Origin of the sequence: Plantibacter sp. 2H11-2 (assembly GCF_050031945.1) — a bacterium.
In the GTDB taxonomy this organism is placed as follows: Bacteria; Actinomycetota; Actinomycetes; order Actinomycetales; family Microbacteriaceae; genus Plantibacter; species Plantibacter auratus.
The window spans coordinates 55362-169052 of the sequence record NZ_JBNBBL010000003.1; the positions used below are offsets into that span (position 1 = coordinate 55362).

At 69.0% G+C, this 113691-nt stretch carries 108 protein-coding genes (2 of these 108 running past the window's edge); 71 read left to right on the top strand and 37 right to left on the bottom strand.

The window, feature by feature from the left end:
- The 3 genes in view from ACQG07_RS08015 to ACQG07_RS08025 are tightly spaced (at most 57 nt apart) and all read left to right on the top strand, a layout consistent with a single transcriptional unit that may run on beyond the window.
- On the top strand, nt 1-232 hold the 3' portion of the coding sequence (locus ACQG07_RS08015) for a response regulator transcription factor (protein WP_079706060.1). Its footprint begins 446 nt before the window's first position; 232 of the gene's 678 nt are visible here — the last part of the coding sequence; its start codon lies off the left edge, out of view; its stop codon occupies nt 230-232.
- On the top strand, nt 195-1583 hold the full coding sequence (locus ACQG07_RS08020) for a sensor histidine kinase (RefSeq protein ID WP_426737991.1): 1389 nt from the start codon (nt 195-197) through the stop codon (nt 1581-1583). Before ACQG07_RS08015 ends, ACQG07_RS08020 begins: the two co-directional genes overlap by 38 nt.
- A gap of 57 nt (nt 1584-1640) precedes the next feature.
- On the top strand, nt 1641-2204 hold the full coding sequence (locus tag ACQG07_RS08025; RefSeq protein ID WP_426737992.1) for a hypothetical protein: 564 nt from the start codon (nt 1641-1643) through the stop codon (nt 2202-2204).
- Between the two features lie 83 nt (nt 2205-2287).
- On the opposite strand, the gene ACQG07_RS08030 is transcribed toward ACQG07_RS08025, so the two are convergent.
- Nucleotides 2288-4117: a DEAD/DEAH box helicase gene (locus ACQG07_RS08030; RefSeq protein ID WP_426737993.1), complete on the bottom strand. Its 1830-nt coding sequence runs from the start codon at nt 4115-4117 to the stop codon at nt 2288-2290.
- A 92-nt stretch (nt 4118-4209) separates the two neighbouring features.
- Nucleotides 4210-5046, bottom strand: a complete 837-nt coding sequence (locus ACQG07_RS08035; RefSeq protein WP_411558433.1) for a DUF1206 domain-containing protein — start codon at nt 5044-5046, stop codon at nt 4210-4212.
- 116 nt (nt 5047-5162) lie between these two features.
- Here ACQG07_RS08035 and ACQG07_RS08040 point away from each other — a divergent pair, with 116 nt between their 5' ends.
- Nucleotides 5163-6095: an alpha/beta fold hydrolase gene (locus tag ACQG07_RS08040; protein WP_426737994.1), complete on the top strand. Its 933-nt coding sequence runs from the start codon at nt 5163-5165 to the stop codon at nt 6093-6095.
- A 173-nt stretch (nt 6096-6268) separates the two neighbouring features.
- Nucleotides 6269-7750 carry an MFS transporter gene (locus ACQG07_RS08045; protein WP_249404730.1) on the top strand — a complete coding sequence of 494 codons (1482 nt, stop codon included), beginning with the start codon at nt 6269-6271 and terminating at the stop codon, nt 7748-7750.
- Nucleotides 7751-7771: 21 nt separating this feature from the next.
- Here the strand turns inward: ACQG07_RS08045 and ACQG07_RS08050 are convergent, their stop codons facing one another.
- A complete protein-coding gene (locus ACQG07_RS08050) occupies nt 7772-8320 on the bottom strand; it encodes a dihydrofolate reductase family protein (protein WP_426737995.1) in 549 nt (182 codons plus the stop codon).
- Between the two features lie 118 nt (nt 8321-8438).
- Here ACQG07_RS08050 and ligD point away from each other — a divergent pair, with 118 nt between their 5' ends.
- Nucleotides 8439-9464 (top strand): non-homologous end-joining DNA ligase, encoded by a 1026-nt coding sequence (gene ligD / locus ACQG07_RS08055; protein WP_192005418.1) that lies wholly within the window; start codon nt 8439-8441, stop codon nt 9462-9464.
- Nucleotides 9465-9528: 64 nt separating this feature from the next.
- Here the strand turns inward: ligD and ACQG07_RS08060 are convergent, their stop codons facing one another.
- The gene (locus ACQG07_RS08060; RefSeq protein WP_064295440.1) at nt 9529-9849 is read right to left on the bottom strand and encodes a hypothetical protein; all 321 of its coding nucleotides are present in this window, start codon (nt 9847-9849) and stop codon (nt 9529-9531) included.
- Between the two features lie 261 nt (nt 9850-10110).
- Between ACQG07_RS08060 and ACQG07_RS08065 the strand changes: the two genes are divergently transcribed.
- Both ACQG07_RS08065 and ACQG07_RS08070 read left to right on the top strand, forming a co-directional pair.
- On the top strand, nt 10111-11154 hold the full coding sequence (locus ACQG07_RS08065) for an NAD(P)-dependent alcohol dehydrogenase (protein ID WP_064296121.1): 1044 nt from the start codon (nt 10111-10113) through the stop codon (nt 11152-11154).
- Nucleotides 11155-11175: 21 nt separating this feature from the next.
- Nucleotides 11176-12399: an MFS transporter gene (locus ACQG07_RS08070; RefSeq protein ID WP_079706054.1), complete on the top strand. Its 1224-nt coding sequence runs from the start codon at nt 11176-11178 to the stop codon at nt 12397-12399.
- On the opposite strand, the gene ACQG07_RS08075 is transcribed toward ACQG07_RS08070, so the two are convergent.
- Both ACQG07_RS08075 and ACQG07_RS08080 read right to left on the bottom strand, forming a co-directional pair.
- Entirely contained in the window at nt 12396-13163 is a 768-nt protein-coding gene (locus tag ACQG07_RS08075) for a PIG-L family deacetylase (protein WP_274500010.1), read from the bottom strand. The genes ACQG07_RS08070 and ACQG07_RS08075 overlap by 4 nt on opposite strands.
- On the bottom strand, nt 13160-14392 hold the full coding sequence (locus ACQG07_RS08080; RefSeq protein WP_274500009.1) for a glycosyltransferase: 1233 nt from the start codon (nt 14390-14392) through the stop codon (nt 13160-13162). Before ACQG07_RS08080 ends, ACQG07_RS08075 begins: the two co-directional genes overlap by 4 nt.
- Nucleotides 14393-14531: 139 nt before the next feature.
- On the opposite strand from ACQG07_RS08080, the gene ACQG07_RS08085 reads away from it, so the two are divergent.
- From ACQG07_RS08085 to ACQG07_RS08100, 4 genes are all read left to right on the top strand, one after another.
- Entirely contained in the window at nt 14532-14954 is a 423-nt protein-coding gene (locus ACQG07_RS08085) for a VOC family protein (RefSeq protein WP_426737996.1), read from the top strand.
- Between the two features lie 155 nt (nt 14955-15109).
- Nucleotides 15110-16384 (top strand): DUF222 domain-containing protein, encoded by a 1275-nt coding sequence (locus tag ACQG07_RS08090; protein WP_426737997.1) that lies wholly within the window; start codon nt 15110-15112, stop codon nt 16382-16384.
- Nucleotides 16385-16613: 229 nt separating this feature from the next.
- The gene (locus ACQG07_RS08095; RefSeq protein WP_426737998.1) at nt 16614-17339 is read left to right on the top strand and encodes a TetR/AcrR family transcriptional regulator; all 726 of its coding nucleotides are present in this window, start codon (nt 16614-16616) and stop codon (nt 17337-17339) included.
- 65 nt (nt 17340-17404) lie between these two features.
- On the top strand, nt 17405-17920 hold the full coding sequence (locus ACQG07_RS08100) for a CarD family transcriptional regulator (protein WP_064296128.1): 516 nt from the start codon (nt 17405-17407) through the stop codon (nt 17918-17920).
- Between the two features lie 67 nt (nt 17921-17987).
- Here the strand turns inward: ACQG07_RS08100 and ACQG07_RS08105 are convergent, their stop codons facing one another.
- Nucleotides 17988-18386, bottom strand: a complete 399-nt coding sequence (locus tag ACQG07_RS08105; protein WP_274500006.1) for a hypothetical protein — start codon at nt 18384-18386, stop codon at nt 17988-17990.
- A 67-nt stretch (nt 18387-18453) separates the two neighbouring features.
- Here ACQG07_RS08105 and ACQG07_RS08110 point away from each other — a divergent pair, with 67 nt between their 5' ends.
- Nucleotides 18454-19293 carry a siderophore-interacting protein gene (locus tag ACQG07_RS08110; RefSeq protein ID WP_124769423.1) on the top strand — a complete coding sequence of 280 codons (840 nt, stop codon included), beginning with the start codon at nt 18454-18456 and terminating at the stop codon, nt 19291-19293.
- A 49-nt stretch (nt 19294-19342) separates the two neighbouring features.
- Here the strand turns inward: ACQG07_RS08110 and ACQG07_RS08115 are convergent, their stop codons facing one another.
- Nucleotides 19343-20341, bottom strand: a complete 999-nt coding sequence (locus tag ACQG07_RS08115; protein WP_236555474.1) for an NAD(+)/NADH kinase — start codon at nt 20339-20341, stop codon at nt 19343-19345.
- Between the two features lie 160 nt (nt 20342-20501).
- Between ACQG07_RS08115 and ACQG07_RS08120 the strand changes: the two genes are divergently transcribed.
- Nucleotides 20502-21275 (top strand): alpha/beta hydrolase, encoded by a 774-nt coding sequence (locus ACQG07_RS08120; protein WP_274500004.1) that lies wholly within the window; start codon nt 20502-20504, stop codon nt 21273-21275.
- A gap of 41 nt (nt 21276-21316) precedes the next feature.
- On the opposite strand, the gene ACQG07_RS08125 is transcribed toward ACQG07_RS08120, so the two are convergent.
- Complete coding sequence (locus ACQG07_RS08125) at nt 21317-21778, bottom strand: DUF3817 domain-containing protein (protein ID WP_274500003.1); 462 nt, start codon at nt 21776-21778, stop codon at nt 21317-21319.
- 197 nt (nt 21779-21975) lie between these two features.
- Between ACQG07_RS08125 and ACQG07_RS08130 the strand changes: the two genes are divergently transcribed.
- Nucleotides 21976-23025, top strand: coding sequence for an LLM class flavin-dependent oxidoreductase (locus ACQG07_RS08130; protein ID WP_194600463.1), 1050 nt, complete (start codon nt 21976-21978; stop codon nt 23023-23025).
- Nucleotides 23026-23031: 6 nt separating this feature from the next.
- On the opposite strand, the gene ACQG07_RS08135 is transcribed toward ACQG07_RS08130, so the two are convergent.
- Nucleotides 23032-24246, bottom strand: a complete 1215-nt coding sequence (locus tag ACQG07_RS08135; protein ID WP_426737999.1) for a sensor histidine kinase — start codon at nt 24244-24246, stop codon at nt 23032-23034.
- Between the two features lie 104 nt (nt 24247-24350).
- Here ACQG07_RS08135 and ACQG07_RS08140 point away from each other — a divergent pair, with 104 nt between their 5' ends.
- Complete coding sequence (locus ACQG07_RS08140) at nt 24351-25085, top strand: response regulator transcription factor (RefSeq protein ID WP_426738000.1); 735 nt, start codon at nt 24351-24353, stop codon at nt 25083-25085.
- Between the two features lie 27 nt (nt 25086-25112).
- Here the strand turns inward: ACQG07_RS08140 and ACQG07_RS08145 are convergent, their stop codons facing one another.
- Complete coding sequence (locus ACQG07_RS08145; RefSeq protein ID WP_426738001.1) at nt 25113-27557, bottom strand: ATP-dependent DNA ligase; 2445 nt, start codon at nt 27555-27557, stop codon at nt 25113-25115.
- A 111-nt stretch (nt 27558-27668) separates the two neighbouring features.
- Here ACQG07_RS08145 and ACQG07_RS08150 point away from each other — a divergent pair, with 111 nt between their 5' ends.
- The 3 genes from ACQG07_RS08150 (at nt 27669) to ACQG07_RS08160 (ending at nt 31409) form a co-directional block, all read left to right on the top strand.
- Complete coding sequence (locus ACQG07_RS08150; RefSeq protein WP_426738002.1) at nt 27669-28619, top strand: Ku protein; 951 nt, start codon at nt 27669-27671, stop codon at nt 28617-28619.
- Between the two features lie 32 nt (nt 28620-28651).
- On the top strand, nt 28652-29134 hold the full coding sequence (locus tag ACQG07_RS08155; protein ID WP_426738003.1) for a VOC family protein: 483 nt from the start codon (nt 28652-28654) through the stop codon (nt 29132-29134).
- Between the two features lie 91 nt (nt 29135-29225).
- Nucleotides 29226-31409 carry a RecQ family ATP-dependent DNA helicase gene (locus ACQG07_RS08160; protein WP_191941145.1) on the top strand — a complete coding sequence of 728 codons (2184 nt, stop codon included), beginning with the start codon at nt 29226-29228 and terminating at the stop codon, nt 31407-31409.
- A gap of 7 nt (nt 31410-31416) precedes the next feature.
- On the opposite strand, the gene ACQG07_RS08165 is transcribed toward ACQG07_RS08160, so the two are convergent.
- The 7 genes from ACQG07_RS08165 to ACQG07_RS08195 form a co-directional block, all read right to left on the bottom strand.
- Nucleotides 31417-32919: an MFS transporter gene (locus tag ACQG07_RS08165; protein WP_079706036.1), complete on the bottom strand. Its 1503-nt coding sequence runs from the start codon at nt 32917-32919 to the stop codon at nt 31417-31419.
- A 114-nt stretch (nt 32920-33033) separates the two neighbouring features.
- Complete coding sequence (locus ACQG07_RS08170) at nt 33034-33816, bottom strand: ABC transporter ATP-binding protein (protein WP_079706035.1); 783 nt, start codon at nt 33814-33816, stop codon at nt 33034-33036.
- Entirely contained in the window at nt 33813-34634 is an 822-nt protein-coding gene (locus ACQG07_RS08175) for an ATP-binding cassette domain-containing protein (RefSeq protein ID WP_079706034.1), read from the bottom strand. The genes ACQG07_RS08170 and ACQG07_RS08175 overlap by 4 nt, the downstream gene beginning before the upstream one ends.
- A complete protein-coding gene (locus ACQG07_RS08180; protein ID WP_079706033.1) occupies nt 34631-35497 on the bottom strand; it encodes an ABC transporter permease in 867 nt (288 codons plus the stop codon). Before ACQG07_RS08180 ends, ACQG07_RS08175 begins: the two co-directional genes overlap by 4 nt.
- Nucleotides 35494-36462 (bottom strand): ABC transporter permease, encoded by a 969-nt coding sequence (locus tag ACQG07_RS08185; RefSeq protein ID WP_079706032.1) that lies wholly within the window; start codon nt 36460-36462, stop codon nt 35494-35496. Before ACQG07_RS08185 ends, ACQG07_RS08180 begins: the two co-directional genes overlap by 4 nt.
- A 62-nt stretch (nt 36463-36524) precedes the next feature.
- Nucleotides 36525-38018, bottom strand: a complete 1494-nt coding sequence (locus ACQG07_RS08190; protein ID WP_191941141.1) for an ABC transporter substrate-binding protein — start codon at nt 38016-38018, stop codon at nt 36525-36527.
- Between the two features lie 57 nt (nt 38019-38075).
- Nucleotides 38076-38840: a DUF1684 domain-containing protein gene (locus ACQG07_RS08195; RefSeq protein ID WP_079706031.1), complete on the bottom strand. Its 765-nt coding sequence runs from the start codon at nt 38838-38840 to the stop codon at nt 38076-38078.
- A 150-nt stretch (nt 38841-38990) separates the two neighbouring features.
- Between ACQG07_RS08195 and ACQG07_RS08200 the strand changes: the two genes are divergently transcribed.
- Nucleotides 38991-39455, top strand: a complete 465-nt coding sequence (locus ACQG07_RS08200; protein WP_086473201.1) for a GNAT family N-acetyltransferase — start codon at nt 38991-38993, stop codon at nt 39453-39455.
- On the opposite strand, the gene ACQG07_RS08205 is transcribed toward ACQG07_RS08200, so the two are convergent.
- The 3 genes from ACQG07_RS08205 to ACQG07_RS08215 form a co-directional block, all read right to left on the bottom strand.
- Nucleotides 39452-40198, bottom strand: a complete 747-nt coding sequence (locus ACQG07_RS08205) for a GTP pyrophosphokinase (protein ID WP_082916274.1) — start codon at nt 40196-40198, stop codon at nt 39452-39454. The genes ACQG07_RS08200 and ACQG07_RS08205 overlap by 4 nt on opposite strands.
- 111 nt (nt 40199-40309) lie before the next feature.
- The gene (locus tag ACQG07_RS08210) at nt 40310-40765 is read right to left on the bottom strand and encodes a VanZ family protein (RefSeq protein ID WP_159878882.1); all 456 of its coding nucleotides are present in this window, start codon (nt 40763-40765) and stop codon (nt 40310-40312) included.
- Between the two features lie 97 nt (nt 40766-40862).
- Nucleotides 40863-41234 carry an RNA-binding S4 domain-containing protein gene (locus ACQG07_RS08215; RefSeq protein WP_426738004.1) on the bottom strand — a complete coding sequence of 124 codons (372 nt, stop codon included), beginning with the start codon at nt 41232-41234 and terminating at the stop codon, nt 40863-40865.
- 38 nt (nt 41235-41272) lie between these two features.
- On the opposite strand from ACQG07_RS08215, the gene ACQG07_RS08220 reads away from it, so the two are divergent.
- The 4 genes from ACQG07_RS08220 to ACQG07_RS08235 all read left to right on the top strand — a co-directional run bounded on the left by ACQG07_RS08220 (nt 41273) and on the right by ACQG07_RS08235 (nt 43940).
- Entirely contained in the window at nt 41273-41971 is a 699-nt protein-coding gene (locus tag ACQG07_RS08220; RefSeq protein WP_426738005.1) for a CDP-alcohol phosphatidyltransferase family protein, read from the top strand.
- Nucleotides 41964-42485, top strand: a complete 522-nt coding sequence (locus ACQG07_RS08225; protein ID WP_086473205.1) for an FHA domain-containing protein — start codon at nt 41964-41966, stop codon at nt 42483-42485. Before ACQG07_RS08220 ends, ACQG07_RS08225 begins: the two co-directional genes overlap by 8 nt.
- A complete protein-coding gene (locus ACQG07_RS08230) occupies nt 42485-43189 on the top strand; it encodes a MerR family transcriptional regulator (RefSeq protein WP_079706024.1) in 705 nt (234 codons plus the stop codon). Before ACQG07_RS08225 ends, ACQG07_RS08230 begins: the two co-directional genes overlap by 1 nt.
- Before the next feature lie 202 nt (nt 43190-43391).
- Nucleotides 43392-43940, top strand: coding sequence for a MerR family transcriptional regulator (locus ACQG07_RS08235; protein ID WP_064297014.1), 549 nt, complete (start codon nt 43392-43394; stop codon nt 43938-43940).
- 213 nt (nt 43941-44153) lie between these two features.
- Here ACQG07_RS08235 and ACQG07_RS08240 read toward each other — a convergent pair whose 3' ends face one another.
- Nucleotides 44154-45020 carry a ParA family protein gene (locus tag ACQG07_RS08240; RefSeq protein WP_079002579.1) on the bottom strand — a complete coding sequence of 289 codons (867 nt, stop codon included), beginning with the start codon at nt 45018-45020 and terminating at the stop codon, nt 44154-44156.
- A 73-nt stretch (nt 45021-45093) separates the two neighbouring features.
- Here ACQG07_RS08240 and ACQG07_RS08245 point away from each other — a divergent pair, with 73 nt between their 5' ends.
- Both ACQG07_RS08245 and ACQG07_RS08250 read left to right on the top strand, forming a co-directional pair.
- Nucleotides 45094-48501, top strand: a complete 3408-nt coding sequence (locus ACQG07_RS08245; RefSeq protein ID WP_192004854.1) for a pyruvate carboxylase — start codon at nt 45094-45096, stop codon at nt 48499-48501.
- Between the two features lie 89 nt (nt 48502-48590).
- Entirely contained in the window at nt 48591-49082 is a 492-nt protein-coding gene (locus ACQG07_RS08250) for a peptide deformylase (protein WP_426738006.1), read from the top strand.
- Between the two features lie 54 nt (nt 49083-49136).
- On the opposite strand, the gene ACQG07_RS08255 is transcribed toward ACQG07_RS08250, so the two are convergent.
- The gene (locus tag ACQG07_RS08255; protein WP_071260288.1) at nt 49137-50966 is read right to left on the bottom strand and encodes an AMP-dependent synthetase/ligase; all 1830 of its coding nucleotides are present in this window, start codon (nt 50964-50966) and stop codon (nt 49137-49139) included.
- Nucleotides 50967-51153: 187 nt separating this feature from the next.
- Here ACQG07_RS08255 and ACQG07_RS08260 point away from each other — a divergent pair, with 187 nt between their 5' ends.
- The 3 genes from ACQG07_RS08260 (at nt 51154) to ACQG07_RS08270 (ending at nt 54283) form a co-directional block, all read left to right on the top strand.
- The gene (locus ACQG07_RS08260; protein ID WP_079706022.1) at nt 51154-52107 is read left to right on the top strand and encodes an ROK family glucokinase; all 954 of its coding nucleotides are present in this window, start codon (nt 51154-51156) and stop codon (nt 52105-52107) included.
- 26 nt (nt 52108-52133) lie between these two features.
- Entirely contained in the window at nt 52134-52817 is a 684-nt protein-coding gene (locus ACQG07_RS08265) for a lysophospholipid acyltransferase family protein (RefSeq protein WP_064297009.1), read from the top strand.
- Nucleotides 52818-52936: 119 nt separating this feature from the next.
- Nucleotides 52937-54283, top strand: a complete 1347-nt coding sequence (locus ACQG07_RS08270; protein ID WP_056005400.1) for a class II 3-deoxy-7-phosphoheptulonate synthase — start codon at nt 52937-52939, stop codon at nt 54281-54283.
- 60 nt (nt 54284-54343) lie between these two features.
- Here ACQG07_RS08270 and ACQG07_RS08275 read toward each other — a convergent pair whose 3' ends face one another.
- From ACQG07_RS08275 to pknB, 3 genes are all read right to left on the bottom strand, one after another.
- Nucleotides 54344-54745 carry a VOC family protein gene (locus tag ACQG07_RS08275; protein WP_137241612.1) on the bottom strand — a complete coding sequence of 134 codons (402 nt, stop codon included), beginning with the start codon at nt 54743-54745 and terminating at the stop codon, nt 54344-54346.
- Nucleotides 54746-54755: 10 nt separating this feature from the next.
- Entirely contained in the window at nt 54756-55214 is a 459-nt protein-coding gene (locus tag ACQG07_RS08280) for a helix-turn-helix transcriptional regulator (RefSeq protein WP_192004856.1), read from the bottom strand.
- Between the two features lie 64 nt (nt 55215-55278).
- Entirely contained in the window at nt 55279-57225 is a 1947-nt protein-coding gene (gene pknB / locus ACQG07_RS08285) for a Stk1 family PASTA domain-containing Ser/Thr kinase (protein ID WP_342450823.1), read from the bottom strand.
- A 130-nt stretch (nt 57226-57355) separates the two neighbouring features.
- Here pknB and ACQG07_RS08290 point away from each other — a divergent pair, with 130 nt between their 5' ends.
- Nucleotides 57356-57697: an Rv2175c family DNA-binding protein gene (locus tag ACQG07_RS08290; RefSeq protein ID WP_086473210.1), complete on the top strand. Its 342-nt coding sequence runs from the start codon at nt 57356-57358 to the stop codon at nt 57695-57697.
- Between the two features lie 25 nt (nt 57698-57722).
- Here ACQG07_RS08290 and ACQG07_RS08295 read toward each other — a convergent pair whose 3' ends face one another.
- Nucleotides 57723-58823: a polyprenyl synthetase family protein gene (locus ACQG07_RS08295; protein WP_426738007.1), complete on the bottom strand. Its 1101-nt coding sequence runs from the start codon at nt 58821-58823 to the stop codon at nt 57723-57725.
- Between the two features lie 75 nt (nt 58824-58898).
- Between ACQG07_RS08295 and ACQG07_RS08300 the strand changes: the two genes are divergently transcribed.
- The 24 genes from ACQG07_RS08300 (at nt 58899) to ACQG07_RS08415 (ending at nt 86031) form a co-directional block, all read left to right on the top strand.
- The gene (locus ACQG07_RS08300; RefSeq protein WP_064297004.1) at nt 58899-59273 is read left to right on the top strand and encodes a DUF3040 domain-containing protein; all 375 of its coding nucleotides are present in this window, start codon (nt 58899-58901) and stop codon (nt 59271-59273) included.
- 314 nt (nt 59274-59587) lie between these two features.
- Nucleotides 59588-60019, top strand: a complete 432-nt coding sequence (gene mraZ, locus ACQG07_RS08305; RefSeq protein ID WP_064297003.1) for a division/cell wall cluster transcriptional repressor MraZ — start codon at nt 59588-59590, stop codon at nt 60017-60019.
- Nucleotides 60020-60158: 139 nt separating this feature from the next.
- Nucleotides 60159-61112 (top strand): 16S rRNA (cytosine(1402)-N(4))-methyltransferase RsmH, encoded by a 954-nt coding sequence (gene rsmH, locus ACQG07_RS08310; protein WP_274499990.1) that lies wholly within the window; start codon nt 60159-60161, stop codon nt 61110-61112.
- Complete coding sequence (locus tag ACQG07_RS08315) at nt 61109-61702, top strand: hypothetical protein (protein WP_192004858.1); 594 nt, start codon at nt 61109-61111, stop codon at nt 61700-61702. Before rsmH ends, ACQG07_RS08315 begins: the two co-directional genes overlap by 4 nt.
- A 73-nt stretch (nt 61703-61775) precedes the next feature.
- Nucleotides 61776-63548: a peptidoglycan D,D-transpeptidase FtsI family protein gene (locus ACQG07_RS08320; RefSeq protein ID WP_192004859.1), complete on the top strand. Its 1773-nt coding sequence runs from the start codon at nt 61776-61778 to the stop codon at nt 63546-63548.
- A gap of 26 nt (nt 63549-63574) precedes the next feature.
- A complete protein-coding gene (locus ACQG07_RS08325; protein WP_274499988.1) occupies nt 63575-65119 on the top strand; it encodes a Mur ligase family protein in 1545 nt (514 codons plus the stop codon).
- Nucleotides 65119-66525, top strand: coding sequence for a UDP-N-acetylmuramoyl-tripeptide--D-alanyl-D-alanine ligase (locus ACQG07_RS08330; protein ID WP_426738008.1), 1407 nt, complete (start codon nt 65119-65121; stop codon nt 66523-66525). The genes ACQG07_RS08325 and ACQG07_RS08330 overlap by 1 nt, the downstream gene beginning before the upstream one ends.
- The gene (gene mraY / locus ACQG07_RS08335; RefSeq protein ID WP_138947134.1) at nt 66522-67619 is read left to right on the top strand and encodes a phospho-N-acetylmuramoyl-pentapeptide-transferase; all 1098 of its coding nucleotides are present in this window, start codon (nt 66522-66524) and stop codon (nt 67617-67619) included. Before ACQG07_RS08330 ends, mraY begins: the two co-directional genes overlap by 4 nt.
- The gene (murD, locus tag ACQG07_RS08340) at nt 67616-69127 is read left to right on the top strand and encodes a UDP-N-acetylmuramoyl-L-alanine--D-glutamate ligase (RefSeq protein ID WP_426738009.1); all 1512 of its coding nucleotides are present in this window, start codon (nt 67616-67618) and stop codon (nt 69125-69127) included. Before mraY ends, murD begins: the two co-directional genes overlap by 4 nt.
- Nucleotides 69105-70409 carry a putative lipid II flippase FtsW gene (gene ftsW / locus ACQG07_RS08345; protein WP_274499985.1) on the top strand — a complete coding sequence of 435 codons (1305 nt, stop codon included), beginning with the start codon at nt 69105-69107 and terminating at the stop codon, nt 70407-70409. Before murD ends, ftsW begins: the two co-directional genes overlap by 23 nt.
- Nucleotides 70406-71503 (top strand): UDP-N-acetylglucosamine--N-acetylmuramyl-(pentapeptide) pyrophosphoryl-undecaprenol N-acetylglucosamine transferase, encoded by a 1098-nt coding sequence (locus ACQG07_RS08350; RefSeq protein WP_426738010.1) that lies wholly within the window; start codon nt 70406-70408, stop codon nt 71501-71503. Before ftsW ends, ACQG07_RS08350 begins: the two co-directional genes overlap by 4 nt.
- Before the next feature lie 27 nt (nt 71504-71530).
- Nucleotides 71531-72943 (top strand): UDP-N-acetylmuramate--L-alanine ligase, encoded by a 1413-nt coding sequence (gene murC / locus ACQG07_RS08355; RefSeq protein WP_426738011.1) that lies wholly within the window; start codon nt 71531-71533, stop codon nt 72941-72943.
- Nucleotides 72944-72953: 10 nt separating this feature from the next.
- Nucleotides 72954-74054, top strand: coding sequence for an FtsQ-type POTRA domain-containing protein (locus tag ACQG07_RS08360; RefSeq protein ID WP_426738012.1), 1101 nt, complete (start codon nt 72954-72956; stop codon nt 74052-74054).
- 159 nt (nt 74055-74213) lie between these two features.
- Complete coding sequence (ftsZ, locus tag ACQG07_RS08365; RefSeq protein ID WP_426738013.1) at nt 74214-75470, top strand: cell division protein FtsZ; 1257 nt, start codon at nt 74214-74216, stop codon at nt 75468-75470.
- Nucleotides 75470-76180, top strand: a complete 711-nt coding sequence (locus ACQG07_RS08370; protein WP_426738014.1) for a YggS family pyridoxal phosphate-dependent enzyme — start codon at nt 75470-75472, stop codon at nt 76178-76180. Before ftsZ ends, ACQG07_RS08370 begins: the two co-directional genes overlap by 1 nt.
- A gap of 44 nt (nt 76181-76224) precedes the next feature.
- Entirely contained in the window at nt 76225-76740 is a 516-nt protein-coding gene (locus ACQG07_RS08375; RefSeq protein WP_064296992.1) for a cell division protein SepF, read from the top strand.
- A 7-nt stretch (nt 76741-76747) separates the two neighbouring features.
- Nucleotides 76748-77044 carry a YggT family protein gene (locus tag ACQG07_RS08380; protein ID WP_064296991.1) on the top strand — a complete coding sequence of 99 codons (297 nt, stop codon included), beginning with the start codon at nt 76748-76750 and terminating at the stop codon, nt 77042-77044.
- Between the two features lie 174 nt (nt 77045-77218).
- Nucleotides 77219-77860, top strand: a complete 642-nt coding sequence (locus tag ACQG07_RS08385) for a DivIVA domain-containing protein (RefSeq protein ID WP_079706011.1) — start codon at nt 77219-77221, stop codon at nt 77858-77860.
- Nucleotides 77820-78500 carry a signal peptidase II gene (gene lspA / locus ACQG07_RS08390; RefSeq protein ID WP_079706010.1) on the top strand — a complete coding sequence of 227 codons (681 nt, stop codon included), beginning with the start codon at nt 77820-77822 and terminating at the stop codon, nt 78498-78500. Before ACQG07_RS08385 ends, lspA begins: the two co-directional genes overlap by 41 nt.
- The gene (locus tag ACQG07_RS08395) at nt 78497-79420 is read left to right on the top strand and encodes an RluA family pseudouridine synthase (protein ID WP_079706009.1); all 924 of its coding nucleotides are present in this window, start codon (nt 78497-78499) and stop codon (nt 79418-79420) included. The genes lspA and ACQG07_RS08395 overlap by 4 nt, the downstream gene beginning before the upstream one ends.
- A gap of 191 nt (nt 79421-79611) precedes the next feature.
- Entirely contained in the window at nt 79612-83076 is a 3465-nt protein-coding gene (dnaE, locus tag ACQG07_RS08400; RefSeq protein WP_426738101.1) for a DNA polymerase III subunit alpha, read from the top strand.
- A gap of 61 nt (nt 83077-83137) precedes the next feature.
- Entirely contained in the window at nt 83138-84508 is a 1371-nt protein-coding gene (gene hisD / locus ACQG07_RS08405) for a histidinol dehydrogenase (protein WP_274499978.1), read from the top strand.
- On the top strand, nt 84508-84990 hold the full coding sequence (gene nrdR, locus ACQG07_RS08410; RefSeq protein ID WP_064296987.1) for a transcriptional regulator NrdR: 483 nt from the start codon (nt 84508-84510) through the stop codon (nt 84988-84990). The genes hisD and nrdR overlap by 1 nt, the downstream gene beginning before the upstream one ends.
- Nucleotides 84991-84993: 3 nt before the next feature.
- Nucleotides 84994-86031, top strand: coding sequence for a quinone-dependent dihydroorotate dehydrogenase (locus ACQG07_RS08415; protein ID WP_426738015.1), 1038 nt, complete (start codon nt 84994-84996; stop codon nt 86029-86031).
- Nucleotides 86032-86100: 69 nt separating this feature from the next.
- Here the strand turns inward: ACQG07_RS08415 and ACQG07_RS08420 are convergent, their stop codons facing one another.
- Nucleotides 86101-86700 carry a DUF3043 domain-containing protein gene (locus ACQG07_RS08420; RefSeq protein ID WP_064296985.1) on the bottom strand — a complete coding sequence of 200 codons (600 nt, stop codon included), beginning with the start codon at nt 86698-86700 and terminating at the stop codon, nt 86101-86103.
- Nucleotides 86701-86743: 43 nt separating this feature from the next.
- On the opposite strand from ACQG07_RS08420, the gene ACQG07_RS08425 reads away from it, so the two are divergent.
- The 6 genes from ACQG07_RS08425 (at nt 86744) to ACQG07_RS08450 (ending at nt 92330) form a co-directional block, all read left to right on the top strand.
- The gene (locus ACQG07_RS08425; protein WP_426738017.1) at nt 86744-88189 is read left to right on the top strand and encodes a dipeptidase; all 1446 of its coding nucleotides are present in this window, start codon (nt 86744-86746) and stop codon (nt 88187-88189) included.
- 106 nt (nt 88190-88295) lie between these two features.
- Nucleotides 88296-88661, top strand: coding sequence for an iron-sulfur cluster insertion protein ErpA (gene erpA, locus ACQG07_RS08430; protein ID WP_064296983.1), 366 nt, complete (start codon nt 88296-88298; stop codon nt 88659-88661).
- Nucleotides 88662-88823: 162 nt separating this feature from the next.
- Nucleotides 88824-89726: an aa3-type cytochrome oxidase subunit II gene (gene coxB, locus ACQG07_RS08435; RefSeq protein WP_079706003.1), complete on the top strand. Its 903-nt coding sequence runs from the start codon at nt 88824-88826 to the stop codon at nt 89724-89726.
- A complete protein-coding gene (gene ctaD / locus ACQG07_RS08440) occupies nt 89723-91450 on the top strand; it encodes an aa3-type cytochrome oxidase subunit I (protein ID WP_064296981.1) in 1728 nt (575 codons plus the stop codon). Before coxB ends, ctaD begins: the two co-directional genes overlap by 4 nt.
- Before the next feature lie 5 nt (nt 91451-91455).
- Nucleotides 91456-91878, top strand: a complete 423-nt coding sequence (locus ACQG07_RS08445) for a cytochrome c oxidase subunit 4 (protein WP_064296980.1) — start codon at nt 91456-91458, stop codon at nt 91876-91878.
- Nucleotides 91878-92330, top strand: a complete 453-nt coding sequence (locus ACQG07_RS08450) for a GNAT family N-acetyltransferase (protein WP_085510951.1) — start codon at nt 91878-91880, stop codon at nt 92328-92330. The genes ACQG07_RS08445 and ACQG07_RS08450 overlap by 1 nt, the downstream gene beginning before the upstream one ends.
- A 723-nt stretch (nt 92331-93053) precedes the next feature.
- On the opposite strand, the gene ACQG07_RS08455 is transcribed toward ACQG07_RS08450, so the two are convergent.
- From ACQG07_RS08455 to ACQG07_RS08470, 4 genes are read right to left on the bottom strand one after another with little or no spacing between them, the layout of a single operon-like run.
- Entirely contained in the window at nt 93054-94688 is a 1635-nt protein-coding gene (locus tag ACQG07_RS08455) for a cytochrome bc1 complex cytochrome b subunit (protein WP_064296978.1), read from the bottom strand.
- Nucleotides 94685-95770, bottom strand: coding sequence for a cytochrome bc1 complex Rieske iron-sulfur subunit (locus tag ACQG07_RS08460; RefSeq protein ID WP_085510950.1), 1086 nt, complete (start codon nt 95768-95770; stop codon nt 94685-94687). Before ACQG07_RS08460 ends, ACQG07_RS08455 begins: the two co-directional genes overlap by 4 nt.
- Nucleotides 95771-95805: 35 nt before the next feature.
- Nucleotides 95806-96651 carry a cytochrome bc1 complex diheme cytochrome c subunit gene (locus tag ACQG07_RS08465; protein ID WP_064296976.1) on the bottom strand — a complete coding sequence of 282 codons (846 nt, stop codon included), beginning with the start codon at nt 96649-96651 and terminating at the stop codon, nt 95806-95808.
- Between the two features lie 18 nt (nt 96652-96669).
- Nucleotides 96670-97338, bottom strand: coding sequence for an aa3-type cytochrome oxidase subunit III (locus ACQG07_RS08470; RefSeq protein WP_085510949.1), 669 nt, complete (start codon nt 97336-97338; stop codon nt 96670-96672).
- Nucleotides 97339-97482: 144 nt separating this feature from the next.
- Between ACQG07_RS08470 and trpD the strand changes: the two genes are divergently transcribed.
- From trpD to ACQG07_RS08495, 5 genes are all read left to right on the top strand, one after another.
- Nucleotides 97483-98544, top strand: coding sequence for an anthranilate phosphoribosyltransferase (gene trpD, locus ACQG07_RS08475; RefSeq protein ID WP_426738018.1), 1062 nt, complete (start codon nt 97483-97485; stop codon nt 98542-98544).
- Nucleotides 98545-98660: 116 nt separating this feature from the next.
- On the top strand, nt 98661-99662 hold the full coding sequence (gene dhaK, locus ACQG07_RS08480) for a dihydroxyacetone kinase subunit DhaK (protein WP_274499975.1): 1002 nt from the start codon (nt 98661-98663) through the stop codon (nt 99660-99662).
- 4 nt (nt 99663-99666) lie between these two features.
- A complete protein-coding gene (dhaL, locus tag ACQG07_RS08485) occupies nt 99667-100311 on the top strand; it encodes a dihydroxyacetone kinase subunit DhaL (RefSeq protein ID WP_274499974.1) in 645 nt (214 codons plus the stop codon).
- Nucleotides 100308-101018, top strand: a complete 711-nt coding sequence (gene dhaM, locus ACQG07_RS08490) for a dihydroxyacetone kinase phosphoryl donor subunit DhaM (RefSeq protein ID WP_274499973.1) — start codon at nt 100308-100310, stop codon at nt 101016-101018. The genes dhaL and dhaM overlap by 4 nt, the downstream gene beginning before the upstream one ends.
- A gap of 84 nt (nt 101019-101102) precedes the next feature.
- A complete protein-coding gene (locus ACQG07_RS08495; protein ID WP_133059937.1) occupies nt 101103-101327 on the top strand; it encodes a hypothetical protein in 225 nt (74 codons plus the stop codon).
- A gap of 21 nt (nt 101328-101348) precedes the next feature.
- Here ACQG07_RS08495 and ACQG07_RS08500 read toward each other — a convergent pair whose 3' ends face one another.
- Nucleotides 101349-101927: a TetR/AcrR family transcriptional regulator gene (locus ACQG07_RS08500; protein WP_426738019.1), complete on the bottom strand. Its 579-nt coding sequence runs from the start codon at nt 101925-101927 to the stop codon at nt 101349-101351.
- 190 nt (nt 101928-102117) lie between these two features.
- Here ACQG07_RS08500 and ACQG07_RS08505 point away from each other — a divergent pair, with 190 nt between their 5' ends.
- Nucleotides 102118-102822: a response regulator transcription factor gene (locus ACQG07_RS08505; protein ID WP_426738020.1), complete on the top strand. Its 705-nt coding sequence runs from the start codon at nt 102118-102120 to the stop codon at nt 102820-102822.
- Nucleotides 102823-102933: 111 nt separating this feature from the next.
- Here the strand turns inward: ACQG07_RS08505 and ACQG07_RS08510 are convergent, their stop codons facing one another.
- Nucleotides 102934-105306 (bottom strand): ATP-binding cassette domain-containing protein, encoded by a 2373-nt coding sequence (locus ACQG07_RS08510; RefSeq protein WP_426738021.1) that lies wholly within the window; start codon nt 105304-105306, stop codon nt 102934-102936.
- Nucleotides 105307-105472: 166 nt separating this feature from the next.
- On the opposite strand from ACQG07_RS08510, the gene ACQG07_RS08515 reads away from it, so the two are divergent.
- A complete protein-coding gene (locus ACQG07_RS08515; protein WP_164486949.1) occupies nt 105473-106066 on the top strand; it encodes an HdeD family acid-resistance protein in 594 nt (197 codons plus the stop codon).
- 73 nt (nt 106067-106139) lie between these two features.
- On the opposite strand, the gene ACQG07_RS08520 is transcribed toward ACQG07_RS08515, so the two are convergent.
- Complete coding sequence (locus ACQG07_RS08520; RefSeq protein WP_079705991.1) at nt 106140-106904, bottom strand: SDR family oxidoreductase; 765 nt, start codon at nt 106902-106904, stop codon at nt 106140-106142.
- A 194-nt stretch (nt 106905-107098) separates the two neighbouring features.
- Between ACQG07_RS08520 and ACQG07_RS08525 the strand changes: the two genes are divergently transcribed.
- The 4 genes from ACQG07_RS08525 (at nt 107099) to ACQG07_RS08540 (ending at nt 109889) form a co-directional block, all read left to right on the top strand.
- Nucleotides 107099-107590: an NfeD family protein gene (locus ACQG07_RS08525; RefSeq protein WP_064296968.1), complete on the top strand. Its 492-nt coding sequence runs from the start codon at nt 107099-107101 to the stop codon at nt 107588-107590.
- Between the two features lie 2 nt (nt 107591-107592).
- Nucleotides 107593-108612 carry an SPFH domain-containing protein gene (locus ACQG07_RS08530; protein ID WP_274499968.1) on the top strand — a complete coding sequence of 340 codons (1020 nt, stop codon included), beginning with the start codon at nt 107593-107595 and terminating at the stop codon, nt 108610-108612.
- Between the two features lie 7 nt (nt 108613-108619).
- Complete coding sequence (locus ACQG07_RS08535; RefSeq protein WP_426738022.1) at nt 108620-109399, top strand: glycerophosphodiester phosphodiesterase family protein; 780 nt, start codon at nt 108620-108622, stop codon at nt 109397-109399.
- A 127-nt stretch (nt 109400-109526) separates the two neighbouring features.
- Nucleotides 109527-109889, top strand: coding sequence for an RNA polymerase-binding protein RbpA (locus ACQG07_RS08540; protein ID WP_064296965.1), 363 nt, complete (start codon nt 109527-109529; stop codon nt 109887-109889).
- Between the two features lie 60 nt (nt 109890-109949).
- On the opposite strand, the gene lnt is transcribed toward ACQG07_RS08540, so the two are convergent.
- Nucleotides 109950-111533 (bottom strand): apolipoprotein N-acyltransferase, encoded by a 1584-nt coding sequence (lnt, locus tag ACQG07_RS08545; RefSeq protein WP_426738023.1) that lies wholly within the window; start codon nt 111531-111533, stop codon nt 109950-109952.
- Nucleotides 111530-113691 carry the 3' portion of a DEAD/DEAH box helicase gene (locus ACQG07_RS08550; RefSeq protein WP_194600556.1) on the bottom strand. The gene runs 259 nt beyond the window's last position, so 2162 of the gene's 2421 nt are visible here — the last part of the coding sequence; the start codon falls outside the window, past its right edge — the gene reads right to left on this strand; the stop codon is at nt 111530-111532. The genes lnt and ACQG07_RS08550 overlap by 4 nt, the downstream gene beginning before the upstream one ends.

A 113691-nucleotide genomic window follows, 5' to 3' on the forward strand; every position in this document is an offset into this window, starting at 1 on the left:
CCTGACCTCGCGCGAGTTCGCGGTCCTCGAGTTCCTCATGCGACGCGGCGGCGAGGTGGTGTCGAAGCGCGAGGTCCTGCAGAACGTCTGGGACGACGACTTCGAGGGCGATCCCAACATCGTCGAGGTCTACGTCGGGCATCTCCGCAACAAGGTGGACCGCCCCTTCGAGCGGGCTTCGATCGAGACGGTGCGTGGGTTCGGATACCGGTTGGCGGGCGGGCGTGGCTGACGGCGGGCCGCACGGAACGGTCGCGCCCCGACAGCGGCTGTGGCGTTCGGTCCGAGCCCGCGCGGCACTGGGATCGGTGCTCGCGGTCGGACTGTTCCTCGGGGTCGGCTCCGTGGCGTTCGTCGGCCTCTTCTCAGCAGCGCTCCGTTCCGGCGTCGAACAGAGCGCATCGGCCGAGGCGGAGAGCGCCTCGGCGCAGCTGGTCGCGGCGGACGCGACGACGCTGCCCGAGGACGACGGTCGGCTCCTGGTCCTGGTCGAGGACGGCCGTGTCGTGGACCGGACGGACGACGAGATCGAGCTCCCGACGCCGATCCCGGACGGTGACGTGTTCGTCTCGGTCGTCGACGACGAGCCGGTGGTGTTCGCCAGCGAGGACGTCGACGTCGACGGCCGTGACCTCGTCGTCTTCGCGGGCCGCTCTCTCGAGGAGACCGACGACGCCGTCGGACTCGTGTCGATGCTCCTCCTCATCGCGGTGCCCGTGCTCGTCGCCCTCGTCGGCGGACTGACCTGGCTGCTCGTCGGGCGTGCGCTTGCGCCGGTGGAGCGGATCCGGCGCGAGGTCTCTGAGCTGGGGGCGGGCGAGCTGCACCGACGGATCGAGGTCCCCGGTACCGGCGACGAGATCGGTCGCCTCGCCGGGACGATGAACGGCATGCTCGAGCGGCTCGAGGACGCCCAGACGGCGCAGCGGCGGTTCGTGTCGGACGCCTCGCACGAGCTCCGCTCACCGCTCGCGGTGATCAGGCAGTACGCCGAGGTGGCGGCGCTCCACCCGGACCGGGTCGATCCGGCCGAGCTGTCCTCGACGGTCCTCGAGGAGGGCGCCAGGATGCAGGGGCTCGTCGAGTCGCTCCTGCTGCTCGCGAAGCTCGACGAAGGGGCGACGGGCACCGCGCGGCGCACGGTCGACGTCGACGACCTCCTGTTGACGGAGGCTGCACGTCTCCGATCCGCCGGTGGACTGCGCGTCGAGTCCGCGGCCGTCGCGGCGGCGAGGGTCGACGGCGACGAGGTGCTCCTCGCCCGCGTGGCGCGGAACCTCGTCGACAACGCCGTCCGGCACGCACGATCCGTGGTCCGACTGGGATCCGCCACCGACGGTCGGATCGTCAGGATGTCCGTGGAGGACGACGGCCCCGGTGTGCCGGTCGAGTCCCGCGCACACGTGTTCGAACGGTTCGTCCGCCTCGACGAGAGTCGTTCGCGCGACGCCGGCGGTTCGGGCCTCGGCCTGGCGATCGTGGCCGACGTCGTGCGGCTGCATGGTGGGTCGATCGAACTCGTCGACAGCGCGCTCGGCGGGGCGGCGTTCATCGTCACGCTCCCGGCGTCGTCCGCTTCCTGAACGCGGCTTCAGCTCGCTTCAGGTCGGCTTCAGCGCTCCTCGGACAGTCTGGGGCACATGAACGAGAACACCGCCTCCCAGCCCACCGATCCCACACAGCCCACCGCAGCCACCGAGCGCATCGAACCCGTCGAGCGCTTCGAGGCGACCGACCACACCGCCATCCCCGCGACCCCGGCGACCACCGGCAAGCCGGCCTTCTGGCGCCGGAAGCCCGTGTGGATCACCGCGATCGTCGTCGGGGCCCTCGCCCTCGGCGGAGCCGGCGCCGCCTACGCGGTGGACGAGTTCGGAGACACCGACGACGACCGCGTCACGGCGGCGTCGAACACCGACCGCGACGGCGGCACCGCCATCGACGACGGTGACACCACGGCTGCCACCGATGACCGTGACGCCCGTGACGCCGACGACGTGCCGCTGACCGACACCGAGTTCGACGCGGCCTCGAAGGCAGCGCTCGCCGAGGCGAAGGGCGGCACCGTGACCGATGTGGACCGCAGCGACGACCCGGGCGAGGCGTTCGAGGTCGACGTCCTCCTCGAGAACGGCGACGAGCTCGAGGTCGCACTCGACGCGGACTACGCCGTGGTCACGAGCGTGCTCGACCCGCGCGACTGACGGACCCACCCCGCCGGGTGCGGAACGACGAGGGCCGGACGGAATCCTGGGATTCCGTCCGGCCCTCGTCGTGTGCGTGCGAGCTAGGAACGCGGCTTGCGGTCGTACGAGCCGCCGCTCGTGCCACCCTCGTCGTCGCGTCGGCGGGCGGGGCCGCCACGGTCGGGACGGAGCTCGATGAGCTTGCCGCTGATGCGGGTGTTCTCGAGACGGTCGAAGACGTCGTTGCCGAGGCTCGCGGGGAGTTCGACGATCGAGAAGTCCGGCTTGATCTGGATCGCGCCGAAGTCCTCGCGTTTCAGACCGCCCTCGTTCGCGAGCGCGCCCACGATCTGACGCGGGTCGACCTTCTGGCGACGACCCACCGCGATGCGGTACGGGGCCATCGGTCCGCTGAACGGACGGCTGCGACGCTCGGGACGGTCGCCCTGATCGCCGCGGTCGCCGCGGTCGAAGCGTGAGCCGCGGTCGCTGGAGTCACGACGGTCGCGACCGGCGCGGTCGTTGCCACGGTTGGTGTTGTCGAACTCCTCGCGGCGGCGGCGCTCGTCCTCGGCCGAGAGGAGCAGCGGCGTCTCGCCCTGGGAGACGACGGCCAGGGCCGCGGCGACGTCGGCCTCCGGGACGTCGTGGTGGGAGACGTAGTGGCCGATGATCTCGCGGAAGCGCTCGATGCGGTCGGTCTGGCCGAGTGCCTCGGTGATCGCGTCGTCGAAGCGGGTGAGGCGCGTGGCGTTGACGTCGTCGACGCTCGGCAGCTGCATCTGCGTGAGCGGCTGGCGGGTGGCCCGCTCGATGGCCTTCAGGAGGTGGCGCTCGCGCGGCGTGACGAAGCTGATCGCGTCACCAGTGCGTCCGGCGCGGCCCGTGCGGCCGATGCGGTGCACGTAGGACTCGGTGTCGACGGGGATGTCGTAGTTGACGACGTGGCTGATGCGCTCGACGTCGAGACCGCGCGCGGCGACATCGGTCGCGACGAGGATGTCGAGCTTGCCGGCCTTCAGCTGGTTGACGGTCCGCTCGCGCTGCACCTGGGCGACGTCGCCGTTGATGGCGGCCGCCGAGTAGCCGCGCGCCCGGAGCTTCTCCGCGAGCGTCTCGGTCTCGTTCTTCGTGCGCGTGAAGATGATCATCGCGCTGAAGTTCTCGGTCTCGAGGATGCGGGTCAGGGCGTCGACCTTCTGCGGGTACGAGACCGTCAGGTAGCGCTGCGTGATGCTGGCCGAGGTCGTGGTCTTCGTCTTGACCGTGATCTCTTCCGGGTTGTTCAGGTACTTCGCGGAGATGCGACGGATGGACGACGGCATCGTCGCGGAGAACAGCGCGACCTGCTTGTCCTTCGGGGTGTCGGCCAGGATCGTCTCGACATCCTCGGCGAAGCCCATCTTCAGCATCTCGTCGGCCTCGTCGAGCACGAGGTACTTGAGCTCCGTGAGGTCGAGGGTGCCCTTCTCCAAGTGGTCCATGATGCGACCCGGCGTGCCGACGACGATGTGGACACCGCGACGGAGGGCCGACAGCTGGACGCCGTACCCCTGACCGCCGTAGACGGGCAGCACGTGGACGCCGCGCAGGTGGGTGGCGTACTTCTCGAACGCCTCGCAGACCTGGAGGGCGAGCTCACGGGTCGGTGCGAGGACGAGCGCCTGCGGCGTCTTCTGCGTGATGTCGAGGCGGGACAGGATCGGCAGGGCGAACGCCGCGGTCTTGCCGGTACCCGTCTGTGCGAGGCCGACGACGTCGCGTCCCTCGAGCAGCAGCGGGATGGTGGCCGCCTGGATGGCGGACGGGGTCTCGTAGCCGACGTCCTTGAGTACCTTGAGCACCGCGTCGTCGAGGCCGAGGTCGGAGAAGGTCTGCGTAGCGCCGGCGGGTTCCGCCTCGGGCTGCGTCGTGGAATCAGAAGACGTCATACTCCTAACGGTAGTCGCAACGCAAGCGTTTGCAGGACATGGTCTGGAGCCGACCCCTCCGCGTCGCCGCCAGAGACGCCCGCCTCACCGTCCTACAGGCTGCCCCAGCGCGCCCGGGCACCGCAGAAGAGTCCGTAGGCGATGAGCCCGACGCCGACCACGAGCAGGATGACGACGCCGAACGGGAGCGCGGCCAACGCCGAGATGGCGCCGTCCATGCCGGAGGCCTTCTCGGGGTCCTGGGTCGCAGCGGCGACGATGAAGAGGATCCCGACCGTGACGAGCGCGACGCCCTTCGCGACCCATCCGACGACCCCGAGGACGACGACGGCACGCTTCGTCGTGCCGGTGGGCGGGTGCACATCCTCGAGGAACTTCCGCGTGACGCCCTTGAAGACGAAGAAGCCGCCGATGCCGATGACCACGAGGCCGACGACGATGACGACGAACACCCCACCGGGGGAGGACAGGAGGGTCGCCGTGAGGCCCTGGCTGGACTGCGAGGAGTCCTGGCTGCCGCCGAGGGCGAAGGTCAGCGCGGTCGATCCGACGGCGAGGTAGGCGATCGCGCGTCCGGCGGTCGAGATCCGCTTGCTCCACCGCTTGCGGGTGTCGGATTCGCGCACGAGGAAGGCGGAGATCGCCGTCCAGAGACCGAGGGCGAACAGTCCGACGGCGACGACCCAGATGATCACGATCCCGCCGGGCGTGCCTGCAAGCGTCTTGAGCGCACCCGATTGGTCCGCGTCACCGCCGCCGCCGGATCCACCGCCCGCGCCGGACAGGGCGATGGAGATCGCGATCCCGCCGATGAGGACGTGGAGCAATCCGTTGACGGCGTGGCCGGTGCGGGCGAGGGTGCGGAGGGTCGTGCTGTTCTGTGCGGTTCCAGCGGCTTGGTCTGCGGCGGCGCGTGCGTTCTCAGGCATCAGACCACGGTAGCGGCCGGGTTCCCGACCGGAAGGGGGGTTGCGCGCCGCACCGGGGGACCGGCGTCGTCGATCGAGCACCGATCCGAGCGGTACCTCGTTTCCGAATGACACGCATGCCCGTGAACTCCTCGCGTCCTGCCCCGCCGGACGACCCCTCCGTGATCACCGCCGACGCGACCGCGCTCGGCCTGCGACGCGTCACGGTGGACACCGACATCGGACCGGTCACCGTCCGGGCGGGTCGCGAAGCGGGCGGACCGGCCATCATCCTGCTGCACGGCGCCGCCGGCTCCTGGACCACGTGGTCACCCCTCCTCCGTGCCGACGACGAGAGGGGCGCGGTCGTCGACGACGTCATCGCCGTGGACCTCCCGGGGTGGGGCGAGTCGGCTCTACCCACCGCCGACCCGGTGACGGTCGGAGACCTCTCCGCAGCCGTCGCGACCGTCGCTCGCTCGCTCGGCTACCGGTCCTGGCGCGTCGTCGGGCACTCGCTCGGCGGGTTCGTCGCGCTCGACCTCGCCGTCCGCGAGCCCGAGGCGACGATCCGGGTCGACCTCGTCTCGCCGACGGGGATCGGAGTCGTCGAGGCGATCCGCCAGCCGGTCGGTGGCGGCGCCCGGCTCCCGTGGTTCGCGGGCATGCTCCTCGGCATGCGCGTGCTGCAGGCGCTCGGCGAACGCGGGCCGGGACTCGTCCGCGCGCTGAACCGGATCGGCCTGCTCGCACCGCTCATGTCGCCGCTGTTCGGACGACGCCGGGACCTCGACCGGTCGGTCGTCGACGCGCTCACAGCCGACGTCCGGCCGGCGTCGTTCCTCCTGGCTGCCCGCGCGGCCGCCGCCTACGACCTGCACGTCTGGCGCGGCGTGCGGTGTCCCGTCCGCGGCATGATGGGCGACCGTGACGTCTTCATCGGGCCCGACGACACAGCCGTCCTCACCGCCCTCGTCCCGGACCTCCGACTGCGCACACTGCCGGCGACCGGGCACTTCGCGGCGGTGGAACACCCGGAGGCCGTCCTGGAGCTCGTCACCTCCGAGTGATCCGCGTGGCCTCACGGGTGCAGCGACGTCGGCATCCGCTATCCTGGTCCTCTGCCCGACTTCGTGGTTGGGGTGGTTGATCGTCCGCACCGTGCTGCACTCGCGCCGTGTGCCGAGCATCGATCTGGGGCTGGAAACCCCCAGCACCCCCACCCCTCGCACGGAGGTCCTCCTTGTCTGCATCCGCAGCCACCGCATCGCATCCCACCAAAGCACCGTCCGGTTCCCCGGCCCGCCGCTGGTGGGTCCTCGTCGTCCTCGCGATGACGCAGCTCATCGTCGTCCTCGACGGCACGATCGTGAACATCGCCCTTCCGGCAGCCCAGCAGGAGCTCGAGCTGTCCGACACGCAGCGTCAGTGGGTCGTCACGGCCTACGCCCTCGCGTTCGGCGCCCTGCTGCTGCTCGGTGGCCGCATCGCCGACTACTGGGGCCGGAAGCGCACCTACCTGGTCGGCATGGTCGGCTTCGGCGCCGCATCGGCCTTCGGTGGGTTCGCCCAGAGCGGGACCGAGCTCATCGTCGCTCGCGGTCTGCAGGGCGTGTTCGCAGCGCTCATGGCACCTGCCGCACTCGCGCTCCTCACCGTCACCTTCTCCCACGGACGCGACCGCAACACGGCCTTCGCCGTCTTCGGCACCGTCGCCGGTGCGGGAGCGGCCGTCGGCCTGATCCTCGGCGGCGTGCTCACCGAGTTCGTCGACTGGCGCTGGTGCCTCCTCGTCAACGTGCCGTTCGTGATCGTCGGACTCATCGCCGGCCTCATCCTCGTGACCGAGAGCAAGGCCGAGGGCGACAACCGCTACGACTGGCTCGGCGCGATCACGGTCATCCTGGGCCTCGGTTCCCTCGTCTACGGCTTCACGCTCGCCGAGGGCGGCTGGGGGAGCGCCGACACCATCGGCTTCCTCGCGCTCGGTGCGGGACTGCTCTCCCTCTTCGTCTTCATCGAGATGCGCGTCGCGCAGCCCCTGCTCCCGCTGCGCATCGTGGCGGACCGGGTCCGCGGCGGTGCCTTCCTCATGCAGATGATCGTCGGCAGCGTCATGATCGGTGCCCTGCTCTACCTGACGTTCCACCTGCAGATCGTGCTCGGCTTCCCGCCGCTCGAGGCCGGCATCGCGACCCTCCCGATGACCGTCGCGATCATGATCGTCGCCCCGATCGCCACGAAGCTCCTGCCGGCCATCGGCCCGCGCCCGCTGCTCATCATCGGTCCGCTCATCGCGGCGGCCGCCCTCGTGTATCTCAGCCGCATCACGGCCGACGGCGACTACTTCGTCCAGGTGCTGCCGGCGCTCCTCGTGCTCGGGATCGGCATGGCGATGATCTTCGTCCCGATGCAGAACCTCGCGCTGACGGGTGTCGCCCCGCACGACGCCGGTGCGGCCTCCGCGACGGCGAACGCCTCCATGCAGATCGGTGGGTCGATCGGCCTGTCGGTCTTCACCACGGTCTATGCGAGTGTCACCGACCAGGCGACGGTCACCGATCAGGCGTCGCAGCTCGTGGCGTTCACCCAGGGCTACTCGGCGGCGTTCATCGCGGCTGCGGTCGGCCTCGTGATCGCGAGCGTCATCGCCATCGTCTGCATCCGCGGTCGCAAGGAGGACCTCCTGCCCTCGGGCGACCAGCAGGCCGTCCACCTGGGCTGAGTCGGCCGTGCGGCGACCCGCCTAGGCGCGGGGAGCGTACGTCGAGAGCACGTTGCCGGAGCTCGTCCGCACCGAGTGGACGAGCTCCAGGCGTGTCACCGGGTCGCTCGGTTCGAACAGATGACGCCCGGCACCGGCGACGACGGGGTGGATCATGAGGGTGAGCCGGTCGAGCAGACCGGCGAAGAGGAGCTGCCGCACGACGGAGATGCTCGCCTGCACCGCGATGCGCCCGCCGTCCTGCCGCTTCAGCTCCTCGACGAAGGACTCGAGCGTGCCGGGGATGAGCGTCGCGTTCTTCCAGGACAACGGGCCCGCCAGGGTGCGTGATGCGACGTGCTTCCGCACGGGGTTGATGAAGGAGCCGAACGGGTCGTCTTCGCCGACCGTCGGCCAGAACCCGCTCCACTGCTCGTAGCTCACGCGTCCGAGCAGGACGTCGTCGATCGGCGCGATCGCCTCGGTCATCATGGCGCCCATGTCGGCGTCGAAGTGGTCGAACTGCCACTGATCGGGCGACTCGACGACGCCGTCGACGGATTGGAAGAGGGAGGCGTGGACCTCGCGCATGGTGGCTCCTCGGCAGGGTGGTGACGGCGGGTTCGATGGACAGCTCCCGTTCTACTCCGCTGCGGCGACGAGCACCACCCTCGTGACCACGCCGGGCGGGGCGCGTACGGTGTCCGACATGGCCAGCACCGCGATCGTCCTCACCGTCCCCGGACCGCACGGCGACCGCGAGGTGCGTCTCTCCAGTCCCGACCGCGTGCTCTGGGAGGAGTCCGGTGTCACGAAGCGGGAGCTCGCGGAATACCTCATCGAGGTCGCGCCGGCCTTCCTCGCCGCCAACGGCGACCGCCCGGTGTCCCTCCAGCGGTTCCCGGGCGGTGTGGACGGTGAATGGTTCTTCTCGAAGAACCCGCCGAAAGGAGCACCCGAGTACGTCCGGGCGGTCGACGTCGTGTATCCGAGTGGCCGGCGGCATCCGCAACTCGTCCTCGACGAGGCCGCTGCGGTCGTCTGGGCCGCGCAGATGAACACGGTCGTGTTCCATCCGTGGCCGTCACGGGCATCGGACACCGACCATCCCGACGAACTGCGGATCGACCTCGACCCGCAGCCGGGGACCGACTTCGCCGACGCCGTGCGCGTTGCGGGCTCGCTGCGGGAGCTGCTGACGGAGGTCGGACTGACCGGGTTCGTGAAGACCTCCGGCAACCGAGGTGTCCACGTGTTCGCGCCCATCGTGCCGGAGCACGAGTTCCTCGACGTCAGGCACGCCGTGATCGCGGCGGCTCGGGAACTGGAGCGACGGGATCCCGACCGCGTCACGACCTCGTGGTGGAAGGAGGAGCGCGGTGAACGCATCTTCGTCGACTACAACCAGGCGAACCGCGACCGGACGATGGCCGGCGCCTACAGCCCCCGTGCGCTGGCCTCGGCGACCGTCTCATGTCCGGTGACCTGGGACGAACTCCCCGAGATCGACCCGGGCGCCTTCACCGTGCGGACCGTCCCGGAGCGACTCCGGACCACCGGAGACCCGTGGGCCGGCATGCACGACACCGCCGGGCGCATCGACGTCCTCCTGCAGTGGTGGGAGCGGGACCTCGAGCAAGGACTGGGGGAGCTCCCGTTCCCTCCCGACTTCCCGAAGATGCCGGGCGAGCCGCCGCGGGTGCAGCCGAGTCGCGCCAGACACACCGAGGACTGAGCCCACCCGGACACACGAACGCCCGGTGATCGTGGATCACCGGGCGTTCTGCTGAATCAGGGCGCTATTCGGCCTTGCCGAGGGCGAAGCGGACGCCGCCCTGCTCGTCGATCTGCGCGTCGAGGACCGCGTCGCTCAGGGCGACGGCTGCGGACTCCTCGAGGAAGACGGTCGCTCCGGCGCTCTCGATGACCTGGTCGGCCTCGTGCGGTGTCGCCGTCATGGTGACTTCGAAGTTGTTGTCGTCGGAGCTGCTGCTGATGCGCAGTCCGGCGCCGTGCGTGAGCGACGACGCGTCGTCCGGGACGACCAGTCCCGGGGTGAGTGGTGCGTTCTCGGCGAGGGTCTTGACGACTCGGCCGGCGTTCTCGGTCAGGGTGAGCATGTGTGTTCTCCGTTCCGTTCGCGAATACGAGTTCCCCACCTTGCTCGGGTTCGCGGCAGGATGCCACCCTGAGGCCGATCCTCTGCGGGAACTGCCAAGCAACTCTGCAGGGATTCACACCTCCGCGCCGCTCGTAGCACAGCTCGGGTGATCGTCCCTTGGGGGTTCGTCCGGTGGAGTGGGCTGCTAGCGTCGAACGTGCTGTCCGGCGCGTGCATCCCGCCCCACGGCACCCCCAACACCCCCAGCCCGAGGAGTCCTATGACCACCGTCGCCGCCATCATCAAGCCCACCGCCGACGCGCCTTTCGAGGTCGGCACCATCGAGCGCCGTGCGCCGCGCGCCAACGACGTCGTCATCGACGTCCACTACGCCGGCATCTGCCACAGCGACATCCACCAGGCCCGCGAGGAATGGGGCAAGGCCATCTTCCCGATGGTCCCCGGCCATGAGATCGCCGGCATCGTCACCGAGGTCGGCGACGCGGTCACCAAGCACCAGGTCGGCGACCGCGTCGGCATCGGCTGCTTCGTCGACTCCTGCCGCGAGTGCGAGAACTGCCTCGCCGGCGAGGAGCAGTTCTGCCTGAAGGGCAACGTCGCCACCTACAACGGCCGTGAGTACGACGGCGAGCCCACCTACGGCGGCTACAGCAAGCAGATCGTCGCCGACGAGAACTATGTGCTGAGCATCCCCGAGGGCATCGAGCTCGACGTCGCGGCACCCCTGCTGTGCGCCGGCATCACCACCTACTCGCCGTTGAAGCACTGGGGCGCCGGTCCCGGCAAGCAGGTCGCCATCGTCGGGATGGGTGGCCTCGGTCACATGGGCGTCAAGATCGCCCACGCCCTCGGCGCAGAGGTGACCGTGCTCAGCCAGACGACCTCGAAGGAGGAGGACGGCAAGCGCTTCGGGGCCGACCACTACTACGCGACCGGTGAAGAGGGCACCCTGAAGTCGCTCCGCGGACGCTTCGACCTCATCATCAATACGGTCTCCGCCGACCTCGACATCGACGCCTACCTGTCGACGCTCAAGCTCAACGGCTCGATGGTCTTCGTCGGACTGCCCGAGAACACGCAGCAGTTCCGGGTGTTCTCGCTCGTCGGTGGCCGCCGCTCGCTCGCCGGCTCGAACATCGGCGGCATCCGCGAGACGCAGGAGATGCTCGACTTCTGCGCCGAGCACGGCATCGGCTCGCAGATCGAGCTCATCGGCGCCGACGAGGTCGAGGGCGCCTACGACCGCGTGGTCCGCAGCGACGTCCGCTACCGCTTCGTCATCGACACGGCGACGATCGGCTGATCGCACCGATACCCTGAGAGCATGATCCGGCTCCCGTTCCGTCGTCCAGGCGGAGCGGGAGCCGTTCCTCGTGAGCCCCTCGGCCGCGAGGTCCTCGTCCTCGGCGGTGTCGCGTTCTTCGTGATGCTCGGGTTCGGTGTCGTGATCCCGGTCCTGCCCGTGTACGTGCGGAGTTTCGGCGTCGGCTACCTCGAGGTCGGGGCGGTCGTTTCGGTCTTCGCGCTCATGCGGCTCATCGCGAACCCGTTCGTGGGTGCGCTCGTCGATCGGATCGGCGAGCGGGTGGTGCTGGCCACCGGCATCGGGATCGTCGCGGTGTCGAGCGCGCTCGTCGGGCTCGCGGCGGACTATCCGCAGCTACTCCTGCTCCGCGGGGTCGGAGGGATCGGGTCGGCGATGTTCTCCGTCGCCGCGATGACACTGCTGCTGCGCACCACCCCACCGCACCGTCGTGGACGGGCGGTCGGGTTCTACCAGGGCGGGTTCCTCGTCGGCGGCATGGCCGGACCGGCCGTCGGTGGCCTGCTCGCGACCATCTCGCTCACGGCACCCTTCTTCTTCTACGCCGGGACCCTCGCGGTCGCCGGCGTCCTCGGACTCGTGATGCTGCGCGGCAGTCGGATCGCCGCGCCGGTCGAGACCGCCACGCAGGCCGAGCCGTTCCGCACCGTCCTCGCCGATCGCCGGTACCAGGCGGCGCTCCTCGCGAACTTCGCGAACGGGTGGGCGTCGATGGGCGTCCGGGGCGCACTCGTGCCGGTCCTCGTCGTGGAGGCGCTCCACGAGGAAGCCGCCTGGACCGGGATCGCGTTCGCGATCGCCGCTGTCGCCCAGACGCTCGCGCTCGGTCCCGCCGGCCGCTTCGTCGACACCGTCGGACGGCGACCCGCGATGCTCGTCGCGTTCCCGGTCGCGGCAGGGGCGCTGCTCGCCATGCCGTTCGTCGGCGAGCTCTGGCTGCTTGTCGTCGCCCTGTGCGTCTACGGCGTCGCGGCGGCCTTCCTCGGGACCGCTCCGGCGGCTGCCGTCGGAGACGCCGCGGGTGGTCGGGGAGGCCGGGCCGTCGCGGTCTTCCAGGCGACGTCCGATCTCGGCGCCATCGTCGGCCCGCTGGTCGCCGGCGCACTGCTCGACGCCTTCTCGTTCCCCGCGGCCTTCGGTTCCGCGGTCGTGCTCATGCTGCTCGTCCCCGTGCTCGCGGCCCGCATGCCGCGGGAGCACCGGAACCAGCCGGCGACCACCTAGCGGGACCGGAGTCGCAGGCCCACCGAGGTGGTGATGTCCTCGCGCTGACCGCCGGAGTGCACGAGCTGCTCGCCGTCGACCGTCAGCTGGCTGGCGTGTTCCGCGAGCGCCGCGGCGACGATCGGGAGGCGGTGCTCGAGCGGGAACCACACGGCGTCGTCGCCCAACGGTTCCAGGTCGGTGCGGTGGTGCACGAGTTCCGCGAACGGCACCCCGCTCCTCCGCGCCGCGACGATCGCGGCCTCGTGCATGCGGAGGTGGTCCGGGTGCCCGTACCCGCCACCGTGGTCGTAGCTGATGACCAGGTCCGGCGAGACGTGTCCGATGAGCGCGACGAGGTCGTCGGCGACGAAGTCGAGCGGAGCGAGTGAGAACGCGCCGGGGGAGACGTCGTCAGCGGGGCCGGCGAGTCCCTCGCGCACCCACCGCATGCCAGAGTCCACGTACCGCGTCGACGTCCCCGGCCGGGCCGCCGGACCCGTCCCCAACCAGAACTGCTCGGCCACGCCGAGCGTCCGGCAGGCGGCGGCGAGCTCCGACTCGCGGTGGGACGCGAGTGCAGCGGAGCCGGCGAGGGACCGGAGCGGGCCGTCGACGACCTCGCCGCGCTCGCCTCGCGTGGCCGTCACGAGGAGGACGCGAGCCCCCTTGTCGACGAGCTCGGCGATGAGCGCACCCGAGGCGAGCGTCTCGTCGTCGGGGTGCGCGTGGGCGAACAGGACGGTGCGCCCGCTGTCGACGAGCGGGAGGAGTCCGCGGTTCACGAGACGGAGGTCGCCGGAGCGGTGGCGGCGGCCGGAGTGGTGTCGAGCAGGGTCCGGTAGACGTCGACGAGGGCGTCTCCCGAGCGCTGCCAGTCGAACCGCTCTGCCCGACGTCGCGCTGCCGAACCGAGTTGCGCGAGCCGCTCCGGGTCGCCGAGGATGGACGAGACCGCGGCGCCCCAGACCTGCGGGTCGCGGGAGTCGATGACGATGCCCGTCTCGCCGTCGACGACGGCCTCCCGCAAGCCGCCCGAGGCCGCCACGACGGTGGGCACGCCGCTCGCCGCGGCTTCCAGTGCGACGAGACCGTACGTCTCCGAATGGGAGGGGACGAGCACGAGCGTGCTCTCGCGGAATAGCGTGGCGAGCCCGACGCGCGACTGCGGCCCGACGAATCGGACGTCGTCGGCGACGCCGAGGTCGCGGGCGAGGGCGGCGAGTTCCTCAGCGTAGCGGTCGTAGTCGACCGAGACGTCCCCGGCGATGACGAGTTCGGGGCGGAGCTCGGGCGCGACCGCGGAGATGGTCTCGATGGCGAGGTCGAAGCCCTTCAGCGGGTGCAGGCGACCGGCGACCACCGCGGTCGGGCGACCTGCACGAGGACCGTCGAGCGGGTGGAACAGCGTCCCGTCGACACCGGGTGGCACGATCGACACCCGATCGGGGCGGGCTCCGAGCCGGGTGATCGCGGTGTCGGCCTCGGCCGCGCTGATCGCGACGACTGCGTCCGACTCCGCGGCGAGCCGTGCCTCGCCGGCCAGGCGCCCGGGGGACTCGGCGCGCTCGCCGTGCGAGAGCGGCGTGGTGGACTCGGCGGCGATGCTGTGGAAGCTCTGCACGTGCGGGATCCCCAGCTCCCGCGCGAGGGGAAGTGCGGCCATGCCGGAGAACCAGTGGTGGGCGTGTAGGACGTCGTATCGCGGCAGTCGGGCGAGTTCCGAGCGGAAGTCCTCGACGAATTCCTCATGCCGACCCTTCGCGACCGGCTCGACGGGACCGGCGTCGAGGAAGCGCAGGGTCACGCCGGGGGCGAGGGAGGCGGCGGACGGCTGGTCGGCCGAAGACCGCCGGGTGATGACGTCGACCTCGTGGCCCGCTGCGCCCATCGCGACGGCCTGATGACGGACCACGACGTTCATCCCGCCAGCATCACCGGAACCCGGCTCGTCACCGGGACTGGTGTGGAGCGAGATCATCGCGATGCGGAGGGGCTGGGGTTGCGAGGGCACCAGACGAGCCTAGTAGCCGTGGGCGTCCCGGCCCCTCGTGACGGAGACACCGGAACGTGCTCGCGCATCCGACGCCGGAGCGTGAGAATGATCGCGAGACGAGCGCGACGATGCGCCCGCCCAGGCGAAAGGGACGATCATGACGACGCTCAACCCGTACCTCGGCTTCCGCGGGACAGCCCGCGAGGCGATGGAGTTCTATCAGGGGGTCTTCGGCGGCGAGCTGCTGCTCTCGACCTTCCGTGACTTCGGTGCCGAGGTCGAACCGGACGAGCTGGATCTGGTCATGCACGCCCAGCTCACGGGTGATGCTGGTGTGGTCTTCATGGCGTCGGACATCCCGAAGCACATGGACTATCGCGAGGGCAGCAACTTCTCGATGTCGCTGAGCGGGCCGGACACCGACGAGGCCCGACTCCGCGAGTACTTCCAGCGGCTCTCGGATGGCGGCACCGTCCAGCAGCCGCTGAGCGTGGCCCCCTGGGGCGACTCCTTCGGCATGGTGCAGGACCGCTTCGGGGTCGCTTGGATGGTGAACATCGCCGCGCCGGCAGCCGCGTAGCCGGGGAACACTTCCACCTGGACAAGCCCGGCGAGGGGGAGCGGTCTGCCCGAAAGGCGCTCGGTCCCTGAGCCTGTCGAAGGGCACACGAGGGACTTCCACAACCGGAACCACTTACCATCTGGAATGTCAGTGGTCCATGGTGGACTGGTTCCATGACCGAGATCACCCCCGCCGCCGCGATCCGCGCTGGCGACGAGTACGCCGCGCAGCTGGCTGAATTCTCGGACGAGTGGGCGGAGCTCCACCGGCAGCAGGCCGTCCTGGACGCGCGGAAGGCGCGCCTCCTGGCCCGTTCCGCCGCCTACGCCGACGCGTTCGCGGACGCCACGGTCCCGGCGATCTTCCCGCCGGCTGAACGTCAGGCGCTCTCACGCCGGTCAACGTGTGCGGCCCTCGCGATGGCGACCCGGATGCCGGAGCGGACGGTCCAGCTTGCGACGAACGACGCCGAACGTCTGGTGAATGACGCACCGGCTGTGCTGGCGTCCCTGGAGGCCGGCCGGATCTCGGCGCGGCATGCGCAGGTGATCACCGACCAGCTCTGCGACGTCCCGACCGCGGGACGGGCAGCGTTTCTCGACCAGGTCCTGCCAGAGGCGGAGCGCATGACCGCCGCAGGCCTCAAGAACCGAGCCCGCGTCCTGCGGGAGTGTCTCCACCCGGAATCCATCACCGCCCGCGCCGTCCGCTCCGAGGCTGACCGCCGGGCCGAGTTCGAACCCGCAGTCGACGGCATGGCATGGGTGCACCTCTTCACCACCGCACCCATCGCGCAAGGCATCATCGAGCGGATCGAGGCGGCTGCCGCGGAATCGCGCAAGGCCGGTGACACCCGCACGTGCGCTCAGCTGCAGGCCGATGCCCTCGCGGCGCTCGCGCTCACCGGAGTGACCCCGGACGACGTCATGTCGAGCCCAGTGCTCCCGCACCCGATCGAAGTGCAGGAGCACATCAAGCCCACCGTGCAGATCACGGTGCCGGCACTCAGCATGGCCGGCGTCAGCGATGCCCCGGCGACCCTCGACGGCTACGGCCCGATCGACCCGGAGACCGCAGCACGTATCGCGGTGAACGCGCCCAGCTTCACCCGGATCCTCGTCCAACCCGAAACCGGCGCGATCCTCTCCGTCAGCCGCAACCAGTACCGGGTTCCGGCCGATCTGCAACGGGCGGTCCGCCTCCGAGACGGCACCTGTCGCGCACCCGGCTGCGGCAGGCGAGCCAGGGCCTGCGACCTCGATCATTCGGTCGCCTGGGAGGACGGCGGAACGACAGATGTCGGGAATCTCGCCTGCCTGTGTCGACATCACCATCGCATGAAGCATCTCCCCGGATGGGACCTCGAGCATCGGCCGGGCGGGGTCCTCGACTGGACGACACCCGACGGGAAGCAGTATCGGACCGAACCGGATCCCGCACCGTTCTGACCGTTTCCGGCCCCTGAGCCTGTCGAAGGGTTCCTCGTGGGCACTTCGACAAGCTCAGTGACCGGAAGAAGTTCACCGTGAACGTTTCGGTCCCTGAGCCTGTCGAAGGGTTCTTCGTGGGCACTTCGACAAGCTCAGTGACCGGGAAACGTCTGTCCGCACCGCTTCGGTCCCCGAGCCGACACCTGTCTCGGACAGCTGTCCGAGAAGTCGTGGTACACTGGTGGGAATGCCTCGCACATCAGGAGTTCCCGCCCTCGGTGTCGAGCAGTCCACCACTGAACGTCCCGCTCCGCCGTCGCGTGTCGAGCGCTTCGCTCCCGTCCTCCGAGTGACGGGCGACCCACGTGCCGAGCGCACCAGGCAGACGATCTTCGACGCCGTCGCCACCATCCTCGCCGGTCGGCCGGAACGCGTGTCCGTCGGCGACATCGTCCGGGTCGCCGGCATTAGCCGCAGCTCGTTCTACGCCCACTTCTCCAGCCTCGACGACCTCACCGCGGCCTACCTGCGGGTGCAGTTCGCCGGCCTTGCCGCGTCCGGTGTCTCGGTGCGTCCCGCGGGCGAGTCGCTGGGCAGCGCCGAGCGCGCCCGCGAAGCCTACCGACGCCTCGTCGCCCAGCTCCTCGAAGACGCACCGCTCTACTCGAGCGTGCTCGAGCTCCCCGTCGCCCGCAGCGCGTTCGACGGCCTCGTCGGCGAGCACGCCGACCACCTCATCGGCTCGCTGCTCGAGCGCACCGAGGTCCCGGTCGGCATCCCGGCGGGCCTGGTCTCAGCCTATGTCGCCGGTGGCACGCTCTCCCTCGTCGACGGCTGGCGCCGCGGACGCATCGACGTCTCGGACGACGAACTGGTCGAAGCCCTGGTCGCCCTGCTGCCCGCCTGGCTGCTCGACGAACGACCCGTCGGCGCGTCACCGCCACCACAGACCCCCGAACCATCCGGCCGCTGAACCGCCGGAGCACGACGACGCCGGTGCGCGAGTACCGGTGACGACCTGAGAAGAGAAGAGGAACCATGCAGTTCATCGTTGGAGAGACCCTGGTCTACCCGCACCACGGAGCGGTCACCATCACCGAGTTGTCGAAGGTGACGATCAAGGGTGTCGAGCAGGACGTCATGACGCTTCGCGTGCACACGTCCGAGCTCACCATCAAGCTGCCGATCGCGAACGCCGACCTCGTCGGTGTGCGCGACGTCATCGACCACGACGGCGTCCAGGCCGTCTACGGCGTGCTCCGCGAGCCGTTCGTCGAGGAGCCCGGCAACTGGTCGCGTCGGTACAAGGCCAACCAGGAGAAGATGGCCAGTGGCAACGTCCACCGCGTCGGCGAGGTCGTCCGCGACCTGTGGCGTCGCGACCAGGACAGCGGCGTGTCGGCCGGCGAGAAGCGCATGCTCCAGAAGGCGCGCCAGGTGCTCGTCTCCGAACTCGCGCTCGCGCAGTCGATGACCGACGAAGAGGCGTCCGCGGGCCTCGACGAGGTGCTCGCCTCGTCGATCGCGACCCCCGAGGCCGTCGCAGCCAAGTAGGACCCGTGAATACGAAGAGCGCCCCGCCGGTTCGGCGGGGCGCTCTTCGTCGTTGTGGAGGGTGCCTTCAGCCCCCGGTGTTGCCGCTCACGATCGCCAGCACGCCGACGACCGCGATGGCGACGATGGGCCCGAACGACAGGGCGGCCTTGGTGATCGTCCAGGCGCGGCTCTCGCGTTCCGGTGCCGGCAGTTCGGCGGGCGACACGTAGACCGGCGCCTGCCCACCGTCACCGGAAGCGCCGCCGCTGAGCTGCAACACCCGAGTGTCCGTCCACGCTCGTCCGTCGAAGTGGACCTGGCGTTCCTCGTCGGTCGGGTGCGGGTACCAGCCCGCGGCTTCGGCCTGCGAGGGCTTGTCCCGCTGGAACCGCAGCACCCTCGAGTCGCCCCAGGTCTCGCCGTCGAAGTGGAGTTCCTTCGTCGGATCGTCGGGGTGCGGGTACCAGCCTGCGGTCGTAGCCATCCCTCAAGTATGACAGCGGGATCGGGGATGCCGAGACCGTCCGATGGGCGGCAGAATGGAGACAATCATGACGACGACACCGCGACCTCGAGCCCCACGTCCACAGATCATCCTCGAGGTGGTCCGCAGTTCCTGGGTCACACCGCACCTCGTGCGCCTCACCCTCGGCGGTCCCGGCTTCGCCGACTTCCAGCCCAAGGACGCCACCGACAGCTACGTGAAGATCTCCTTCGCCAAGCCCGAACTCGGCCTCGAGCCGCCGTACGACCTCGCGGCGCTCCGCGAGACGCTGGCACCCGCCGACCTCCCGGTCACCCGCACCTACACCGTGCGACGCGTGGACCAGGCGGCGGGCACCATGGACATCGACTTCGTGGTGCACGGCGATGAGGGGATCGCCGGCCCATGGGCCGCTGCCGCGCAGCCGGGAGACCGCGTCGTGCTCGCCGGACCCGGCGGTGCCTACCGACCCGACCCCACCGCCGACTGGCACCTCTTCGCGGGCGACGAGTCGGCGATCCCCGCGATCGCCGCCGCCCTCGAGGCGCTCCCGGCGGACGCGAAAGGGCTCGCGTTCCTCGAGATCGGTGGCCGGGACGACCTCGTCGACCTCGACCACCCGGCCGGGGTGCAGCTGATCTGGGTCGGCCGTGCGGCCCGCGATGAATCGACGGCCGCGCTCCTCGCGACCGCCATCAGCGGACACCCGTGGCCCGACGGACGCGTGCAGGTCTTCGCCCATGGCGAGCGGGAGTCGATGAAGGCGTTGCGCGAGGTGTTCCTCACTCAACGAGGGCTCGACCGCTCCCAGCTCTCTCTGTCCGGGTACTGGGCCTACGGACGCACGGAGGACCGCTTCCAGGCGGAGAAGCGCGAACCGATCGGGGTCGTCCTGCCGACGTCGTGACGCTCCGCCCCGCCCCGCCCCGGCGCCGCGCTGCGGGCGGGCGCGGGACTCAGTGCGAGGGGTCGGCCGGCTTGCTCCGCGTCCGGCGGACCCGCGACGGACGCTCGACGCGCGCGCGGATGTCCGGTGGAACGAGGTCGAGCAGCTGATCGCGCCGCAACGGGAGGTCGAGCAGGCTGAGTTTCATCCGGCCCTTGCGCGAGTGCCGGCTCGGGTCGAGACGGACGACGTTGGCTGCGTCGCGCACGAGCCGGACGGTCACGACCGCGCCACTTGCAACATCGGCGAGGACCTGGCCGTCGATCTCGACGGCGGCCTGCTTGGTCGCCGTCCCGATCGAGAACTGCAGGCGCTCCGCCGGCCCGAGGATGAAGGAGCGGTCGATGCCCGACATCGGGGCGACCGGCGTCACGACGGTGGCGGCGACGGCGGGGGACAGCACCGGTCCGCCGGCCGCGTAGTTGTAGGCGGTCGATCCGGTCGGGGTGGCGATCACGATCGCATCGGCTTTGAAGTACCCGTAGGCGGTGCCGTCCACGGCGAGGTCGGCCATGACCACGCCGGTTCCCGGGCGCCGGGCGATGGAGACGTCGTTGAAGGCGAGGAGATGGGCGACCTGCTCGCCGGTGGTGATCGTCACCTCGAGGCCGTGGTGCGGTTCGAGGGAGAACTCGTTGTCGCTGACCCGTTGGAGCGCCTCCGCGAGTGCGGCCGGTTCGACCTCCACGAGGAAGCCGACGTTGCCGTAGTTGACGCCGAGCACCGGTGCGGATCGGCCGGCGAGCAGCCGCATCGCCCCGAGCATCGTGCCGTCGCCGCCCATCGCCACGGCGACGTCGACCGACGACGCGAAGGCGTCCTCGTCGAGCAGTTCGACGTCGTCGCCGAGCCGGTTGGCCTCGGCGCGGAGTCCGACGAGGCGCGCGCCGTGTTCGAGCTGCCATGAGCGGAGGATGCGGACGGAGTCGTCGATGTTCTTCGTCGGGTGCGTGATGAGGCCGATCGTCATCGACGGCCCGGTGGGGTGCTTCGTGCGAGTGGTGGTCACCCGTCGAGCATAGGCCGATCGCCTGACAGCGCGACCGGGACCCGAGCGCCCAGCGGGCAGCAGCGTGCCTTGCGACCGACGCGCGCCGGGCCGGGTTTGGGATACTGGAGGGAGCCGGTCCGCCGTGATCCTCGCGGGGCGCCGAGCGTGGAGGAACGACATGAGCGATGTGACCGAGCACCCTGGCCGACCACGGCGGGCGGGGCGGTTGAAGTCGATCCTCATCGGAATCCTCTGCGCGGTGCTCGTCGTCGTCCTCGGGTTGGTCGTCTGGACCCAGATCGTCATGCAGGGCACCCGTCCCGCCGCACTCGCGGTGTGGGAGGACCCCGCGGTCTCCGTCACCGACGTCGGCGACGCCGTGGTCCTCGCCCCGACCGCGGACGCCGAGCGTCCTGCCTCCGGTACCGGTCTCGTCTTCATCCCCGGGGCGAAGGTCGACCCGTACGCCTACCTGTACAAGCTGTCCGGCGTCGTGGAGGAGGCCGGCGTGACCGTGGTCATCACGAAGCCGACGCTCAACCTGGCGTTCTTCGACCAACGGCCGCTGGAGACGTTCACCGCCGCCGCCCCGGACGTCGACACCTGGTTCGTCGGCGGCCACTCACTCGGTGGGGTGCGCGCCTGCCAGCTCGCGGAGGATCCCGCGGTGACGGGTCTCGTCCTGTTCGGGAGTTACTGCGCGAACGACCTCTCCGGCTCCTCCCTCGAGGTGCTGAGCCTCGCGGGGAGCGACGACGGACTGAGTACCCCGGAGAAGGTCGCCGACGCGCGCGTCCGGTTGCCCGCTGACGCGACGATGATCGAGATCGAGGGGGCGAACCACGCGAGCTTCGGTGACTACGGGGTGCAGCCCGGCGACGGTACGGCGACGATCTCCACCGATGAGGCCCGCTCCGAGATCACGCGGGATCTGGTCGAGCTGCTCGGCTGAGGGTAGGCGTGGGCTTCAGCGGTCCGCAGGGACCCTGACGATCAGCCCTTCGGGACCGGCGGCCCGACGACGAGCAGGGCCGTGAAGACGGCGACGACCACGAGGCCGCCGACGACCACGAGCAGGATCGGGTGTCGGACGAGCCAGCGCGTCAGGCGGTCGAGCATGCGCTGGTCGCGCGGGTCGGCGCCCGCCTCGCGGCGCCACGCCCCGTCGAGTCGGCCGGTGCGGTCCGCCCAGAGGTCGAAGGGGATGGTCGCGTACGGGACGACGGCGCTCACGAGGCCCACGAGGATCGTGCCGATGGGCCAGCGCTGGTTGATCCCGATGAGCAGGACCGTCGCGCCGTACACGAGGAACACGAAGCCGTGCAGCGCGCCACCGATGCTCACGCCGAGGTCGGTCGTCTTCGTGACGTACTTGAGGATCATCCCGATGATGAGCAGGGTCCAGGTGATCGCCTCGGCGATCGCGATCAGGCGGAAGAGGCGGCGCGGCGACACAGGGGCTCCAAGGCTCGGGGTGCAGGTCTTCCAGCTTGCCAGGGACGGCTGAGAAGGCGCTCCCAGCCGGCGTCCGGTTCTGCCACCCTGGGTGGGTCGGGAATACCCGTCGGAGTGACGGGGTTCACCGATATGTATGCAAACACATACAATCGCCGTGACAGCTCGCGGCGAGCCACACGACGTTGGAGAACCTCATGACCACACCCCTCGAGTTCGGCATCGACACCTTCGGTGACGTCACGGTCGACGCCGACGGCGCGCCACTGTCCCAGGCGCAGGTCCTGCGCAACGTCGTGGAGCAGGGCGTCCACGCCGAGGCGGTCGGCCTCGACTTCATCGGCGTGGGGGAGCACCACCGTGAGGACTTCGCGGTCTCGTCACCCGAGGTCGTCCTGGCGGCGATCGCGGCCCGCACCGAGCGCATCCATCTCGGATCCGCGGTCACGGTGCTGAGCTCCGACGACCCAGTGCGGGTCTACCAGCGGTTCGCGACGCTCGACGGCATCTCCGGAGGGCGGGCCGAGGCCATCCTGGGCCGCGGATCCTTCACCGAGTCGTTCCCGCTCTTCGGGTACGAGCTGTCACAGTACGAGGAGCTCTTCGAGGAGAAGCTCGAGCTGTTCGTCGCCCTCCTCGAGCAGGAACCGGTCACCTGGTCGGGCAAGACGCGCGCGCCGCTCCGGGAGCAGTCGGTCTACCCCCGGGTGGAGCACGGGAAGCTGAAGACGTGGGTCGGTGTCGGCGGAAGCCCCGAGTCGGTGGTGCGGACCGCTCGATACGGCCTGCCGATGATGCTGGCCGTGATCGGCGGTGGGCCGCTGCGGTTCGCCCCTTTCGTCGACCTCTACCACCGCGCACTCGCGCAGTTCCAGCTGCCGACCCAGCCCGTCGGCATGCACTCGCCTGCCCACATCGCCGAGACCGATGAGCTCGCGCAGGAGCAGCTCTGGCCGCACTACCGGGCGATGATGGACCGGATCGGCCGCGAGCGGGGCTGGAGCCCGATGACGCGCGGGCACTTCGAGCAGGAGGCCGGCCCGGAGGGTGCGCTGTTCGTCGGTTCGCCCGAGACGGTCGCACGGAAGGTTGCGACCGCGGTCGACGGCTTGGGGCTGTCCCGCGTGGATCTGAAGATCAGCAACGGTTCGCTGTCGCACGAGCACCTCATGGACAGCATCGGTCTGTACGGCTCCGCGGTCGTCCCGCGCGTCCGCGAACTGCTGACCGAGACCTCGACCGCCTGATCCGGTTCAGCGGATCACCGGCGAGCGGTAGGGCATCGTCAGCGTCAGGACGGTGCCGCCGGTCTCGTCGTCGGGTGCCGGGCCGACCCTGAGGGACCCGCCGAACGCGCCGGCCCGTCGATCCAGCTGCAGCAGGCCGCCGGACGGTTCGGCGTCCTCGCGGAGACCGGAGCCGTTGTCGACGACGCGCAGCTCGACGGCGCCCGCCATCCTCCCTCGCCGCTCGGTGGCGGGTGACGAGACCCGGAGGTCCACGACGAGTCGGTCGGCTGCCCCGTGGGTCAGCGCGTTCGTCACGCCTTCCTCGAGCGTGCGGACGACGACCGCGCGCTCCGCGGTCGTGAAGACGTTGTCGATCGGGTCGTCGAGGAGCCGGAAGTCCGGCGAGACGTCGAGACTGGTGGTGATCGACGGGGGGAGCCGTTGCAGGATCGCGCGGATGCTCGGTGCGATCCCGACCTCGAGTAGCGGCGGTGACAGGAGCCGGCTGAGTTCCCGCACGTCGCGCTCGCGCACGGTGCGGAGTTCCTCGCCGAGCGACCGCAGGGTCCTGGCCGCCTCCGACGCGACGTCCGGGCCGCCCTGCTCGAGTGCCGTGGTGACGGATGCGAGCTGGGCGCTGATGAGGACGAGGTGCTGCTGCAGGGTGCCGTGCAGGCCTTCCGCGACCTCCCGCTTCACCCGCAGCTCCTCACCCTGCAGGGACTGGAGGGCGAGGTCGGCCCGGTGTCGCTGATCGGCGTGCGCGCGCTCCTCCTCGCGGGCGCGTCGCCGGGCGGCACTGAGGCTGAACCCGAACGTCGCGCAGACCGCCAGGGCGAGCGTCGTCGTTCCGGCTTCGACGAGGACCGTCTGCAGGCTCGGGTCGCGGTACACGCCCAGCAGGAGCTGGAGTCCGCTTCGCAGCAGCCCCGTCAGCATCGCCACGAGGAGGACACCCGCGAGCACCTTGGGGCGCCACCATTCGTGGAGCGACGGCCCCCACCTCGACCACAGCAGGAGTGCGAGCACGAGGATCGCCGCGCTCAACGAGACGAGGTTCGCGGTGACCCGTTCGGCGAGCATGCCACGCGTCCCGCCCGGGGCGACCCAGGTGTAGATGTAGACGCTCTGGAAGGACACCGCGAGTCCGAAGACCGCGGCCATGGCGCCGCTGGCCGTGATGAACGCCCGGCTGTCGCTCCAGCGCTCAGCGCGAGGGGTCCGGGCCTCCTGGGTCATGGCTCCATTCTGACCTGCCGTGCGCGCCACCGCCGACATCGACGTGCGGCCGGTCGGGAGCTTCCCCCTCGGTCGTTCCCCGGTCGATCCGGGATACTCGGAACATGCACCACCAGTCGCACTCCGACCCCTCGCCCGCCGCGCTGTCCACGGTCGGTGACGCGACGACGGACGCCGCGACCACCAGGCCGCTGCGTGTCGGGGTGATCGAGGATCAGCCGCTGCTCGGCGGCATGCTCGCCGAGCTGCTCGACGGGGCGCCAGGCGTGGAGTTCGTCGGGCGTGCCGGTACGGTCGCTGATGCCCGCAGGCTGTTCCTCCCGGGAACGGTGGACGTGCTGACCATGGACATCGAGCTGCCCGACGGCAACGGGGTGAGCCTCGGCGTCTCCCTCCGCCGGGCGCAACCCGGCCTCGGTGTCGTCCTGCTCTCCGCCTACGACCTCATGGACATGCTGCTCGAGATGCCGGCGGACGTCCGCGACGGCTGGAGCTACCTGTCGAAGACCTCGTCGCTCACGCGCGAGATCCTGCTCGAGGCCATCCGGGTCTCCGCTCGTGGCGAGACGATGCTCGATCCCGAACTCATCGACCGGACCCGGCCCAGAGCGGGGTCGAGTCTCGAGTCGCTCACCGATCGGCAGTACGCCGTGCTGCAGCTGCTCGCGACCGGTCGCTCGAACACGGGGATCGCGACCAGGCTCGGGATCGCGGAGAAGTCCGTCCAGAACCACCTCACGGCGATCTACGCCGCACTCGGGATCGAGCACGACACCTCGAGCAACCCTCGGGTCTCGGCCGTCCTCGCCCTCCTCGCCGAATCCGGCCGCTTGTCCTGACGGGACGTCCGCGGTCGATGCGCGGGTTCAGCGTCCGCGGTCCGGTGCTTCGAGGTCGTCCACCGTCCGATCGGGGCGCCACCCACGCCAGACCGGATGCCTGAACCGTCCGTCCGGTGTCCACTCGCTGAAGCGGACCTCCCCGATGAGGACGGGTTCCACCCAGTTGGCGTCGGCCGCATCGGCCGGCGGGACACCCACGAGGGCCGTCGATGCCCGGCCCAGCCGTTCGAAGCGGAGCGCGGTCGCCGCCAACTCCCGATCGCTGAAGCCGCTTCCGACCCGTCCCGCGTAGTGCAGCAACCCGTCCGAGCCCGGCACCCCGAGTAGGAGCGACCCGATCCCACCCGAGCGCCCGCCCCGACCGGGACGCCAGCCGGCCACGACGACCTCCTCCATGCGTTCGTGCTTGAACTTGACCCAGGTGCTGCTGCGCCGACCCGGGCGGTAGCGTCCGTCGAGCTCCTTCGCCATCACCCCCTCCAAACGCAACCCCCGACTCACCTCGAGCGCATCGTCGAGCGAGCCGTCGATCGTCGGTGGCACCTGGACGACGGTCCCGGATCCGATCGTCCGCTCGAGCAGTTCGCGACGCTCCCGGTAGGGCAGCTCCGTCCGATCCGTGTCGTCCAGCTCGAGCAGGTCGAACAGCAGCAGCCGGACCGGCGTCCGACGGCGCTCCCGTTCGACGTCCCGCTCCGCGGTGAGCTGCATCCGACGCTGCAGCAGCGAGAAGTCGGGACGGCCGTCAGGACCCGACGCCACGATCTCGCCGTCGAGGACGACCGCACGGCCGCCGAGCGACGCCGCGAGTTCCTCGACCACCTCCGGGTACGCCGTCGTGAGGTCCTTACCGTTCCGGCTCGACAACCGCACCCGCCCCGTCGAGCCGTCGACGCTCGCGATCGCACGGATGCCGTCCCACTTCATCTCGAACGCCCAGGATCCGTCGTCGACCAGCTCGCCGGGTGCCGCGACACTCGCGAGCATGGGGGTGGGGATCCCTCGAGGCCGTGCGACCGGGGGAGCCGGCGGGTCGCCCGGGGCGCGCATCCGGTGGATGAGCCACGACGGCGCCTCCCGACCCGTCCCGCCCGCGGTCCGGATGAGCGCGAACCGCATCGGCCCGCCGAGCGCACCTCCCGCCCGGCCGTGCAGGGTCCCGATGACCTCGTCGTCGCGCCACTTCTCCAGCTCGTAGGTGCCCGCGTCCCAGATGGTCACCTCACCGGCCCCGTACTCACCAGCGGGGATCGTGCCCTCGAAACTGCCGTACTCGATGGGGTGGTCCTCCGTGCGCACCGCCAGATGGTTGCTGCTCGGATCCGTCGGCACCCCCTTCGGCAGGGCCCAGGACACCAGCACGCCGTCGTGCTCGAGTCGGAAGTCATGGTGGAGTTTCCTGGCCTCGTGCCGCTGGATCACGAACGAGGGCGGCGTCCCGGCAGCGGGAGGCGCCGGCGGTCCGTCCGGGACGGGCTCGGGCGTCCGCTCCGCGTCCCGCTTCCGCCGGTACTCCACGAGCCGGTCCTCGTGTTCCGACGGGCGGATCGTGATCGACGGACGCGGGTCGCCGAGCACCCGCAACGGGTCCTCACCGTCCGCCAGCCGCTCGAGCACCGCAGGGAACTCCAGCTGCGCCAGCCCAGGATCGTCGAGCTCCTCCCACCGGCGGGGAGCCGCCACCGTCGGCCGAGACCGACCCCGCAACGAGAACGGCGCGATCGTCGTCTTCGACCCGTTGTTCTGACTCCAGTCGACGAAGACCCTCCCCGTGCGTCGCTGTTTCGACATCTCGCTCACCACGAGGCCCGGCTCGTCCGCGGCCAGCGCCCGCGCGAGCTCATGCGCCACGAGCGACACCTCCGCGGAACTCTGCCGACCGTCCAACGCCGCGTACAGGTGGATCCCCTTGCTCCCACTCGTGAGCGGAACCGGATCCAACCCCATGTCCACCAACACCGCCCGCGCCAGGCCCGCGACCCCCGCGCACTCGGCGAGGGACACCCCCTCACCCGGATCGAGGTCGAGGACGAGACGGTCGGGCGGTCGGCGCTCGCCGGATCGGTCGAACCGCCACTGCGGCACGTGCAGCTCGAGCGCACCCAGCTGCGCCAGCCACGTGAGTGTCGCGAGATCGTCGACGATCGGGTACTCGTTCGTGTGATCGCTGTGCTCGATGGGGAGCCGTTGGACCCAGTCGGGAGCCGAGGCGCCCAGGTCCTTCTGGAAGAACCCCGACTCCGGCGACGCAGCCGTGCCGACGCCGTGCACCCAGCGTTTCCTGGTCACCGGCCGATCGGCGAGGTGCGGGAGCAGGTGTTCGGCGACCGCGGCGTAGTAGGCGAGGACCTCGGCCTTCGTCGTGCCGGTCTCGGGGTACAGCACCTTGTCGAGATGGGTGAGCTGGATCCGGCGTCCGTCGACGTCGACCCACTGCGTCTGCCCGCCGCCACCGCTCGTCCTCGCCATGGCGATCAGCCTGCCGCCCACGGGCGTCAAGGGCTAGCCCTTGACGATGTTCCGGGTGTCTACTGGTCACCACGACAGCGCGGGCGGATCCGCCCGCGGACGGGAGCGGTCATGCGCGCGATCTGGAAGGGTGCGGTCACCTTCGGCCTGGTGAACGTCCCGGTGAAGGTGTACAGCGCCACGGAGGACCACGACCTCTCGTTGCACCAGGTCCACGACGCCGACGGCGGACGCATCCGGTACCAGCGCAAGTGCGAGGTCTGCGGGAAGGTCGTCAGCTACGACCACATCGACAAGGCCTACCAGGACGGCGAGCAGACGGTGGTCCTCACCGCCGACGACCTGGCATCACTCCCCGAGGAACGCAGCCGCGAGATCGAGGTCGTCGAGTTCGTGCCGAGCGACGACCTCGACCCGATCATGTTCGACCGCAGCTACTTCCTCGAACCGGACTCCTCCTCGTCGAAGGCCTACGTCCTCCTCCGGCGGACGCTCGAGGAGACCGACCGCACGGCCATCGTGCGGTTCGCCCTCCGCCAGAAGACGCGTCTCGGTGCCCTCCGGGTGCGCGAGGACGTCATCCTCCTGCAGACACTGCTCTGGGAGGACGAGGTCCGGGAGGTGCGGTTCCCGGCCCTCGAGGAACGCGTCCGCATCTCCGCCAAGGAACTCGAGATGTCGGAGGCGCTCGTCGAGTCCTTCTCGTCCCGCTTCCGCCCGGACGCGTTCGTCGACGAATACCAGGCACAGCTCCGGAAGCTCATCGACGCGAAACTCGAGCAGGGCGACGCACTCGACACCGCCGCCACCTTCGGCGAGCAGCCCGAACCCGACGACGACACGGGCGCCGAGCCGATCGACCTCATGGAGGTGCTGAAACGCAGCATCGAACGGCAACGTGGCACGACCGGCGCGAAGACGGCGAGTACAGCGAAGCGATCCGGCGCCGCCAAGCCCGCCGCGACGAGCAGCTCGGCGAAGACCGGTACCGCGAAGACGGGTACCGCCAAGACCGCGGCGTCGAAACCGTCGACCGCGACGAAACGCAAGAAGAGCGCCTGAGCGACGACGCCCGGGCTGAGAGGGAGCACGACATGATGGAGCACCGCGTCACCCCGTTCCTCTGGTACGACTCGCAAGCCGAGGAGGCGGCGACCTTCTACGTGTCACTGTTCCCCGACTCCCGGATCACCTCGGTGAGCCGCTACCCGGAGGGCGGACCCATGCCGGCCGGCCAGGCGATGGTCGTCGAGTTCGAGCTCGAGGGACTCCCCGTCAGCGCGATGAACGCCGGGCCCATCTTCTCGTTCACCGAGGCGTTCTCCTTCTCCGTCAGAGCCGACACCCAGGACGAGATCGACCGGCTCTGGGACGCCCTCATCGCCGACGGCGGCGCCCCGAGCCAATGCGGCTGGCTCAAGGACCGCTGGGGACTGTCCTGGCAGATCGTGCCAGGCATCCTCGCCGAACTGCAGAACGACCCCGACCGGGAACGCGCGGCACGGGCCATGCAATGCATGATGGGGCAGACCAAGTTCGACATCGCCGAACTCGTCGCCGCAGCGGACGGTCGATAGCGGCTCCTCCACAACCGACCAACCGACGGGACACCGCCCCTCCGAGACGCCGACGCAGTCCACCGTCAGCAGCTCCTGACAGACTTGCCGCATGTCCCACCCCAGCGCGCCCACCCCCGCCCACCCCGAACCGACCCCCACCGGATCGGTCGCCGAGGCGACGGCGGCGCTCGCCGCACTCACGGGCGTTCCGGGGGCCACGTTCCACGACGGTCAACTCGAAGCGATCCTCGCGCTCGTCGACGAACATCGTCGTGCGCTCGTCGTCCAGCGCACCGGTTGGGGCAAGTCCGCCGTCTACTTCATCGCGACCGCACTCCTGCGCCGACGGGGCGCCGGGCCGACGCTGCTGGTCTCGCCGTTGCTCGCGCTCATGCGCGACCAGGTGGCGGCCGCCGAGCGCGCCGGCGTGCGCGCGGTGGCGATCAACTCGGCGAACGCACACGAATGGGACGACGTCCGGGCGCGCCTGGAGGCCGACGAGGTCGACGTCCTGCTCGTGTCACCCGAGCGGCTCAACAATCCACGCTTCCGCGATGAACAGCTCCCGACTCTCGTGGCCCGCACGGGCATGCTGGTGGTGGACGAGGCGCACTGCATCTCCGACTGGGGACACGACTTCCGACCCGATTACCGGCGGCTCGCCGAACTGATCGGACGCCTCCCGGCCGAGGTCCCGGTCCTGGCGACCACCGCGACGGCCAACGCACGCGTCGTCCGCGACATCGCCGAGCAGCTCACCGCACCCGGCGCCGCAGGCTCCCACGGAGCCGAGGTGCTCACCATCCGCGGCTCGCTCGCGAGGGCGTCCCTCCGGCTCGGCGTGCTCCGGCTGCCGGAGTCCCGGGACCGCCTCACCTGGCTGCTCAGCCACCTCGGCGGGCTCACCGGGTCCGGCATCATCTACACGCTCACGGTGTCCGCCGCGGAGGACACCGCGCGGCTGCTGCGCGAGGCCGGTCACGAGGTCCGGGCCTACACGGGCCGGACCGATCCCGATGAACGCGAGGAGTCGGAGCGGCTCCTCAAGGAGAACCGCTTGAAGGCGCTGGTCGCGACGAGCGCGCTCGGCATGGGGTTCGATAAACCGGACCTCGGGTTCGTCGTGCATCTCGGCGCTCCGTCCTCGCCGGTCGCGTACTACCAGCAGGTCGGTCGCGCCGGCCGCGCCACCGAGCATGCCGACGTCCTGCTCCTGCCCGGGGCGGAGGACGAGGAGATCTGGCAGTACTTCGCGACCGCGTCGATGCCGGACGAAGCGCGGGCCACCGCGGTGCTCGACGCACTCGACAGTCAGCCGCGGTCCACGCCCGCGCTCGAGGCGCTCGTCAACCTGCGTCGCACACCCCTCGAACTCCTTCTCAAGGTGCTCGACGTCGACGGCGCGGTGCAGCGGGTGGCCGGGGGATGGGTGTCGACCGGGCAGCCGTGGGTCTACGACCGGGAGCGGTACCGGCGGATCGCCGAGGCCAGGGTGGCGGAGCAACAGGCGATGCTGGCTTACGAGCGGGGCGACGAGTGCAGGATGCTCGTGCTGCAACGCGAGCTCGACGACGCGAGCGCGGTGCCCTGTGGCCGGTGCGACCGCTGCGCCGGGCCGTGGTTCCCCACCGAACTCGACAGTGCGGCGGCCGCCTCCGCGTCGGAAGCGCTCGGTCGGGTCGGCGTGGAGCTCGAACCGCGGGCGCAGTGGCCCACGGGAGCCGACCGCCTCGGCGTCACCGCCGACGGCGCAGCGGTGAAGGGACGCATTGCGCTCGACGACCGCCTCGAGGCCGGGCGCGCGCTCGCTCGGCTCACCGACCTCGGCTGGGGTGGTGTGCTGCGTGAGCTCTTCGCCGCGGGTGCACCCGACGCTCCCGCCTCGCGCGCGGTCATCGACGCGAGTGTCCGCGTCCTGGCGGATTGGCCGTGGACGCAACGGCCGGCCGCCGTGGTCAGTGTGCCGTCACGGTCGCGTCCGCAGCTCGTCGACTCGGTGGCGAGGGGCATCGCGTCGCTCGGGCGACTGCCGTACCTCGGGGAGCTCGACCTCGTCGGCGACGGCCCGCGCGGTGGTCCCGGCGGCAACAGCGCCTACCGTCTGGCGGGCGTCTGGGACGCCTTCACCGTCGGATCCGAACTCCGGGCGCAGCTCGCAGCGCTCGAGGGCGCGCCGGTCCTGCTCGTCGACGACCGGGCCGACAGTCGGTGGACGCTCACCGTCGCCGGTCGCGCGCTCCGCCGCGCCGGATCCGGCCCGGTCCTCCCGTTCGCGCTCGGGATCGTGGGCTGATCGCCCATCAGCCCTCGTGGAGGCTGGAGCGGGTGTCCTTGGCCAGGTGCCGCGGCAGCAGGATCGTGCAGACGAGTCCGACGACGGCTGCTGCAGCGCAGATCGCGAAGCTCAGACGGAATGCGTCCGCACTGGGTGTCGTGACAGCTCCGTCGGTGACGACCTGGGAGGCCAGGATGGCGCCGATTACCGCACTCGCGATCGTGGAACCGAGCGTCCGCATCACGGAGTTGAGTCCGTTGGACGCCGCCGTCTCGCTGGGCGGGACGGCACCCATGATGAGCGTCGGCATGGCGGCGTAGGCGAACCCCACCCCGAAGCCGACCGCGGTGGCTGTGAGCACGGTGTGCCAGACCTCGGTCATGAGTCCGATCGCGATCGCGTAGCCGACCGCGATGATCGTGATGCCGATCAGCAGGCTCAACCGGGCGCCCTTGGCCGCGGTCAGTCGAGCGGCGACCGGCGACATCGCCCACATGATGAGACCGCTGGGCATGAGGCAGAGGCTCGCGATGAGCATGTTCTGCCCGAGACCGACCCCGGTGCCGACCGGCGCCTCGAGGATGCCCGGGAGGACGACCGTGCTGCCGAAGAAGGCGAAGCCGACCGTGATGGATGCGAGGTTCGTGAAGAGCACCGTCCGCCTGGCGGCGATGCGCAGGTCGACGAGCGGGCTGGAGGACCGTACCTCGAACCACCCCCAGAGCAGGAGCACGACGACGCCGCCGATCAAGCAGCTGAGGGTCCCGACGCTCGTCCAACCCCACTCGTTGCCTTTCGAGACGGCGAGGAGGATCGGGACGAGGCCGGCGGCGAGACCGATCGCGCCGATCCAGTCGAAACCGCCTTCGCTCCGGAGGGTGCTCACCGGGACGAAGCGCGCGACGAGGACGAAGCCGATGAGCCCGAGTGCACCCGCGACCCAGAACAGCACATGCCAGTCCAGGTACTGCGAGATCACGGCGGAGATCGGGAGACCGACGGCACCACCGATGCCGAGGGTGGCACTCACGAGCGCGACCGCGGGGCCGAGCCGCTTCGCGTGGAGCACGTCGCGCAGGATGCTGATGCCGAGCGGGATCACGCCCATCGCCATCCCCTGGAGGGCACGGGCGACGATGAGCGGGACGATCGTGGACGAGAAGGCGGCGAGCACCGATCCGGCCATCATGATCCCGAGCAGGATGAGCACCATCCGTCGTTTGCCGTAGAGGTCGCCGAGCCGACCGGCGATCGGGGTCGCGACCGCGGCCGACAGGAGCGTGGCCGTCACGACCCACATGCTGTCGGAGGCGTGCACGCCGAGGATCGTGGGAAGCGTCGGCACGAGTGGGGTGACGAGCGTCATCATGAACGCCGCGACGAGACCGGTGAACGCGAGGCTCGTGACGACCGCCCGCTCCGGAAGTGGTTTGCGGAGTGCCGCCCGCTCCTCGTCGCTGAGCCAGGGGCGCTCGGCCCCAGGCTGGTCCTCGTCGTGGTCGTCGGGCTGCGCTGAATCCTGCGTCACGGGTCCTGTTCCTGTGGAGAGTCGATGCGGCCGAGGCCACTCGGAGTCGAACACCGTCCGCCGGCGCCGTATTCCCGGCTCGGCCGGGCCGATGGCGTCGGCCTCGTCGTCGACTCAGCGCGGGAGGCGGGGGATCGCCGCGATGAGCTGCTTCGTGTAGGCCTCGGCGGGATCGTGGAGGACCTGCGCGGTGGCGCCGGCCTCGACGACCTGCCCGTGTCGGAGGACCATCGTGCGTTCACACAGCGCGGCCACCGTGCCGAGGTCGTGCGAGACCATCACGAGCGCCAGACCGTTCGAGGCCCGCAGCTCGGCGAGGAGCTCGATGATCTGGATCCGGGTGCTCATGTCGAGGGCACTGACGGGCTCGTCGGCGAGGAGGAGCCGGGGGTTCGGGACGATCGCGCGGGCGATGGCGATCCGCTGCCGCTGGCCGCCCGAGAACTCGTGCGGGAACCGCGACGCCGCGTCGGCGGGCAGTCCCACCGCCTCGAGTGCCTCGGTCGCGCGGACGGTCGCCTGCTCGGTGGTCGCCAGACGGAGGGATCGCAGCGGTTCGGCAACGATGCGCCCGATGCGCTGCCGAGGATCGAGCGAGGAGTACGGATCCTGGAAGACGGCCTGCACCGATGCGCGGAACCGACGGACCCGTGTCCGATCGCGGGGGTCCAGTGCGCCACCGTCGAACCGGACCGAGCCCGTGGTCGGCCGGTCGAGGCCGAGCAGCAGCCGGAGGAGGGTGCTCTTACCGGCGCCGGACTGACCGACGATCCCGACGGCCTCTCCTGCGCCGACGGCCAGCGACACGTCGGCCAGGGCCTCCTGACCGCCGCGGTACCGGAAACCGACCGCATCCAGCTCGAGGATCGGCGTCGTCGTGATCGGTGCATCGGTCATCGTGGGTCCTCCAGCGCGTCGTCGAGCGCGCGTGCGCTGGTGACCAGACGACGGGTGTCCTCGTGCTGCGGTGCCGTCAGCACCTGCGCCACCGCGCCGCGTTCCACGGCCCGACCCTCGCTCAGCACGACGACCTCGTCGACCATGGTCGACACGACGGCGAGGTCGTGACTGATGAACAGGAGCGCCATGCCGCGTTCCCGGACGAGCCGGTCGATGAGCGCGAGCACCTCCGCCTGGACGGTCACGTCGAGCGCCGTCGTCGGCTCGTCCGCGATGAGGAGCTGCGGGCGACCGGCGAGCGCGATGGCGATCGCGATGCGCTGCCGCTGCCCGCCGGACAGCTCGTGGGGGTAGGAGGCGGCGATGCGCGCAGTGTCGGTGAGGGATACCTCGACGAGGGCTGCTTCGACGGCCTCCTTGAGCCGTTCGCCCCGGAGTCCCAGATGGCGACGCAGGGGCTCGGCGAGCTGGGCGCCGACCCGCATGAGCGGGTCGAGTGCGGTCAGCGGCTCCTGGAAGACGAGTCCGGCAACCCGACCGCGGAGTGGCCGCAGCGCGCGGTCCGGGGCACCGATCACCTGGGTGCCGGCCAGTTCGACGCTGCCGCTCGCGCTCAGCTGTTCGCCGAGCAGCCCGATCACCGCGAGGGAGGTCAAGGACTTCCCGGACCCGGAACCGCCGATGAGTCCGAGGCGACCCCCGGCGGCGATGGTCAGGTCCAGCCCGTCGAGGAGCGGCTGGTCAGCGCCGTCGGGAGCACCGCGCCGGACGCCTCGGGTGATGGTCAGTCCGGAGATGTCGAGGAGATCGCTCATGCGCCGCGCCTCCTCGTCGGATCGCCGAGGTCCCGCAGGCCGTCCGCGATGAAGTTCACGCCCACCACGAGCATCACCACGGCGACACCCGGAGCGATCGCGCCGACCGGTGCCGTCGTGACGGTGGCCTGGGCCTCCTGCAGCAGGCGTCCCCAGGAGGCGTTCGGCGGTGGCGCGCCGAGGCCGAGGTACGACAGGCTCGCTTCGGCGAGGACGGCGATGCCGAACTGCAGCGCGAGGTTGACGCTCAGGGTGGGCCAGATGTTCGGGAGCACATGCTGGCCGATGACACCGGCCCAGCTCGTCCCGGCAGTCCTGGCCGCGACCACGTACTGCTCGCTGAGGACCCGCTTCGTGAGGATCCGGGTCAGGCGGGCCACGATGGCCGACATGGCGAGTCCGATCGCGATGATGGCGGTGCCGAGTGACGCGCCCTGGGCTGCCACGATGAGCATGGCGAGCAGGAGCACCGGGAAGGCGATCACGACGTCGAGCGCGGCGGAGATCGTGTCGTCCAGCCAGGCCGACGCGAAGGCCGCAGCGAGTCCCACGGCGATACCGATGACCGCGCCGACCGCGACGGCCCCCGCCCCGGTCGCGAGCGCGATGCGCGCACCGATCATGAGCTGGGTCATCAAATCGCGACCGAGCTTGTCCGTACCGAGCCAGTGGGTGCCGGTCGGGCCTTCGAGACGACCGCCGGATGTGTCCGTGGGGGCGAAGGGCAACCACACGAGCGAGACGGCCGCCAGGACGGCGATGACGCCGACGAGGACGAGTCCGACGGTCAGCGTCGCGGACCGGGCGCGGCGCCGCACCGGGCGTCGGTCGGCGAGCGCGGTCCGGGCGTCGACGGCGCTCATCGGAGCCCGTTCCCCGAGATCGAAGTGCGCAGACGCGGATCGATGAGCCGCTGCGCGATGTCGGCGACGAAACCCGTCAGGAGGACGACGAGGGTCGAGACGAGGAGGATGCCCTGGATGTTCGGGTAGTCGTGCTGCTGGATCGCCGTCAGGAGCATCGACCCGAGGCCGGGCAGGCTGAAGACGCTCTCGACCACGACGGCGCCGAGGAAGGTGGTGGCGAGCTCGATGCCGAGGATCGCCACGACGGGCACCGCGGCGTTCCGGGCACCGTGTCGGAGCAGGGCCTCACCGAAGCCGGCTCCCTGCGCCCGTGCGGAGCGCAGATAGTCGCTCCCGACCACGTCGAGCGTGGCGGAACGGACGTATCGGGTGATGGACGCACTCATGACGATGGCGATGGTGATGACCGGGAGGGCGAGGCTCGTGAGTGCCGCGGCAGGATCTGCCCAGTCGTCGCGAGGGAAGCCGCCGGACGGGAACAGTCGGAGCGTCACCGCGAACACGCTGACGAGCAGGATGCCGACCCAGAACACCGGCACGGCGATCCCGAGCTGCGAGAGGCCGGACAACGCGATGCCGTACCAGCGGTCGGCCCGGAGTGCGGACACGACACCGGCCACGAGGGCGAGCACCACGGCGAGGAGGAACGCGAGGAGCGTCAGCGGCACGGTGACCTGGAGGCGCGACGCGATCTCGGGTCCGACCGGGAGCGAGCTCACGAACGAGGAACCGAGGTCGAGGGTGAGGACGCCGCCGAACCAGGCGGCGAACTGCTCGCCGAGCGGCCGGTCGGCTCCCACCTGCTCGCGCGCCGCGTCGATCTGCTCCTGCGTGGCGTTCACCGAGAGCAGGGCGTTCGACGGGTCGCCCGGCAGCAGCCGGAGCAGCACGAACAGCACCGTCATGGCGACGAGGAACGACACCACGAGGAACGCGGATCGGCGCAGCAGGTAAGCGAGCATGGTGGACCTCAGCGTAGCGAGGCCCGGGCCGACCGGGCGGTGCCGGTCGGCCCGGGCGACGACTACTTGCGGACGATGTCCGCCACGAAGAACTGCGAGTTCAGGCCGTTGACGCCGTACCCCGAGACGTCGCTCGCGGCGACGACGATCTGCGGGTAGAGGTAGAGCCACACGCTCGCCGCGTCCTCGGCGATCTGCTCGTTGACGAGCTTCAGCTTCGCCGTCTGCTCCTCGGTGGTCGTCGCCTGCTCGGCCTCCGACACCCACTGGGTCACCTCGGGGTTGTCGTAGCCCCAGTAGAAGTCCGGGTTGCCGTACCAGACGACGTCGCGGTCGTTCACGTGCTCCTGGAGGGTCGCCTGGAAGTCGCGTTCCTTGAACACCTTCGAGTACCACTCGTCCGCGCTGATCGTGTTGATCTCGACCGTGATGCCGACCTTCGCGAGTTCACTCTGGAGGAACTCGGCGACGGCCGGGTGCGGGTCGTAGCTCGGGGTGTCGAGGGTGAAGGTGAAGCCGTCGGCGAAGCCCGCTTCGGCGAGCTGCTGCTTGGCGAGCTCGGGGTCGTACGGGTTCACCTGCGTGAGGTCCTCGTACCAGGGGTCCGTCGGCGGGACCATCGACCCGATGAGCGTGCCGTAGTCGCCCCAGATCGACGAGAGCAGCTTCTTGGTGTCGATCGCCGAGTACACGGCCTTGCGGACGAGCGCCTGGTCGAACGGGGCGACCCGGTCGTTGAAGGCGAGCAGCTCCTTCGTCGTGGAGTCGCCGTCGGAGACGACGTAGTCCGCGTTGTCGGTGAACTGGCTCAGCTGGTCGGGGCTCTGCACGCTCGTGATGATGTCGATCTGCTTCGTGACGAGCGCATTGCTGAGCGCGGTCGCGTCGGTGAAGTAGGTGAAGACCACCTCCGCGTTCTTGGCGGGCTCACCCCAGTAGTCGTCCCAGCGCTCGAGGCTCAGGGTGCTGCCGCGCTTCCAGTCGCCGAGCGTGTACGGACCCGTGCCGTCCTCGGTGGTCTTGAGGTCCTTCGCCGCGTCGTTGACGATCCAGACGTAGCTCAGGTTGTAGATGAAGGAGATGGAGCGCTCGGAGAGGGTGATGACGACGGTCTTGTCGTCGGGGGTCGCGATGCCGGAGATCACCGCGAAGCTGCTCTTCCGTGCCGACTGCGAGTCCTCGGCGGTCACGGCCTCGATGCTCGACTTCACGTCCGCCGAGGTGAGCGGGTCGCCGGAGTGGAAGGTGACGCCGTCCTTGAGGGTGAAGGTGTACGTCAGGCCGTCGTCGCTCACCGTGCTGTCGGCGGCGAGCACCGGTTCGACCTCGCCGTCGTCCGTGAGGCGGTACAGGCCCTCGTACACGTTGCCGGTGAAGGCCTCCGTGACGCCTTGGCCGCCGCCGCCGGTGTTGCTGAGGTTCTGCGGCTCGTAGAGCGAGCCGACGGCGATGGTCGCGTCGTCGCCCGTCGCCGAACTGCCACCACCACCGGCGCAGCCGGCGAGGGCGACGGCGGCGGCGACGGACAGGGCGACGAGCCCGATGGTTCTCTTCACGGATACTCCTGTGGTGTGGGGGTGATGATGCTGGTGCAGGCTGTGGGGTGCTGGGGGTCAGACGGCGTAGAGGTCGAAGCCTTCGCGAAACCGGACGATCCGTTCTCCGGCGAGGACGTCTCCGGCGAACCGGTTCTGCGGCGGCGGCATCGGACAGTTGTACTGCACGGAGAAGCCGCAGGGCGGCACGAACGCGCGGTTGAAGTCGAGGACGACCTCGCCCGCCGTGCCGAAGCCGCCGTCGTCGGTCCGCTGCACGAACAGGAACCGGCCGGCGCCGTAGGTGCCCGACTCGTCATCGCGCCCGTTCGTCGCGTCGCCGAACACGAGGAGGAGCGTGCCGCCGTCGTCGAAGGCGCTCATCGTGTACTCGACGCCGTCCCGCGTGAACACGATGTCGCCGGGGACGACGAGCTCCCGTGATCCGCCGTTGTCTCGGATGTGCTCGAACGGGACGGTCCGCGAGCCGTCGACGGGCGTGAACCGCGCCGTCTGGACCCAGGCGGGGTCGTACGGGAAGACCTCGATGCCGTCGAACGCGCGGATGGCGGGTGCGTTCGCGTCCCATCGGCGGATGCCGACCTCGTCCTGGCCCGTGTCGAGGTGGGTGCGGCGGAGCGTCGTCACCGTGACGCCGCTCGGCTGCTCGGCGGCGATGGCGGCTGCGGCTGCATCGACGGTGGCCGGCGTCTCCTCCGCGAGCCACCGCGTCTCGACGAGGGCGAGGTTGCCGAGCGGCGCGGTCACGGCGGCTCGACGCTCCTCGCGCCAGGCGTCGTGCTCGGCGATCGCGTTCGGCTGCGGGGCGGTGTGGATCGGCATGTCTCGATTCTCCGGATGACGGCGGGCGGGTCCCAATCGTGTGTCCTTCGGAGTCCAGCTCGTTTCGGGCGGGAACTATTCCCGAGCCCGGCGACGACCCTGCGCGGGACGGCGAGCGACCGGGTCGCGACGGTCTGGGAGGATGTCCTCATGAACGCCACGCTCGTCCGCATGCCCGCCGATCGACTGCGGGGGTGGATGCTCGCCGCGAACGCGCAGTACCGCCTCGAACGCATCGAGGCGGGGGAGACCGAGGCAGAGGCGACGGCGAAGGCTGCACAGTCCCTCGCCGAGACGTTCCCGGCCGGCCGGCTCCAGGTCGGACACCTCGTCTTCGAGGTGGTCCTCGACGAAGCCGCAGTCGGCGTGCTCTGGATCGGACCGCGGAGCACGAGCCACCCGGACGAGTGGTGGGTCTGGGACGTGGAGATCGACGAGTCGTTCCGCGGGCGTGGGCTCGGCCGGCAGGCCATGCAGCTCGCCGAGACGGCGGCCAAGGAGCAGGGCGCGAAGACGCTCGGGCTGAACGTCTTCGGATTCAACCGGATCGCGCGCGGCCTGTACGAGTCGCTCGGCTACGAGACGATGGCCGTGCAGATGCGCAAGGCGCTCTAACGCGGGTCCAGCCCGTCGATCAGCTCGGTCATGACCCGGTCGGCGAGTGACGGAGGCTTCGGGTGCCCGTCGGCGGTGGTCCGCGAGGTCGTCGCCCGGTCGAGCGCGAGGACCTCACCGTGGAGGTGCTCCATCTTCGCGTCGAGCCTGGAGGCAGCCTCAGCGGCGTGCTTGAGCTCGGCGAGCAGGCTGTCCGGCACGGCCTTGTCGTACTTGTAGTAGATCTTGTGTTCGAGGCTCGCCCAGAAGTCCATGGCGATCGTCCGGAACTGGATCTCGACGGGCACCTGCACGACGCCGTCGGACATGAACACCGGAACCTCGACGATCACGTGGAGGCTCTGGTACCCGTTCGGCTTCGGGTTCGCGATGTAGTCCTTGACCTTCACCACGGTGATGTCCTGCTGGCTCGTCAGGAGTTCGAACACCTTGTACGTGTCGGAGATGAAGCTGCAGGTGACGCGGATGCCCGCGATGTCCGTGATGTGTTCGCGGATGTCGTCGATGTCCTGCCCGTACTGCTTGCGTTCGATCTTGCCGATGATGCTCTCCGGCGACTTCAACCGCGAGCTGATGTGCTCGATCGGGTTGTAGTCGTGGATCTGCGTGAACTCCTCCTTGAGGATGTTGAGCTTCGTGGTGATCTCGTCGATGCCGAACTTGTACAGCATCATGAACCGCGTGAACTCGTCCTTGAGGCGCTTCAGCTCCTCAAGGTTGTCCGACGACGTTGGTCCGGTCATGGGCGTGCGCTCCAGCTCTGTCTCCGACGGGCCGACGGCCCGCTCGCACTCTACTGAAGCGGCCTTGGAACGCCTCTCAGCCTCCTGTGAATCAGGACCGTCGCGAGCAGTTCAGTGCTGCAGGGCCGCGCGGCGACGTGACGAGGCCTGGAGCCGGCGGGCGCGCCCGGCGGTCAGCATCAGGCCGAGGACGACCCCGGCGACGGCCCCGGACGTGTTCGCGAGGAGGTCGCGGGGATCGCTCACGCGTCCGGGGATCGCGAGTTGCGCGGCCTCGATGCCGACCGTCAGCGCGGCTGCGACGAGGATGGCGAGCCACCAGCGCCGCCGTCCGAGCAGGAGCAGGAAGAAGACGCCGATCGGGACGAACATGGCGATGTTCGCTCCGAATTCGAGGCGCTCGTAAGTGACCCACGCCGTCGACTCCCACCGGGCGAGGAGGTCGACGAGTCGGTACACGAGGGACTCGGTCCGGCCGTCGAAGGGCCGTGGGCCGAGGGTGATGGCCGCCACGAGCGCGAGGTACACCACGGTGAGGGTGCTGAGCACGGGATGGCGGCGGAACATCGGCCCAGCATGCCCGAGCCACCTTGGCGGCGCTTGAGTGTTCCCTGGACGGGGACGATGCGTCGCCGATGAGGCCGGTCGGGTCGTCAGCAGCGCGTCAGCGCCCTCGCAACCGCTCGATGTCGCGTCGTTCACGCTTCGTCGGTCGACCGGCGCCCCGGTCTCGGACGGCCACGACCTGCCGTTCCGCCGGCGTCGGCAGCGGGGGAGAGCGGTCGATGAGACATTCCGTCGCGACGTCCGCCCCGACCCGTTTCGCGATGAGGCGTCGGACCTCCACGACCCGGTCGAAGCCCGCCACGCGGAGTCGGACCTCGTCGCCGATCCTGACGGCCTGTGCCGGCTTCGCCCGCTCGCCGTTGACCCGGACGTGGCCGGCTCGGCAGGCGGTCGCGCCGGCCGAGCGGGTCTTCGTCAGCCGCACCGCCCAGATCCATGCGTCGACGCGCACGCTCGACGGGCTGTCCATCCTCCGATGGTAGAGCAGCCCATCGGTAGACTCGACCCGTGACTGACGGGGCGGGGCGCGGGGTTCGACGGACCGGTGAAGACCGCGTCGTCACCCTCCCCAATGCGCTCAGCGTCTTCCGGATCCTCCTCGTCCCGGTCTTCCTGATCCTCCTCGTGCAGGGGCAGGACCTGTTGGCTCTCGCGACGCTCGCGTTCTCGGGCGTCACCGACCTCCTCGACGGGTGGATCGCGCGACGGTTCGACCAGATGACGAAGCTCGGTCGACAACTCGATCCGGCCGCCGATCGCCTCTACATCCTCGCAGCGTTGATCGGTCTCGCGGCCCGCGGACTCATCCCGTGGTGGTTGCTCTTCGTCGTCTTCGCCCGCGACCTGCTGCTCGTCGGGCTCGCCGTCGTCCTGCACCGGTCCGGTACGGGCGTGCTCCCGGTCATCCGCGTGGGGAAGTGGGGCACGGCACTCCTGTTCATCGGGCTCCCGGTCCTCATGCTCGGTCAGGCGTTCCCAGCCGTCGCGATGATCGCGACGCCGCTCGGTTGGGTGTCGGTGATCGCCGGAGCGACGCTCTACTGGTGGGCCGGCATCCTCTACCTGCTGCAGACCGTGCGCATCTCGGGGGATGCCCGTTCGAAGCAGCGGGAACGGGCCCGATCCGACGGATCACCCTCGACCGGGCGGCTCGACAGTGACGCCACATCGGATACGCTTGACGGAGAGGAGGTCGACGGTGGCTGAGCACGATGAGAAGTATCCCGCGACCGGGGCGTACACGCCGGGAGCTGTCGATGACGGTGCCCCGACGAGCGGCTCGGGCGATCGGGAAGTCGACACGACACTCACCTTCGGTGAAGACCTCGGAGCGGCCCTCGCGGCGATCGACTCCGACGTCACCGCTGAGGAGCACGAGGCGATCGCGGCCTTGCCGTCCGGTTCCGCGCTGCTGATCGTCCGTCGTGGTCCGAACGCCGGTGCGCGGTTCCTCCTCGACGCCGACGTCACCACCGTCGGACGTCACCCCGAGGCCGACATCTTCCTCGACGACGTCACGGTGTCGCGTCGGCACACCGAGTTCCACCGTCACGGGACCGCGTTCGAGATCCGCGATCTCAACTCCCTGAACGGCACGTACTTCGACGGTGTCCGCATCGACAAGGCGATCCTGCGCGATGCCGCCGAGGTGCAGATCGGCAAGTTCCGCCTCACCTTCTACGCGTCGCGGATCGACCTCGCCTCCCAGCTGGGAAGCTAGTGGCGGCAGCCAGCGCGAACGCGCGAAGCGACGGCGCTCCGCTGCTGAGCATCGGGCAGGTCCTCGCACGACTCACTCCGGAGTTCCCCGAGCTGAGCAATTCGAAGCTCCGGTTCCTCGAGGAGCAGGGGCTGGTGTCCCCGGCACGGACGAAGTCGGGCTACCGGAAGTTCTCGAGCGATGACCTCGAACGCCTGCGGCTGATCCTGTCGATGCAGCGAGACCACTACTTCCCCCTCAAGGTCATCCGCACCTACCTCGTCGAGGTCGACGCGGGACGATCGCCGCTGTTCCCTGGCAGTGGGCAAGCCGTCGGCGCGCCGTCGATCCACCCCGGGGTCCGCAGATTCTCGCGGAACGAGCTGATCCGCGAAGCCGGCGCGACCCCGATGCTCTTCAACGACGCCGTGAGCGCGTCGCTGATCCTGCCCGCCGAGAACTACGGCGAGGACGTCGCGTCCCTCCTGCGGATCCTCGTGGAGCTGCAGCGCTCCGGCATCGAACCACGGCACCTCCGCGGGTTCCGCGCCTCGATCGAGCGCGAAGTCGGGCTCATCGAGAGCGCGTTGAGCGCCGTCGCCAAGCGGAACGATGCCGCCGGCCGGGCACGTACCGCCGACCGGGCGCTGGAGATCGCCGCACAGCTCGAGGGTGTGCGGTCGAACCTCGTCCGCTCGGCACTCGAGCGACACCAATCCTCCTGATCGACCTCCCAGGGCGTAGACTGCCCTCATCCATCACGGCCAGGTCACAGTTCGATCACTCGTCACGACACGCCGTCCGTTTCGAACGGATGTCGCAGCGTTGACCGGGGCGGATCGGTAGCGTGGTGGGAGTGGTCAAGCCGGCTCGACGCCCCCGTCGAGACCGTACCGACCGTGCAGCGAACATCGAGGAGAAGCAGACATGAGTGAACTCAGTCGCGACGGGGCGTCACGGTACGGTGACCTCGGGCTGCTGTTCACCGACGGGCTTCCAGAACTCGAAGAGGGCCAGGGCTACCGCGGAGCGGTCGCCGCCCGTGCAGCCGGCATCAGCTACCGCCAGCTCGACTACTGGGCCCGGACGGGTCTGGTCGAGCCCACCGTCCGCGGTGCATCCGGATCCGGAACGCAGCGTCTCTACGGCTTCCGCGACATCCTCGTCCTCAAGCTCGTCAAGCGCCTGCTCGACACGGGCATCTCCCTGCAGCAGATCCGCACGGCAGTCGACCAGCTCCGCGAAGCGGGCATCGTCGACCTCGCCCAGACCACGCTCATGAGCGACGGCGCCAGTGTCTACCTCTGCACCTCGAACGACGAGGTCATCGACCTCGTCAGCCGCGGACAGGGCGTCTTCGGCATCGCCGTCGGCAAGGTGCTGCGCGAGGTGGAGTCCACGCTCATCGAGTTCGACGCACAGTCTGCTGACCCCATGGATGAGCTCGCCGCACGTCGCTCCGCTCGTAGCGCCTGACCCGAGTCGAAGGCGCCGGTCCCTGAGTCTGTCGAAGGGCTCACCGACGCGCGCCACACATTCCCTGAGCGCGCATCCCGGGGTACTGGGTGCTCCTGCCGGTCCTGGAGCTCCGGCCGGTCCATGAGCGCGCCTGCCGGTCCCTGAGCCTGTCGAAGGGCGACCCGAGCGAGCGCCTGGTCCGTGAGCCGACCGAACGGTCTCGCCGCGACCTCAGCTGTCGGTGGAGGGTGCCTCGACGGCAGCGGGACTCGTGACGGCAGCCGGCTCCGGGGGAGCGCCGTCGGCGTACTCGCCGACGCGGCCCGTGCGCAGCACGCGGTCGAGGAGCGAGTCGAAGTTCTTCGCCATCTCCTGCGCAGTGTCTCCCGGCCAGACGTGGACGGGCTTGGCGGCACCCTGAGCCTGCTGGAGTGACGTGCGCTCCAGCAGCTGCGGGTTGAGGATGAGGGGACCGAACATGTCGCGCAGTTCCTTGATGCGGAACTGGTGCTCCATCGACTGCGGACGCACCCGGTTGACGATGATGCCGAGCGGCTGCAGCCGGGGGCTCAGCCCACGACGGATCTCCTCGACGGCGCGGAGGGCGCGGTCGGCTGCGGAGACCGAGAACAGGCCCGGCTCCGTGACGACGGCGACGCGATCGCTCGCCGCCCAGGCGGTGCGGGTGAGCGCGTTGAGCGAGGGGGCGCTGTCGATGAGGACGAGGTCGTACTCCTCCTCGACGTGCGCGAGTGCCTCTTCCAGGCGCCAGATGTCGCGGATGCTGGGGTGCGGGCCGTCGAAGTTGATCGCAGACGGGCTGCCGATCATGACGTCCATCTTGCCCGGGTGGATCTTCGTCCAGCCGCTCGCCACGATCGCCTGCTCGACGATCTTCTTCTTCGGCGAGGTCAGCACATCCGTCACCGTGAGGTGCCCTGCGACGTCGACGGCCATGCCGGTCGAGACGTCGGATTGGGGGTCGAGATCCACGACCAGCGTGCGGATGTCCTTCGAGAACGCGGCGGAAGCCAGGCCAAGGGTGACGGTGGTCTTGCCGACGCCCCCCTTCAGGGAGCTAACGCTGAGTACATGCACAAGGCTCAACGTTACCGTGACTAGGCTAGGGAATCTCAACGTTTGCTGAGTTGGCTGTTGTGGGAAGGGTTCCATGTTCAGGAAGATTCTTGTCGCCAATCGCGGAGAGATCGCCATCCGGGCGTTCCGTGCCGCGTACGAGCTGGGGGCGAAGACGGTTGCGGTGTTCCCCTATGAGGACCGCAACTCGATGCATCGGCTGAAGGCCGATGAGGCTTACCAGATCGGCACGGAGGGTCATCCGGTGCGCGCCTACCTCGACGTCTCGGAGATCATCCGCGTCGCGAAGGAGTCGGGTGCCGACGCGATCTACCCCGGGTACGGCTTCCTTTCCGAGAATCCGGAACTGGCCGAGGCCGCTCGAGCCGCCGGCATCACCTTCATCGGTCCGCCGTCCTCTGTCCTGGAGATGGCCGGCAACAAGGTGACCGCGAAGGAGCACGCCATCGCGGCCGGGGTCCCGGTCCTGAAGTCCACGCCGGCCAGCCGCGACATCGAAGAGTTGCTCGCCGGTGCCGCCGACATCGGGTTCCCGATCTTCGCGAAGGCGGTCGCCGGTGGTGGTGGACGAGGCATGCGCCGCGTCGACAACGCCGAGGACCTCCGCGGCGCCCTCGAGGCCGCCATGCGTGAGGCGGACAGCGCCTTCGGCGACCCGACGATGTTCCTCGAGCAGGCCGTCGTCCGCCCCCGGCACATCGAGGTCCAGATCCTGGCGAGCGCCGACGGCGAGACCATCCACCTCTTCGAGCGCGACTGCTCGGTGCAGCGCCGGCACCAGAAGGTCGTCGAGATCGCGCCGGCCCCGAACCTCGACGAGGACACTCGTCAGGCCATGTACCGCGATGCCATCGCGTTCGCCAAGTCGATCGGCTACGTCAACGCCGGGACGGTCGAGTTCCTCCTCGACACCGCGGGGGAGCGGGCCGGACAGCACGTGTTCATCGAGATGAACCCGCGTATCCAGGTCGAGCACACCGTGACCGAGGAGGTCACCGACGTCGACCTCGTCCAGTCGCAGATGCGCATCGCCGCCGGCGAGTCGCTCGGCGACCTCGGCCTCACGCAGGAGTCCCTGCACCTCCGCGGCTTCGCGCTCCAGTGCCGCATCACCACCGAGGACCCCACGGCTGGCTTCCGTCCAGACACCGGGAAGATCACGACCTACCGCTCTCCGGGCGGCGGCGGCATCCGGCTCGACGGCGGTACGGTCGCCTCCGGCGCACAGATCAGCCCCCACTTCGACTCGATGCTCGCAAAGCTCACCTGCCGCGGGCGCACGTTCGAGGCGGCCGTCACGCGCGCCAAGCGCGCCCTCGCCGAGTTCCGCATCCGCGGCGTCTCCACGAACATCCCCTTCCTGCAGGCGGTCCTCGAGGACGCCTCGTTCGTGGCCGGCGACCTCAGCACCTCCTTCATCGACGAGCGTCCGCAGCTCCTGCGCGGGCACGTCTCGAAGGACCGCGGGACGAAGATCGTCAACTGGCTCGCCGACGTCACGGTCAACCAGCCCAACGGGTCGCGTCCGTCCGGCGCGGACCCGGTCGACAAGCTGCCCGCGATCGACATCACCACCGACGCCCCGGCCGGCTCGCGTCAGCGACTGCTCGAGCTCGGCCCGAAGGGCTTCGCTGACGCCCTCCGCGCTCAGACCGCCCTCGCCGTGACCGAGACCACCTTCCGCGACGCCCACCAGTCGCTCTTGGCCACGCGCGTCCGGACGAAGGACCTCCTGGCGGTCGCACCGTTCGTCTCCCGGCTCACCCCCGAACTGCTGTCCGTCGAGGCCTGGGGTGGCGCGACGTACGACGTGGCCCTCCGCTTCCTCGGTGAGGAGCCGTGGGAGCGACTGGCCTCGCTGCGTCAGGCGATGCCGAACATCGCGATCCAGATGCTGCTGCGCGGCCGGAACACCGTCGGCTACACGCCGTATCCCACGGAGGTGACGAACGCCTTCGTGCGGGAGGCCGCCGACACCGGGATCGACATCTTCCGGATCTTCGACGCCCTCAACGACGTGTCGCAGATGCGCCCCGCCATCGATGCGGTCCTGGAGACGGGGACGACCGTCGCGGAGGTCGCCGTCTGCTACACCGGTGACCTGCTGAACCCGGCCGAGGACCTCTACACCCTCGACTACTACCTCCGTCTCGCCGAGAAGATCGTCGAGTCCGGTGCCCACGTGCTCGCCATCAAGGACATGGCGGGGCTCCTCCGTCCGTCCGCGGCGGCCAAGCTCGTCGCGGCGTTCCGCGAGCGGTTCGACCTGCCGGTCCACGTGCACACGCACGACACCCCCGGTGGACAGTTGGCGACCCTCCTCGCGGCGAGCAACGCGGGCGCCGACGCCGTCGATGTCGCGAGCGCGCCGATGGCCGGCACGACGAGTCAGCCGTCCGCGTCCTCGCTGGTCGCCGCGCTGGCCCACACGGAGCGCGACACCGGCATCTCCCTGCAGGGGATCGCCGACCTCGAGCCCTACTGGGAGGCCGTCCGCGCGATGTACCGGCCGTTCGAGTCAGGACTCGCGGGCCCGACCGGTCGCGTGTACACGCACGAGATCCCGGGCGGTCAGCTGTCGAACCTCCGCCAGCAGGCGATCGCCCTGGGACTCGCAGACCACTTCGAGCTCATCGAGGACATGTACGCGGCCTCCAACAAGATCCTCGGTCGGGTGCCCAAGGTGACCCCGTCGAGCAAGGTCGTCGGCGACCTCGCGCTCCACCTCGCCGCCGTCAAGGCGGACCCGGTCGACTTCGAGGCCAACCCTGACAAGTACGACGTCCCGGACTCCGTCGTGGGGTTCATGGCGGGCGAACTCGGGGAACTCCCGGGCGGATGGCCAGAGCCGTTCCGCTCGAAGGTCCTCGCCGGTCGTTCGGTCGACATCGGGATCACGCCGATCTCCGCTGAAGATCAGGCCTCGCTCGACGGCGAGTCCGCCGAGCGCCGCTCGACCCTCAACCGGTTGTTGTTCCCGGCGCCGACCAAGCAGTTCGAGCAGCAGCGCGACCTGTACGGCGACCTCTCCGTCGTCGACACCGCCGACTACCTGTACGGCCTCGAGCCGGGCATGGAGCACGTCGTCGAGATCGACAAGGGCGTCCGGCTGTTCGTCGGGCTCGAAGCGATCGGTGCAGCCGACGAGAAGGGCATGCGCACCGTCATGGCGACCCTCAACGGTCAGTTGCGACCGGTGTTCGTCCGCGACCGCAGCATCGAGGTCGACTCCCGCGCTGCCGAGAAGGCCGACACCTCCGTCCCCGGCCAGGTGGCCGCGCCGTTCTCCGGCGTCGTGACCGTCAAGGTCGCCGTCGGCGACCGCGTCGAGGCGGGCCAGCCGGTCGCCTCGATCGAGGCCATGAAGATGGAGGCGGCGATCACGACCGCCGTCGCCGGCATCGTCGAGCGCCTCGCCATCCCGGCGACCCAGCAGGTCGAGGCGGGCGACCTGCTCGTCGTCGTGAAGCCGAGCGCCTGACCCTCCCGAGACCGGCCGCGTCCCTCCTCGAGGCGACGCGGCCGGTCTCCGCGTCCACCACACCTGTCCCGCCCGGAAGGATCCAACCCGTGACGACACGACCCATCAGACACTTCGGTGACCCGGTCCTGAAGGCTCCGACGGCCGAGGTCGTCACGATCGACGAAGACATCCGCAGCCTCGTCCGCGATCTCGTGGACAGCGTGGAGCTCCCCGGTCGTGCCGGCGTCGCCGCCACGCAGATCGGCGTCGGACTCCGCGTGTTCAGCTACAACGTCGACGGCGTCATCGGGTACCTCATCAACCCGAAGCTCGTCGAGGTGCGCGGTGAACTCGAGGAGATCGGCGAGGGCTGCCTGTCGGTGCCCGGACTCTGGTTCCCGACGCCGCGCCATCCCTACGCGCGTGCCGTCGGCATCGACCTCGACGGGCAGGAGCTCGTCGTCGAGGGTGAAGGACTCCTCGCCCAGGCCCTGCAGCACGAGACCGACCATCTCGACGGCATGCTCTACCTCGACCGGCTGTCGAAGGAGCACCGCCGCGAGGCGATGAAGCAGGTCCGCGAGAGCGACTGGTTCTAGACGCCGGTCGACGGGCCCGGCGGTCGTCGACCGACCGCCGAGCCCGTCGAGGCGCTACTTCAGGGACATCCCCTGGGTCTCGGGCGAACCCGCTCCGAGGTACATGCCCTCGATCGTCTCCGCGAAGTCCTTGAGGATCACGTTCCGCTTGATGCTGAGCTTCGGCGTGAGGTGACCGCTCGCCTCCGTGAGCTCGTCGTCGAGGATGACGAACTTGCGGATCGACTCCGCGCGGGACACCTTGGTGTTGGCCTCGTCGATGGCGCGCTGGACGGCGGCGAGCACTGCGGGGTTCCGAGCAGCCTCGGCGGCGCTCATCGACGCGTCCTGGCCGTTGTTGGCGAGCCATGACGGCAGCATCTCGGTGTCGAGCGTGATGAGGGCGCTGATGAACGGCTTCTGATCGCCGACGACGACGACCTGTCCGACGACCGGGGTCGCGCGGATCGGGTCCTCGAGCGCCGCCGGGGCGACGTTCTTCCCGCCGGCGGTGACGATGATCTCCTTCTTCCGCCCGGTGATCGTGAGGAAGCCGTCGGCGTCGAAGGACCCGATGTCGCCGGTGCGGAACCAGCCGTCGTCGAAGGCCTCCGCCGTGGCCTCGGGGTTCTGCCAGTACTCCTTGAAGACGTTGATCCCGCGCACCTCGACCTCGCCGTCGTCGGCGATGCGGAGCGAAACGCCGGGGAGTGCCGGTCCGACCGTCCCGATCTTCGACTTCTGGGCGAGGTTGACCGTTGCAGGCGCGGTGGTCTCGGTGAGGCCGTAGCCCTCGAGGATCACGATGCCGAGCGCGTGGAAGAAGTGACCGAGTCGCGGACCGAGTGGAGCGCTGCCGGAGACCGCGTACCGCACCCGGCCGCCCATGGCCGTGCGGATCTTCGACAGCACGAGGCGGTCGAGGACCCGGAACTTCACCTTCAGGCCGAACGGCACCGAACCGCTCTCGAGGGCCTTCGAGTAGGCGATCCCGGTCTCGGCGGCCGCACGGAAGATCTTGCCCTTGCCGCCGGCCTCGGCCTTCTGCTCGGAGGAGTTGTAGACCTTCTCGAAGACCCGGGGGACCGCGAGGAGGAACGTCGGCTTGAAGGTGCCGAGCGAGGGGAGCAGCTGCTTCGTGTCCGGCTGGTGGCCTGTCTTCACGCCGGAGTGCACGCACAGCACGGCGATGAAGCGCGCGAAGATGTGCGCCGTCGTGATGAAGAGGAGGGTGGAGGCGCCGGGAGCGGACACGACGTCCTTGAGTGCGACGGCCGAGTTCCGCGACAACTCGACGAAGTTCGAGTGGGTGAGGACGCAGCCCTTCGGCCGGCCGGTCGAGCCGGAGGTGTAGATGAGGGTCGCCATGTCGGAACCCACCGCGAGGTTGCGGCGGCGTTCGATCTCCTCGTCGGGGACGTCGACGCCGGCGGCCGCGATCTTGTCGAGGTCGCCGAGGTCGATCTGCCAGACCCGTGCCACATCGGGGAGGTCGCCGTGCACCTCGTCGAAGCGGGCGAACTGGTCGGGCGTCTCGACCAGCACGCTCGTCGCTCCCGAGTCGCTGAGGATCCACTGCACCTGGCTCGGCGAGCTGGTCTCGTAGATCGGGACGAGGAGTGCTCCGGCGAACCACACGGCGAAGTCGATGAGGGTCCACTCGTATCGGGTCTTGCACATGAGCCCGATCTTGTCGCCGGGTTCGATCCCCGCGGCGACGAGCCCCTTCGCCAGGGCGACGACCTGGGCGTGGAACTCGGCGGTGGTCACGTCCACCCACTCCGACCCGCGGGGAACGGCGAACAGTGCGGCGTCGGGCGCAGCAGCCAGGCGCTTCACGAGCAGATCGGTCGCATTGGCGGATGGGTCTGCTGCGACGACTGCAGGGACGTCGAACTGTTCCACGGCAACTCCTTCGGTACCAGGTCGGCAAGATGTGGCTCCATCCTAGAGCACGGGTGTTTGCGCGGTTTCTGTGGCGCGCAGACGCTCAGTAGACTCGACTGCGGCGCGCGGGCGACCGACTCGACTGACGGTCGGTCACACGCCGCTGCCGGTATCGGCGACATCAGGACAGGGAGACGGCACCGTTATGGCAAACGCGATCGGCATCGACATCGGCGGGACGAAGATCGCGGGCGGGGTCGTCGACGACGACGGCCGGATCCTCGCGGCCGGGCGCACGCCGACGCAGGCCTCCGATCCCGACGCCATCATCGACGACGTCGTCGCCATGGTCCGATCCCTAGACGACGGCAGCATCTCGAGCGTCGGCGTCGCCGCCCCCGGGTTCTTCGACGCCACTCGCTCGACCGTCTACTACTCGCCGAACATCGCCTGGCGGAACGAACCCCTGCAGGCCCGGCTGGCCGCGCGGTTGCCCGACAAGGTCGTGACCATCGAGAACGACGCGAACGCCGCGGGTTGGGCTGAGTTCCGGTTCGGTGCGGGGCGCGAGGAACGCAGCATGGTCATGGTGACGATCGGCACGGGTGTCGGTGGAGCGATCGTCCTCGACGACCGGCTCCTCACCGGTGGCTTCGGCAGCGGTGCGGAACTGGGACACATGCGCCTCATCCCGGACGGTCTGCCCTGCGGCTGCGGCGCGCGTGGCTGCGTCGAGCAGTACTGCTCGGGGAACGCGTTGCTCCGACTCGCGAACGAGGCAGCGGACGCCGGTGGCGACGGTGCCGCCCTCGCCCGAGCCCGGGTGGCGGCCGGCGGGCTGCTGAACGGACACCACGTCTCCGCCCTGCTCGAGTCCGGTGATCCCGGCGCCCTCCGGTGCCTCAACGAGCTCGCCGATCTGCTGGGGCAGGCCCTCGCGAGCATGTCGGCCATCCTCGACCCCAACATCTTCGTGATCGGCGGCGGCGTCGCCCAGGCCGGCGACCTCCTCCTGGACCCCGTTCGTGAGGCGTTCCTGACGCACCTCCCGGCGCGCGGGTTCCACCCGGAGCCGTCCTTCAGCATCGCGCAGCTCGTGAACGACGCCGGTGTCATCGGCGCCGGCGATCTCGCCAGGAGCGCCCTCGTCCTCGGCTGACGACGACGGCAAGACGGAGGAGCACGATGTTCTACTGGTTCATGAAGTACCTGGTCGCCGGCCCGATCCTGAAGTCGATCTTCCGGCCGTGGGTGATCGGTGCCGAGAACATCCCGGAGCACGGCGGCGCGATCATCGCCAGCAACCACCTGTCCTTCATCGACTCGGTGATCCTCCCGCTGTGCGTCGATCGGCGGATCTCCTTCCTGGCCAAGAGCGAGTACTTCCGCGGCAAGGGCTTCGGCGGCTGGGCCACGAAGACCTTCATGCTCGGCACGGGGCAACTCCCGATCGACCGGTCGGGAGGCAAGGCCTCCGAAGCCTCGCTCAACACCGGACTCGCGGTCCTCGGTGGCGGTCATCTGCTCGGGATCTACCCGGAAGGCACGCGCAGTCCCGACGGGACGATGTACCGAGGCCGCACCGGGGTCGCGCGGATGGTGCTCGAGGCCGGGGTCCCCATCGTCCCCGTCGCGATGATCGACACCGAGAAGGTCATGCCCATCGGCACGAAGCTGCCCCGGATCCGTCGGATCGGGATCGTCATCGGCAAGCCGCTCGACTTCTCGCGGTTCGAGGGCATGGAGGGGGACCGCTTCATCCTCCGCAGCGTCACGGACGAGTTGATGGTCGAGCTCCGCAAGCTCTCGGGCCAGGACTATCGCGACGTCTACGCCACGAGCGTCAAGGAGCGCGCCGCGTCGGCGTGACGCTAAGCTGAAAAACCGGGCCGCGATCGCGGTCCGTTCCCCCTTCCGGGCGGGCTCCGGAGCGCGTCCGGTCGAAGAGAAACAGGAAATCCGTGTCCCACGCTACAGAACCAGTCGTCATGGCCGAACCCTCGGTGATCGCCGGACTGGACTATTGGCGTGAGCTGCCGATCAAGCAGCAGCCGTCATGGCCGGACCAGGCCGCGGTGGCGCGTGCCTCCGCCGAACTCGCGACCCTCCCTCCGCTGGTCTTCGCCGGCGAGGTCGACATCCTGCGCGACCGGTTGGCCCGGGCGGCGAGCGGCAATGCGTTCCTGCTCCAGGGCGGCGACTGCGCGGAGACCTTCGCCGGTGCGACGGCCGAGCAGATCCGCAACCGTGTGAAGACGGTCCTGCAGATGGCCGTCGTGCTCACGTACGGTGCGTCGATGCCGGTCGTCAAGATGGGCCGGATGGCCGGGCAGTTCGCCAAGCCGCGCTCCAACGACTCCGAGACGCGGGGCGACGTCACCCTGCCCGCCTACCGCGGCGACATCGTCAACGGCTACGACTTCACCCCGGAGTCGCGCACGGCCGACCCCGCTCGGCTCGTCAAGGGCTACCACACCTCCGCATCGACGCTGAACCTCATCCGGGCGTTCACCCAGGGCGGGTTCGCCGACCTCCGCGAGGTCCACAGCTGGAACAAGGGGTTCGCCGCCAACCCGGTGAACCACCGGTACGAGGGACTGGCCCGCGACATCGATCGTGCGATCAAGTTCATGGAGGCGGCCGGAGCCGACTTCGACCAGTTGCGCGGTGTCGAGTTCTACTCGAGCCACGAGGCGCTGCTCATGGACTACGAGCGACCGATGACGCGGATCGACTCGCGGACCGGAACGCCGTACAACACCTCGGCCCACTTCGTGTGGATCGGTGAGCGGACCCGTGAGCTCGACGGCGCGCACGTCGACTTCCTGTCGCGCGTGCGCAACCCGATCGGCGTGAAGCTCGGCCCCACCACCTCGGCCGACGACATGCTGCGTCTCATCGACAAGCTCGACCCCGAGCGCGAGCCCGGGCGCCTGACGTTCATCACGCGGATGGGTGCGGGCAAGATCAGGGACGCCCTGCCTCCGCTGCTCGAGGCGATCAAGGGTGCCGACGCGACGCCGCTGTGGGTCACCGATCCGATGCACGGCAACGGACTCACGACGCCCACCGGCTACAAGACGCGCCGCTTCGACGACGTCGTGGACGAGGTCAAGGGATTCTTCGAAGCCCACCGCGCCGCAGGGACGCACCCCGGCGGCATCCACGTCGAGCTCACCGGCGACGACGTCACCGAGTGCCTCGGTGGCTCCGAGCAGATCGACGAAGCGACCCTGGCGACGCGGTACGAGTCGCTGTGCGATCCGCGCCTCAACCACATGCAGTCGCTCGAGCTCGCCTTCCTCGTGGCGGAGGAGCTCGCCGCCGCGAAGTAGGTCTCACACGACGAAGCGCCCATGCCGGGTTCGGCATGGGCGCTTCGTCGTCCGCGACACCTACGCCTGGGAGATCCTGACCAGGTTACCCGACGGGTCGCGGAACGCGCAGTCGCGCGCGCCCCAGCCCATCTCCTTCGGTTCCTGGAGCACGTCTGCGCCGGACGCGCGGACCCGTTCGAACGTGGCGTCGAGGTCGTCGGCTCGGAAGACGAGCATCGGCAGCACCCCCTTCGTGAGGAGGGCCTGCAGCGCGTCCCCGTCAGCCTGCGAACGACCCGCGTGCGGTTCGGAGACGACGATGTCGAGGCCGGGCTGCGCGTCGCTGCCGAGCGTCACCCATCGGAAGCCGCCGTTGGCGACGTCGTTCCGGACCTCGAGTCCGAGTGCGTCGGCGTAGAAGGCGATGGCCTCGTCCACGTCGTTCACCGTGATGTTGCAGTACTGGAGTGAGATCGTCATGACGACGACGTTACGCCGGGCGCTGAAGGCCCGCTTCTCCGATCCTGCTCGATCCGCTCGGACCGGACACCCGGCGATGGGCAGGCCTCGTGGTCGTCTTGGCGACGCAGTCCGGCATCGCGTCGACCGCATGATGTTCGCGCCGACGGTACGCGCTTGGCGTCTCGCCCGTTATGGCGGTGAAGGCCGAGCTGAACGATCCGAGCGAGGTGGCCCCGACGGCCAGAGCGGCGTCCGTCACCGAGCTCCCCGCCCGGAGGAGCGCCATCGCCCGTTCGATCCGCCGGGTCATGAGGTGGCCGTACGGCGTCTCGCCGTAGACGGCACGGAACCGCCTCGCGAAGTGCGACGGTGACATGAGCGCCGTCGACGCCATCAGCGGCACGTCGAGCGGTTCGGCGTAGTCGCGGTCGATCAGGTCGCGCGCCCGTCGGAGGCAGGCGAGTTCAGCGAGGTCCTCCGGGCTCATGCGGCGAGCGTAGCAGGACGGCGACGGCTCGTTCCGACGAGCGGACGAGCGCCGTCCGACCGGGTCACAGACCGAAGTCGGTGATGTTGACGGTCGAGCCCTTCTTGACGGACTTGCCCGCCGGGGGATCGGTCTTCTTCACCTTGAAGATGTCGCGGAAGGCCTCTGCCACGGCGATGTCGCCGACGGTGAACCCCGCTTCCTGGAGTGTCGTGATGGCCTGATTGATCGTCTGGCCGGTGGTGTCGGGGACGGCGACCAACTCGACGCCCTTGGACACGATCAACGTCACGTCGTCGCCCGGGATGAACGCCGTCTCGTTCCCGTCCGCATCGGTCTTGGCCTGGATGCCGATGACCTGCCCCGCGGGGATCGTGTCATCGAACGCCTCGTCGGATGTGCCGACACCGAGCCCGACGGACTCGAGGGCGTCGCGCGCCTGGTCCGGCGTCATCCCCGAGACCGAGGGCACCTGTCCGGCCGAGACGAGCAACGTCACCGTGGAGCCTTGGAAGGACGGTCCGCCCTGGCTGTAGTCGGCGCCCGAGGTCGCGTCGGTCGCCGCGAGCACGATGTCCTTGGCGATGCTCGGGTCGAACTGTTGGTTCACGGTGCCGACGGCGACCCCGAGCGCGTCCAACTGCTGTTCGGCGTCGGACTGTGCGAGCCCGGCGAGGACCGGGATGTCCACCGGCTGCGGCCCCTGGGAGACGAGGACCGTCACCGAGCTGCCCTTGTCGATCATCGAGCCGGACGGCGGATCGCTGCCGGCGACCGTACCGGCCGGGACGGTGAGGCTGAACGTCGCGCCTTCGACGGGCACGAAGCCCAGCTCCACGAGTTTGGCGGACGCCTGGTCGAAACTCCCGTCGGCGACGTTCGGGACCTGGACGAGCGAGCCGGGGCCCTGGCCGAAGTACCATCCGGTCCCGCCGGCGAGCGCAGCGAGCATGAGGACGATCGTGAACAGCGCGACGCCCACGCGGCTGCGCTTGCGCGCCTTCGTGGCGAGCTTGCCCGGACCGTCCGTCGCGTCGGCGCGCACCGGGACCTGCTGCGGTTTGGTGTTGCGGCCGATGACCTGGGTGACGTCGTCGGCGTGCTCGCTCGAGTAGGAGGCCGGCATGACGATCGTGGGCTGCGCCCCGGTGGCGACCGAGGTGAACCCGAGACTGGACTCGATGGACCGCAGGCGCTCGAGCATCTCGCCGGCGTTCGACGGACGATCGTCCGGTTCGCGCTCAGTCGCCCAGAAGACGAGGTCGTCGAGTTCCTTCGGGACGGCGGGGTTCTTGGCGCTCGGTGCCGGGACCGACTCGTTGGCGTGCTGGTAGGCGATCTGCATCGGCTGCTCGCCCTTGTAGGGCTGCTCGCCGGTGAGCATCTCGTAGAGCATGATCCCGAGCGCGTAGATGTCGCTCCGCGCGTCGGCCTGTCCACGGGTGACGAGTTCGGGGGAGAGGTAGGCGATCGTCCCGAGGAGTGCCTGGCCGGTGGCCGTGTTCGCGCTCGCGGCTCTCGCGAGGCCGAAGTCGCCGATCTTGATGCGTCCGTCGTCGGCGAGGAGGACGTTCTCCGGCTTGACGTCGCGGTGGACGATGCCGGCGCGGTGCGCGGCGGCGAGACCGGACAGCACGGCGTCGAGGATGTCGGCGGCCTGCCGAGGGGTCAGTGTGCCGTTGTCGCGGATGAGGTCGCGGAGGGTGATCCCCGGCAGGTGCTCCATCACGAGGTATGCCATGTCGGAGTCCTGGCCCTGGTCGAACACGCTGACGACATGCGGGTTCGCGAGCCGGGCGGCGGAGCGCGCCTCCTGGATGAAGCGGTTCTTGAAGGTCGTGTCGTCCGAGAGGTGGCCGTGCATGACCTTGATCGCGACGCGCCGTTCCAGCCGCAGGTCCGTGGCGAGGTAGACCGTCGCCATGCCGCCGCGGGCGATGCGTGAGCGCACCTGATATCTCCCGTCGAGGAGACGGCCGATCATCGGATCGGTCTGCTGGTTGCTACTCACCAGTCGAGTGTATGGAACGTCGAGCGCGAAGAGCTGTCAACACCCCGGGAGGGCGGCGAGGTGCCTGGATCGTTACCCGAACGCGATCCGACGGCGCCGAGCGGAGCGCGGTCGTGGCAGACTGCTGTGCGTGACTGAGCAGAATTCCGAACTCGTGTGGTTCACCCTTCCCGATCTGGCGACCGAACTCGGGCTGCCGATCCGCCGCATCCGCCAGTACCTCGAGGAGCGCGACCTCCTCGCCGTCCGACGTGACGGCGTGCTGCAGGTGCCGTCGTCGTTCATCGCGGACGGCGGGCCGGTGCACAACCTGCGCGGCACGCTCACGCTGCTGTCCGACAACGGCTTCGACGACGAGGCCGCGATGGTCTGGATGCTCGAGGACGACGACGCGATCGGGACCTCGCCGATCGAAGCCCTCCGCGAGGGACGTCGATCCGAGGTTCGCCGGGTGGCTCAGGCGCTCGCCTGATCCCGCGCCGTCCGAGCCGGACGGCTCAGGTCTCGCGGCGTGCGACCGCGACCGCGAGGCCGCGCAAGTGGGCCCGGGCGTCGTCGTTGATCGGAGCCTCGCCCAATGCGGAGAGCGCCCGTGCGACGTGGTCCTGGATGAGCTTCTCCACCTGGTCGACGGCCCCGCTGTCGCGGATGGTCGCCTGGAGCAGGCCGATCTGGTCGTCGTCGAGTTCGGGATCCCCGAGCAGCTCGTCGAGGATGGCGCGCGCGCCCGGCTGGAGGGCCTCCCTCGTGAGCGCGATGAGGATGGTTCGCTTCCCCTCGCGGAGGTCGTCGCCACTCGGCTTCCCGGTCACGGCGGGATCGCCGTAGACGCCGAGGAGGTCGTCGCGCAGCTGGAAGGCGATGCCGAGGGGGAGGCCGTACCCGCGGAGCGACGCGAGCTGCTGCTCGTTCCCGCCGCCGAGGAGCGCCCCGAGCGCGAGCGGGGACTCGATGCTGTACTTGGCCGATTTGAAGATCAGGACGCGCTCGGCGCGGCGACGCTGTTCGTCGTCGGCGGCGTCGCGCCAGGCGCGCTCCTCGAGGATGTCGAGGTACTGGCCGGCCGTGACCTCGGTCCGCATCCGGTTGAACTCGGCCCGCGCTGCGCGAGCGGCGGTGCGGTCGTCCAGCTGGTCGAGTCCGTCGTCGAGGAGTTCGTCGCTCCAGCCGAGGAGCAGGTCGCCGAGGAGCGTGGCGGCCCCGGTGCCGAAGGTCGTCGGGTCGCCGTCCCATCGGCTGCGACGGTGCAACTCCGCGAAGGAGACGTGAGCAGACGGTGCACCCCGGCGCGTGTCGGAGTTGTCGATGATGTCGTCGTGGACGAGCGCTGCGGCGTGGAACAGCTCGAGTGCTCCACAGGCCGCGATGACGGTCTCGAGGCCGCCCTGACCGCTGGCGTGCCTCCCGGTCGAGACGGCCTGCCAGCCCCGGAAGCAGAACTGTGCTCGGAACCGCTTCCCACCGCTGAGAAATTCCCGGGAGAAGTCGAGGAACGGGGAGAGCTCCGGGCCGATCTGCGCGACAATGGAGCTTCGCGAGGAGAGAAAGTCGGAGAGCCCGCGGCCCACCAGGGTGGCGAGTTCATTGCTTTCGATCACGCACCTAGCCTAGTCATGCTTCGGTGGCTAGACTCGATCAACAACGTCGCGTCGTGTGACCTTGAGGGGAATCAGATGCCACTTTCAGAGCAGGAGCAACGGCTCCTCGATGAGATGGAACGCCACCTCTACCGCAGCGATGCCGATTTCGTCTCCAAGGTCAGCGCTGGCGCGGGCAAACCGAGTTACCGCGGAATCGCGCTCGGCTCCCTCATCGCGGTGGTCGGGGCGATCGGCCTCGTGCTCGGAGTCGTGATCCAGCAGCCCATCGTCGGTCTGCTCGGGTTCGCGATCATGCTCACGGGCGTGCTCGTGGCGACGAAGCCGACCCGGGCTCCACTCGAACAGCCGCGACCTCGTCAGGCTGCGCCGGCAGGACAGAAGTCCTCGCGTCTGATGGACCGCTTCAACGACCGCTGGGACAAGCGCCAGTCGGGCGACGAGCGGTAGCGAGGCCCGGTCCCCTGGTCGCTCCTCGGTCGGCCACCTGACTCCACTTCCCTCCCTCGCGGCACCGCCGCACCACGACTCCAAACGGGGCCGATCTACGGATCGGCCCCGTTTCGTCGTTTCGGGCCCTCCCTGATCGTCCCGAGTATGGCAAAACCCCTCCATTTCCCTCCACCCCGCAGAGTCCCGACTTTGCGGGGTTTTTTCATGAGCAAATGGTTCAATGTGGGGGAATGTGCTGCATTGGTGGTGCAAAGTGGAGTAAAGTGGAGCCCAACCAAGATGTTGGCCAGAACGATTGGGGGCGGGGGCGTATGTTCCTCGGTAGTCACGCCCCCAAACTCGACGAAAAAGGCCGCATCATCCTGCCGGCGAAGTTCCGCGATGAGCTCTCCGGCGGGGTCGTCATGACTCGAGGCCAGGAGCACTGCATCTACGTCTTCAGCACGCGGGAGTTCGAGGCGCTCCACGAGAAGATCCGCCAGGCTCCGGTCACCAGCAAGCAGGCCCGCGACTACCTGCGCGTGTTCCTCTCCGGAGCGAGCGCCGAGACCCCCGACAAGCAGCACCGCGTGACCATTCCGTCCAACCTCCGCCAGTACGCCGGGCTCAGCCGCGACCTCGTGGTCATCGGCGCCGGCAGCCGCGCGGAGATCTGGGACGCCGAGGCATGGGAGTCCTACCTCGCCGAACAGGAGAGCGTCTTCTCCGAGACCGCCGAGGAGGTGATCCCCGGACTCTTCTAGCGCCCTGCCCCCTGACTCCCAGCCGTCCCGCCCTGACACACTTCCCCGGTGCCAGGTCGGAGCCCGCCCTGACACACTTCCCCGGTGCCAGGTCGGAACGGATGGGGATCAGGGGTCAGGGACCGTCCGGATTACGCATATGGCCATCAACGACATCCACACCCCGGTCCTCCTCGAGCGATGCATCGAGCTGCTCGCCCCAGCCGTGTCCCACGAGGGCGCGGTCCTCATCGACGCCACGCTCGGCATGGCGGGCCACGCCGAAGCCATGCTCGAGCGGTTCCCGCAGTTGACCCTCATCGGGCTCGACCGCGACCTCGATGCGCTGGAAATCGCTCAGGAGCGACTCGAGCGCTTCGGGTCGCGAGTCCGGTTCGTCAAAGCCGTCTACGACGACATCGACGAGGCGGCCGAGGAGCTCGGGTTCCCACAGGTGGACGGGATCCTGTTCGACCTCGGTGTCTCCTCACTGCAACTCGATCGGACCGAACGCGGCTTCTCGTACTCGCAGGACGCGCCACTCGACATGCGGATGGACGCCTCGAGCGAGCTGACGGCGGAGACGATCCTCGCCACCTACGACGAGGTCGCACTTCGGAAGATCTTCTGGGAGTACGGCGACGAGAAGTTGGCGCAGCGCTACGCGCGCCGCATCGTCGAGGAACGCCAGCAGCGACCCCTGACGAGTTCCGGTCAGCTCGTCGAGCTCATCGATCGGGCCACGCCGGCGGCCGCACGTCGCACCGGCCACCCGGCCAAGCGGGTCTTCCAGGCGCTGCGCATCGAGGTCAACGCGGAGCTGTCGGTCCTCGAGTCCGCCGTGCCCCGCGCGCTCGACCTGCTTCGGGTCGGAGGCCGGATCGTGTTCCTGTCCTACCAGTCACTCGAGGACCGGATCGTCAAGCGCGAGCTCCAGGCGCGGGCGAAGTCGACCACGCCGGCGGGGCTGCCCGTCGAGCTCCCGGAGCACAGCGCGGAGCTGAAGCTCCTCGTCAAGGGCGCCGAACTCGCCACCGAGGCCGAGATCGACGAGAACCCCAGAGCGAAACCCGTGCGACTCCGCGCGGCCGAACGGCTGAGGAGGCCAGCATGAGCGGAGCGACCGCAGCACTCGATCTCGCGCCCGAACGGTTCGGACGCGCTCGGCCGCAGCCGACCCGGACCGCCCCCGAACGGCAGCACATCCGTGCGGTCACGACCGGGGCGCGCTCGAAGCTCCGACCACGGCCCATGTACGCGGTCATCGTCGTCGGTGCGGTCGTCGCCATCGTCGTGGGCCAGTTGCTCCTCAGCGTCGGGCTGAGCCAGGGCGCCTACCAGATCCAGCAGCTCGAGGGGAAGCAGGTCGAACTCGGCCGCACCTCGGCCGCGCTGGCCGAGGACCTCGACCGCCTGGCCTCGCCGCAGTACCTCGCCGTCAACGCGCAGGCACTCGGCATGGTGGGCAACTCGCTCCCGACCTATCTCCGGCTCTCCGACGGCGCTGTGCTGGGGACGCCCACGCCGGCGTCGGCGAGCACGAGTCCGATCTTCAACGCCGCCCTCGTGCCGAACGCACAGGCAGCGACGCTCCCGCTCGTCGGCGGACAGAACGCCGCCGCCGCAGACGGCGCGTCGAGCCAGGAAGCTGTCACACCGCCCGTACCGTTGCAGGACGGGCTGCCGTCGCCGACCACACGATGACCGGACGGATAACGGTGGAGGACGACGCCCTGCTCGGAGGTGCGACGTCAGGAGAGGACGCGGTGCGGGCATCATGGTGAGACACACGAAGACCACGCGCCGACGCCTCGCGTTCACCATCGTCGCGGTCTCCATCGTGATGACGCTCTTCGTCCTCCGTCTGGTCGACATCCAGGTGGTCCGCGCGAGTGCCTTGAGCGCCGAATCGCTCGAGAAGACCGAGACGGGCGACACGATCCTCGCCACCCGCGGCAGCATCCTCGCCTCCGATGGTTCGGTGCTCGCCGAAGCGGTCATGCGCTACAGCATGGCGGCATCCCCGAAGGACGCCGGCCCGTTCGAACGTGATGTCGACGGCACCGAGCAGACGATCACCCTCGAACAGGCGACGAACGAGATCGGCGCGATCATCGGGAAGCCCGGTCCGGAGATCCTCGCGCTCATCACGGACGCCCTCGCCGCGGACAAGGACTCGCTCTACGCGCTCATCGCGAAGAAGCTCACCCTCGACCAGCTCCGAGCGCTCAAGGCGCTGGAGATCCCGTGGACGACCTTCCAGGAGGAGCCGTACCGGGTCTACCCGAACGGCGCCGTCGCCGGCAACATCGTCGGCTTCGTGGGCGAGGAGGGCGAGGCCCAGGCGGGCGTCGAACTCATGGAGAACTCCTGCCTCGCCGGCAAGGACGGACGCACGACGTACGAGAAGGGCAGCGGCGGTCTGCCGCTCCCCGGCACCACGGTGACGAAGCCGGCGAAGGACGGCGGCGACGTCGTGCTGACGCTCGACAAGGACATCCAGTGGTTCTCACAGCAGTCGCTCGCCGCGCAGGCCGAAGCGGTCGGTGCGAGCTGGGGCGTCGTCACGGTGATGGAGGTCAAGACCGGCAAGCTCCTCGCCGTCGCCGAGTACCCGGCCGTCGACCCCGGCAACGTCAGCGCGACGCCGTCCGAGGACCGAGGTTCACGGGCCTTCGCCGCGCCGTTCGAACCGGGATCGACGTACAAGTCGCTCACCGCTGCGGCACTGATCGACCAGGGCGTCGCCAGCCCCAACTCACAGGTGGTCGCTCCGTTCCGGTACAAGCCCTCGAACGGTGCGGACATCAACGACAGCGAGTTCCACGAGGACATGAACCTCACGCTCGCGGGCGTCATGGTGCAGTCGTCGAACACGGGGATCTCGCAGTTCGGCGAGAAGATGAGCGCCGACACCCGCTACGCGTACTTCCAGAAGTTCGGTCAGCTGCAGAAGACCGAGGTCGGCTTCCCGAGCGAGTCCGGTGGCCTCATGGCGGACGCTGCGGACTGGGACAACCAGACGGACTACGCGACCATGTTCGGTCAGGGCTTCTCGACGACCGCGATCCAGGGCGCCAGCCTGTACCAGACGATCGCGAACGGCGGTGTCCGCATGCCCGTCCAGCTGGTCGAGGGTTGCCGGAACGCGGACGGCACCATGACCGACGTCCCCGACGCGACCGGAACCCAGGTCGTCTCCGCGGACGCGGCGAAGCAGGTCAGCGACATGCTCGAGATGGTCGACCAGGAGAGCTGGGTGGCCAAGAACGTCGACGTCCCCGGCTACCGGGTGGCGATGAAGACCGGCACCGCACAGCAGCCCGACGGCGATGGAGGCTACAGCTCGAGCTACCTCGTCTCGATGGCCGGTTTCGCTCCTGCAGAGGCGCCGCAGTTCGTCGTTTCGGTGAACCTGGCCGACCCGGTTAAGATGAATTCATCGGCTGCAGTCGCTCCCATCTTCCGGGATGTGACCACCCAGGTGCTGAAGAGCAGGGGAGTGCAGCCGTCCACGGAGCCGGCACCGAACCTGCCGCTCAGTTTTTGAACGACCTCATGAAGGATGGGCTCAGCGTGAACAATCAGGGCCCGATCAGCCTCAGGCCGGAACATCCGCAGCGGCGGGCGCTCTCGCAGCTGGTGACCGAATTCGATCTCGACCTGCACGGCTCGGCCGACGGCGTGGAGATCAGCGGTGTCAGCCTGAGCTCCGGTGCCGTCGAGCCCGGTGACCTCTACATCGGCATGCCGGGTGTCCGCGCCCATGGTGCCGCGTACGCCGAGCAGGCGAAGGAACGCGGCGCGGTCGCCGTGCTGACCGACGACGCCGGACGAGAGCTGGCGGCCGCGGCCGGCCTGCCGATCATCGTCGTGCCGGAGCCGCGCGCAGCCCTCGGCCACCTCGCCGCCTGGGTCTACCGCACCGCCGAGGAGCCACCGACACTGTTCGGCGTGACCGGCACCAATGGCAAGACGAGCGTGGTCTACCTCCTGAGCGGCATGCTCGCGCAACTCGGGATCGTCTCCGGGCTGAGCTCGACCGCGGAGCGGCGCATCGGCGACCTCGCGGTGACGAGCTCCCTCACCACGCCGGAGGCCAGCGAGCTGCATGCGCTGCTCGCGCGCATGCGCGAGTCCGAGGTGCGCGCGGTCGCCATCGAGGTCTCCGCCCAGGCGCTGACCAGGCACCGCGTCGACGGCATCGTCTTCGACGTCGTCGGCTTCACCAACCTCAGTCACGACCACTTCGACGACTACGGCGACTTCGACGAGTACTTCGCGGCCAAGCGGGAGCTGTTCGAACCCGATCGCGCTCGACGAGGCGTCGTCACGATCGATTCCGAGTGGGGCGGCCGGCTCGTCGAGCAGAGCCGGATCCCGGTGACGACCCTGACGACCCGCCCCGAGATCGACGCCGACTGGCGCATGACGATCCTCGAGGAGACCGCCGGTTCCACGACGTTCCGCCTCGACGGCCCCGGCGACCAAGCGCTCGTGACGAGCGTGCCGCTGCTCGGCTGGTTCATGGCGGCGAACGCCGCGCTCGCGATCGTGATGCTCGTCGAGTCCGGTGTGGAGTTCGACATGATCGCCCAGGCCCTCGAGCGGGACGGTGGGATCGACGCCTACATCCCCGGGCGTGCCGAGCGGATCAGCGGCGACCGCGGCCCGGTCGTGTACATCGACTACGGGCACAGCCCCGACGCGTTCCTCAACACCCTCGCAGCCATCCGGGCCGTCACGCCGGGCCGCGTGGTCATGGTGTTCGGCGCCGACGGAGACCGCGACACGACGAAGCGTCGCGACATGGGTGCGATCGCCGCCCGGGGTGCCGACGTCGTGGTGGTCACCGACTTCCATCCCCGGAGCGAGGACCCGGCGTCGATCCGGCGCGTGCTCCTCGAGGCAGCCCGTGAAGCAGCGCCGGACGGCGAGTTGCACGAGGTCGCCGATCCGGCGACCGCGTTCCGTACGGCGCTTGCGCTGGCCGGGCAGGGCGACACCATCCTCTACGCAGGACCGGGGCACGAGGACTACCACGAGGTGGCCGGCGTGAAGCTCCCGTACTCGGCGCGCGACGACTCGCGCGACGCGCTGCGTGAGGCAGGGTGGCTCTGATGATCGACCTGACCCTCACCGAGATCGCCGCGGCGACCGACGGCCGACTGATCCCCGGTCCGGCGGACCCCGGCCTCGTCGTGTCCGGCGTCGCCGACACCGACTCCCGACTCATCACGCCCGGCGACATCTTCGTCGCGAAGCCCGGCGAGGAGACCGACGGACATCTGTTCGCCGACGCGGCGGTCGCCAACGGCGCCGCCCTGCTCATCGTCGAACGGGAGCTGCCCGTCGCCGTGCCGCAGATCGTCGTCGAGGACTCCGTGACCGCGCTCGGCGCCCTCGCCACCGAGGTCATCACGAGGGTGCGCGCGCTCGGACGACTCCGGATCGTCGGCATCACCGGATCCAACGGCAAGACCACGACCAAGAACCTCCTCGCCGCGGTCCTCGAGCGCGTCGGGGAGACGGTCAGCCCGAAGGCCTCCTTCAACAACGAGGTCGGAGCACCGATCACCATGCTGCGCGTGACGAACGAGACGCGGTTCCTCGTCGCGGAGATGGGTGCCAGCGGCATCGGCGAGATCGCCCGACTCATCCGCATGGCGAAGCCCGACATCGGCGTGGTCCTGAAGGTCGGACTCGCCCACGCGGGGGAGTTCGGTGGGATCGAAGCGACCGTCACGGCGAAGACCGAGATGGTGTCCGAGCTGCTCCCGGAGGACGTCGCCGTCCTCAACCTCGACGATCCACGGGTGGCGGGCATGGCCGACGCCACCCGGGCACGCGTCCTCTGGTTCGGCCTCGACGACCGCGCCGCCGTTCGAGCGACCGACATCGTCGCGACGGCGTCCGGAACCGCGTTCACGCTGCACCTGCCCGACGGTTCCTCTGCGCCCGTCCGGTTCAAGGTGCTCGGTGAGCACCACGTCATGAACGCCCTCGCCGGGGCCGCAGCCGCCCACGAACTCGGTGTGGAGATCGACCTCATCGTCGACGCCCTCGCGAGCGTGAGCCGGGCGGAGCGCTGGCGGATGGAGCCCCTCGGCGGACGCGACGACGTGTCCATCATCAACGACGCCTACAACGCGAGCCCCGACTCCATGTCGGCCGCGATCCGGACCCTCGCCCAGATCGGTGCTGAACGCGGCCGGACCATCGCGGTCCTCGGCGCCATGAGCGAACTCGGCGACTGGGCGGGCGAGGAGCACGACCGGATCGGTCTCCAGGTCGTCCGGCTCGGGATCGGCCGCCTCGTCGTGGTCGGCCCCGAGGCCCGCCGCATGCACATCACCGCGATCAACGAAGGATCGTGGGACGGGGAGTCGGTGTACTTCGCGACCGCGGACGAGGCGTTCGCGTACTTGAGCGCGGAGATCGCCCCGGGCGACACCGTGCTCGTGAAATCGTCCAACGCGGCCGGACTCCGGTTGCTGGGCGATCGACTGGGGGAGTTGTACGCATGAGAGTCCTGTTGGCCGCGGGAGCGATCTCACTGGCGTTCTCCCTCTTCTTGACACCGCTCTTCATCAGAGCGTTCCGCAAGCTGGCCTGGGGCCAGTTCATCCGCGACGACGGACCACAGAGCCACCACACGAAGCGCGGTACCGCGACGATGGGTGGCGTCATCATCATCGTCGGCACCCTCGTCGGCTTCTTCGCGAGCTATCTGATCTTCCAGGAGCAGGTCGGCGTCTCGGCGCTCCTCGTCCTGCTGATGATGGTCGGACTCGGCATCGTCGGGTTCATCGACGACTTCCTGAAGGTCCGGAAGAAGCAGAGCCTCGGCCTCGGCGGGTGGGCGAAGGTCGCCGGACAGCTCATCGTCGCGACGGTCTTCGCCGTCCTCGCGATCAACTTCCCGAACACCGAGGGCTTCACCCCGGCGTCGACGAACATCTCGATCATCCGCGACATCCCGATCAACTTCATGGCGATCGGCATCCCGGTGATCGGCATCCTGCTGTACATCCTCTGGACCTCGGTGATCGTGGCCGCGACGTCGAACGGCGTGAACGTCACCGACGGGCTCGACGGGCTCGCCACCGGCGCCTCGATCCTCGCGATCGGCTCGTACATCATCATCGGGTTCTGGCAGTTCAACCAGTCGTGCTTCAGCTCCTCGCTCGCCTCCGACGTGGCCTACAAGTGCTACGACGTCAGAGATCCACTCGACCTCGCCGTGGTCGCCGCGGCGATCGTGGGTGCGCTCATCGGGTTCCTCTGGTGGAACACCTCGCCGGCGCAGATCTTCATGGGTGACAGCGGTTCGTTGGCGCTCGGTGGAGCGCTCGCGGCCCTGGCCATCCTCAGCAAGACCGAGCTCCTCCTGGTGCTCGTCGGTGGTCTCTTCGTCATCGAGGCCGGTTCCGTGATCGTCCAGCGGGTCTACTTCAAGGCGACCCGTGGCAAGCGCATCTTCCTCATGAGCCCCATCCACCATCACTTCGAGCTCAAGGGTTGGGCCGAGGTCACCGTCGTCGTCCGGTTCTGGATCATCGGTGGTCTGCTCGTCGCAGCGGGCGTGGGGTCCTTCTACCTCGAGTGGTTGAGCCGATGAGCGCTGAGCGCCTCGACGGGCTCCGCAGCTGGCACGCCGACTGGCGTGGTCTGCGGGTCGCCGTCCTGGGGCTCGGGATGACCGGGTTCTCCGTCGCTGACACCCTCACCGAGCTCGGCTCGGAGGTCCTGGTCCTGGCCGGCGACGCCGCGGACGAACGCGCCGAACTCGTCGGCGTCATCGGTGCGCGGCTCATCCAGCGGGACCTGTCGACCGTTCCGTCCGAGCTCGTCGAGTTCGCTCCGGAGCTCGTCGTCGTCTCACCCGGATTCCACCCCGACCACTCCGTCGTCACGTGGGCGCAGGCCGCCGGGGTCGCCGTCTGGGGCGACATCGAGCTCGCCTGGCGGGTCCGCGACAAGGTCGGCACCCCGGCCGAGTGGATCTGCGTCACCGGAACGAACGGCAAGACCACGACCGTTCAGCTGACGGCGTCGATGCTCGTCGAGGCGGGCTTCCGCGCGGCGCCCTGCGGCAACATCGGCGTCCCGGTCCTGGACGCCGTCCGTGATCCGCAGGGCTTCGACTTCTTCGTCGTCGAGCTCTCGAGTTACCAGTTGCACACCCTCGGTCTGCAGGGCGGTCGGAGCATCGTCTCGCCGCTCGCCAGCGTCTGCCTGAACCTCGCCGACGACCACCTCGACTGGCACGGCTCCGCCGCGGCGTACCGGGCGGCGAAGGCCGTGGTGTACGAGAACACGAAAATCGCGTGCGTCTACAACCGCGCTGACGCGGCGACGATGTCGATGGTCGAGGAGGCCGAGGTCGTCGACGGCGCCCGCGCCGTCGGGTTCGGCCTCGACGTCCCCGGACCGAGCGACTTCGGCGTCGTGGACGGCATCCTGGTCGACCGCGCGTTCCTCGACGACCGTCGGACGAGCGCCCTTGAGATCACGACGGTCGAAGCGCTCGCCCAGCGCGGGCTCGCCGCCCCGCACATCGTCGCCAACATCCTGGCGGCAGCGGCACTCGCCCGGGCCGCCGGCATCACGGTCGAGGCCGTGCGCGACACCCTGCTGTCGTTCGGCCTGGACGCGCACCGGATCCAGCTCATCGCGCGACGGCTCGAGGTGGACTGGATCGACGACTCGAAGGCCACCAATCCGCACGCCGCCGACGCCTCGCTCGCCGCCTACCGCTCGGTGGTGTGGATCGTCGGAGGCCTGTTGAAGGGCGTCTCGATCGATCATCTGGTGGAGCGGCACGCCGACCACCTGCGCGCGGCCGTCGTGATCGGCGCCGACCGCTCGGAGGTCCTCTCGGCATTCGCGCGACACGCGCCGACCCTGACCGTCATCGAGGTCGACGCAGCGGAGACTGAACACGTCATGCCGGAGGCCGTTCGCCGGGCCGCCGAGGTCGCGCAGGCAGGGGACACCGTGCTCCTCGCCCCTGCAGCCGCCTCGATGGACCAGTTCACGGACTACGGACACCGTGGTCGCCTGTTCCAGGCCGCCGTCGAAGCAGAGCTGGGAGGTGAGGCGGATGATCGATCCGCCTCGCGCTGACCCGCGCCGCGTGCGGTCGTCGTCGTCCCGGATGACGACGGTCGCCTCAGGCAGTGGGACACCCGACGCACCGACGTCGCCGAGAGGCATGTCGAGTGCGCGGATCTCGCTGGGCAAGGTGCTGCGTCCGGAGTCGAAGAACTATTTCCTCCTGCTGGGTGTCACCCTGTTCCTCGTCGGGCTCGGGCTCGTCATGGTGCTGTCCTCATCCTCCGTCGAGTCTTACGAGGCCGGCGACGGGTACTTCGGGCTGTTCTGGCGCCAGGCGACGTTCGCGATGATCGGTGTTCCGCTCATGCTCATCGTGAGCCGCTTCCCGGCACGGTTCTGGAAGAAGTGGGCGTGGGTGTTCCTCCTGGTCGCCATGGGCCTGCAACTGCTCGTCTTCACACCGCTCGGCTACGAGATCGGTGGCAACCGCAACTGGATCGAGATCGGCGGCTTCACCGCGCAGCCCTCGGAAGCGGTCAAGCTCGCACTGGTCGTGTGGCTCGGGCTCGTGCTGACGATCAAGCAACCGCGTCTCCTCGAGTGGAAGCACGCCCTGATCCCGGTCATCCCCTTCGCCGGTCTCTCCATCGGCCTCGTCCTGCTCGGCGGCGACCTCGGTACCGTCGTGATCATGGCCCTGATCGTGTTCTCGGCGCTGTATTTCGCCGGGGTGCGACTGCGCTACATCGCGATCCCGGTGGTCGCAGGGGCCGTGCTGTTCCTCATCATGGCCGTCACGAGCGCCAACCGTATGCAGCGCATCATGGCGTTCTTCGGCGACGGCAAGGGCGACTACGAGAACGCCGACTGGCAGTCGACCCACGGCACGTGGGCGCTGGCGAACGGCGGCCTCTGGGGCGTCGGCCTCGGCAACTCGCGCGCGAAGTACGGGTGGCTGCCGGCGATCTCGAACGACTTCATCTTCGCGGCGATCGGCGAGGAGCTGGGCCTCATCGGTGCCGTCCTCGTCCTCGGGCTGTTCGTCTTCCTCGCCGTCATGTTCATCAGAGTCATCCGCACCAGCGACGACTCCTTCGTCAGGATCACCACCGGCGCCATCATGGCCTGGATCATCGGCCAGGCACTCGTGAACATCGGCGTCGTCCTCGGAGTCCTCCCGGTGCTCGGCGTGCCGTTACCGCTCCTGTCCTCGGGCGGCACGGCGCTGCTCACCACCCTCGTCGCGATCGGGATCGTCCTGTCGTTCGCCCGGGAGCGGGGGCGTCCCACGTCCCAGCAGTCCCGTCGGTCACCCGCTCGACGTCCCCAATCCTCCGGAGTCACCCGATGACCACCTACCTCCTCGCCGGCGGCGGCACCGCCGGCCATGTCAACCCGCTGTTGGCGGTGGCCGACGGACTCCGAGCCAGAGACCCTGAAGCGACGATCCTCGTCGTCGGCACGGCGGAGGGCCTCGAGGCACGACTCGTCCCGGAACGCGGCTACGAATTGCTCACCATCCCCAAACTGCCTTTCCCCCGTCGGCCGAACATCGATGCCCTCCGCTTCCCCGGTCGCCTCCGCCGGACGGTCGCAGCCGTGGTCGCGATGATCCGGGAGCACCGGGTCGACGTCGTGATCGGTTTCGGCGGCTACGCGGCCGCACCGGCCTACACGGCGGCCAGGCGCGCCGGCGTCCCGCTGGTCATCCACGAGGCGAACGCGCGTCCGGGCCTCGCGAACCGGCTCGGCGCGAGGTACACGCCCTACGTCGGTGTCGCCTTCCATCACACGCCCATCCGCAACGCACGCTTCGTCGGCATGCCGCTGCGTCGCGAGATCGAGGAGCTGGACCGCGAGACGCTCCGGCCGGCGGCCCTCGCCGAGTTCGGCCTCGTGTCGGACCGACCGCTACTGCTCGTCACCGGCGGTTCGCTCGGCGCGAGACGGATCAACGCGACGATGAGCCAGAGTGCCGAAGACGTCGTCGCGGCCGGCTGGCAGGTGCTCCACATCACGGGTGCGAAGAGCGAGATCTCGGATCCCGGTGTCGACCATTACCACCTCCTCGAGTACTGCTCCAGGATGGAGCTCGCCATCGCCGCAGCCGACTTCGCGGTGTCGCGTGCCGGTAGCGCCACGGTCAGCGAGCTGTGCGCGGTCGGGCTCCCGGCCGTCTACGTGCCCTACCCGGTCGGCAACGGTGAGCAGCGCTTCAACGCCGCCGACGTCGTGCGTACAGGGGGAGCGGTTATGGTAGATGACGCGCAGTTCGTGCCGGCCTGGGTGCGTGAGCACCTCGTCCCGTTGCTGAGCGATCGGCACCGGGTCGACGACCTGGCCGCCCAATCCAAGAGCGTCGGTGTCTCCGACGGCACGGCTCGCGTCATCGCCCTCATCGATGAGGCGCTCCAACCATCGGTGCAGCGCGTGCGCGGCCGGTGATCCAGTCTTCCCAGAAAGCGTGACACCGTGATCAAGCCAGACCCCACCGTCGAGATCCCCGCCGACCTCGGCGTCGTGCACTTCGTCGGCATCGGCGGCAGCGGGATGAGCGGCATCGCACGGTTGTTCGTGAGCGCCGGATCGCGCGTGACCGGCTCGGACGTGCGCGAGTCGAAGAACATCGACGCCCTGCGCGAGCTCGGCGTCCCCGTCGCCATCGGCCACGATGCACAGAACGTCGGCGACGCGGACACCCTCGTCGTGACCGGGGCGCTGTGGGCGGACAATCCCGAGTACCTGCTCGCGAAGGAACGGGGCCTGACGATCCTGCACCGGTCGCAGGCGCTCGCGTGGCTGACCTCCGGGACGCGACTCATCTCCGTCGCGGGGGCCCACGGGAAGACGACGTCGACCGGCATGATCATCACGGCGCTGCTGGAACTCGGTGCCGATCCCAGCTTCGTCAACGGTGGCGTGATCGAGTCCCTCGGGCTGAGCTCGGCCCGCGGCGCCGGAGAACTGTTCGTCGTCGAGGCGGACGAGTCCGACGGTTCGTTCCTGCTCTACGACACGGCCGTCGCGCTCATCACGAACATCGACCCCGACCACTTGGACCACTACGGTTCGCTCGAAGCGTTCGAGCAGGCGTTCGTGACCTTCGCCCAGCAGGCTCGCGAGCTCGTCGTCATCTCCTCGGACGACGCCGGCGCGGTCCGGATCACCCCGGCGCTCCGCGCGGCCGCCGACGGCAAGCGCGTGCTGACCTTCGGAGAGGCCGCCGACGCGGACGTCCGACTGCACGACGTCGGCTCCACCGGGCCGGTCTCGTTCCAGCTCAGCTACGAGGGCACCAGCTACGCGGCTACCCTCCGCGTGCCCGGGCGCCACAACGCCATCAACGCCGCCGGTGCCTTCGCCGTCCTCGTCGGTGTCGGGTTCGACCCGGCGGACGCGCTCCGAGGCATCAGCGCCTTCGGCGGAACGCAGCGTCGATTCGAGCTGCACGGGGTCGTCGACGGTGTCAGTGTCTACGACGACTACGCGCACCACCCCACCGAGGTCGCCGCCGCTCTCGCCGCCGCGCGCACGGTGGTCGGCGACGGTCGCATCATCGCGGTCCACCAGCCGCACCTGTACAGCCGGACCCGCCTGTTCGCCCAGGAGTTCGCCGACGCCCTCGAACAGTACGCCGACCACACGGTCGTGCTCGAGGTCTACGGCGCGCGCGAGGACCCCGAGCCCGGTGTGACCGGTGCCACGGTGTCGACCCGGTTCTCCGACGCGGACCGCGTCGCGTACATCGACGACTGGCAGCGCGCCGCGGACTACACGGCGACGGTCGTGCGACCCGGTGACTTCGTCATCACGCTCGGATGCGGCGACGTCTACCGCATCGTGCCGCAGCTCCTCGAGGCCATCGCCGGTCGCGAGTCCGTCTGATGGGCGTCCGGTGAAGCGCCCGGACGGCTTCGACCCCGCGGCCAGTCCGCGCCCCGAGCGCCAGGCGCGACCGTCGGCGTCCGCGCCGGTCGACCGCGCCGCCGCGCCTGCTGAGCCCGTCACAGAGCAGGAGACGGACGTCATCGAGCTGGACGCCGCGCGGCTCCGGCCGAAGCCGTCGGGTGCCGGCGCACCGTCCCAGCCGTCGGGCTCGAGGTCCAAGTCGAAGTCGAAGTCGGCGTCAGCCTCATCGACGCCGGCACCATCGTCGAAGGTCGGGGCGAAACCGGCGGCGACGTCCTCCGCCTCGGCGACGGCGACCCTGGAGCGCCCGGACGAACCGGAGGATGAGGCGTTCCTCACCCCGCGTGAGGCCGCCAAGCTGCGACGTCGTCACGAACGCCAGGAGATCCGTCGGTTCACGGCCCGCAAGCGCGGCCGCCACCGTCCCTGGGTGATCGCGGCCGCGATCCTCGGCGTCCTGATCGTCGTCTCGCTCGCCGGAGCCTATTCGCCGCTGCTGGCCGTCCGGTCCATCGAGGTCGTCGGTGCGAGCCGGGTCAATCAGGCCGAGATCACCGAGGCGCTCAGCGACCAGCTGGGTCGCCCACTCGCGCTGGTCGATGCGGGCGCCGTCAAGGCGGTGCTCGTCGGATACCCGCTCATCGCGAGCTACTCCCTCGAATCCCAGCCCCCGAGCACGCTCGTCGTGCGGATCGTCGAACGCGAGCCGGTGGGCGTGTTGCAGTCCGGATCGGTGTACACCCTCGTCGACGCCGCCGGGGTCACCATCGAGCGCAGCGACCAACCGATCGCCGGGTATCCCACGCTCATGGTCACCGGCGGCCCGACCTCGAAGGGATTCGTCGCCGCGGCGGCGGTGATCCGCGCGCTCCCGGCCGATCTCCGCGCCCGCGTGGCGTCCGTCTCGGCGTCGACCGCGGACGACGTCACCCTCACGCTCGTGGACTCGCCCGCCGAAGTCGTGTGGGGGAGTGCGGAGGACTCGGTCCTGAAAGCGCGGATCCTCGCGACCACGATGGCGGCCACCGACCCGTCCCAGGTGAACCAGTACGACGTGTCGTCGCCATCCGCCGCCATCGTCCGCTGAGGAAGCGCGCCGGGATATTCCCGTCGATGTGCCGACACGCCCGGAAGCGTCCCGACACGGTCGGGGCTGGGCCCTAACGTCGTGCTCAGGACAGAAAATGCATACGCAGCATAACTTTAAACCTTAACTAGAGGTTGAGAGTTCTCACGGAGGCCTGAAGTGACTACAAACCAGAACTACCTCGCCGTCATCAAGGTCGTCGGTATCGGCGGCGGCGGCGTGAACGCGGTCAACCGCATGATCGAGCTCGGCCTCCGAGGCGTGGAATTCATCGCCATCAACACGGACGCGCAAGCGCTGCTGATGAGCGATGCCGACGTCAAGCTCGACGTCGGCCGCGAGATCACCCGCGGCCTCGGCGCCGGCGCCGACCCCGAGGTCGGACGCCGCGCGGCGGAGGATCACGCCGAGGAGATCGAAGAGGCCATCGCCGGCGCCGACATGGTGTTCGTCACCGCCGGTGAGGGTGGCGGTACCGGAACGGGTGGCGCACCCGTCGTGGCGCGGATCGCGAAGTCGATCGGTGCGCTGACCATCGGTGTCGTCACGAAGCCGTTCGGCTTCGAGGGTCGTCGTCGTCAGGCCCAGGCCGAACTCGGCGTCGCCCGCCTGAAGGAGGAGGTCGACACGCTCATCGTCGTGCCGAACGACCGCCTGCTGGAGATCAGCGACCGCGGGATCAGCATGCTCGAGGCCTTCGCGACCGCCGACCAGGTGCTCCTCGCCGGTGTCCAGGGGATCACCGACCTCATCACCACCCCCGGCCTCATCAACCTCGACTTCGCCGACGTCAAGTCGGTCATGCAGGGAGCCGGCTCCGCCCTCATGGGTATCGGCTCCTCGCGCGGCGCGGATCGCGCCATCAAGGCGGCCGAACTCGCCGTCGCCTCCCCGCTCCTCGAAGCGAGCATCGAGGGCGCCCACGGTGTCCTGCTGTCCATCCAGGGTGGCTCGAACCTCGGAATCTTCGAGATCAACGACGCCGCCAAGCTCGTCCAGGAGGCCGTGCACCCCGAGGCGAACATCATCTTCGGTGCGGTCGTCGACGACACCCTCGGCGACGAGGTGCGCGTGACGGTCATCGCCGCCGGATTCGACGGTGGCGAGCCCCTCACCAGGACGGCGGCCTCGCCGGCCGACGCGGTCATCTCGGGCGGCGTCATGAGCACCTCGGACGAGGCTCCCAGCGCTCCGATCGGCACCTCGGCCAACACGGCCTCCGAGTCGTCCGAGCACCGCTCGGCACCTGCTGCGGCACCGGTCGCCTCCGGTGGCGACTGGAGCTCCAGGCAGAACGCGTCGTCGCCCTTCTCCGGTGCGACGCACCGTCAGCCCGATGCGGTCGTCGAGACCGCCGTCGTCGACCCCTCGTTCGACGACGAGGGTGAGCTGGACATCCCCGACTTCCTGAAGTAGTGGGCGACACGATCACTGCGGCCGGATCGGGCTCTTCGGAGCCCGATCCGGCTCTGCTCGATCGCCTCGCCGCGATCCGCGGGCGTGTCGCAGACGCCGCTCGTGCAGCCGGTCGCGCCGACGAGCCGACGCTCATCGTCGTGACGAAGTTCCATCCGGTCACACTCGTGCAGCAGCTCGTGGCCGCGGGGGTCACCGACGTGGGGGAGAACCGCCACCCGGAGGCCCGCGACAAGGCCGAGGCGGCCGCCGGACTCGGGTTGCGGTGGCACTTCATCGGCCAGTTGCAGACGAACAAGGCCAAGCAGGTGCGCCGATACGTCGACGCCGTGCACTCGGTGGACCGACCCGAACTCCTGCGGGCGCTCTCATCACCGGACCGCCTCCTCGAGGTGTTCCTCCAGGTGAATCTGACCGACGACCCGGGTCGTGGCGGTGTGGTCGGCGATGCGGCGCTGGAAGCGCTCGCCACGGAGACGCTCGAGGCCGAGGGTGTCGTCCTGCGAGGCGTCATGGCCGTCGCGCCCCTCGACGAGCCGCCGGCCGATGCGTTCGCGCGCGTCGTCGCGGCGTCCGCGCGGGTGCGATCCCTCGCTCCGCAGGCCGACGGCCTGTCGATCGGGATGAGCCACGACTACGTCGAGGCGATCGAAGCGGGCGCGACACACCTACGCATCGGCACGGCAATCACCGGGAATCGTCCGGTGTGACGTTAATCTCGAAGGTGCAAGGACCGCAGATCACGGAGGAAACGATGTCGAACCCACTGAAGAAGACCATGGTGTACCTCGGGCTCGCCGACGATGATCTCGAGTACGAGCAGCAGCACGCTGCCCAGGCCGAGCCCACGCAGCAGGCCGAGCCTCGCCGGGCAGAACGTCCCGAGCGCGCAGAGCGGGTCGAGCGCGTCGAGAAGGCCGCTCCCGTGACCCCGCTGCGCAAGCCGGTCCCGGTCCGTCAGCCGGTCGCCCCGAGCTCCGACCTCAACGAGATCCTCACGGTGCACCCCAAGCAGTACCGCGATGCTCAGATCATCGCCGAGAGCTTCCGCGACGGGGTCCCGGTCATCATCAACCTCTCTCAGATGAGCGACGGCGACGCCCGACGCCTCATCGACTTCGCCAGTGGCCTCTCGCAGGGCCTCTACGGGAAGATCGAGCGAGTGACGAGCAAGGTCTTCCTGCTCTCGCCCGAGCACGTCGCCGTTTCCGGCGACAACGGGCAGGGCGCACCGGAAGCGACCGAGGCGACCTTCTTCGCTCAGTCATAATCGAGGGGTGGCTTCTCTCATCTCCGTGATCGGCACGATCCTCTATCTCGCGCTGCTCCTGTACTTCTTCGTCCTCTGGGCGCGGTTCATCCTCGACCTGGCTCGGGTACTCCGCCCGCAGTGGCGACCGTCGGGCGTCGGCCTGGTCCTCGCCGAGCTCAGTTTCACGGTCACCGACCCGCCGATCCGGTTCTTTCGCCGTGTCCTGCCGCGCGTCGCGGTCGGTCCCGTCGCGCTCGATTTCGGTTGGACGCTCACGATGCTGTGTTGCATCATCGCGATGACGCTCGTCCAACTCCTGTAGCCGCCGACGTCGGCGCCCGCGCAGGGTTCACGACGATTGTGCGGCTACGATAGAACGCCCGTCACCTGACGGGAAGCTCCGACGCTGACAACATGTCTCACCCACTGGGTCAGACTTTGCTAGCGTGGGGGCGTTGTACACAGATTTTCGATTCGACAGTGAAGGTGGTTCGCTATGGCGCTCACTCCCGAAGACGTGGTCCAGAAGCGGTTTCAGCAGACCAAGTTCCGCGAAGGCTACGACCAGGACGAGGTAGACGACTTCCTCGACGAGGTCGTCGTCGAACTGCGTCGCCTTATCCAGGAGAAGGACGAGGTCCAGCAGAAGCTGACCGCGGCCGAGGCCAAGGTCGCCGAGCTGCAGAAGGGCGGCTCCTCCGCTCCCGCCGCGCTCGCCAAGGCTGAGCCAGCTCCCGCACCGGCTCCGGTCGTCGCACCCGCAGCGGCTCCTGCCGCCGAGTCGACCGACAACACGGCTGAGAGCTCCAACAACCTCCTGCAGCTGGCCCGCCGCCTGCACGACGAGCACGTCGCAGAGGGCGCTCAGCGTCGCGACGCACTCATCGCCGAAGGTCACGCGACCGCGGCACGTGTCGTCGCCGAGGCCGAGGCCAAGCAGCGCGCACAGATGCAGATCCTCGAGCAGGAGCGCTCCGTACTGGAGCACAAGATCGACGAGCTGCGCAACTTCGAGCGCGAGTACCGCTCGCAGCTCCGCGGCTACATCGAGGGTCAGCTGAAGGACCTCGACGCCTCGTCGTCGAGCTCCGCACCCGATGCGAAGTCCGGCGTCACCGCCGACAGCGCAGCGGTCTAGCGCAGACACCCGGTTGTCTCCCGCATCACCGTCGAAGGCCAGCGCCAGGACTCTTGCAGTCCTGGCGCTGGTTGCCGTCGTGGCCTATTCGGCCGATCAGTTCACGAAGTTCCTCGTCACCACCAACCTGACGGTCGGTGAGTCCGTCCCCGTCTTCGGACAGGCGCTGGTCCTGTACTTCGTCAAGAATTCGGGTGCCGCCTTCTCGCTGGGTGCCGGCTACACCTGGATCTTCTCGATCCTCGCCGCGGTGGTCGTCGTCGTCATCGTCTGGTTCGCGCGCCGCATCCGTTCGCGCGCCTGGGCGATCGTCTTCGGCCTGCTCCTCGGAGGCGTGCTCGGCAACCTGACCGACCGCCTCTTCCGAGAGCCGTCCTTCGGCCTCGGCCACGTCGTCGACTTCATCTCGACGCCCTGGATGCTCCCCGCGATCTACAACGTGGCCGACATCTGCATCGTGGTCAGCATGGCGCTGTTCATCCTCCTGACGCTCTTCGGTGTCAACCTCGACGGCACGCGCACGACGCGAGCGAGTGAACGGGCCGCCCAGGAAGCGGAGGACCGCGAGGCTGAAGCCGACGCGGCCGTCCTCGATCCTGCGGAGCCTGGCGACGCGAGCCCGGACGCAGGTCGTCCGTGAACGAGTCCCGCAGCCTGTACGTCCCCGACGGACTCGACGGCGAGCGCGTCGACGCCGGACTCGCCAAGCTCCTGGGCTTCTCGCGCAGCTACGCGGCCGAGGTGGCCTTGGCCGGCGGCGTCACCATGAACGGGAAGTCGGTCGACAAGTCCGATCGCCTGCTCGGCGGCGCTTGGCTCGAGATCGAATGGACGCCTCGACGGGAGGCCGTGATCGTCCCGATCGCCGTCCCCGACCTCGGCATCGTCCACGACGACGACGAGATCGTCGTCGTCGACAAGCCTGCTGGCGTCGCGGCGCATCCCTCGGTCGGTTGGGAGGGACCGACGGTGCTCGGCGCCCTCGCGGCGGCGGGCTTCCGCATCTCGACCTCGGGAGCCGCCGAGCGCGCGGGCATCGTCCATCGGCTGGACGCCGGGACGAGCGGCCTCATGGTCGTCGCGAAGACCGAGCGAGCCTACACCTGGCTCAAGCGGGCCTTCCACGACCGCGAGGTCGAGAAGATCTACCGCGCTGTGGTGCAGGGGCATCCCGATCCACTCGCCGGCACCATCGACGGACCGATCGGCCGCCATCCGCGTCACGACTGGCGGTTCGCCGTGACCGCCGACGGCAAGCCGTCGATCACGCACTACGAGACGCTCGAGGCGTTCCCGTACGCCTCGCTGCTCGAGGTGCACCTGGAGACCGGCCGCACCCACCAGATCCGCGTGCACATGGCGGCCCAGCGGCACCCCTGCGTCGGCGACGCGATGTACGGGGCCGACGCGGCGCTGTCGGCGCGGTTGGGACTCACCCGCCAGTGGCTCCACGCCACGAAGCTGGGGTTCGCCCACCCGGCCACGGGGGAGTTCGTTCGGTTCGAGGCGGCCTACCCGGCCGACCTCCAGCACGCGCTGTCCGTGCTCGAGCTCGACTGAGCCGACGCCCGCCCATCCCGTCGGTGTCCCTGACGGCATCGCCGGAGCCGACCGTCGGCGGTGACGGTTAGGCTGGATCACAGACCACCTCGGCGTCCGCGCCGAACCCCACAGCACGATCCCCGGAGGCGCCGTCCGTGCCCACGTCCACCGATTCGTTCGTCCATCTGCACGTCCACAGCGAGTACTCGATGCTCGACGGAGCAGCCCGCGTGAAGCCGCTCATCCAGGCCGCGGTCGAGCAGGGGATGCCTGCCGTCGCCGTGACGGACCACGGCAACATGTTCGGCGCCTTCGACTTCTGGCGCACGGCGACCGATGCCGGTATCAAGCCGATCATCGGCACCGAGGCATACATCACCCCGGGGACCGCGCGCGGCGACCGGACGAGGATCAAGTGGGGCGACGGTGGGGGAGACGACGTCTCCGGCGCCGGCGCCTACACTCACATGACCTTGCTCTCGGAGACCACCGAGGGGATGCACAACCTCTTCCGGCTCTCGTCGAAGGCGTCGATCGAGGGGTACTACTTCAAGCCGCGCATGGACCGCGAGATCCTGAGCCAGTACAGCGCCGGCCTCATCGCGACGACCGGCTGCCCGAGCGGCGAGGTGCAGACGAGACTCCGTCTCGGCCAGTACGACGAGGCGGTCAAGGCCGCGGCGGACTTCCGCGACATCTTCGGCGCGGAGAACTACTTCTGCGAGATCATGGACCACGGGCTCGGGATCGAGCGCAGGATCATGGCCGACCTCATCAAGCTGTCCAAAGACCTCGGTCTCCCGCTCCTCGCGACGAACGACCTCCACTACACGCACGCCGCGGACGCCAAGGCCCACGCCGCCCTCCTCTGCGTGCAGTCCGGCTCCACCCTCAACGACCCGAACCGGTTCAAGTTCGACGCCGACGAGTTCTACCTGAAGTCCGCGGACGAGATGCGCCGGCTGTTCCGCGAGTATCCCGAGGCGTGCGACAACACCCTCGCGATCGCCGAGCGGTGCGATGTCGCCTTCGACACCTCGGCCAACTACATGCCGCGATTCCCTGTGCCGGAGGGCGAGAACGAGGAGAGCTGGTTCATCAAGGAGGTCGAGACCGGGCTGAACCTGCGGTACCCGAACGGGATCCCCGCCGACGTCCGGGAACGGGCGAACTACGAGACGCGCGTCATCGTGCAGATGGGCTTCCCCGGGTACTTCCTCGTCGTCGCCGACTTCATTCAGTGGTCGAAGCGCAACGGCATCCGGGTCGGTCCCGGTCGTGGTTCCGGTGCGGGTTCCATGGCGGCGTACGCGATGCAGATCACCGACCTCGACCCACTCCGCCACGGGCTCATCTTCGAGCGGTTCCTCAACCCCGACCGCGTGTCGATGCCCGACTTCGACGTCGACTTCGACGACCGCCGCCGCGGCGAGGTCATCAAGTACGTCACGGAGAAGTACGGCGACGAGCGCGTCGCGCAGATCGTCACCTACGGCACCATCAAGGCCAAGCAGGCGCTCAAGGACTCGTCGCGCGTCCTCGGCTTCCCGTTCGGCATGGGCGACAAGCTGACGAAGGCCATGCCGCCGGCGGTCATGGGCAAGGACATCCCGCTCGAGGGCATCCTCGACACCAAGCACCCGCGGTACAAGGAGGCGGTCGACCTCCGTGGCATCCTCGACACCGACCCGGAGGCGCGGACCGTCTTCGAGACCGCGCTCGGCATCGAGAACCTGAAGCGCCAGTGGGGTGTCCACGCGGCCGGCGTGATCATGTCGAGCGACCCGCTCATCGACATCATCCCGATCATGAAGCGCGAGCAGGACGGCCAGATCGTCACGCAGTTCGACTACCCGGCGTGCGAGTCCCTCGGATTGATCAAGATGGACTTCCTCGGGTTGCGCAACCTGACGATCATCAACGACGCCCTCGACAACATCAAGAGCAACCGCGACATCGAACTCGTCCTCGAAGACCTCGAACTCGACGACCGCGGTGCGTACGAACTCCTGTCCCGAGGCGACACCCTCGGGGTGTTCCAGCTCGACGGCGGACCGATGCGCGCGCTGCTGCGCCTCATGAAGCCCGACAACTTCGAGGACATCTCGGCGCTGATCGCCCTGTACCGGCCCGGGCCGATGGGCGCGAACTCGCACACGAACTACGCGCTGCGGAAGAACGGCCTGCAGGAGATCACCCCGATCCACCCGCAGCTCGAGGAGCCGCTCTCCGAGATCCTGTCGACGAGCTACGGCCTCATCATCTACCAGGAGCAGGTGATGGCGATCGCGCAGAAGGTCGCCGGCTTCTCCCTCGGGCAGGCAGACATCCTCCGTCGTGCGATGGGTAAGAAGAAGAAGTCCGAACTGGACAAGCAGTTCGAGGGCTTCTCCGGCGGCATGGTCGCGAACGGTTTCTCGATGGAGGCCGTCAACAAGCTGTGGGAGATCCTCCTCCCGTTCTCGGACTACGCGTTCAACAAAGCGCACTCCGCCGCTTACGGGGTCATCTCCTACTGGACGGCGTACCTCAAGGCGCACTACCCGGCCGAGTACATGGCCGGTCTGCTGACGAGTGTCGGCGACTCCAAGGACAAGATGGCGCTCTACCTCAACGAGTGCCGCCGCATGGGGATCCAGGTCCTGCCGCCCGACGTCAACGAGTCCATCGGGTTCTTCGCCGCAGTCGGGGAGGACATCCGGTTCGGTCTGGGTGCCGTCCGCAACGTCGGTTCGAACGTCGTGGAGCTCATCCGACAGGCACGCGAGCGCGAGGGCCGGTTCACCTCCTTCCACGACTTCCTCCGCAAGGTGCCGCTACCGGTGGCGAACAAGCGGACCATCGAGTCGCTCATCAAGGCCGGCGCGTTCGACTCCATGGGCGACAGCAGGCGCGCGCTCTACGAGATCCACGAGGACGCCGTCGACTCGGTCGTGAAAGACAAGCGTGCCGAGGCGTCCGGGAGCATCGGCTTCGACTTCGACAGCCTGTTCGCCGAGGTCGGCGAGGTTCCGCTCGCGAGCGTCCCCGCGCGTCCTGACTGGAGCAAGCGCGACAAACTCAACTTCGAACGGGAGATGCTGGGGCTGTACGTCTCGGACCACCCGCTGGCCGGACTCGAGATCGAGTTGGCGAAGCACGCCACGACGACCATCACCGACCTCATGACCTCCGAGGGCATGGACGGCGAGACCGTCGTGATCTCGGGGCTCGTCACGAGTGTCCAGCACCGGATCGCCAAGGCCTCCGGCAACCAGTACGGCATGATCCAGGTCGAGGACTTCGGCGGCGAGATGACCGCCATGTTCATGGGCAAGGCGTACCAGGAGTTCGCATCCGAACTCGTCGGCGACTCGATCGTGGTGGTCCGCGGACGGGTCAGTGTCCGAGACGACGGGATGAACCTCCACGCGTACAGCATCTTCTCGCCCGAACTGCCCGAGGCCGGTGCCGACCGCATGCTCCAGCTGTCGATGGCGGACGCCCGGGCGACGACCGAGACGGTGACCACGCTCAGCGACGTGCTGACGCGGCACGCTGGATCGACCGAGGTCCGACTGAAGCTCATCCGAGGCGAGATCGCGCGGGTGTTCGAGCTGCCCCATCGCGTCAGCCTCTCGTCCGGACTCTTCGGCGAGCTGAAGTCCCTGCTCGGCCCGAACTGTCTCGGCTGACCCCGCCCGGACGCGGGCGGCAGCCGGGACGGACCGCTGCGGACGATAGGCTGTGACGGCCATGATCACCACCATTGACCTCAGGGGAGTGCGGCCGAGCCGCACCGAGCTCCTGGACATGCTGCCCCGTCCCGTCGTCGACATCACCGCGGCAGCGCATGCCGCTCAGGCGCTGATCGACGACGTCCGAGCGGGCGGTTCCGAGGCGCTCTCGGCGCAGGCAGACCGGTTCGACGGGGGACGCCCCGAGCGGATCCGCGTCCCACAGGCCGAGATCGACGCGGCCGTCACAGCGCTCGAGCCGGCCGTGCGCGCCGCGCTCGTGGAGGCCATCGACCGGGTCCGGACCGCCACGGGAGCGCAGGTCCCGCCGGAGCGCACGACCGAGCTCGCCGACGGCGCGACCGTCGTGCAGCGCTGGGCCCCGGTCGGCCGTGTCGGCCTCTACGTCCCGGGCGGGAAGGCCGTCTACCCCTCGAGTGTCGTCATGAACGTCGTACCGGCCCAGGAGGCCGGCGTCGGCTCCGTGGCGCTCGCTTCGCCCCCGCAGCGCGAGTTCGGCGGACGCGTCCACCCGACGATCCTCGGCGCCGCCGGGCTGCTCGGGGTGACCGAGGTCTACGCCATGGGCGGCGCCGGAGCGATCGGTGCGTTCGCCTACGGAGTACCCGACCTCGCCCTCGACCCGGTCGACGTCGTGACCGGCCCGGGCAACATCTTCGTGGCGGCCGCCAAGCGCCTCGTGAAGGGGCAGGTGGGGATCGACGCCGAAGCCGGGACCACCGAGATCCTGGTCATCGCGGACGCCGGGGCCGATGCCCGGCTCGTCGCAGCCGATCTCGTGAGCCAGGCGGAACACGACGAGGCGGCGGCATCGTTGCTCGTCACCGACAGTGCGGCGCTCGCCACCGCGGTGGAGGAGTGGCTGCAGCGGTACGCCGCAGGCACCCGTCACGGAGCGCGCGTCGTCGAGGCCCTGGGCGGGCCGCAGTCGGCCATCGTGCTCGTCGACGACCTCGAGGCGGCCGTGGCGTTCAGCAACGCGTACGGGCCGGAGCACCTCGAGGTGCAGACCCGCGACCCGGAGTCGCTCCTCGGCGCCATCACCAACGCCGGCGCGATCTTCCTCGGCGACCACACCCCGGTGAGCCTCGGCGACTATCTGGCCGGGTCGAACCACGTCCTCCCGACGGGCGGCCAGGCGCGGTTTTCCTCGGGCCTCGGAGCCTTCACCTTCCTCCGGCCGCAGCAGGTCGTCCGGTACGACGAACCGGCGCTCCGTCAGGTCTCGGCCCACATCGTCGCCCTCTCAGGCTCGGAGGACCTGCCGGCGCACGGCGAGGCGGTGACGGCCCGCTTCGGGCTCGTCGATGCCGAGATCCGTGCTGCGGACGACACCACCGCCCCCACCACCCCCGAGGGAGCCCGCTGATGTACTGCCCGTTCTGCCGCCACCCGGATTCCCGTGTGATCGACTCGCGCACCAGCGACGACGGACTCGCCATCCGCCGACGCCGCCAGTGCCCCGAGTGCGGAAGGCGCTTCAGCACCATGGAGACCTCGAGCCTCGGCGTGATCAAGCGCTCCGGCGTGGTGGAGCCCTTCAGCCGGGAGAAGGTCGTGAGCGGTGTCCGCAAGGCCTGCCAGGGCCGCCCGGTGACGGACTCCGACCTCGCCGTCCTGGCTCAGCGGGTGGAGGAGTCCATCCGCGCCACCGGCGCCTCGCAGATCGACGCGAACGACATCGGTCTGGCGATCCTCGCGCCGTTGCGTGAGTTGGACGAGGTCGCGTACCTCCGCTTCGCCAGTGTCTACCAGGCCTTCGAATCGCTCGACGACTTCGAGTCCGCGATCGCGCTGCTCCGCGTCGAGCACGCTTCCGGTGCCGCCCCCGTGCCGTCCGAGGAGCTCTGAGCCGTGTACCGTCTCCTCTTCTCGCAGGTGCTGTCCAAGCTCGATCCCGAACGCGCACACCACCTGGCCTTCGACGTCATCCGCTCCCTTCCCGCCACCGGCCTCGGCCCCGTCATCAGGCGCTGGACGGCACCGCGACTCGACCAGTCGGTGGAGACGCTGGGGCTGCGGTTCGAGACCCCCTTCGGTGTCGCCGCCGGCTTCGACAAGGACGGCAAGGGCGTCCTCGGCCTCGGACTCCTCGGGTTCGGCCATGTCGAGGTGGGCACGATCACGGCGATCCCGCAGCCGGGCAATCCCAAGCCCCGATTGTTCCGACTCATCGCCGATCGGGCCGTCGTCAACCGCATGGGCTTCAACAACGGGGGAGCCGACCAGGCCAGGCGTCGGCTCGAACGGACCGCGCGGGTGAGCCGCCGACCCGTCCTCGGCGTGAACATCGGCAAGAGCCGTGTCGTGGACGTCGCCGACGCCACGGCCGACTACGTCCGGAGCGCGACGCTCCTCGCGCCTGTGGCCGACTACCTCGTGGTCAACGTCAGCTCGCCGAACACCCCGGGGCTTCGCGGCCTCCAGGAGCTCGACCAGCTTGCACCGCTGCTCGAGGCCGTCCGTGCCGCCGCCGGTTCGACGCCGTTACTCGTCAAGATCGCACCCGACCTCAGCGATGCGGAGGTCGACCGCATCGCAGGGCTGGTCGTGGAACTCGGCCTGGACGGCGTCATCGCGACGAACACGACCATCTCTCGCGACGGCCTGGCCACCGATCCCGCCATCGTCGAGGCGGCCGGAGCCGGTGGGCTGTCCGGTGCGCCGCTTGCGGCTCGCTCGCTCGACGTCCTGCGGCGGCTCCGGGCGATCGTGCCCCCGGAGCTGTGCGTCATCTCGGTCGGAGGCGTCGACACTGCCGAAGACGTGCAGGAGCGCTTGGACGCAGGAGCCACGCTGGTGCAGGGCTACACGGCGTTCCTCTACCGTGGGCCGCTCTGGGCGCGGCACATCAACCGCGGGCTCGACCGACTGGCCCGAACCGGCCGCTGAGCATCGTCACACGCCGTCGACGACGAACGCCCGCCGGTCTGGGACCGGCGGGCGTTCGGTTTCGTGGGACTACTTGTTGGGGAACTGGCCGCGCTTGACCTGCGGTTTCGGCAGACGGAGCGGGCGCAGCTGCAGCGCGCGCATGGCGGCGTACCAGCGCACGCCACGCTCGTCCTGCCCGAACTTCGCCCGCAGCGCTTTCCGGACGCGGAAGCCGAGGAAGAAGCAGTCGGCGATCGCGATGATGAAGAACACCCAGAGGGTGAGCATGCCGTAGACCTGGATCTCGGGCACCGGCATGAAGGTGAGGATGATCACGAGGAACATCACCGGGATCATGAACTCGCCGATGTTGAACCGGGCGTCGACGTAGTCGCGGACGAACTTCTTCTGCGGACCGCGCTCGCGTGCCGGGAGGAACTTGTCGTCGCCGGCGGCCATGCCGGCCTGCGCCCGCCGCCGTGCTTCGGCCTGCTGCGCCTTCGCCGCCTTCGACGCCTCCTTGCGGTCGGAGGGGACGAGCGGACGCTTGTTCTGCGCCTCGCGTTCCGCCCGGGACGGGGTCGGTCGACCCTTCGCCTCCTTGGCGCCGCGGGCGAGGCGCTCAGCCGTCTGCGCTGCGGTCTCGACGATCGGCTCTGATGCCGGGGTGCTCTGCTGTTTGGCCACGATGGAACGTCCTTGATTCGGGGATTCCCTTAAGATTACTCGCATGACGACAGGTACCACGACGGAATCGACCCAAGACCCACGCAACGACCAGGAAGTCCTCGATCGGCTGCGCGAATCCGTCGCCGGTGCGTTGCCGTCGTCGATCGCCGATCTGTCGGCACTGGTCCGCATCCCCTCGGTGTCGTGGTCGGCGTTCGACGCGGCCGAGGTGGCGCGGAGTGCCGAAGCGGTCGCGGCGCTCGCCCGCGGTCTCGGTGTCTTCGACGAGGTCTCGGTGCGCCGGTCCGCCATCGACGGCGGAGCGGAGCTCGGACAGCCCGCCGTGCTGGCCCGCCGTGAACCACGGAACGGCCGACCGACCGTGCTGCTCTACGCGCACCACGACGTCCAGCCCCCCGGAAGCGACGACAAGTGGGACTCGCCGCCGTTCGAACCGACCGTTCGCGACGGCCGCATCTACGGACGGGGCGCGGCCGACGACAAGGCCGGCGTCATGTCCCACATCGCCGCGATCCGAGCCGTCACCGAGGTTCTCGGCTCCGATCTCGACCTCGGGATCGTACTGTTCATCGAGGGGGAGGAGGAGTTCGGCTCGCGGTCCTTCGGCTCCTTCCTGGAGGAGCACCGCGACACCCTCGCGGCGGACGTGATCGTCGTCGCCGACAGCGACAACTGGGACGAGCGGACGCCGGCGCTGACGATCGGTCTGCGCGGCAACGTCACGTTCCGGCTGCGCGTGAAGACCCTCGACCACGCCTCCCACTCCGGGATGCTCGGGGGAGCGGTGCCGGACGCGATGCTGGCCACGGTCACCCTGCTCGCGACCCTGTGGGACGCCGACGGTTCGGTGGCGGTCGACGGACTCACCTCGCACGACGCCGTCACCCCGGAGTTCGACGAGGCGCAGCTCCGCGCCGAGTCAGGTCTGTCCGAGGGGGTCTCGCCCATCGGACGCGGCTCCATCCTCAGCCGGATCTGGTCGCAGCCCGCGATCACCGTCACGGGCATCGACGCACCGTCGGTGGCCAACGCCTCGAACACGCTCATCCCGGAGGTGTCGGTGCGCATCAGTGCGCGGATCGCCCCCGGGCAAGATCCGGCCGAGGCCTACCGTGCACTCGAGGCCCACCTCCTCGCCAACAGCCCGTTCGGCGCACAGCTGACGATCGACGAGGTCGACCAGGGGAGCCCGTTCCTCGTTGACACGAGCGGTTGGGCCGTCGCCGAGGCGAAGCGCGCCATGGCCGACGCCTGGGAGGTCGAGCCCGTGGAGACGGGTGTCGGCGGATCGATCCCGTTCATCGCCGACCTCGTCCGGGTCTTCCCGGACGCCCAGATCCTCGTCACCGGTGTCGAGGACCCGCACTCGCGCGCCCACAGCCCGAACGAGTCGCTGCACCTCGGCGTCTTCCAGAAGGCGATCCTCACGGAGGCGGTGCTCCTCGCTCGCCTGGCGGCCGCACCCCGCCCGTCCGCCGACGCGTAGTCGGCGCCGGACGCGCCGCCGGAACCACGGGGTGCGTCCGGCGCGGCAGGCGGTAGAATCGCACACAGGCGTCGACCCGGCGCCGCCAGACCTCGCGAGGAGCATCATGAGCGACACCATCCTGACCGAGACCAAGATCGACGCGGCTCACGGCGTCGGCCTGTCCGACACGGCGGCGCAGAAGGTCAAGAGCCTCCTCGAGCAGGAGGGTCGCGACGACCTCCGTCTCCGCGTGGCCGTCCAGCCGGGTGGGTGCTCGGGCCTCATCTACCAGCTGTACTTCGACGAGCGCATGCTCGACGGCGACGCCACGGTCGACTTCGACGGTGTCGAAGTCATCGTCGACAAGATGAGCGTCCCCTACCTCGACGGCGCCAAGATCGACTTCGAGGACACCATCCAGAAGCAGGGGTTCACCATCGACAACCCCAATGCCGAGGGCAGCTGCGCCTGCGGCGACAGCTTCCACTGAGCCAGATTCTTCCTGAAGGGGAAATTACCCGGTCCCGGGTGGTTTCCCCTTCGTCTTTCCGGTCACGATCCCGCACCGCGGACGCGAATGGTCCGGCGTTCACCGCCCATCCCCACTAGACTGGGGGGCGATCCACAGGTGTGTATTCGAAAGGTTTCAGAGGTGCGCTCGACTCGTCGTCTCAGATGGGCTGCCATTCCGGTCGCAGCCACACTCGCCATAGTCCTGGCGGGTTGTACGCAGGCGGAACTGCATGGTTACCTGCCGGGATTCGTCGAGGGCGAATCTCCCGTCACGAACCACACGGACCGCATCGCTGGCCTGTGGGTGACGGCATGGCTGGTGCTGCTCGCAGTCGGTGTCATCACGTGGGGGCTCATCATCTGGGCCGTCATCGTGTACCGACGCCGCAAGGGGCAGACCGGTCTCCCGGTCCAGCTGCGGTACAACATGCCGATCGAGATCTTCTACACGATCGTCCCGCTCATCCTGGTCCTCGGCTTCTTCGCCTTCACGGCGCGCGATCAGAACGCGATCGAGACCCAGTACGAGGATCCCGACGTGGCCATCGAGGTCTTCGCCAAGCAGTGGGCATGGGACTTCGTGTACGACGAGGCCGTCAACGGCCAGGACGTCTGGACCGCAGGCGTGCAGGCCGATGAGAAGCCCGGTGGCGTCATCGACCAGGACGCACTCCCCACGCTCTACCTGCCCGTCGGCAAGACGGTGAAGATCGCGCTGCAGTCGCGCGACGTCATCCACTCCTTCTGGGTCATCGACTTCCTCTACAAGAAGGACATGATCCCGGGCAAGACGAACTACATGTCCTTCACCCCTGAGCGCGAGGGCACGTACGCCGGCAAGTGCGCCGAGCTCTGTGGCGAGTACCACTCGCTCATGCTCTTCAACGTGAAGGTCGTCTCGCAGGCCGAGTACGACAAGCACCTCGAAGACCTGGCCGAGTCGGGCAACATCGGCGACTACGGCACGGAATACGATCGCAACAGCAACCTCCCCGGCACCAAGGCGCCGGCAGGTCTCGAAGAGCACGGAGACGGGGAATGACCTCCACCACGCTTCCCGCAGGCCAGGCGAGCGTCGTCGGACGCACCTCGGTCGAGCGCAAGGGCAACATCCTGGTCAAGTGGATCACCTCCACCGACCACAAGACCATCGGGTACATGTACCTGATCGCCTCGTTCATCTTCTTCTGCCTCGGCGGCGTGATGGCGCTCATCATCCGCGCCCAGCTCTTCGAGCCCGGCGGCACGATCGTGGAGACCAAGGAGCAGTACAACCAGCTCTTCACGATGCACGGCACGATCATGCTCCTCATGTTCGCGACGCCGCTCTTCGCCGGGTTCGCGAACGCGCTCATGCCGCTGCAGATCGGCGCACCGGACGTCGCCTTCCCGCGACTGAACGCCTTCGCGTTCTGGCTCTACGCCTTCGGTAGCCTCATCGCCGTCGGTGGCTTCCTCACCCCGCAGGGTGCCGCCGCCTTCGGCTGGTTCGCCTATGCGCCACTGTCGAGTACGACGTTCTCGCCAGGGCTCGGAGGTAATCTCTGGGTCCTCGGCCTGGCGCTCAGCGGCTTCGGGACCATCCTCGGTGGTGTCAACTTCATCACCACGATCATCACGATGCGCGCGCCCGGCATGACGATGTTCCGCATGCCGATCTTCACGTGGAACGTCCTCGTGACGTCCATCCTCGTCCTGATGGCGTTCCCGGTGCTCGCAGCGGCCCTCTTCGGCCTCGCAGCGGACCGCGTGTTCGACGCCCACATCTACGACGCGGCCAACGGCGGTGTCATCCTGTGGCAGCACCTGTTCTGGTTCTTCGGGCACCCCGAGGTCTACATCATCGCGCTGCCGTTCTTCGGCATCGTGTCCGAGATCTTCCCGGTGTTCAGCCGCAAGCCGATCTTCGGCTACAAGACCCTGATCTACGCGACGATCGCGATCGCTGCGCTCTCCGTGACCGTGTGGGCGCACCACATGTACGTCACCGGATCGGTGCTCCTGCCGTTCTTCGCCCTCATGACGATGCTCATCGCGGTTCCGACCGGTGTGAAGATCTTCAACTGGCTCGGGACGATGTGGCGCGGTTCGGTCACTTTCGAGACCCCGATGCTCTGGTCGATCGGCTTCCTGATCACCTTCGTCTTCGGCGGGCTCACCGGTGTCATCCTCGCTTCGCCGCCGCTCGACTTCCACGTCTCCGACTCCTACTTCGTCGTGGCGCACTTCCACTACGTCGTGTTCGGCACGGTCGTGTTCGCCATGTTCGCCGGCTTCTACTTCTGGTGGCCGAAGTGGACGGGCAAGATGCTCAACGAGAAGCTCGGCTACTGGCACTTCTGGCTGCTCTTCATCGGCTTCCACACGACGTTCCTCATCCAGCACTGGTTGGGCGTCATCGGGTTCCCGCGCCGCTACGCGACGTACTCACCCGAGGACGGCTTCACCTGGATGAACCAGCTGTCGACCGTGGGCTCCTTCATCCTCGCCATCTCGCTGCTGCCCTTCTTCCTGAACGTGTACATCACGATCCGAAAGGCTCCGCGAGTCACCGAGGACGACCCGTGGGGTTACGGTGGATCGCTCGAGTGGGCGACCAGCTCGCCCCCGCCGCGTCACAACTTCGTCTCCATCCCGCGCATCCGCTCGGAGCGCCCGGCGTTCGACCTCCACCACCCCGAGGTCGGTATCCCGGTCGGCGTCGGTCCCGCGAAGGACGCGCCTGACGCACCCACGCTCGACATCGACGCCGGAAAGGTGAAGTAGCCGCCATGCGCGCCAATATCATCCTCTTCACGATCCTGACGGTGTTCTGCGCCCTCCTCTGCGCGGTCTACACCGTGTGGTCGCTCGTCGACCCGCTGCACGGCCGGGTCGAATGGGTCGGCACGGTCACCCTGGCTCTCGCCGCGATCCTGAGCGCCTTCCTCGGCTTCTACCTCAGCCGGGTACACAAGAGCCAGGGCGCAGAGCTCCCCGAGGACACGCTCACGGCCAACATCGACGACGGCGACCCGGAGATCGGGCACTTCAGCCCGTGGAGCTGGTGGCCCATCATCCTCGCCGGTGCGTGCGGTCTGCTCGTGCTGGGTCTGGCGGTCGGGTTCTGGATCGCGATCATCGGCATCCCGCTGGTCGTCATCGCGGTCGTCGGTTGGAACTACGAGTACTACCGCGGATACTTCGCACGCTGATGGTCGCCTCGTTCAGCATCCGCCGTGGTCAGTCCGACGACCGTTCAGCCGTCTTCGCGCTGGCCGGCCAGCTGATCACCGGGTCCATCCCGCCTGCTGCGGACGACTTCATGGCTGCGTACAACAACGTCATGCGCCCTCGTGAAGACGAGACCAACGTGCTGTACGTCGCGGTCGACGAATCGGATCGTGTCGTTGGATACACCCTGATGACGGTGTCCCGGCTGCTGCACGCGGCCGGCCTGACCGCCCACCTGCAGGAGCTCGTCGTCGACGAGACCGCCCGCGGCGCCGGCATCGGTTCGGCCCTGGTGGAGGCGAACGAGCACTACGCCGTCGAGCGCGGTGCGCGCCAGCTGACGATGTCCACCTCTCGAGCCGGCGACTTCTACCGTCGTCTCGGCTACAACGTGACGGCGGAGTTCTACAAGAAGATCCTCCCGCTGGGCTGATCCCCAAGCTGTCATCGAAGAGCCCCCGAGCCATGCTCGGGGGCTCTTTCGTGTTCCAGTGCGCGCCTGGACGTGGAGAACAAGCAGCCGGCATGGCGGGGACCACCCCCGAAGGTCGTGACCGTCACCCTTCCGGCCGGCCAGGCTGCTCACAGTGGAAGCCGTACTCCGGTGACCCCTGCGTACGTCTGATAGACCAGGGGAGCGGCCCCCGGTCTCTGAGGCTGTCGAGGGGCGCACACCGCCGCCCAGAGGACTCAGCGTGCGTATCGAAGAGCCCCTGGCGCAGAGTGCGAACCTGGCCCTGAGCCTGTCGGGGGCGCGCGCCGCCCACAGAGGACTCAGGGTGCGTACGAAGAGCTCTGGCGCAGGCATTCCGGTCCCTGAGCCCGTCGAAGGGCAGCCGTAGTCCGGTGTCTCCTCGGTACGGCCACGATCACCCTGGGTCGGGAACGTCGCCCCCGGGGCCGGTCGATCGGCTCCCATCGTGTGCTTTCGCAGAGGAATGCCGGTGAACCGCGGTGAGCGAACGCGGATCCCTGCGGGTGTCGAAGGGCTCACCTCATCCGCAGCGGCCTTCGGCGCCCGGAGAAGGGGGGAGCGGGACTGCACGGACGTCCGCTGTCGCACGCGTCTTGCCGCGGCGCAGTTCGGCGATCCCCGCCCCCAATGACGAAAGCCCCGCAGTCCGTGAGGACTGCGGGGCTTTCCAAGAGGATCCGCCTAGTGGTGGTCGCCGTGGGAACGTTCGATCTCCGTGTTCGTGACCGGAGCGATCCGATCCTCGAAGAACCAGCGGGACATCGCGGCGCGAGCCTTCTGGACACCGGTGATCTTGCCCTTGGCGTTCGGACGGATCATCAACGGCTTGTGGTCGTCGTAGCTCGCGAGGCGCCAGCGCTCGTACTCGTCGACGGGCTCGTGGACCTCGATGAACTCGCCACCGGGGAGGCGGACGATGCGCCCGGTCTCGTAGCCGTGGAGGAGGATCTCGCGATCCTTCTTCTGCAGCGCCAGGCAGGTGCGCTTCGCGATGAAGTAGGCGATGAACGGTCCGAGGATGAGGATCGCCTGCAGCGTGTGGATCACGCCCTCCATCGTCACCTTGAAGTGCGTGGCGATGATGTCCGAGCTCGCAGCAGCCCAGAGGGCGGCGTAGAAGGTGACACCGGCAGCACCGATGGCGGTGCGGGTCGGCGCGTTGCGCGGACGGTCGAGGATGTGGTGCTCACGCTTGTCACCCGTGATCCACGCCTCGACGAACGGGTAGATGAACACCGTGACGATGAACAGACCCAGGACGAGGACGGGAAGGATGATGTTGAACGAGAACGTGTGATCCCAGAGGACGAACTCGAGGTGCGGCGGAACCAGTCGGAGCGCGCCGTCGGCGAACCCGATGTACCAGTCAGGCTGCGTACCCGCCGAGACCGGGGAGGGGTCGTACGGTCCGTAGTTCCAGATCGGGTTGATCGTGAACAGCGAGGCGATGAGCATCACGACACCGAAGACGATGAAGAAGAAGCCACCGGCCTTCGCCGCGTAGACGGGGAGGACGGGGAATCCGACCACGTTCTGCTCGGTGCGACCGGCGCCCGGGAACTGCGTGTGCTTGTGCACGACGACGAACACCAGGTGCAGGGCGATGAAGAGCAGTACCAGCGCCGGCAGGAGCAGGATGTGGAGCGTGTAGAGGCGGCCGACGATGTCGGTGCCCGGGAACTCCCCGCCGAAGAGCAGGAAGGTCGTCCACGTGCCGATGATGGGCAGACCCTTGACCATGCCGTCGATGATCCGCAGACCGTTACCGGAGAGCAGGTCGTCGGGCAGCGAGTACCCGGTGAAGCCCTCGGCCATGGCCAGGATGAACAGGACGAAACCGATCACCCAGTTCAGCTCACGCGGCTTGCGGAACGCACCGGTGAAGAAGATGCGCAGCATGTGCAGGCCGATGGACGCCACGAACAGCAGGGCCGCCCAGTGGTGCACCTGACGCATCAGGAGGCCGCCGCGGATGTCGAAGGAGATGTCGAGCGTCGACGCCATGGCGACGGACATCTCGATGTTCTTCAGCGGGACGAAGGACCCGTCGTAGTGGACCTCCGCCATCGACGCCTGGAAGAAGAAGGTGAGGAAGGAGCCCGACAGCAGGATGATGACGAAGCTGTAGAGCGCCACCTCGCCGAGGAGGAACGACCAGTGGTCGGGGAAGATCTTGCGGCCGAACTCCTTGACGGCGACCGAGATGGACGTCCGCTCTTCGAGGTAGTTCGCTGCGGCGCCGGTGAATCCACCGGAGCTCTTCGCCGGAGCGGCCTTGGCCTGCTCAGGGGCGCGTGTTGCGGTCGAGGTGCTCAATGACGCTCCCAGAAGCTCGGGCCGACAGGTTCGTGGAAGTCGCTCCGCGCGACGAGGTAGCCCTCGTCGTCGACGGTGATCGGCAGCTGCGGAAGCGGCCGGGCGGCCGGTCCGAAGATGACCGCGCAGTGGTTCGTGACATCGAACTGCGACTGGTGGCAGGGGCAGAGGAGGTGGTGCGTCTGCTGCTCGTAGAGCGCGACCGGGCAACCGACGTGCGTGCACACCTTGGAGTAGGCGACGATGCCGTCGTAGGACCAGTCCTTCTTGGACTCCTCCTCGACGAGGTCTTCGGGCTTCAGCCGCATGAGCAGCACGATCGCCTTCGCCTTCTCGTTGAGGACGTGATCGGCCTCGTGGAGGTTCTCGGGGATCACGTGGAACGCACTGCCGAGGGTCACGTCGGACGCCTTGATGGGCGTACCGGAAGGGTCACGGGCGAGGCGCGTGCCTTCCTTCCACATCGTGTGCTGCATGAGCTCGACGGGGTCTTCGTCGTACGGCGCGAGACCGCGGAACAGCGCGATGCCCGGGAGCGGGAAGACGATGAGGGAGCCGATGAGGCTGTTGCGGATGAGCGCGCGTCGTCCGATGCCGGACTCGACGTTCGCCTGGTGCATGATCTCCACCGCGCGATCGCGGCTGGCCTGGTTGCCGCCGACCTTGTGACGGTAGTCGATGCCCTCTTCGTCGTGCATGAGGGCCTTGCCCCAGTGCACGGCGCCGATACCGATCGCGAGCAGGGCCAACGCCATGCCGAGACCGATGAACAGGTTGTTCAGGCGGACCGAGGCGATGTCCTCGGGCTCGATCGGGAACGCCATGTAGGCGGCGACCGCCCAGACGCTGCCGGCGATCGACAGGTAGAAGAGGGTGTAGACGGCGCGCTCGGCCCGCTTGTCCTTCTTGGGGTCGAGGTCCGTGACGCGCTTCCGGTGCGGAGGCAGGCCGGGGTCGACGACGGCGTCGCGGGAGATGACCCCGGTACCGGTCGCGACCTGCAGCTCCTGCCCGTGGGCGGACGGATCGGCAGACGAGTCGGCGGCTGGGTGACCCGAGCCGCTCGAGTTGTCGTGAGCCATGGTGCTCCTTCTTACGTGTTGTCGATCCGCGTCGGTCAGTTCGACTTCGCGGTGATCCAGACGGTGAGGGCCACGATCGAGCCGAGGCCGAAGATCCAGAGGAACAGGCCCTCGGAGACGGGGCCGAGCGAGCCGAGGTCGTTGCCGCCCGGTGACGGGTTCTTCTCCATGAACTTGAGCGCGGTGATGATGTCGCGCTTGTCCTCGGGGGAGAGGTTCATGTCGTTGAAGACGGGCATGTTCTGCGGGCCGGTGATCATGGCCTCGTAGATGTGGGCGGCGCTGACGCCGACGAGCGAGGGAGCGTACTTGCCCTCGGTCAGGGCGCCACCGGCGGCTGCGACGTTGTGGCACATCGCGCAGTTGATGCGGAAGAGCTGTGCGCCGTTGGAGGCGTCGCCCTCACCGTCGAGGTACTGCTCCTCGGGGATCTCCGGGCCGGGTGCGACCGAGGCGACGTAGGCCGCGAGGGAGGAGATCTGCTCCTCGGTGAATTGCACGGGCTTCTCCGGGGCCTGCGGGCCCTGGTTCTGCAGCGGCATCCGGCCGGTGCCGACCTGGAAGTCGACGGCGGCGGCACCGACGCCGAGGAGGCTCGGTCCGGCGGTCGTGCCCTGCATGTCGAGGCCGTGGCAGGTGGCGCAGTTCGCGGAGAAGAGCTTCTCGCCCTCGTCGACGGAGGCCTGCGACTTGGCGGCGGCGACGGGCTCTGCGCTGGCCGTGCTGACGCTGACGGCTGCGTAGGCGCCACCGGTCACGAGGAGGCCGATCGCGAGCAGCGCCGCCGAGGCGAACGGGCTGCGGCGGCCGCTCTTGCGCGTGGCGCGGGCGGCCTTCTTGGACGCCTTGGTGGTCGTCGTCTGGGTGGGGTCAGTCTTCATGGAGTCAGTCATTCCGGGTCAGCGCAGGATGTAGATGACGAAGTAGAGGCCGATCCACACGACGTCGACGAAGTGCCAGTAGTACGAGACGACGATGGCGCTCGTCGCCTCCTTGTGGCCGAATCGTTTGACGGCGTAGGCACGGCCGATCACGAGGAGGAAGGCGATGAGGCCACCGGTCACGTGCAGGCCGTGGAAGCCGGTCGTGAGGTAGAACGCCGAGCCGTACGCGTTCGAGCTGAGGGAGATGCCCTCGCTGACGAGCGTCGCGTACTCGAGGATCTGGCCGGAGACGAACACGGCGCCCAGGGCGTAGGTGAGGAAGAACCACTCGACCATGCCCCACTTGCGCGGGCTCCAGCCCGTCATGCGGGGCTGCATGCGCTCCGCTGCGAAGACGCCGAACTGGCACGTGAACGACGAGGACACGAGGATGATCGTGTTGATCGTCGAGTACGGGACGTTCAGGCGACCGGCTTCGGCCGCCCACAGCTCGGGGGCCATCGATCGCAGCGTGAAGTAGATCGCGAAGAGGCCGGCGAAGAACATGACCTCGCTGCCCAGCCAGACGATCGTTCCAACCGCGACCGTGTTCGGTCGGTTGATTCGGGGCGCGCTCGGCGCAAGGTTGATTGAGGTGCTCGTCACCCCTCCATTATGGCCGAAAGCGGGAGCGGTTTTTCGCATTTCGGGGGCGGCGAGCACGCTCGGATCAGTAAGGCTAGCCTTATTTCCTGACCGGAATCTTCGGTTCTGCTGCGGGATTCATGTGATCTTCGCCTCCACAGGCAGCTCGAGGCGTCGGCGAGTCGCGCTTGTAAGATCGTCGACATGCCTCTCACGACCTGGCCGACGCTCATCGGCGACCTGCTCGCCGGAACCGATCTCAGTGTGTCGGAGTCGACGTGGGCGATGGAACGCATCATGACCGGCCAGGTGACGGACGCCCAGCTTGCCGGCTTCCTCATCGCGTTGCGGCGCAAGGGGGAGACGGTCGACGAGATCGTCGGGTTCCGCGACGCGATCCTCGACCACGCGAAGCCGCTCGTCGCCCCGTCCCGGGCCCTCGACATCGTCGGCACCGGCGGCGACCGCTTCGGTACGGTCAACATCTCGACGACCGCCTCCATCGTCGCCGCGGCGACGGGCATCCCCGTCATCAAGCACGGCAACCGCGCGGCGAGCTCCGCCTCGGGATCGAGTGACGTGCTCTCGGCGCTCGGCGTCGACCTCGCTCTGCCGACGGATCTGGTGGGGGAGGTGCTGGCGTCGACGGGCATCACCTTCGCGTACGCGGCGGCGTTCCACCCCGGTTTCGGCCACGCTGGAGCGGTCCGTGCGGAGCTCGGCGTGCCGACGGTCTTCAACTTCCTGGGCCCACTCGTCAACCCGGCCCGCCCGGAGGCGTCGGCGGTCGGCGTCGCGCACGCCGACCGCATCCCGCTGTTCGTGGGCGTCTTCCAGACGCGCGGGGCGACCGCCCTCGTCTTCCGGGGTGACGACGGGCTCGACGAACTGACGACGACGGGACACAGCCACCTCTGGGAGATCACCCGCGGAGCCGTCACCGAGCACGACCTGGATCCCCGGGAACTCGGCATCCGCCGTGCGTCGATCGACGACCTGATCGGCGGTGACGCCCAGCACAACGCCGGTGTCGTGCGCACCACGCTCGCCGGCGAGGAGGGTCCGGTCCGCGACATCGTCCTGCTGAACGCCGCGGCCGGGATCGTGGCGTTCGAACTGTCGGAGGATCCGACGCAGGCCCAGCGGCCGATCCTCGAGCGGTTCGCCGCCGCTCTCGCGTCCGCCGCGGCCGTCATCGACTCGGGCGCGGCGACCGCGACACTCGACGCCTGGGTGGACGCCACCCGCACGCTCGGCTCGCGCTGATCCGCGCCGTGGCCGGGTCTTCCGGCCCTACCGGCGTTGGGCCGCAGCGCGTAGGTTGAGACCCGATGCCGGCGTACCCGGTCGGCGGACCCGAAACGATCTTGCAGGAGGATTCAATGAAGAAACTCATCAATGATCCCAAGGACGTCGTCCTCGAGGCGGTGGCCGGATTCGGCGCCGCGCACCCCGACCTCGTCACCGTATCGCTCGACCCGGTGTTCATCGCCCGAGCCGATGCCCCGGTCGCCGGGAAGGTGGGGATCGTGAGCGGCGGCGGCAGCGGGCACGAGCCCCTCCACGGCGGGTTCGTCGGATTCGGGATGCTCGACGCCGCCGTACCCGGCCCGGTGTTCACCTCGCCCACTCCGGACCCCATCCTCGCCGCCACGAAGGCGGTGGACGGTGGTGCCGGCGTCCTGCACATCGTCAAGAACTACACGGGCGACGTCCTCAACTTCGAGACCGCGGCCGACCTCGCGCTGGCCGAGGGCATCGAGGTGCGCTCGGTCATCGTCGACGACGACGTCGCGGTGAAGGACTCGCTCTACACGGCGGGGCGCCGGGGTGTCGCCGGCACCGTCCTCGTGGAGAAGCTCGCCGGCGCACGTGCCGAGGCCGGGGGAGGACTCGACGAGGTCGCCGACCTCGCGACGAAGGTCAACGAGCGCACCCGCACGATGGGCGTGGCACTCACCCCGTGCGTCGTCCCGCACGCGGGCGAGCCGAGTTTCACCCTGGCCGACGACGAGATCGAGATCGGCATCGGGATCCACGGTGAGCCCGGCCGTGAACGCATCCCGCTGGAGCCCGCCGACCGGATCGTCGACCGGCTGCTCGACGCCATCCTCGAAGACCTGCCGTACGCCCCGGGCGAGCGGGCCCTCGTCCTGGTGAACGGGATGGGCGGGACGCCGCAGGTCGAGCTCTTCATCGTCTTCCGCCGCGTGGCCGAGGCGCTCGCAGAGCGCGGGATCGAGGTGGCACGGTCGCTCGTGGGGAACTACACGACCAGCCTCGAGATGCAGGGTGTGTCGATCACCCTCCTGAAACTCGACGACGAACTGATCGAATTGTGGGACGCCCCGGTGCAGACCGCGGCGCTCCGGTGGGGACGGTAGACGGATGGGATTGGACGGAGCCTGGGCGATCGCCTGGATGCGGGGGAGTGCGGCGGTCGTCGCAGAGCATCGGGTGGAGCTGATCACGCTCGACCGCGACATCGGGGACGGCGACCATGGCGAGAACCTCGACCGTGGGTTCTCCGCGATCCTGCCGAAGCTCGACGAGCAGCCTGCTGATGCGACGCCCGCGGACATCCTCAAGCTCGCCGCGACGACGCTCATCTCGACCGTCGGAGGCGCGAGCGGCCCGCTGTACGGCACCGCGCTGCTCAAGGCGTCGATCGCCGTGGCCGGCCAGGATGACCTCGACGCCGATGCCGTCGTCGCCCTGCTGACGGCGGCACGCGACGGGATCGTGCTCCGTGGTAAGGCCGAGGTCGGCGACAAGACCATGGTCGACGCGTGGACACCCGCCGTGGACGCTGCATCCGCGGCTGCGGCGGCGGGGGAGTCGCCGGCACGGGTGCTGGCCGCAGCCGCGGACGCCGCGTGGGGTGGCGCCGCCGCGACCGAACCGCTCGTCGCCCGCAAGGGGCGCGCCAGCTACCTCGGAGAACGGGCCATCGGGCACCGCGACCCTGGGGCGCAGTCCACCTCCTATCTCCTGCAAGCTGCGGCCGCGGCCGCTGGGGAGGGTGCTGCATGAGCGGGGGAGCCGTCGGCCTCGTCTTCGTCTCGCACAGCGCGCTGATCGCGGAGGGGCTCATCGCCCTGGCGCGCCAGATGGCGCCCGACGCGGCCCTCGCCGCAGCCGGCGGTACCGATGAGGGAGGGATCGGCACGAGCTTCGAGCTGGTCTCCGCCGGGATCGCCGCCGTGGACTCCGGGGCCGGGGTGGTGGTGCTGTGCGATCTGGGATCGGCGATCCTGACCGCTGAGACGGCACTCGACTTCCTCGACGACGACGTCCGAGGCCGGGTACGCATCGTCGACGCCCCGCTCGTCGAAGGCGGGGTCGCCGCGGCCGTTGCCGCGCAGACCGGCGCGTCGCTCGACGAGGTCGTGAACGCCGCGCGGTCTGCAGCCGGCGGTGACCCTGCCCAGCAGGGCGCCGACGAGGCGACTCGGGCGGGTGGGTCCGACGACCCGACAGCGCCCCACGCCGCAGCCTCCGTGACCCTGCGGAACAAGGACGGGCTCCACGCTCGACCCGCTGCGGAATTCGTGAAGCTGGCGAGCACGTTCGCGGCCAAGGTGGTCGTGAACGGGAAGGACGCCAAGAGCCTGCTCGGGATCATGTCACTGGGCCTCGTCAAAGGGGCGGTCGTGGAGCTGCAGGCGGACGGTCCGGACGCGAAGGATGCCATCGGGGCACTGGCGTCGCTCATCGAATCCGGCTTCGGAGAGGTCTGACGGGTCGCGCTCGGGGCGGAAGCAGGTCGGCGCCCCGTGCGCAACGGGGTGGTCGACGCCGACGGTCGGCGTAGCATGACCCGCATGAACGAGCAGACGAAGACGTCGGACACCGAAGACCGCCAGTGCACGGTCTGTGGCCATCCGCTCGCCGAGCACACCTTCGACCGTTCCTCCGGGCACGATCACTTCATGACCTGCCCGACGGGGGAGCGGCTTCCGGACCCGGCGCAGTCCGCCGTCCCGGTCAACGAGTTCGGGATGCCGCTCTGGGACCAGGACCCCGATCGACCTGCTCCGTCGGCCTGACGACCGCGGTGGTCTGCGCCGTCAACCGAGGAGGAGCAGCGACCGGACGGCGACGCTGACACCCGTCGTGCTCGACGCCGGCGTCTCGTGCAGTGCGCTGCCGTCGACGAGCCAGCGCACCCATCGGACGAGCTGCTCCGGCGTGGCGTCGGAGCAGGCTGCGCTGGTGCGAACCGCCTCGGTGATGTGGTCGAGGAGGAAGCGGTCGACCATGTCACGCTCGACGTCGAGGACGGCCGCCACGGTGTGAAGATGCGCCATGCCCTGGACCGCGCGAGCGAAACCGACCGTCTGCTCGGCGGCCCGTTGGCGGTCGAGTGCGCCCAGATAGGTGGTCAACGCAGGGCGCCCAGCCCCGGCGCGCGTGGCGAGGTGCAGTTGCTCCTCGGTCCAGGCGGCGCTCACGCGCAGCAGCGTGACCAGGATGTCGAGCTTGGTGGGGAAGTAGTGGAACAGGGTCCCCGAGGAGATGTCCGCCGCTCGGCAGATATCAGCCGTCGACGTGGTCTCATACCCCTCGGTGGCGAAACAGCGGTAGGCCGCAGCAAGGATCGCGGTCTGGCGCGCGGTGAACCGCTGTAGGTCGACGATTCTCGGCATGACTACTCCCGTATTCCTAGTGCACCCACTCTAGAGCACGCACTCTATGAATTCGGTCCCGGTCAGAGCTGACTTCCCCGGGTATCGCCGCTCGAGCCGCGGCGTACGGCGGCACGAGCGAAGCAGGGCCCTGCGCGGGCGGGGGCTGGTCGACGAGCGCGACGCTGCACATCGACCGAGGAGCAGCGACGTGAGCACGACCAGTCCCTCGATCATCAGCGTGCTGGTGGTGGACGACCAGGAACTCGTCCGGGTGGGCAGCGCGCTGACCCTGGACTCCGCGCCGGACATCGAGGTCGTAGGGGAGGCGGCGACGGGTGAGGAGGCGATTCGGCGTGCACGGGAACTGCGACCGGACGTCGTCCTCATGGATGTGCGGATGCCCGGGATGGGAGGCGTCGAAGCGACCAGGATCATCACCACGGTCCACCCGGCCACACGCGTCCTCATCCTCACCACCTTCGACATCGACGAGTACGCGTTCGGGGACCTCGACGCCGGCGCCAGCGCCTTCCTGCTGAAGAGCACCCCACCAGACCGGTTGCAGGAGGCTGTTCGGACGATCCATGCCGGTGATGCCGTCGTCGAACCCAGGATCACGAAGCGACTCATCGAGCACTATGCCTCCGGTGGACGGTCGCGCGAGCACGGGGGAGCAGGTGGGACAGCCCACCCGCTGGACCCGCTCAGCCCGCGCGAGCTCGACGTGTTCGGATGCATCGTCGCCGGGCTGTCGAATCGTGAGATCTCCGACGCACTCCACCTGTCGCCGTCCACGGTCAAGACGCACGTCAACCGGATCTTCGCCAAGTTGCACCTCCGCGACCGGGTCCACGCGGTGATCCTGGGCCAGGACCTCCGAACCCGAGCCGCGGGGCGGGGCAGGTTCAGATGAGTTGACATAATGTGCATTATCAGCTCTTTCCAGCCCGCCGCGAGCGGGGTCCGATCGGGTCACGTCCGCCTGCATCACCGACCTGAGGATCGCGGCGACGACCGGGGCGCGTCAGGAGCCGATGTACCGAGCGAGATGTTCTCCGGTCAACGTCGAGCGATCGGCGACGAGTGCTGCGGGCGTCCCGGTGAACACCAGACGTCCGCCGTCGTGACCTGCGCCGGGTCCGAGGTCGATGATCCAGTCCGCATGCGCCATGACCGCCTGATGATGCTCGATGACGATGACCGACTTGCCGGAGTCCACCAACCGGTCCAGGAGCCCGAGCAGGTTCTCCACGTCGGCGAGGTGCAGGCCCGTCGTCGGCTCGTCCAGGATGTAGACCTCGCCCGAGTCGGCCATCTGCGTCGCCAGTTTGAGTCGCTGTCGTTCGCCTCCTGACAGGGTCGTCAACGGCTGTCCGAGGCTGAGATAGCCGAGCCCGACGTCGGCGAGTCGCGCCAGGATGAGGTGCGCGGCTGGCGTCCGGGCCGGCCCGTCGGCGAAGAAGGCCTCGGCTTCCGTCACCGACATCGCGAGCACCTCGCTGATGTCCCGCTCCCCCAACTGATATTCCAGAACGGAAGCATCGAACCGGCGACCCTCGCACACCTCGCAGACGGTCGAGACGCTCGCCATGACGCCGAGATCGGTGAAGACGACCCCGGCGCCGTTGCAGTTCGGGCATGCACCCGCCGAGTTCGAGCTGAACAGCGCCGGCTTGACCCCGTTGGCCTTTGCGAACGCCTTGCGGATGGGCTCGAGCAGACCCGTGTACGTCGCCGGGTTGCTGCGACGCGAGCCGCGGATCGGGCTCTGGTCGACCGTCACCACACCGGCACGCCCGGCGACCGAGCCGTGGATGAGGGAGCTCTTGCCCGAGCCGGCGACACCCGTGACGACCACGAGGACGCCGAGCGGCACGTCGACGTCGACGGCCTGCAGGTTGTGCCGGTCGGCGCCGCGGATCTCGATGACACCGGTCGGTCGACGCAGCGCCGGCTTGAGCGCGGCGCGGTCGTCGAAGTGGCGCCCGGTGAGGGTGTCGCTCGCTCGGAGGCCGTCCACACTCCCCTGGAACGTCACCTGTCCCCCGCCGGTCCCGGCTCCGGGGCCGAGGTCGACGACGTGGTCGGCGATCGTGATCGTCTCCGGCTTGTGCTCCACCACGAGGACGGTGTTCCCCTTGTCGCGGAGCCGCAGGAGCAGTTCGTTCATCCGCTGGATGTCATGCGGGTGCAGTCCGACGGTCGGCTCGTCGAACACGTAGGTCACGTCGGTGAGCGACGACCCCAGATGGCGGATCATCTTCGTCCGCTGCGCCTCCCCACCAGAGAGGGTGCCAGTCGTGCGGTCGAGGGACAGGTACCCCAAACCGATGGCGACGAAGGAGTCCAGCGTCTCCTGGAGGACCGTCAGGAGTGGGCGCACCGACGGTGCGTCGAGCGCCCGGGTCCACGCCGCGAGGTCGCTGATCTGCATCGCGCACAGTTCGGCGATGTTCCGACCGGCGATGCGCGAACTCCGTGCGCCCTCGCTCAGGCGGGTCCCCTCACACGCCGGACACGTGGTGAAGGTGACGGCGCGGTCGACGAATGCGCGGATGTGCGGCTGCATCGCCTCACGGTCCTTCGAGAGGAACGACTTCTGCACCTTCGGGATCAGGCCCTCGTAGGTCATGTTGATGTCGCCGACCTTGACCTTCACCGGCTCCTTGTGGAGGAAGTCGTGGAGCTCCCGCTCCGTGTAGTCCTGGATGGGCTTGTCCGCGTCGAGGAATCCGGATCCGGTGAAGATCCGCACGCCCCAGCCGTCGGGTGTGTAGCCGGGGATCGTGAGTGCACCCTGGTTGAGCGACTTCGTGGCGTCGTAGAGCTGGGAACGGTCGATGTCGTTCACGGTCCCCATCCCCTCGCACCGAGGGCACATGCCGCCGGTGATCGAGAAGCTCCGCCGTTCCTTCGTGCTCTGTCCCCCGCGCTCGATGGTCACCGCTCCGGCGCCGCTGATCGAGGCGACGTTGAAGGAGAAGGCCTGCGGAGACCCGATGGGCGGGTCTCCGATACGACTGAAGAGGATGCGCAGCATGGTGTTCGCGTCCGTCGCCGTGCCCACCGTCGAACGTGAGTTCGCGCCCATCCGCTCCTGGTCGACGATGATCGCCGTGGTGAGTCCCTCGAGCACGTCGACGTCGGGCCGCGCCTGCGACGGCATGAAGCCCTGGACGAACGCGCTGTAGGTCTCGTTGATCATCCGCTGCGACTCGGCGGCGATCGTCCCGAAGACGAGTGAGCTCTTCCCCGAGCCGGACACACCGGTGAACACGGTGAGGCGGCGCTTCGGGAGGTCGACGTCGACGTCGCGCAGATTGTGCTCGCGGGCGCCCCTGACCCGGATGACGTCGTGGCTGTCGGCGGCCCTGGTGTGCATCGGCGTCTCGCTCATGGCGATCAGCGTATCCGTCGTCATCGTCGGCGTCTCGCCTCGATCGGCACTGGACCCGCGCGACATGAAAGGTCATGCTGTGAAACACCTGTGTGAATGCGTCACACTGGTGGAACGCACCCGGTCTGCTCGGGAGCGCCGCACTGTCCACCGTCAGGAGCCGACCATGTCCGAATCATCCACCACCACCTACACGCTGAACTCCGCCAAGCTGACCGCGAGCCAGATCTCCGGTGTCCGATGGGCCTTCGCCGTCGGTGGGATCCTCACGATCCTCTTGGGTGTCTTTCTGCTGGTCGCGCCGAAGGCCTCGCTGGTCGCCGTCGCGTGGATCTTCGCCGTCTACTTCCTGGTCGCCGGGATCGCCCGCATCACGCGTGGCGTCGTCGCTCGGGAGCACGGCGGACTCTGGCGGGTCCTCACGATCGTGTTCGGTGTGCTGCTGCTGGCCGCCGGCGTCTACATCTTCATCGATCCGCTGCTCGGCATCGGCGCGCTCGTCTTCGTGATCGGTGTCTCCTGGATCGTCGAGGGCGTGGCCTCGCTGTTCGACTCGGCACCCGACGTGTCGCGGTGGATCACGATCCTCTACGGCGTCATCAGCGTCGTCGCAGGCGTGTTCGTCCTCGCGAACCCGCTGCTCGCCGCCGTGACCCTCCTGCTCGTCACCGCGTTCTTCCTCATCGCGGCCGGCGTCGTCGAGATCATCCAGGCGATCACCTTCGGCAAGCAGGTGAAGCGGGCCGGTCTCGCCGGCTGACACCTGGTGGCAGGACGACGAACGCCCGGTCCCTCGAAGGACCGGGCGTTCGTCGTCGTGTCAGGATCGTCGATTACTCGGCGATGAAGTCGCTCGTGTCCCCCACGTAGCGGGTGTGGTCCTCGGGGATCGGGTCCACGGCGGCCGAGGCGACCTCGGCCGCGAACTCACCCACGTTGTAGAGACGACCGGCCGACTCCTTGCGGGAGCTGATCGCACCGGGGTTGGCGCGTTCGAGGAGGGTCGCGGTGATGGTCCCCTCGATCATGTCGCCTGAGACGACCACGAACTCGACACCGGCCGCGTCGAACTGGTCCTGCTTGGCGCGGAGCGCGTCCTCGCCTGCACGCTTGGACGTCGCGACCGGGACGTACTCGGGCATCGTCGGCGTGGTCCGGATGAAGTGCGCCTGGTGGCTCGTGACGAACACGATCCGCGAGCCGGGGCGGAGCAGCGGGAGGGCGTGTTCGACGACGCTCACCTGTGCGTCCCGGTTGAGCTGCATGGCGTAGTCCTCGGCCATGCCGCTCTCCATCCCTCCGGAGGCGTTCAGCACCAGGACGTCGAGGTCGCCGAGTTCGGCCTTCGTGGTCGCGAACATGGCGGCGACCGAGGTGGGGTCGGTGAGGTCGGCTCCGACCACCAGGGCTTGCACACCGAGGGCTCGCACTTCGTCGGCGAGCTTGACGGCGCGAGCCTCCTTGTTCCGGTAGTTGATCACGACGTTGGCGCCGGCACCGGCGAAGTACCGGATGGTGTCGGCACCGATGCCGCGGGACGAGCCCGTCACGAGGACGTTCTTCCCGGAGAGTGATCCGGCGGCCAGGGGGTTCGTCACGTGAGGGCTCCTTCAGATCTGGGGCCGCTCATCGGCGGCTGGTTCCAGCCAACGACCTTACCAACAACCGGCAGACGGATCCGGTTCGGCGGTCCACCCAGCTGATAGCGTTGAAACCGACCGGCGCACCGTCTCGCGCTCCCCCGGACTGCGAGGCGGCAGACGCGAGAGCCGATCCGGGAGGAATCCGCACCATGGACGTCATCACCGAGTACGCCTGGATCGCCTGGTTGGTCCTGATCCTCGTGTTCGTCATCATCGAGATCCTGTCGCTCGAGTTCACCTTCCTCATGCTCGCGCTCGGCGGCACCGTCGGGCTGCTCTCCGGCCTCCTCGGCGCTCCGTGGTGGCTCCAGCTGCTCATCGCAGCCGCTGCCGCCCTCCTGCTCCTGTTGGCCGTCAGGCCGCCGCTGCTCCGAGCGCTGCAACGCGGCGCGGACCCGGCGAAGAGCAACGTCGACGCGCTCCTCGGCATGCCGGGGCTCGTGCTCTCGACGGTGACCCCGCACGGTGGCCAGGTGAAGCTCGGCAACGGCGAGGTCTGGACCGCCAGGACCCCGCACGACTCCCCCGCGTCGTCCCTCGAGCCCGGCACGCGCATCGTCCTGTCCGTCGTCGACGGTGCCACCGCCGTCGTCGTCCCCGTCCCAACCCACCCGGCACCGCTGGGCGAGCAGAAGGAGTAGTCGTGAACGACATCTCATCAGGAGCGATCATCGGCTGGGTGATCGCGGCCATCGTCGTCATCTTCGTGCTGGTGGTGCTGTTCCGATCCATCCGCATCATCCCGCAGGCGAGCGCCGGTGTGGTCGAGCGGCTCGGCAAGTACCACAAGACCCTCTTGCCGGGTCTGAACCTGCTCATCCCCTTCATCGACCGGTTGCGGCCACTCATCGACCTGCGCGAGACCGTCGTCTCCTTCCCGCCGCAGCCGGTGATCACCGAGGACAACCTCGTCGTCTCGATCGACACGGTCGTCTACTTCCAGGTGACCGACGCGCGAGCCGCGACGTATGAGATCGCGAACTACCTGGGTGCCGTCGAGCAGCTGACCACGACCACGCTCCGGAACGTCGTCGGTGGGTTGAACCTCGAGGAGGCGCTGACGAGCCGCGACGAGATCAACAGCAAGCTCCGCATCGTGCTCGACGAGGCGACCGGTAAATGGGGCATCCGCGTCGGACGCGTCGAGCTCAAGGCGATCGACCCGCCGCTCTCCATCCAGGACTCCATGGAGAAGCAGATGCGGGCCGAGCGCGACCGTCGTGCCCTCATCCTCACCGCTGAGGGAACCAAGCAGTCGGCGATCCTGACGGCCGAGGGTGCGCGGCAGGCCGAGATCCTCCGCGCCGAGGGTGATGCCCAGGCAGCCGTGCTCCGTGCTCAGGGTGAGGCGTCCGCCATCCAGACGGTGTTCAAGGCCATCCACGACGGCGACCCCGACGAGAAGCTCCTGGGCTACCAGTACCTGCAGATGCTCCCGAAGCTCGCGGAAGGCCAGGCGAACAAGCTCTGGGTCATCCCGAGCGAACTGACCGAGGCGCTCAAGGGCATCGGCTCCGCCTTCGGGCCGGGGAACACCCGCGACCCTGCGGCCACGGCACGGGCGGCGGCCGCAGCTGCGCAGGCGCCCTCCTTCACCACCGCGTCGGCCTCGTCGCCCCAGACGCCACCGGCGCCGACGACCCCCGTCCAGCCCGAGGGCTGAGCACGCGGTGACGACAGCGGTCCTCCCCTACTTCCGTCCGGCCCGTCCTCGGGTCCTCGCCCATCGAGGGCTGGCCGGGCCGGGGGTCCCCGAGAACACGCTGTCGTCCTTCCGCCGTGCGCTGGCTGCCGGCGCCGAGTACGTCGAGACCGATGCGCACTGCACGCGTGACGGACACGCCGTCCTCTTCCACGACCCGTCCCTGCGCCGCATCACGGGCGATCCGAGACCGATCGCCGACCTCGAACTCGCGGAACTCCAGCGGATCGACCTCGGCGGCGATCGCATCCCGACGTTGTCCCAGGCGCTGGCCGAGTTCCCCGGGGCACGCTTCAACCTCGACATCAAGGCCGCGGCAGCGGCTGCACCGGCGGCTGCGGCGATCGTCGGCGCCGGTGCCGCCGATCGGGTGCTCGTCACCTCCTTCGACGAGGGCAGACGTTCCGCGATCGTGCGGGCCGTGGGACTGGAGGCCGGTGCCGACTCCGTGGCCTCATCCGCGTCGGCCCGGATCCTGCTCCGCGTCCTCCCCGCAGCCGCCCTCGGGCTCCGCGGAGCACTCCGCCGGTCGCTCGGCGGTGTCCAGGCGCTCCAGGTGCCCGAACGGTTCCGCGGCGTGCCCGTCGTGACGAAGCGTCTCCTTGCGCAGATGCACGCCCTCGGCATCGAGGTGCACGTGTGGACGGTCAACGACCCCGCCGACATGCGACGCCTGCTGGATCTCGGCGTCGACGGCCTCTTCACCGACCGTTGCGATCTCGCGCTCGAGCTGGTCCGCTCGCGCTGACGGGTCGGCTCGCCACACCTGGCATCTCCGCAGCTGGGCAGGAGCTGAGAGCCGGATGGGTGAACGGAACAGTTTACCCAGCTTGTGGGTTTATAACTGTGGATGCCGAGCGAGAGGAGACCACACAATGGCAGATCGCAGTTTGCGCGGAATGCGCCTGGGCGCCCAGAGTCTACAAACGGAAGAGGGCGTCATATTCTCGGCGCGGAGCAACCACATCTACCGGTGTCAGAGTTGCGAGCGCGAGACCACCATGACCTTCGCCGCCGATGCGGAAGTCCCCGAACTGTGGGAGTGCCGGCACTGCGGTGCGGAGGCCGTCCTCCTCGTCGACTCGAAGCCCGTCGTCGTCGACCGCGGTGACGTGAAGACGCCCCGCAGCCACTGGGACATGCTGCTCGAGCGCCGCTCGCGCGATGAGCTCGAGGAGCTGCTCGAAGAGCGGCTCTCGTATCTCCGCGCCCGTCGCGGCCAGCAGAAGAGCGCGTGACACCGAGCGCTTGACAGGCCTCCCCTCGATCGGCTGATCCGGTATCGGATCAGCCGATCGTCATGTCCGGGGACGGTTCGAGACGCGCCGGGGCCTGGCGGCGAACCCGGCAAGAACCAGCGAGGCGAGTCCCATGCCACCGATGAACGTCTCGAGCTGGTGGCCGAATGCCATCGACGGCGTGACCGTGTCCGTCAGCGGCACCTCGGAGACCATCGACCCGGGACGGAAAGCCGGGATGCTGTCGATCGTCGAGCCGTCGGGCCCGATGATCTGGCTGGTCCCCACCGTGGAGATGTTCACCACGGACCGAGCCGATTCGATCGCCCGGAGCCGTGCGATCGCCAGCTGTTGCTGGTTCTCGTCCGTCTGACCGAAGTCCGCGTTGTTGGTCTGGGCGAACACGATCCGCGCGCCGCCCGCCACCGCGTCGCGGGTGAGCTGGTCGTCGGCGATGTCGAAGCAGATGCTGATCCCCGCGAGCACGCCGTCGATGTCGAAGACGTTGTCCTTCGTACCCGGGGTGTACTCGCGCTGGATGAGGCCGATGAGGTCGGGTGCGAACGGCTCCCAGAACTTCCGGTCCGGGACGTATTCACCGAACGGGACCGGGTGCTTCTTGTCGTAGACGTCGCGGACGCCGTCCGAGGCGTCCCAGAGGAGTGACGAGTTGTAGTAGCGGTCGCCGCGTTGGGAGATCGCACCGACGACGAACGGTGCGTCCATGCGACGGCTCAACGCGTCGAGGGCCGCAGCCGACTGGGGAACCCGCTGCGGGTCGAGGTCTGCGCTGCCCTCGGGCCAGACCACGACGTCGACGTCCGCGTCGAGCACCTGCAGCGTCTCGTCGATCTGCGTCTGCATGACGGTGCCGGGTGCTGCGGCATCGAAGTAGCCGGCGGGGCCGTTGCCCTGGATGGCAGCCACCCGCATGCTCCCGGTCGTCGCCGTCGGCCATGCCGGCACGACGAGCACCGCGATGACCGCGAGGACCGCGGTCCCGACCCTGCTGACCGTCGAGAGCTCGGCGGTCGCCGCGAGCTGCAGGGCGAGTGCCACGAGCAGCACCATGAGGAACGACAGCCCCGAGAACCCGACCCAGGCGACGAGCGGTGCGAACGGGCTCTCGGACTGGCTGAGCGCCATCCTCGCCCACGGGAATCCGCCGTAGGGCCAAGTGCTCACGAGCGTCTCGCGGGCGGTCCACAGGGCGGCGACGACCGCGGCGGCCAACCAGACGCGTCCCCCGATCCCGGGGAAGGCACGCGGCACCCAGCGGTACGCCAGGGTGATGAGCACGGCTCCGAGCGCGAAGAAGATGGCCTCGAGCGTCGACAGTGCCGCCCACGGGACGGGACCCAGGTAGGCGGTCGCCCACTCGATGTGGATCAGGTAGAACGACTCCCCCGCCAGGAAGCCGACGAGGAGCGCACCGCCGATGCTGCGCCCCATGAGGGTGAGGAGGACGAGGGCGATGCCGACGAACGTCAGGGGCCAGACCCCGCGGTCCGGGAAGCCGGCGTCGAGGACAGGACCGGCGGCGATGGCCACGACGGCCGCGAGCCAGAGCGGGAGCGGCGAACGACGGTCGACCAGCGCGTCGATCGGTCGGAGCCGGTCGCTCCGACGATGCAGAGACCTCACAGCGAGCTGTACGCGACGATGCCGCGTCGGATCGAGTCCAGCGCCTCACGCGAATGACGACCCACCGGTCCGTCGACGACGCGGAGCTGATCGAGCAGGTCGATGGTCTGCTTGCACCACCGTACGAAGTCGCCGGCGGCGAGTTCCGCCTCGATGAGCACGGTGTCGAGGTTCGCACCCTTGGCCCACTGGTGCATCGCGAGGGAGAGGCCGGTCGAGATCGGGTTGCTCCCCGGGAGGCGGTGCTCCCGTTCGCTGTCGTCGAGCCGGCTCCAGAGGTCCTGCGTCCGTTCGAGCGCGGAGCGGAACGGGCCGCGGGGCAGGAAACGCTCCGGGGTATTCTGCTCCTCACGCCGTGGTTCGTACACGATCGCGGCGGCCATCGCCGCGAGGGATGCGGCATCGAGGTCGTTCCAGGCACCGGTTCGCAGGCATTCCGCCACGAGGAGGTCCCGTTCTCCGTAGATGCGCTTCAAGGTGCGGCCGGGAGCCGCGACGACGACCGCGCCGTGCTCGTCGCGTGCCAGATACTCGTACTCGAGCAGCACGTCGACGACCCGGTCGAACACGCGAGCGACCGCGCCCGTCCGCGTCTGGATCTGCTGTCGCAGCTGGTCGGTCTGCTTCTTGAGCTTGAACCATCGTTCCGCCCAGCGAGCGTGGTCCTCGCGGTGCGGGCAGACGTGGCAGGCGTGAGCCCGCATCCGCTTGCGGAGTTCGGCGAGCTTGCGTTGGCGACGGTCCTTCGACGCGCGCGAGCCGTTCGGCTCGCCCTTGCGTTCGAGGTCCGTGAGCTCGCGCCGGATGCCCGCGTACTCGACGAAGTTCCCGAGGTGGCAGGCCATGGACTTCTCGTAGCCGGCGAGCGAGGACTCCTGCTCGCGCACCTTCCGCGCGATCCCGACGACGGCCCGGTCCGCCTGGAACTGTGCGAAGGACGACTCGAGGATCTGACGGGTGCGTTGACGGCCGAACTGGTCGATCAGGTTGACCGCCATGTTGTAGGTCGGACGGAAGCTGGAGTTGAGCGGGTAGGTGCGTCGGGAGGCCAGCGAGGCGACGGACTGCGGGTGCAGCCCCTCGGTCCACTGGATCACGGCGTGGCCCTCGACGTCGATGCCGCGGCGTCCGGCACGCCCGGTGATCTGGGTGTACTCCCCCGGGGTGATCGGGACGCGTGCCTCACCGTTGAACTTCTCGAGCTTCTCGAGGACGACCGTCCTGGCCGGCATGTTGATGCCGAGCGCGAGGGTCTCGGTCGCGAAGACGACCTTCACGAGCTTCCGCCGGAAGAGCTCCTCGACGACCTCCTTGAACGCCGGCAGGAGACCGGCGTGGTGGGCGGCGACGCCCCGTTCCAGACCGTCGAGCCACTCCCAGTAGCCGAGGACGGCGAGGTCCTCGTCGAGCAGGGTCCGGCAGTGCTCGTCGACGATCTGGCGGATCTCGTCGCGTTCGTGCGCCTCGGTCAGCCTGATGCCGGAACGGAGGACCTGCTTGACGGCCTGGTCGCACCCGACACGGCTGAAGACGAAGAAGATCGCCGGGAGCAGGTGGTGGTCGTCGAGCATCTGGACGAAATGCCCACGGTCGAGCTTCTCGGCCCGATGCGGGGCGCGGCGCTGGTTGTAGCGGCTGATGTCCTTGTATTGACGGCTGTTCGGCGCACGGCCACCGAACTGCGCCATGCGGACGAGCTCCGGGTTGACCTGGTGGGTGTCGGCGAGGCTCGGCGCGGCGAACAGGTCGATGAGTTTGTTGCGCATCAGCACGTGCTGGGTGAGGGGCACCGGTCGCTCCTCGGACACGATCACGGCGGTGTCGCCGCGGACGGCCTGCAGCCAGTCACCGAACTCTTCGGCATTCGACACGGTCGCGCTCAGCGACACCATCCGGACGGCCTGCGGGAGGTGGATGATGACCTCCTCCCACACCGCTCCGCGGAACCGGTCCGCCAGGTAGTGCACCTCGTCCATGATCACGAAGGCGAGGTCGGTCAGCGCGTCGGAGTCCGCGTACAGCATGTTGCGGAGGACCTCGGTCGTCATGACGACGATGCGGGCGTTGCCGTTCACGTTCGTGTCGCCCGTGAGCAGGCCGACGTGCTCGGACCCGTACTCGGCGGTGAGCTCCTGGAACTTCTGGTTGCTGAGCGCCT

Coding starts and splice junctions, on each gene's coding strand:
- ACQG07_RS08100 (WP_064296128.1), top strand. CDS start 17,405: ATGCAGTTCATCGTTGGAGAGACCCTGGTCTACCCGCACCACGGAGCG.
- ACQG07_RS08120 (WP_274500004.1), top strand. CDS start 20,502: ATGAGCGATGTGACCGAGCACCCTGGCCGACCACGGCGGGCGGGGCGG.
- ACQG07_RS08040 (WP_426737994.1), top strand. CDS start 5,163: ATGCCCGTGAACTCCTCGCGTCCTGCCCCGCCGGACGACCCCTCCGTG.
- ACQG07_RS08445 (WP_064296980.1), top strand. CDS start 91,456: ATGCGCGCCAATATCATCCTCTTCACGATCCTGACGGTGTTCTGCGCC.
- ACQG07_RS08350 (WP_426738010.1), top strand. CDS start 70,406: ATGACCACCTACCTCCTCGCCGGCGGCGGCACCGCCGGCCATGTCAAC.
- nrdR (WP_064296987.1), top strand. CDS start 84,508: ATGTACTGCCCGTTCTGCCGCCACCCGGATTCCCGTGTGATCGACTCG.
- ACQG07_RS08510 (WP_426738021.1), bottom strand. CDS start 105,306: ATGAGCGAGACGCCGATGCACACCAGGGCCGCCGACAGCCACGACGTC.
- ACQG07_RS08175 (WP_079706034.1), bottom strand. CDS start 34,634: ATGAGCGATCTCCTCGACATCTCCGGACTGACCATCACCCGAGGCGTC.
- ACQG07_RS08130 (WP_194600463.1), top strand. CDS start 21,976: ATGACCACACCCCTCGAGTTCGGCATCGACACCTTCGGTGACGTCACG.
- mraY (WP_138947134.1), top strand. CDS start 66,522: ATGAGAGTCCTGTTGGCCGCGGGAGCGATCTCACTGGCGTTCTCCCTC.
- ACQG07_RS08085 (WP_426737996.1), top strand. CDS start 14,532: ATGACGACGCTCAACCCGTACCTCGGCTTCCGCGGGACAGCCCGCGAG.
- ACQG07_RS08245 (WP_192004854.1), top strand. CDS start 45,094: ATGTTCAGGAAGATTCTTGTCGCCAATCGCGGAGAGATCGCCATCCGG.
- erpA (WP_064296983.1), top strand. CDS start 88,296: ATGAGCGACACCATCCTGACCGAGACCAAGATCGACGCGGCTCACGGC.
- ACQG07_RS08330 (WP_426738008.1), top strand. CDS start 65,119: ATGATCGACCTGACCCTCACCGAGATCGCCGCGGCGACCGACGGCCGA.
- ACQG07_RS08160 (WP_191941145.1), top strand. CDS start 29,226: ATGTCCCACCCCAGCGCGCCCACCCCCGCCCACCCCGAACCGACCCCC.
- ACQG07_RS08270 (WP_056005400.1), top strand. CDS start 52,937: ATGGCCGAACCCTCGGTGATCGCCGGACTGGACTATTGGCGTGAGCTG.
- ACQG07_RS08070 (WP_079706054.1), top strand. CDS start 11,176: ATGATCCGGCTCCCGTTCCGTCGTCCAGGCGGAGCGGGAGCCGTTCCT.
- ACQG07_RS08140 (WP_426738000.1), top strand. CDS start 24,351: ATGCACCACCAGTCGCACTCCGACCCCTCGCCCGCCGCGCTGTCCACG.
- ACQG07_RS08320 (WP_192004859.1), top strand. CDS start 61,776: ATGGTGAGACACACGAAGACCACGCGCCGACGCCTCGCGTTCACCATC.
- ACQG07_RS08095 (WP_426737998.1), top strand. CDS start 16,614: ATGCCTCGCACATCAGGAGTTCCCGCCCTCGGTGTCGAGCAGTCCACC.
- ACQG07_RS08315 (WP_192004858.1), top strand. CDS start 61,109: ATGAGCGGAGCGACCGCAGCACTCGATCTCGCGCCCGAACGGTTCGGA.
- ACQG07_RS08030 (WP_426737993.1), bottom strand. CDS start 4,117: ATGACGTCTTCTGATTCCACGACGCAGCCCGAGGCGGAACCCGCCGGC.
- dhaL (WP_274499974.1), top strand. CDS start 99,667: ATGGGATTGGACGGAGCCTGGGCGATCGCCTGGATGCGGGGGAGTGCG.
- ACQG07_RS08035 (WP_411558433.1), bottom strand. CDS start 5,046: ATGCCTGAGAACGCACGCGCCGCCGCAGACCAAGCCGCTGGAACCGCA.
- ACQG07_RS08470 (WP_085510949.1), bottom strand. CDS start 97,338: ATGCGAAAAACCGCTCCCGCTTTCGGCCATAATGGAGGGGTGACGAGC.
- rsmH (WP_274499990.1), top strand. CDS start 60,159: ATGGCCATCAACGACATCCACACCCCGGTCCTCCTCGAGCGATGCATC.
- ACQG07_RS08275 (WP_137241612.1), bottom strand. CDS start 54,745: ATGACGATCTCACTCCAGTACTGCAACATCACGGTGAACGACGTGGAC.
- dhaK (WP_274499975.1), top strand. CDS start 98,661: ATGAAGAAACTCATCAATGATCCCAAGGACGTCGTCCTCGAGGCGGTG.
- ACQG07_RS08185 (WP_079706032.1), bottom strand. CDS start 36,462: ATGCTCGCTTACCTGCTGCGCCGATCCGCGTTCCTCGTGGTGTCGTTC.
- ACQG07_RS08235 (WP_064297014.1), top strand. CDS start 43,392: ATGAGTGAACTCAGTCGCGACGGGGCGTCACGGTACGGTGACCTCGGG.
- dnaE (WP_426738101.1), top strand. CDS start 79,612: ATGCTCGACGGAGCAGCCCGCGTGAAGCCGCTCATCCAGGCCGCGGTC.
- ACQG07_RS08210 (WP_159878882.1), bottom strand. CDS start 40,765: ATGTTCCGCCGCCATCCCGTGCTCAGCACCCTCACCGTGGTGTACCTC.
- ACQG07_RS08090 (WP_426737997.1), top strand. CDS start 15,110: ATGACCGAGATCACCCCCGCCGCCGCGATCCGCGCTGGCGACGAGTAC.
- ACQG07_RS08110 (WP_124769423.1), top strand. CDS start 18,454: ATGACGACGACACCGCGACCTCGAGCCCCACGTCCACAGATCATCCTC.
- ftsW (WP_274499985.1), top strand. CDS start 69,105: ATGATCGATCCGCCTCGCGCTGACCCGCGCCGCGTGCGGTCGTCGTCG.
- ctaD (WP_064296981.1), top strand. CDS start 89,723: ATGACCTCCACCACGCTTCCCGCAGGCCAGGCGAGCGTCGTCGGACGC.
- ACQG07_RS08540 (WP_064296965.1), top strand. CDS start 109,527: ATGGCAGATCGCAGTTTGCGCGGAATGCGCCTGGGCGCCCAGAGTCTA.
- ACQG07_RS08280 (WP_192004856.1), bottom strand. CDS start 55,214: ATGAGCCCGGAGGACCTCGCTGAACTCGCCTGCCTCCGACGGGCGCGC.
- ACQG07_RS08180 (WP_079706033.1), bottom strand. CDS start 35,497: ATGAGCGCCGTCGACGCCCGGACCGCGCTCGCCGACCGACGCCCGGTG.
- ACQG07_RS08200 (WP_086473201.1), top strand. CDS start 38,991: ATGAACGCCACGCTCGTCCGCATGCCCGCCGATCGACTGCGGGGGTGG.
- ACQG07_RS08215 (WP_426738004.1), bottom strand. CDS start 41,234: ATGGACAGCCCGTCGAGCGTGCGCGTCGACGCATGGATCTGGGCGGTG.
- ACQG07_RS08500 (WP_426738019.1), bottom strand. CDS start 101,927: ATGCCGAGAATCGTCGACCTACAGCGGTTCACCGCGCGCCAGACCGCG.
- ACQG07_RS08145 (WP_426738001.1), bottom strand. CDS start 27,557: ATGGCGAGGACGAGCGGTGGCGGCGGGCAGACGCAGTGGGTCGACGTC.
- ACQG07_RS08425 (WP_426738017.1), top strand. CDS start 86,744: ATGACGACAGGTACCACGACGGAATCGACCCAAGACCCACGCAACGAC.
- ACQG07_RS08450 (WP_085510951.1), top strand. CDS start 91,878: ATGGTCGCCTCGTTCAGCATCCGCCGTGGTCAGTCCGACGACCGTTCA.
- ACQG07_RS08105 (WP_274500006.1), bottom strand. CDS start 18,386: ATGGCTACGACCGCAGGCTGGTACCCGCACCCCGACGATCCGACGAAG.
- ACQG07_RS08135 (WP_426737999.1), bottom strand. CDS start 24,246: ATGACCCAGGAGGCCCGGACCCCTCGCGCTGAGCGCTGGAGCGACAGC.
- ACQG07_RS08495 (WP_133059937.1), top strand. CDS start 101,103: ATGAACGAGCAGACGAAGACGTCGGACACCGAAGACCGCCAGTGCACG.
- ACQG07_RS08205 (WP_082916274.1), bottom strand. CDS start 40,198: ATGACCGGACCAACGTCGTCGGACAACCTTGAGGAGCTGAAGCGCCTC.
- ligD (WP_192005418.1), top strand. CDS start 8,439: ATGGCCAGCACCGCGATCGTCCTCACCGTCCCCGGACCGCACGGCGAC.
- ACQG07_RS08265 (WP_064297009.1), top strand. CDS start 52,134: ATGTTCTACTGGTTCATGAAGTACCTGGTCGCCGGCCCGATCCTGAAG.
- ACQG07_RS08385 (WP_079706011.1), top strand. CDS start 77,219: ATGGCGCTCACTCCCGAAGACGTGGTCCAGAAGCGGTTTCAGCAGACC.
- dhaM (WP_274499973.1), top strand. CDS start 100,308: ATGAGCGGGGGAGCCGTCGGCCTCGTCTTCGTCTCGCACAGCGCGCTG.
- ACQG07_RS08515 (WP_164486949.1), top strand. CDS start 105,473: ATGTCCGAATCATCCACCACCACCTACACGCTGAACTCCGCCAAGCTG.
- ACQG07_RS08375 (WP_064296992.1), top strand. CDS start 76,225: ATGTCGAACCCACTGAAGAAGACCATGGTGTACCTCGGGCTCGCCGAC.
- ACQG07_RS08170 (WP_079706035.1), bottom strand. CDS start 33,816: ATGACCGATGCACCGATCACGACGACGCCGATCCTCGAGCTGGATGCG.
- ACQG07_RS08300 (WP_064297004.1), top strand. CDS start 58,899: ATGCCACTTTCAGAGCAGGAGCAACGGCTCCTCGATGAGATGGAACGC.
- ACQG07_RS08465 (WP_064296976.1), bottom strand. CDS start 96,651: ATGAAGACTGACCCCACCCAGACGACGACCACCAAGGCGTCCAAGAAG.
- ACQG07_RS08260 (WP_079706022.1), top strand. CDS start 51,154: ATGGCAAACGCGATCGGCATCGACATCGGCGGGACGAAGATCGCGGGC.
- ACQG07_RS08155 (WP_426738003.1), top strand. CDS start 28,652: ATGATGGAGCACCGCGTCACCCCGTTCCTCTGGTACGACTCGCAAGCC.
- ACQG07_RS08060 (WP_064295440.1), bottom strand. CDS start 9,849: ATGCTCACCCTGACCGAGAACGCCGGCCGAGTCGTCAAGACCCTCGCC.
- ACQG07_RS08025 (WP_426737992.1), top strand. CDS start 1,641: ATGAACGAGAACACCGCCTCCCAGCCCACCGATCCCACACAGCCCACC.
- mraZ (WP_064297003.1), top strand. CDS start 59,588: ATGTTCCTCGGTAGTCACGCCCCCAAACTCGACGAAAAAGGCCGCATC.
- lspA (WP_079706010.1), top strand. CDS start 77,820: ATGCGAAGTCCGGCGTCACCGCCGACAGCGCAGCGGTCTAGCGCAGAC.
- ACQG07_RS08460 (WP_085510950.1), bottom strand. CDS start 95,770: ATGGCTCACGACAACTCGAGCGGCTCGGGTCACCCAGCCGCCGACTCG.
- ACQG07_RS08050 (WP_426737995.1), bottom strand. CDS start 8,320: ATGCGCGAGGTCCACGCCTCCCTCTTCCAATCCGTCGACGGCGTCGTC.
- hisD (WP_274499978.1), top strand. CDS start 83,138: ATGATCACCACCATTGACCTCAGGGGAGTGCGGCCGAGCCGCACCGAG.
- trpD (WP_426738018.1), top strand. CDS start 97,483: ATGCCTCTCACGACCTGGCCGACGCTCATCGGCGACCTGCTCGCCGGA.
- murD (WP_426738009.1), top strand. CDS start 67,616: ATGAGCGCTGAGCGCCTCGACGGGCTCCGCAGCTGGCACGCCGACTGG.
- ACQG07_RS08525 (WP_064296968.1), top strand. CDS start 107,099: ATGGACGTCATCACCGAGTACGCCTGGATCGCCTGGTTGGTCCTGATC.
- ACQG07_RS08065 (WP_064296121.1), top strand. CDS start 10,111: ATGACCACCGTCGCCGCCATCATCAAGCCCACCGCCGACGCGCCTTTC.
- ACQG07_RS08195 (WP_079706031.1), bottom strand. CDS start 38,840: ATGCCGATCCACACCGCCCCGCAGCCGAACGCGATCGCCGAGCACGAC.
- ACQG07_RS08150 (WP_426738002.1), top strand. CDS start 27,669: ATGCGCGCGATCTGGAAGGGTGCGGTCACCTTCGGCCTGGTGAACGTC.